Source organism: Nocardioides sp. NBC_00850, assembly GCF_045207335.1.
In the GTDB taxonomy this organism is placed as follows: Bacteria; Actinomycetota; Actinomycetes; order Propionibacteriales; family Nocardioidaceae; genus Nocardioides.
Genome location: NZ_CP108845.1, coordinates 2816612 through 2931954 on the forward strand (window position 1 = coordinate 2816612; position 115343 = coordinate 2931954).

General features: G+C 68.9%; 96 protein-coding genes, 2 tRNA genes and 3 rRNA genes (2 of these 101 running past the window's edge). 69 read left to right on the plus strand and 32 right to left on the minus strand.

Annotated elements, in window-relative coordinates:
* The 8 genes from OH802_RS13770 to OH802_RS13805 all read left to right on the plus strand — a co-directional run.
* Positions 1-613, plus strand: the 3' portion of a protein-coding gene (locus OH802_RS13770; protein WP_406028796.1) for a glycosyl hydrolase. 2486 nt of this gene lie to the left of the window's left edge; 613 of the gene's 3099 nt are visible here — the last part of the coding sequence; its start codon lies beyond the left edge, outside the window; it ends in the stop codon at positions 611-613.
* 74 nt (positions 614-687) lie between these two features.
* Positions 688-915 carry a helix-turn-helix domain-containing protein gene (locus tag OH802_RS13775; RefSeq protein ID WP_406028798.1) on the plus strand — a complete coding sequence of 76 codons (228 nt, stop codon included), beginning with the start codon at positions 688-690 and terminating at the stop codon, positions 913-915.
* Positions 916-956: 41 nt separating this feature from the next.
* Positions 957-1697: a (Fe-S)-binding protein gene (locus OH802_RS13780; RefSeq protein ID WP_406028800.1), complete on the plus strand. Its 741-nt coding sequence runs from the start codon at positions 957-959 to the stop codon at positions 1695-1697.
* On the plus strand, positions 1694-3154 hold the full coding sequence (locus OH802_RS13785) for a lactate utilization protein B (RefSeq protein WP_406028802.1): 1461 nt from the start codon (positions 1694-1696) through the stop codon (positions 3152-3154). Before OH802_RS13780 ends, OH802_RS13785 begins: the two co-directional genes overlap by 4 nt.
* Complete coding sequence (locus OH802_RS13790) at positions 3147-3755, plus strand: lactate utilization protein C (protein ID WP_406028804.1); 609 nt, start codon at positions 3147-3149, stop codon at positions 3753-3755. The genes OH802_RS13785 and OH802_RS13790 overlap by 8 nt, the downstream gene beginning before the upstream one ends.
* 93 nt (positions 3756-3848) lie before the next feature.
* Positions 3849-7013, plus strand: a complete 3165-nt coding sequence (locus OH802_RS13795; RefSeq protein ID WP_406028806.1) for a family 78 glycoside hydrolase catalytic domain — start codon at positions 3849-3851, stop codon at positions 7011-7013.
* A gap of 59 nt (positions 7014-7072) precedes the next feature.
* Positions 7073-9841, plus strand: a complete 2769-nt coding sequence (locus OH802_RS13800) for a family 78 glycoside hydrolase catalytic domain (RefSeq protein ID WP_406028808.1) — start codon at positions 7073-7075, stop codon at positions 9839-9841.
* A 31-nt stretch (positions 9842-9872) separates the two neighbouring features.
* Positions 9873-10718 (plus strand): hypothetical protein, encoded by an 846-nt coding sequence (locus OH802_RS13805; protein WP_406028810.1) that lies wholly within the window; start codon positions 9873-9875, stop codon positions 10716-10718.
* Positions 10719-10721: 3 nt separating this feature from the next.
* Here the strand turns inward: OH802_RS13805 and OH802_RS13810 are convergent, their stop codons facing one another.
* Positions 10722-11474 (minus strand): GAP family protein, encoded by a 753-nt coding sequence (locus OH802_RS13810; protein WP_406028812.1) that lies wholly within the window; start codon positions 11472-11474, stop codon positions 10722-10724.
* Positions 11475-11592: 118 nt separating this feature from the next.
* On the opposite strand from OH802_RS13810, the gene OH802_RS13815 reads away from it, so the two are divergent.
* The 5 genes from OH802_RS13815 to OH802_RS13835 all read left to right on the plus strand — a co-directional run bounded on the left by OH802_RS13815 (position 11593) and on the right by OH802_RS13835 (position 17558).
* Positions 11593-12876: a sensor histidine kinase gene (locus OH802_RS13815; RefSeq protein WP_406028814.1), complete on the plus strand. Its 1284-nt coding sequence runs from the start codon at positions 11593-11595 to the stop codon at positions 12874-12876.
* A complete protein-coding gene (locus OH802_RS13820) occupies positions 12873-13526 on the plus strand; it encodes a response regulator (RefSeq protein WP_406028816.1) in 654 nt (217 codons plus the stop codon). Before OH802_RS13815 ends, OH802_RS13820 begins: the two co-directional genes overlap by 4 nt.
* 110 nt (positions 13527-13636) lie before the next feature.
* Positions 13637-14062 carry a ribonuclease domain-containing protein gene (locus OH802_RS13825; RefSeq protein ID WP_406028818.1) on the plus strand — a complete coding sequence of 142 codons (426 nt, stop codon included), beginning with the start codon at positions 13637-13639 and terminating at the stop codon, positions 14060-14062.
* Between the two features lie 185 nt (positions 14063-14247).
* Positions 14248-16527 carry a transglycosylase domain-containing protein gene (locus tag OH802_RS13830; RefSeq protein ID WP_406028820.1) on the plus strand — a complete coding sequence of 760 codons (2280 nt, stop codon included), beginning with the start codon at positions 14248-14250 and terminating at the stop codon, positions 16525-16527.
* A 68-nt stretch (positions 16528-16595) separates the two neighbouring features.
* On the plus strand, positions 16596-17558 hold the full coding sequence (locus OH802_RS13835) for a GNAT family N-acetyltransferase (RefSeq protein WP_406028822.1): 963 nt from the start codon (positions 16596-16598) through the stop codon (positions 17556-17558).
* Here OH802_RS13835 and OH802_RS13840 read toward each other — a convergent pair.
* The 3 genes from OH802_RS13840 to OH802_RS13850 form a co-directional block, all read right to left on the minus strand.
* Positions 17553-17629 (minus strand) — tRNA-Ile (locus OH802_RS13840). The two genes, OH802_RS13835 and OH802_RS13840, sit on opposite strands and share 6 nt — an antisense overlap.
* Before the next feature lie 81 nt (positions 17630-17710).
* Entirely contained in the window at positions 17711-19714 is a 2004-nt protein-coding gene (locus tag OH802_RS13845; protein WP_406028824.1) for a fatty acid desaturase, read from the minus strand.
* Positions 19715-19803: 89 nt separating this feature from the next.
* Complete coding sequence (locus OH802_RS13850) at positions 19804-21072, minus strand: helix-turn-helix domain-containing protein (protein ID WP_406028826.1); 1269 nt, start codon at positions 21070-21072, stop codon at positions 19804-19806.
* 151 nt (positions 21073-21223) lie between these two features.
* On the opposite strand from OH802_RS13850, the gene OH802_RS13855 reads away from it, so the two are divergent.
* From OH802_RS13855 to OH802_RS13910, 12 genes are read left to right on the plus strand one after another with little or no spacing between them, the layout of a single operon-like run.
* Positions 21224-21892: a hypothetical protein gene (locus OH802_RS13855; RefSeq protein WP_406028828.1), complete on the plus strand. Its 669-nt coding sequence runs from the start codon at positions 21224-21226 to the stop codon at positions 21890-21892.
* A 3-nt stretch (positions 21893-21895) separates the two neighbouring features.
* The gene (locus tag OH802_RS13860) at positions 21896-23194 is read left to right on the plus strand and encodes an SRPBCC family protein (protein WP_406028830.1); all 1299 of its coding nucleotides are present in this window, start codon (positions 21896-21898) and stop codon (positions 23192-23194) included.
* 2 nt (positions 23195-23196) lie between these two features.
* Positions 23197-23451, plus strand: coding sequence for a hypothetical protein (locus OH802_RS13865; protein ID WP_406028832.1), 255 nt, complete (start codon positions 23197-23199; stop codon positions 23449-23451).
* A gap of 3 nt (positions 23452-23454) precedes the next feature.
* Complete coding sequence (gvpJ, locus tag OH802_RS13870; protein WP_406028834.1) at positions 23455-23913, plus strand: gas vesicle protein GvpJ; 459 nt, start codon at positions 23455-23457, stop codon at positions 23911-23913.
* Between the two features lie 2 nt (positions 23914-23915).
* Complete coding sequence (locus OH802_RS13875; RefSeq protein WP_406028836.1) at positions 23916-24665, plus strand: GvpL/GvpF family gas vesicle protein; 750 nt, start codon at positions 23916-23918, stop codon at positions 24663-24665.
* Positions 24656-24892 (plus strand): gas vesicle protein GvpG, encoded by a 237-nt coding sequence (locus OH802_RS13880; RefSeq protein ID WP_406028838.1) that lies wholly within the window; start codon positions 24656-24658, stop codon positions 24890-24892. Before OH802_RS13875 ends, OH802_RS13880 begins: the two co-directional genes overlap by 10 nt.
* Positions 24885-25157, plus strand: coding sequence for a gas vesicle protein (locus OH802_RS13885; RefSeq protein ID WP_350664872.1), 273 nt, complete (start codon positions 24885-24887; stop codon positions 25155-25157). The genes OH802_RS13880 and OH802_RS13885 overlap by 8 nt, the downstream gene beginning before the upstream one ends.
* Positions 25154-25516, plus strand: coding sequence for a gas vesicle protein (locus OH802_RS13890; RefSeq protein ID WP_406028841.1), 363 nt, complete (start codon positions 25154-25156; stop codon positions 25514-25516). The genes OH802_RS13885 and OH802_RS13890 overlap by 4 nt, the downstream gene beginning before the upstream one ends.
* Positions 25503-26306 carry a GvpL/GvpF family gas vesicle protein gene (locus tag OH802_RS13895; protein ID WP_406028843.1) on the plus strand — a complete coding sequence of 268 codons (804 nt, stop codon included), beginning with the start codon at positions 25503-25505 and terminating at the stop codon, positions 26304-26306. Before OH802_RS13890 ends, OH802_RS13895 begins: the two co-directional genes overlap by 14 nt.
* A complete protein-coding gene (gvpJ, locus tag OH802_RS13900) occupies positions 26303-26500 on the plus strand; it encodes a gas vesicle protein GvpJ (RefSeq protein WP_378732647.1) in 198 nt (65 codons plus the stop codon). The genes OH802_RS13895 and gvpJ (OH802_RS13900) overlap by 4 nt, the downstream gene beginning before the upstream one ends.
* Positions 26497-27129, plus strand: coding sequence for a GvpL/GvpF family gas vesicle protein (locus OH802_RS13905; RefSeq protein WP_406028845.1), 633 nt, complete (start codon positions 26497-26499; stop codon positions 27127-27129). Before gvpJ (OH802_RS13900) ends, OH802_RS13905 begins: the two co-directional genes overlap by 4 nt.
* A complete protein-coding gene (locus OH802_RS13910; RefSeq protein ID WP_406028847.1) occupies positions 27126-27461 on the plus strand; it encodes a gas vesicle protein K in 336 nt (111 codons plus the stop codon). The genes OH802_RS13905 and OH802_RS13910 overlap by 4 nt, the downstream gene beginning before the upstream one ends.
* Before the next feature lie 11 nt (positions 27462-27472).
* Here OH802_RS13910 and OH802_RS13915 read toward each other — a convergent pair whose 3' ends face one another.
* Positions 27473-28933 carry a serine/threonine-protein kinase gene (locus OH802_RS13915; RefSeq protein WP_406028849.1) on the minus strand — a complete coding sequence of 487 codons (1461 nt, stop codon included), beginning with the start codon at positions 28931-28933 and terminating at the stop codon, positions 27473-27475.
* A gap of 134 nt (positions 28934-29067) precedes the next feature.
* Between OH802_RS13915 and tyrS the strand changes: the two genes are divergently transcribed.
* The 6 genes from tyrS (at position 29068) to OH802_RS13945 (ending at position 38595) form a co-directional block, all read left to right on the plus strand.
* Positions 29068-30339 carry a tyrosine--tRNA ligase gene (gene tyrS, locus OH802_RS13920; RefSeq protein ID WP_406028851.1) on the plus strand — a complete coding sequence of 424 codons (1272 nt, stop codon included), beginning with the start codon at positions 29068-29070 and terminating at the stop codon, positions 30337-30339.
* 834 nt (positions 30340-31173) lie between these two features.
* A 16S ribosomal RNA gene (locus tag OH802_RS13925) occupies positions 31174-32687 on the plus strand.
* A gap of 505 nt (positions 32688-33192) precedes the next feature.
* A 23S ribosomal RNA gene (locus OH802_RS13930) occupies positions 33193-36283 on the plus strand.
* A gap of 174 nt (positions 36284-36457) precedes the next feature.
* Positions 36458-36574 (plus strand): 5S ribosomal RNA (gene rrf, locus OH802_RS13935).
* Together the 16S, 23S and 5S rRNA genes form the textbook arrangement of a ribosomal RNA operon.
* Before the next feature lie 126 nt (positions 36575-36700).
* Positions 36701-37861, plus strand: a complete 1161-nt coding sequence (locus OH802_RS13940) for a tetratricopeptide repeat protein (protein ID WP_406028853.1) — start codon at positions 36701-36703, stop codon at positions 37859-37861.
* A 242-nt stretch (positions 37862-38103) separates the two neighbouring features.
* Positions 38104-38595 (plus strand): DUF3145 domain-containing protein, encoded by a 492-nt coding sequence (locus tag OH802_RS13945; RefSeq protein ID WP_355019179.1) that lies wholly within the window; start codon positions 38104-38106, stop codon positions 38593-38595.
* A 91-nt stretch (positions 38596-38686) separates the two neighbouring features.
* On the opposite strand, the gene OH802_RS13950 is transcribed toward OH802_RS13945, so the two are convergent.
* The 7 genes from OH802_RS13950 to aceE all read right to left on the minus strand — a co-directional run bounded on the left by OH802_RS13950 (position 38687) and on the right by aceE (position 48135).
* Positions 38687-40129: an acyl-CoA carboxylase subunit beta gene (locus tag OH802_RS13950; RefSeq protein WP_406028855.1), complete on the minus strand. Its 1443-nt coding sequence runs from the start codon at positions 40127-40129 to the stop codon at positions 38687-38689.
* On the minus strand, positions 40129-41397 hold the full coding sequence (locus OH802_RS13955) for a beta-ketoacyl-ACP synthase II (protein ID WP_357360893.1): 1269 nt from the start codon (positions 41395-41397) through the stop codon (positions 40129-40131). The genes OH802_RS13950 and OH802_RS13955 overlap by 1 nt, the downstream gene beginning before the upstream one ends.
* Before the next feature lie 91 nt (positions 41398-41488).
* The gene (locus OH802_RS13960) at positions 41489-41740 is read right to left on the minus strand and encodes an acyl carrier protein (protein WP_091051955.1); all 252 of its coding nucleotides are present in this window, start codon (positions 41738-41740) and stop codon (positions 41489-41491) included.
* A gap of 54 nt (positions 41741-41794) precedes the next feature.
* On the minus strand, positions 41795-42781 hold the full coding sequence (locus tag OH802_RS13965; RefSeq protein WP_406028858.1) for a beta-ketoacyl-ACP synthase III: 987 nt from the start codon (positions 42779-42781) through the stop codon (positions 41795-41797).
* On the minus strand, positions 42778-43968 hold the full coding sequence (locus OH802_RS13970; RefSeq protein WP_406028860.1) for an acyltransferase domain-containing protein: 1191 nt from the start codon (positions 43966-43968) through the stop codon (positions 42778-42780). Before OH802_RS13970 ends, OH802_RS13965 begins: the two co-directional genes overlap by 4 nt.
* 104 nt (positions 43969-44072) lie before the next feature.
* Positions 44073-45254, minus strand: a complete 1182-nt coding sequence (locus OH802_RS13975) for a helix-turn-helix domain-containing protein (RefSeq protein ID WP_350665969.1) — start codon at positions 45252-45254, stop codon at positions 44073-44075.
* A 79-nt stretch (positions 45255-45333) separates the two neighbouring features.
* Entirely contained in the window at positions 45334-48135 is a 2802-nt protein-coding gene (gene aceE / locus OH802_RS13980; RefSeq protein ID WP_406028862.1) for a pyruvate dehydrogenase (acetyl-transferring), homodimeric type, read from the minus strand.
* 124 nt (positions 48136-48259) lie between these two features.
* Between aceE and OH802_RS13985 the strand changes: the two genes are divergently transcribed.
* On the plus strand, positions 48260-49153 hold the full coding sequence (locus OH802_RS13985; protein WP_406028864.1) for a carbohydrate kinase: 894 nt from the start codon (positions 48260-48262) through the stop codon (positions 49151-49153).
* Here OH802_RS13985 and OH802_RS13990 read toward each other — a convergent pair.
* The 4 genes from OH802_RS13990 to OH802_RS14005 all read right to left on the minus strand — a co-directional run bounded on the left by OH802_RS13990 (position 49150) and on the right by OH802_RS14005 (position 52331).
* Positions 49150-49707, minus strand: a complete 558-nt coding sequence (locus OH802_RS13990; protein ID WP_406029289.1) for an RNA polymerase sigma factor — start codon at positions 49705-49707, stop codon at positions 49150-49152. The genes OH802_RS13985 and OH802_RS13990 overlap by 4 nt on opposite strands.
* A gap of 2 nt (positions 49708-49709) precedes the next feature.
* Complete coding sequence (locus tag OH802_RS13995) at positions 49710-50165, minus strand: peroxiredoxin family protein (protein ID WP_406028866.1); 456 nt, start codon at positions 50163-50165, stop codon at positions 49710-49712.
* Between the two features lie 91 nt (positions 50166-50256).
* Positions 50257-51222: an NAD(P)/FAD-dependent oxidoreductase gene (locus OH802_RS14000; RefSeq protein WP_406028868.1), complete on the minus strand. Its 966-nt coding sequence runs from the start codon at positions 51220-51222 to the stop codon at positions 50257-50259.
* Positions 51219-52331 (minus strand): glutamate-cysteine ligase family protein, encoded by a 1113-nt coding sequence (locus OH802_RS14005; RefSeq protein ID WP_406028870.1) that lies wholly within the window; start codon positions 52329-52331, stop codon positions 51219-51221. The genes OH802_RS14000 and OH802_RS14005 overlap by 4 nt, the downstream gene beginning before the upstream one ends.
* A 67-nt stretch (positions 52332-52398) precedes the next feature.
* On the opposite strand from OH802_RS14005, the gene OH802_RS14010 reads away from it, so the two are divergent.
* Positions 52399-53175, plus strand: a complete 777-nt coding sequence (locus OH802_RS14010; protein ID WP_406028872.1) for a siderophore-interacting protein — start codon at positions 52399-52401, stop codon at positions 53173-53175.
* Positions 53176-53215: 40 nt separating this feature from the next.
* Here the strand turns inward: OH802_RS14010 and OH802_RS14015 are convergent, their stop codons facing one another.
* The 8 genes from OH802_RS14015 to OH802_RS14050 all read right to left on the minus strand — a co-directional run bounded on the left by OH802_RS14015 (position 53216) and on the right by OH802_RS14050 (position 65165).
* Entirely contained in the window at positions 53216-56851 is a 3636-nt protein-coding gene (locus tag OH802_RS14015; RefSeq protein WP_406028874.1) for a LamG-like jellyroll fold domain-containing protein, read from the minus strand.
* Between the two features lie 23 nt (positions 56852-56874).
* On the minus strand, positions 56875-58593 hold the full coding sequence (locus tag OH802_RS14020; protein WP_406028876.1) for an amylo-alpha-1,6-glucosidase: 1719 nt from the start codon (positions 58591-58593) through the stop codon (positions 56875-56877).
* A 14-nt stretch (positions 58594-58607) separates the two neighbouring features.
* The gene (locus OH802_RS14025) at positions 58608-59453 is read right to left on the minus strand and encodes a carbohydrate ABC transporter permease (RefSeq protein ID WP_406028878.1); all 846 of its coding nucleotides are present in this window, start codon (positions 59451-59453) and stop codon (positions 58608-58610) included.
* A 1-nt stretch (position 59454) separates the two neighbouring features.
* Complete coding sequence (locus OH802_RS14030) at positions 59455-60417, minus strand: carbohydrate ABC transporter permease (RefSeq protein WP_406028880.1); 963 nt, start codon at positions 60415-60417, stop codon at positions 59455-59457.
* Positions 60418-60450: 33 nt separating this feature from the next.
* The gene (locus OH802_RS14035; RefSeq protein WP_406028882.1) at positions 60451-61707 is read right to left on the minus strand and encodes an ABC transporter substrate-binding protein; all 1257 of its coding nucleotides are present in this window, start codon (positions 61705-61707) and stop codon (positions 60451-60453) included.
* 87 nt (positions 61708-61794) lie between these two features.
* The gene (locus tag OH802_RS14040) at positions 61795-62799 is read right to left on the minus strand and encodes a LacI family DNA-binding transcriptional regulator (RefSeq protein ID WP_406028884.1); all 1005 of its coding nucleotides are present in this window, start codon (positions 62797-62799) and stop codon (positions 61795-61797) included.
* A gap of 113 nt (positions 62800-62912) precedes the next feature.
* Positions 62913-64106 carry a glycosyl hydrolase gene (locus OH802_RS14045; RefSeq protein ID WP_406028886.1) on the minus strand — a complete coding sequence of 398 codons (1194 nt, stop codon included), beginning with the start codon at positions 64104-64106 and terminating at the stop codon, positions 62913-62915.
* 36 nt (positions 64107-64142) lie between these two features.
* Positions 64143-65165, minus strand: coding sequence for a LacI family DNA-binding transcriptional regulator (locus OH802_RS14050; RefSeq protein ID WP_406028888.1), 1023 nt, complete (start codon positions 65163-65165; stop codon positions 64143-64145).
* Between the two features lie 138 nt (positions 65166-65303).
* Here OH802_RS14050 and OH802_RS14055 point away from each other — a divergent pair, with 138 nt between their 5' ends.
* The 19 genes from OH802_RS14055 (at position 65304) to OH802_RS14145 (ending at position 87843) form a co-directional block, all read left to right on the plus strand.
* Positions 65304-66575 (plus strand): ABC transporter substrate-binding protein, encoded by a 1272-nt coding sequence (locus OH802_RS14055; protein ID WP_406028890.1) that lies wholly within the window; start codon positions 65304-65306, stop codon positions 66573-66575.
* Positions 66572-67474 carry a carbohydrate ABC transporter permease gene (locus tag OH802_RS14060; RefSeq protein ID WP_406028892.1) on the plus strand — a complete coding sequence of 301 codons (903 nt, stop codon included), beginning with the start codon at positions 66572-66574 and terminating at the stop codon, positions 67472-67474. The genes OH802_RS14055 and OH802_RS14060 overlap by 4 nt, the downstream gene beginning before the upstream one ends.
* Positions 67474-68337, plus strand: a complete 864-nt coding sequence (locus OH802_RS14065; RefSeq protein WP_406028894.1) for a carbohydrate ABC transporter permease — start codon at positions 67474-67476, stop codon at positions 68335-68337. Before OH802_RS14060 ends, OH802_RS14065 begins: the two co-directional genes overlap by 1 nt.
* Positions 68334-69575: an AGE family epimerase/isomerase gene (locus tag OH802_RS14070; RefSeq protein ID WP_406028896.1), complete on the plus strand. Its 1242-nt coding sequence runs from the start codon at positions 68334-68336 to the stop codon at positions 69573-69575. Before OH802_RS14065 ends, OH802_RS14070 begins: the two co-directional genes overlap by 4 nt.
* Complete coding sequence (locus OH802_RS14075; RefSeq protein ID WP_406028898.1) at positions 69572-72655, plus strand: GH92 family glycosyl hydrolase; 3084 nt, start codon at positions 69572-69574, stop codon at positions 72653-72655. Before OH802_RS14070 ends, OH802_RS14075 begins: the two co-directional genes overlap by 4 nt.
* Complete coding sequence (locus OH802_RS14080) at positions 72655-75615, plus strand: alpha-mannosidase (RefSeq protein WP_406028900.1); 2961 nt, start codon at positions 72655-72657, stop codon at positions 75613-75615. The genes OH802_RS14075 and OH802_RS14080 overlap by 1 nt, the downstream gene beginning before the upstream one ends.
* Before the next feature lie 14 nt (positions 75616-75629).
* On the plus strand, positions 75630-76529 hold the full coding sequence (locus OH802_RS14085; RefSeq protein WP_406028902.1) for an endo-beta-N-acetylglucosaminidase H: 900 nt from the start codon (positions 75630-75632) through the stop codon (positions 76527-76529).
* A gap of 84 nt (positions 76530-76613) precedes the next feature.
* Entirely contained in the window at positions 76614-78173 is a 1560-nt protein-coding gene (locus OH802_RS14090; RefSeq protein ID WP_406028904.1) for a TIGR03767 family metallophosphoesterase, read from the plus strand.
* Positions 78174-78359: 186 nt separating this feature from the next.
* Positions 78360-78719 (plus strand): DUF3052 domain-containing protein, encoded by a 360-nt coding sequence (locus OH802_RS14095; protein ID WP_406029291.1) that lies wholly within the window; start codon positions 78360-78362, stop codon positions 78717-78719.
* Between the two features lie 69 nt (positions 78720-78788).
* Complete coding sequence (locus OH802_RS14100) at positions 78789-80531, plus strand: AMP-binding protein (protein ID WP_406028906.1); 1743 nt, start codon at positions 78789-78791, stop codon at positions 80529-80531.
* Entirely contained in the window at positions 80528-80992 is a 465-nt protein-coding gene (locus tag OH802_RS14105) for a peroxiredoxin (protein ID WP_406028908.1), read from the plus strand. The genes OH802_RS14100 and OH802_RS14105 overlap by 4 nt, the downstream gene beginning before the upstream one ends.
* A gap of 184 nt (positions 80993-81176) precedes the next feature.
* A tRNA-Val gene (locus tag OH802_RS14110) sits at positions 81177-81252 on the plus strand.
* A gap of 234 nt (positions 81253-81486) precedes the next feature.
* Positions 81487-82470 (plus strand): AraC family transcriptional regulator, encoded by a 984-nt coding sequence (locus tag OH802_RS14115; RefSeq protein WP_406028910.1) that lies wholly within the window; start codon positions 81487-81489, stop codon positions 82468-82470.
* Between the two features lie 81 nt (positions 82471-82551).
* The gene (locus OH802_RS14120; RefSeq protein ID WP_406028912.1) at positions 82552-83382 is read left to right on the plus strand and encodes a carbon-nitrogen family hydrolase; all 831 of its coding nucleotides are present in this window, start codon (positions 82552-82554) and stop codon (positions 83380-83382) included.
* Positions 83379-84059: a DUF2848 family protein gene (locus OH802_RS14125; protein ID WP_406028914.1), complete on the plus strand. Its 681-nt coding sequence runs from the start codon at positions 83379-83381 to the stop codon at positions 84057-84059. Before OH802_RS14120 ends, OH802_RS14125 begins: the two co-directional genes overlap by 4 nt.
* The gene (locus OH802_RS14130) at positions 84059-85534 is read left to right on the plus strand and encodes a 4-hydroxyphenylacetate 3-hydroxylase family protein (protein WP_406028916.1); all 1476 of its coding nucleotides are present in this window, start codon (positions 84059-84061) and stop codon (positions 85532-85534) included. The genes OH802_RS14125 and OH802_RS14130 overlap by 1 nt, the downstream gene beginning before the upstream one ends.
* Complete coding sequence (locus OH802_RS14135; protein WP_406028918.1) at positions 85531-85887, plus strand: cupin domain-containing protein; 357 nt, start codon at positions 85531-85533, stop codon at positions 85885-85887. The genes OH802_RS14130 and OH802_RS14135 overlap by 4 nt, the downstream gene beginning before the upstream one ends.
* Before the next feature lie 14 nt (positions 85888-85901).
* On the plus strand, positions 85902-86414 hold the full coding sequence (locus OH802_RS14140) for a flavin reductase family protein (RefSeq protein ID WP_406028920.1): 513 nt from the start codon (positions 85902-85904) through the stop codon (positions 86412-86414).
* Between the two features lie 91 nt (positions 86415-86505).
* Positions 86506-87843 carry an MFS transporter gene (locus OH802_RS14145; protein WP_406028922.1) on the plus strand — a complete coding sequence of 446 codons (1338 nt, stop codon included), beginning with the start codon at positions 86506-86508 and terminating at the stop codon, positions 87841-87843.
* A gap of 12 nt (positions 87844-87855) precedes the next feature.
* Here the strand turns inward: OH802_RS14145 and OH802_RS14150 are convergent, their stop codons facing one another.
* The gene (locus OH802_RS14150) at positions 87856-88500 is read right to left on the minus strand and encodes a TetR/AcrR family transcriptional regulator (RefSeq protein ID WP_406028924.1); all 645 of its coding nucleotides are present in this window, start codon (positions 88498-88500) and stop codon (positions 87856-87858) included.
* Between the two features lie 85 nt (positions 88501-88585).
* Here OH802_RS14150 and OH802_RS14155 point away from each other — a divergent pair, with 85 nt between their 5' ends.
* The 3 genes from OH802_RS14155 to OH802_RS14165 are packed head-to-tail and all read left to right on the plus strand — an operon-like array spanning position 88586 to position 92777.
* The gene (locus OH802_RS14155) at positions 88586-90064 is read left to right on the plus strand and encodes an APC family permease (protein ID WP_406028926.1); all 1479 of its coding nucleotides are present in this window, start codon (positions 88586-88588) and stop codon (positions 90062-90064) included.
* A complete protein-coding gene (locus tag OH802_RS14160; protein ID WP_406028928.1) occupies positions 90061-91644 on the plus strand; it encodes an amidohydrolase in 1584 nt (527 codons plus the stop codon). The genes OH802_RS14155 and OH802_RS14160 overlap by 4 nt, the downstream gene beginning before the upstream one ends.
* Positions 91641-92777: a serine hydrolase domain-containing protein gene (locus OH802_RS14165; protein ID WP_406028930.1), complete on the plus strand. Its 1137-nt coding sequence runs from the start codon at positions 91641-91643 to the stop codon at positions 92775-92777. Before OH802_RS14160 ends, OH802_RS14165 begins: the two co-directional genes overlap by 4 nt.
* Here OH802_RS14165 and OH802_RS14170 read toward each other — a convergent pair.
* The gene (locus tag OH802_RS14170; protein WP_406028932.1) at positions 92768-93589 is read right to left on the minus strand and encodes a MurR/RpiR family transcriptional regulator; all 822 of its coding nucleotides are present in this window, start codon (positions 93587-93589) and stop codon (positions 92768-92770) included. The two genes, OH802_RS14165 and OH802_RS14170, sit on opposite strands and share 10 nt — an antisense overlap.
* Positions 93590-93640: 51 nt before the next feature.
* On the minus strand, positions 93641-93937 hold the full coding sequence (locus OH802_RS14175) for a putative quinol monooxygenase (RefSeq protein WP_406028934.1): 297 nt from the start codon (positions 93935-93937) through the stop codon (positions 93641-93643).
* 72 nt (positions 93938-94009) lie between these two features.
* On the opposite strand from OH802_RS14175, the gene OH802_RS14180 reads away from it, so the two are divergent.
* The 3 genes from OH802_RS14180 to OH802_RS14190 are packed head-to-tail and all read left to right on the plus strand — an operon-like array spanning position 94010 to position 96673.
* Positions 94010-94867: an MFS transporter gene (locus OH802_RS14180; protein ID WP_406028936.1), complete on the plus strand. Its 858-nt coding sequence runs from the start codon at positions 94010-94012 to the stop codon at positions 94865-94867.
* Positions 94864-95433 carry an MFS transporter gene (locus OH802_RS14185; protein ID WP_406028938.1) on the plus strand — a complete coding sequence of 190 codons (570 nt, stop codon included), beginning with the start codon at positions 94864-94866 and terminating at the stop codon, positions 95431-95433. Before OH802_RS14180 ends, OH802_RS14185 begins: the two co-directional genes overlap by 4 nt.
* A 13-nt stretch (positions 95434-95446) precedes the next feature.
* Positions 95447-96673 carry an amidohydrolase family protein gene (locus OH802_RS14190; protein ID WP_406028940.1) on the plus strand — a complete coding sequence of 409 codons (1227 nt, stop codon included), beginning with the start codon at positions 95447-95449 and terminating at the stop codon, positions 96671-96673.
* Here the strand turns inward: OH802_RS14190 and OH802_RS14195 are convergent.
* On the minus strand, positions 96639-97868 hold the full coding sequence (locus tag OH802_RS14195) for an MFS transporter (RefSeq protein ID WP_406028942.1): 1230 nt from the start codon (positions 97866-97868) through the stop codon (positions 96639-96641). The genes OH802_RS14190 and OH802_RS14195 overlap by 35 nt on opposite strands.
* A 75-nt stretch (positions 97869-97943) precedes the next feature.
* On the opposite strand from OH802_RS14195, the gene OH802_RS14200 reads away from it, so the two are divergent.
* A complete protein-coding gene (locus OH802_RS14200; protein ID WP_406028944.1) occupies positions 97944-98876 on the plus strand; it encodes a LysR family transcriptional regulator in 933 nt (310 codons plus the stop codon).
* On the opposite strand, the gene OH802_RS14205 is transcribed toward OH802_RS14200, so the two are convergent.
* The gene (locus OH802_RS14205; RefSeq protein WP_406028946.1) at positions 98877-99794 is read right to left on the minus strand and encodes a LysR family transcriptional regulator; all 918 of its coding nucleotides are present in this window, start codon (positions 99792-99794) and stop codon (positions 98877-98879) included.
* A 196-nt stretch (positions 99795-99990) separates the two neighbouring features.
* Between OH802_RS14205 and OH802_RS14210 the strand changes: the two genes are divergently transcribed.
* The 7 genes from OH802_RS14210 to OH802_RS14240 all read left to right on the plus strand — a co-directional run bounded on the left by OH802_RS14210 (position 99991) and on the right by OH802_RS14240 (position 108894).
* Positions 99991-101100: a PrpF domain-containing protein gene (locus tag OH802_RS14210; RefSeq protein ID WP_406028948.1), complete on the plus strand. Its 1110-nt coding sequence runs from the start codon at positions 99991-99993 to the stop codon at positions 101098-101100.
* Positions 101101-101158: 58 nt separating this feature from the next.
* A complete protein-coding gene (locus OH802_RS14215) occupies positions 101159-102358 on the plus strand; it encodes a Bug family tripartite tricarboxylate transporter substrate binding protein (protein ID WP_406028950.1) in 1200 nt (399 codons plus the stop codon).
* A gap of 10 nt (positions 102359-102368) precedes the next feature.
* Complete coding sequence (locus OH802_RS14220) at positions 102369-104432, plus strand: tripartite tricarboxylate transporter permease (protein WP_406028952.1); 2064 nt, start codon at positions 102369-102371, stop codon at positions 104430-104432.
* Between the two features lie 46 nt (positions 104433-104478).
* Positions 104479-104853, plus strand: a complete 375-nt coding sequence (locus tag OH802_RS14225) for a universal stress protein (RefSeq protein ID WP_406028954.1) — start codon at positions 104479-104481, stop codon at positions 104851-104853.
* Between the two features lie 95 nt (positions 104854-104948).
* Positions 104949-107033: an MMPL family transporter gene (locus tag OH802_RS14230; protein WP_406028956.1), complete on the plus strand. Its 2085-nt coding sequence runs from the start codon at positions 104949-104951 to the stop codon at positions 107031-107033.
* A complete protein-coding gene (locus OH802_RS14235; RefSeq protein WP_406028958.1) occupies positions 107030-108280 on the plus strand; it encodes a sensor histidine kinase in 1251 nt (416 codons plus the stop codon). The genes OH802_RS14230 and OH802_RS14235 overlap by 4 nt, the downstream gene beginning before the upstream one ends.
* Entirely contained in the window at positions 108277-108894 is a 618-nt protein-coding gene (locus OH802_RS14240) for a response regulator (RefSeq protein WP_406028960.1), read from the plus strand. The genes OH802_RS14235 and OH802_RS14240 overlap by 4 nt, the downstream gene beginning before the upstream one ends.
* Positions 108895-108909: 15 nt before the next feature.
* Here the strand turns inward: OH802_RS14240 and OH802_RS14245 are convergent, their stop codons facing one another.
* Both OH802_RS14245 and OH802_RS14250 read right to left on the minus strand, forming a co-directional pair.
* A complete protein-coding gene (locus OH802_RS14245; protein ID WP_406028962.1) occupies positions 108910-109569 on the minus strand; it encodes a response regulator in 660 nt (219 codons plus the stop codon).
* Positions 109566-110816: a sensor histidine kinase gene (locus tag OH802_RS14250; protein WP_406028964.1), complete on the minus strand. Its 1251-nt coding sequence runs from the start codon at positions 110814-110816 to the stop codon at positions 109566-109568. The genes OH802_RS14245 and OH802_RS14250 overlap by 4 nt, the downstream gene beginning before the upstream one ends.
* A gap of 147 nt (positions 110817-110963) precedes the next feature.
* Here OH802_RS14250 and OH802_RS14255 point away from each other — a divergent pair, with 147 nt between their 5' ends.
* Positions 110964-111866, plus strand: coding sequence for a type II CAAX prenyl endopeptidase Rce1 family protein (locus OH802_RS14255; protein ID WP_406028966.1), 903 nt, complete (start codon positions 110964-110966; stop codon positions 111864-111866).
* Here the strand turns inward: OH802_RS14255 and OH802_RS14260 are convergent.
* Entirely contained in the window at positions 111863-113122 is a 1260-nt protein-coding gene (locus OH802_RS14260; RefSeq protein WP_406028968.1) for an MFS transporter, read from the minus strand. The two genes, OH802_RS14255 and OH802_RS14260, sit on opposite strands and share 4 nt — an antisense overlap.
* 104 nt (positions 113123-113226) lie before the next feature.
* Between OH802_RS14260 and OH802_RS14265 the strand changes: the two genes are divergently transcribed.
* Together OH802_RS14265 and OH802_RS14270 are read left to right on the plus strand one after the other, a co-directional pair.
* Positions 113227-114693, plus strand: a complete 1467-nt coding sequence (locus tag OH802_RS14265) for a pyridoxal phosphate-dependent decarboxylase family protein (protein WP_406028969.1) — start codon at positions 113227-113229, stop codon at positions 114691-114693.
* A protein-coding gene (locus tag OH802_RS14270) for a lysine N(6)-hydroxylase/L-ornithine N(5)-oxygenase family protein (protein ID WP_406028971.1) crosses the window boundary here: on the plus strand, positions 114690-115343 show its 5' portion. 699 nt of this gene lie beyond the right edge of the window; only the first 654 of its 1353 coding nucleotides appear in the window; the start codon lies at positions 114690-114692; the stop codon falls past the right edge of the window. Before OH802_RS14265 ends, OH802_RS14270 begins: the two co-directional genes overlap by 4 nt.

Genomic DNA, 115343 nt, shown 5'->3' on the forward strand with positions numbered 1-115343 from the left:
CGCTGGCCAGGCCGTGGTGGCGCGGGGCGCCAACGTCGCGCTGCGTACGACGACCGCCGGCACCTTCGAGCTCACCAAGGCCGACGGTCGGACGGTGAAGGTCGCCGTCGACCGGGTCCGCGAGCCGGTGACGCCGCAGTCGTGGGTCCTCGCGCTCGAGGACTGGAAGCCGGCGAACCCGGCCGACCCCAAGGACCTCGCGACGACGAAGGAGGTCGTGACCAGCGACCTCGCGGCGCCGCAGTCCTGGTCGAAGGTCGCCGGCCTCGAGGACGCCTCCGGCATCGGCCGCTACCGCACGAGCCTCGACCTCGGCACCGACTGGACCCCGGAGGACGGCGCCTACCTGGAGCTCGGCGAGGTGAACGACACCTTCCGGGTGCGCGTCAACGGTGAGCTGCTGGCGCCGTGCGACCCGATGGATCCGGTGGTCGACCTGGGCCACGCCCTGGTCGCCGGCTCCAACACGATCGAGATCGAGGTGGCCTCGACGCTGCTCAACCGGCTGCGCACCGTCACCCCGTCGGTCTACGGCGTGGCGACCAGGCAGAGCTACGGGCTCGCCGGGCCGGTGCGCCTGGTGCCCTACGTCGAGAAGGTGGTGGCCGGATGAGCGCGCTGTCCCGGTCGCGAGCCCGCCGATCGGCCCATCCAACGATCAGCGTCATGCTGAGACAGGAGTGAACCGTGGCGGCCTCGGGCGGCGTACGACCTTCCTCTTCGACCGACCTTCCATCGGACGAGGTGGAGGTGCTGGCGTTGTTCGCCCAGGGCTACACGATCGAGCGGATCGCGCGTGCGCTGGGCATCTCCGAGCGCACCGTGCGGCGCCGTCTCCGGGCGGCCGCGGACGCGCTGGGAGCGGGGACGAGTGTGGAGGCGGTCGTGCGGGCCGTACGCACCGGACTCATCTGAACTGATGTGATGGACATGAGAGAGACGAAGGAGGCCGCCGGATGCGAGTCGCGCTGATGGTCACGTGCATCAACGACGCGCTCTACCCGAGCACAGGTCAGGCCGTCGTACGCCTCCTGCGCAGGCTGGGCGTCGAGGTCGACTTCCCGCAGGCGCAGACGTGCTGCGGGCAGCCGATGGTCAACACCGGCTACCTGGACGAGGCGGTCCCGGTGGTGCGTACGTTCGTGGACGCCTTCGCCGGCTACGACGCTGTCGTGACGCCGTCCGGGTCGTGCGCGGGATCGGCCCGGCACCAGCACTCGATCGTGGCCCGCCGCTCCGGCGACGAGGCCCTGGAGCGGGCGGTCGCGGAGATCGCCCCGAAGGTCTATGAGCTCTCCGAGTTCCTCGTCGACGTGCTCGGTGTGACGGACGTGGGTGCCTACTACCCGCACCGGGTGACCTACCACCCGACCTGCCACTCGCTGCGGATGCTGGGCGTGGGGGACCGGCCGCAACGGCTGCTGGAGTCGGTGCGCGGGATCAGGCTGGTCGACCTGCCCGGCGCCGACCAGTGCTGCGGCTTCGGCGGCACCTTCGCGGTCAAGAACGCCGACACCTCGATCGCGATGGGCGCCGACAAGGCCCGCCACATCCGCGAGACCGGCGCCGAGATCGTGGTCGCCGGTGACAACTCCTGCCTGACCCACATCGGCGGCGTGCTCTCCCGGCAGCGCTCGGGCGTACGCACCGTCCATCTCGCCGAGATCCTCGCCTCGACCGAGGGGGTGGGCCGATGACCGGCACGTTCGTCGGCATGCCGGCCTTCCCGGAGGCCGCGCGAGAGGCCCTCGCCGACTCCCAGCTGCGCCACAACCTCGCCCATGCGACCGGCACCATCCGGGCCAAGCGGGCCAAGGTCGTCGCCGAGGTGGAGGACTGGGAGGAGCTGCGCCTGGCCGGTGCCGCGGTCAAGGAGCGCGCGCTGCTCGACCTCGACACCCAGCTCGTACGCCTCGAGGAGACCCTGACCGCCAACGGCGCGACCGTCCACTGGGCCCGTGACGGCGACGAGGCCAACGCGATCGTCGCTGCGATCGCGAAGGCACACGACGCCGAGGAGGTCGTCAAGGTCAAGTCGATGGTGACCCAGGAGATCGGGCTCAACGAGGCGCTCGCCGAGGAGGGCATCGCGGCCTGGGAGACCGACCTGGCCGAGCTGATCGTGCAGCTCGGCGACGACCTGCCGAGCCACATCCTGGTGCCGGCGATCCACCGCAACCGGGCCGAGATCCGCGAGATCTTCCGGTCGAAGATGGGGGCCGCCGGCCGTCCGGCGCCCGCGGACCTCACCGACGAGCCGGCCGTGCTCGCCGCCGCCGCGCGGGAGCACCTGCGCGAGAAGTTCCTGCGTGCGAAGGTCGGGATCTCCGGTGCCAACTTCGCGGTCGCCGAGACCGGCACTCTCGTCGTGGTGGAGTCGGAGGGCAACGGCCGGATGTGCCTGACCCTGCCCGACGTGCTGGTCTCCGTCGTCGGCATCGAGAAGGTCGTCTCCCGCTGGGAGGACCTCGACCCGATGCTCAGGCTCCTGCCGCGGTCCTCGACCGGCGAGCGGATGAACCCCTACACCTCGACGTGGAGCGGGATCACCCCCGGCGACGGCCCGCAGGAGGTGCATGTCGTGCTGCTCGACAACGGCCGCACCCGCGCCCTGGCCGACGAGGTCGGCCGCCAGGCGCTGCGCTGCATCCGCTGCTCGGCCTGCCTCAACGTCTGCCCGGTCTACGAGCGCACCGGCGGCCATGCGTACGGCTCGGTCTACCCGGGCCCGATCGGCGCCATCCTCAACCCGCTGCTGAAGGGCGTCGGGCACGACGACCAGACCGACTCCCTGCCGTACGCCTCCTCGCTGTGCGGCGCCTGCTTCGAGGTCTGTCCGGTACGCATCGACATCCCCTCCGTCCTGGTCGACCTGCGCGCCCAGGTGGTCGACGCCCACCGAGGTGGTGTGCCGAAGCCGGAGGCGGTGGCGATGAAGGGTGCGGCGTACGTCCTGGGGCGCTCGCGCCGCCTCTCCGCCGTCGAGCGCTTCACCGGTCTCGGCATGCGCTTCGCGCGCCGTTTCGGACCCGCCGCCTGGATCGGCGCGCGAGATCTGCCGGACGCGCCGGGGGAGAGCTTCCGCGCCTGGTGGCTGCGCACGGATGGCGGCCGCACCGACGGCGGCCGAAAGAGAGATGGCATCGATGACTGACGCACGCACCGAGATCCTCGCCAGAGTCCGCGAGGCACTGGCCGGCTCGGCGGTCGAGCTCCCGGAGACGTCCGTTCCGCGGGACCTCGCGCCCGTCGCGACCCCCGAGGTCGTCGACCTCTTCGCCGAACGCGTGGCCGACTACCGCGCCGTGGTCGAGCGCTGCGACGCCGAGGAGCTCGAGGACCGCATCGCCGCCGCGCTCCCCGCCGGCCAGGTGGTCGTCCCGCCCGGCCTGTCGGTCCAGGTCCCCGGCGCCATCGTCGACGACGGCACCCTCACCGCCGCGGAGCTGGACCGGATCGCAGCGGTCGTCACCGAGGCCCGGGTCGGCATCGCCGAGACCGGCACGATCGTCCTCGACCACGCGCCCGACCAGGGCCGCCGAGCCATCTCGCTGGTGCCCGACACCCACATCTGCGTCGTCCGCGAGGACCAGGTGGTCCCCGACGTACCCGATGCCATCGGCGTCCTCGACCCCGCCCGCCCCCAGACCTGGATCAGCGGCCCCTCGGCCACCAGCGACATCGAGCTCGACCGCGTCGAGGGCGTTCACGGCCCCCGCACCCTCCACGTCCTGGTGGTCGCCGGCAAACGGTGACCGGATCCGGCCACGACCCTTCCCGATCGTGTGACGGGGGTCATAGTCTTCGGAGTGCTCTGAAACGTATCAATCCCGCTCCGGAGGACCCCCATGAAGCTCCGCCTGGCCGCGATCGTGATCAGTGTCCTCGTCGTCGCGGTTCCGGTCCCGGCTGTGGCTGTCGACGGCGCGGCGGCCACCCATCTGACCGTCTCGCAGCTGCCCTCGCCGCGCGACGTGGAGGACCTCAGCTCGCCGCTGCTGGCCTGGCACGTTCCCTTTGCTGAGCAGAGCGCCTACCGCGTACAGGTCGCCCGGATCAGCGAGGGCATCGGAGCCGCCGGCGTCTGGGACTCCGGTCGCGTCAGGTCCTCGGCGAGCACCAACGTGCCCTACGGCGGTCCGGCGCTCGAGCCCGAGCAGACCTACCAATGGCGAGTACGCACCTGGGACGGCCGTGGAAAGGGCTCGGACTGGTCGAGCGTCTCCACCTTCACCACCGGTCCCGGTCAGGAGTGGGGCCAGGCCCAGCCCATCTGGCTCGCCCCGGCCCGCACGATCTCCTGGGGTGACGTCACCATCGACACCACCTTCCGGATCACTTCTCAGAACGCCACCATCGTCTTCCGGGCCGCGGACGCCAGCAACTACTACATGTGGCAGTTCCGCGGCGACGGGGTGAACACCTTCGCTCCCCACAAGCGCGTGGGCGGGACCTTCACTCAGCTCGACTCGGTGCCGCTGGCCGAGCCCCTCGTCCGCGACACCTCCTACCGGCTGCGCATCCAGGCAGAGGGCAGCACCATCCGCACGTGGCTCGACGACACCCTCATCGACACCCGCACCCTCACCGACTTCGCCGCCGGCTCGGTCGGCTTCCGCACGGGCGGGTCCGAGCGCAACGCGTGGGACGACCTGACCGTCACCTCCGCCTCGGGCGAGGTCCTCTACGCCAACGACTTCTCCGCCAGCAGTGACTTCGCCTGCGGCGCCGCGGTGGACGGCTGGCTCGAGGTCGGCACGAACGCCAACTGCGTCTACGGTGTCGAGTCGCAGGACTGGGCCTTCCTCCGGCACGAGTTCACGCTGCCCGACAAGCCGATCTCGGCCGCCACCCTCTATGCGACCGCATCCTCGACCGCGCCGGGCCGGCAGTACGTCTACAAGGCGTGGCTCAACGGCGAGTTCGTCGGTCTCGGTCCGACGCAGCCGATCCGCGGCGAGGCCCGATACGACGGCTTCGACGTGACCGCCGCACTGCGGCCGGGAGCGGAGAATGCGATCGGAGTGCTCGGCTGGACGAGCAGCGACCGGCGCTTCCTCGGCCGGCTCGTCGTGGAGTACGCCGACGGCACCCGTGAAGCGATCGTGAGCGGTCCCCAGTGGCGGAGTCGCTCCGGTGGGCTCGTCTTCCCCTCCGCCGGCAGCATCGGGACGTCGTTCTTCTCGGCGCCGAAGGAGAACCTGCAGTCGGCCCAGTGGCCCGAGGGCTTCGCCGAGCCGGGCTTCGATGACTCCGGCTGGAGCGACGCCGCGGTGCGTCCGGCTTTCAGCGACCTCCGCGCAGCCCCCACGGCGAAGGTGGAGCAGCAGCTGAGGGCGCCGGTCAGCGTGGTGGAGAAGGCGCCCGGCCACTACTTCATCGACTACGGCCGAACCTGGATCGGCGGTCTCTCCCTGGACGTCGACGGCACGGCGGGACAGGTGCTCGACCTCCGGTTCGGCGAAGAGCTGTCCGCGCCCCAGACGGTGCGGTACGCCATGCGGACCGGCAACACGTACCAGGACAAGTGGACGCTGCGCGACGGTGAGCAGCACCTGGAGACCTGGGGGATGCGGGTCTTCCGCTACGCCGAGGTCATCGGGGCTCCCTCCGGTCTGGGCGCCGCCGACTTCCCCGCCTTGGCGCAGGTCTATCCCTTCGACACCGACGAGGCGGTCTTCGACTCCGCCGCCGACGACCTCGACCGCGTGTGGGCGCTGTCGCGCAACACCATCGAGGCCACCAACCACGACCTCTACGTCGACTCCTGGAGCCGCGAGCGCGGTGCCTATGAGGCCGACAGCTACCTGCAGATGATGGCCAACTTCTTCGTCTCCAGCGACCCGACCCTGGGCAACTACTCCCTGGAGTACCTGCTCACCCGCAGGACGTGGCCGACCGAGTGGCCGATGTACACGATCCTGGCCTTCCACGACTCCTGGCAGCAGACCGGCGACACCGAGGCCCTGGCCCGCAACTACGCCGCCCTGCAGGAGAAGCTGCCGCTCAAGTGGGTCGAGCCGTCCACGGGACTCATTCGCAAGAACACCGGATCCAACGGCGGCAACTCCTGTACCGACTGCGACATCGTCGACTGGCCGGCATCGGAGCGCGACGGCTACGTCTTCCGCCCCTACAACACGGTCATCAACGCGATCGGCCACCGGTCGTTCCGCGACATGGCGGAGATCGCGACGGCGCTGGGCCACGACGACGACGCGGCGACGTACACCGCCATCGCCGACCGACTCCGGAACGCGGCCAACGACAGGTTGTGGGACTCGCTCAAGGGTGCCTACCGAGACGGCCTCAACGCCGACGGCACCCCGATCCAGCACTGGGCGATCCAGGCGAGCGTCTTCGCCACGGCGTTCGGACTCGCCCGAGGTGAGGCCGCGCAGCAGGCCGCGGACTACATCGGAACCCGTGGCATGGCCTGCAGCGTCTACTGCGCCGCTTTCGTCCTCGAGGCCCTCTACGACGGCGACCGCGGAGACGTCGCGCACCAGCTGCTGACGAGCACGGGACTCCGCAGCTGGCTCAACATGATCGCGGAGGGAGCCGGTGCCACCGCCGAGGCCTGGGACACCTCGCTGAAGCCCAACATGACGTGGTCGCACCCCTGGGCGGCATCTCCGGCCTACAACGTGCCCCAAGGCATGTTCGGCATCGAGCCCCTGATGCCTGGCTACGAGGAGTTCCGCGTCCGGCCACAGCCCGCCGGGGTCCCGTGGGCACACGTCACCCTGCCCACCCTCCGCGGACGCATCGGCGCGGCGTACGCCACGACCGACGGCGGCATCGACGTCGGCGTGAGTGTCCCGGGCAACTCTCGGGCCGAGGTCTTCTTGCCGGCGCCGTCCGGGGAGCAGGTGTTCCTCGACGGGCGCCCGGCGCCCGCGACGCGTGAGGGCTCCTACCTGGTGATCCAGGACGTGCCCGCCGGCTGCCATGTCATCAGCACGAGCTCGGGTGAGAGCCCGGAGATCGAGCGGCTTCGCGCCGTCTGCTGAACCCGAAGGCTGTGCCCGGATCCGGCCACAGCAACGAATCAACTCGCTCGGAGGAACCCATGAAGCTCCGCCTGGCCGCGATCGTCACCAGCGCCCTGGTCGTCACCAGCCTCGCGGCGGCAGTGACACCGACCGGTGCCGCGTCCGCCAACACCGCGCCCGGCTCACCCGCCGGTCTGACCGTCGACGACATCGCCCGACCGCTCAACACCGACCTGACCCCACGGTTCGGCTGGCTGCCCCAGGACAGCGACGCCAACGAGGTGCAGAGCGCCTACAAGATCGAGGTAAGCGACGCCGCCGGTGAGATCGTCTGGGACTCCCGCAAGGTCACCTCCGCGCAGCAGTCCTACGTCGACTACGCCGGCGAGACCCTCGAGCCCGGCAGCCGCTACACCTGGCGGGTGATGACCTGGGACCGCGGCAAGCTGCCGTCACGGTGGTCGGCGAGGGCTGCCTTCGAGACCGGGCTCGGCGACGGCGACTGGGCCGGCGCGAGCTGGATCAGGCGACCACCGGGCACCGCGACCAACCCCGCCCAGGAGCGCGACGAGTGGACCCTGGCCCGCACCGAGGTCGAGGTCCCGGACGGCAGGATCGTCAGCGCCCGCAGCTACCTGGCCGCCAGCCACACCGCCGAGCTCTATCTCGGCGGCGAGCAGGCCGACCGGATGAGCAACTTCGGCTACCCGAGCGAGGGCTACTACCAGGCCGCGGACGTCACCGACCTGGTCACGCCCGGCGAGACCCTCGCCCTCGGCCTCAAGCTGCACTGGTTCAGCGGCGGCCAGGGCCGCGCCGCGGGCATCCCCGGCGTACTCCTGAAGCTCGAGCTCACCTACGCCGACGGTGAGACGACCACGATCGTCACCGACGGCTCCTGGAAGGTCCGCCGCGGCCCGTACGTCATGGTCGGCACCCGCAACGGCGAGGGCCTGTGGATCGAGCACCTCGACGGCCAGACTGCCCAACAGATCGGCGACTGGACCGCGCCCGGCTACGACGACTCGCAGTGGTCCGGCGCCGTGGTGGTCGGCGCGCACCCGGTGGCGCCGTTCACCCACCTGGAGGGCCAGCAGACCCGGCTCGAGGAGACCGTCGTCCACCCCGAGCGCATCCTCGAAGCCGCCGACGGCACCCCGGTCGCCGACTTCGGCAGGATCATCCCGGCTCGGCCCGGCGTGCACTTCGAGGACGGAGTGGCCGGGCGACAGGTCCCGATCCGGGCCGGCTACGAGCTCGCCGACACCGGCCGGGTCTCGACCACCGGCCTCTCGACGCAGAGCACCAACATGTCCTTCCCCTACACCCAGGCCGCGGGCGCGCAGGACTACCTGGCGGTCGGCCACCTCGGCTTCCGCTACCTCGAGATCCCGGGCGCGGGGGAGGAGATCACCGCCGAGGACGTGACCGCGACCGTCGTCCACACCGCGTACGACGAGGACGGCGCCGCCACCTTCGAGAGCTCCGACGCGACCCTCGACGACGTGTGGGACCTGATGGACCGCTCGCTGCGCTACTCCGTCCAGGAGACCTTCGTCGACACCCCGACGCGCGAGCAGGGCCAGTTCCTGCACGACACCGCCAACATCTCGATCGGCCTGATGTCCTCCCAGCGCGAGCGGGTCGCCTCCCGCCAGGCGATCCGGGAGTTCCTGCTCAGCCAGGAGCGCTACTGGACCACCGGCAACGACGCCGGCCGCTACAACGCGGTCTACCCCAACGGCGACGGCAAGCGGGACATCCCCGACTTCACCGAGGTCGTCCCCGACTGGATCTGGCGCTACTACCTCGAGACCGGTGACAAGGCCGTCCTCGAGGACGCCTACGACAACCTCACCGCCACCGCCGGCTACATCCGCCGCCACATCGCCACCAGCGGCCCGACACAGGGTCTGGTCACCAACCTCTCCGGCGGCTCCGGCCAGTACCTGTACGGCATCGTCGACTGGCCCGCCCACGGCCGCTTCGGCTACGACATGACCACCGCCGCCAGGACCACGGTCAACGCGCTCGGCGTCGACGTGCTCCGCAAGGTCGCCCTGATCGGCGACGAGCTGGACCGCCCCGAAGCCGAGGTCGCCGCGCTCCGCTCGGACGCCGACGCCCTCGCGACGCGGATGAACCAGACACTGCGCAAGACCGACGGGACCTACGTCGACGGCCTGCTCGCCGACGGCACCCAGTCCGCCCATGCCGGACAGCACGCGACCTCGTACGCCATCGCCTTCGGCGTCGCACCGCAGCAGGACGTCCCCACGCTCGGTGAGCAGATCGCCGCCCAGGGGATGAAGCAGGGCCCGATGACCGCCCACGTGCTGCTCGAGGCCCTCGCCGAGGCAGGTGCCGGCGAGAGCGTCCTGAACCTGCTGACCAACGAGGACGACTACGGCTGGGCCGGCTGGCTCGCCGACGGCGGCACCTTCACCCCCGAGGCCTGGGAGCTGAGCGGCTCCGCCAACAGCGCCTCCCACGGTTGGGGCTCGCGCGGCATCGTCGACGTCACCGAGTCGGTGCTCGGCATCCGCACCACCGCCCCGGGCGCCGCCGAGGTCGAGCTCACCGTCCCGGCCACCGGCCTGACCCACGCCAAGGGCTCCGTGGCCACCCAGCGCGGCCGCGTCGCCTCCGCCTGGACCCGCACCGCCGACGGCCTCACCCTCCGCGCCACCATCCCGGTCAACGTCACCGCGGTCGTACGCCTCCCCGAAGGCTCCTACCTGGCCACCGGCCCCGGCAGGACCGCCCCGCAGCGCTTGGGGACCGAGAACGGCATCACCTCCTACCGGATCGGCTCCGGCGCCTGGACCTTCACGAAAGGGGCATGAACAGGTGCCGTGACTCCGCTAGCCTGCGGCAGTGCGCCGAATCGCCGTGCTCGCCGCGGGTCTCCTGGTCGGGTCGACCCTGGCCGCCTGCGGCACGAGCGAGCCGCACGAGACGGCCTGGCCCGACGGGCTGACGGCCTACCTCGACCAGACCCGGCTCCAGCGCAACACCGGTGAGGCATTCGTACGCCTCGTCAACGACACCGGCACCTCGATCGAGGTCTCGCGCGTCGAGGTGAGCAGCGACCGGTTCCGGGCCCGATGGGCGGGCTCGGAACCGGTCGACCCCGAGATGGACTTCGACTTCGACATGCCCCGCGGGAAGTGCGGCGAGGGCGGCGACGCCGCCCTCACCATCACCTGGCGCGAGACCGGTGATGAGGCGGGGGAGTGGCGCACCAGCACCGGCAAGGCCGAGGACAGGTACGCCAACGTCGACCGCCTCCTCGACCGCGACTGCGCCGAGCGCAGGCTGACGGAGGCCGCCGACATCACCGTCGGCGAGCCCCGGGTCGAGGGCGAGGGCAAGCAGAGCGTCTTCGTCCTCCCGGTCACGTTCGCCCCGACCGAGGCTCTCCCGGACGTCACCTTCGACGGCTGGGAGGGCACAGTGCTCTTCCAGCTCGCGGCCGAGACACCGACCTGGCCGCGAGCAACCCCGCTTCCGATGACGGGCGAGCCGACCACGCTGGAGCTGCGGGTCCTGCCCGCCCGGTGCGACCCGCACGCCCTGGCCGATGACAAGGTCGGCAGCCTCTTCCGCGTCCACGTCGGCGGCCCCGACGTCCCGGACGGCGCGAACTACTTCCTGCCGCTCAGCAAGGCGCAGAAGACCGCCCTCTACGACTTCCTGCCCGGCTACTGCGGCTGGGAGTGAGGCTCAGCCGAAGAGCGGCCCGAGCGCGGCCCGGGCGAGCAGGAACCCGACGATGCCCACGGCCCACGCCGTCGCGCTCGCGGCGTGCTTGACCAGCCAGCCGTCGAGGAGAGCCAGCGGTCGCGCCACCAGGGGAGCGGCGAAGACGCGCGCGGCGGTGAGCAGGAGCGCCGGAGCGATCATCACGGCGCAGTAGCCGAGCACCCACAGCCCCGACACCGGCCAGTCCGGCCCCTGGGTCCCGATCACCCCGATCGCGGCGAGGTAGGGGAGCATCGAGGCGGCCTCGACCAGCCCGGCGAGCACCGCCAGCGCGGCGAGCGCCGAGGCCGATCCGGACTCCGAGGCGACCGCCCGCTCGCGCCAGCGGAGCAGGCGTTGCGGCGGTTCCGGCGCCTCGGTCTGGCCCTTCGCCGACCTGGGCGGGTCCAGCTTGAAGCTCCATGCGAAGAGACCGACGCCGACGATCAGCTGTCCCCACAGGAACGGGCGCGAGTCGCGCAGCCCGGTGAGCGCATCGGCCACGGCCGAGCCACCCAGCAGGATCGCGATCCCGAGCAGCGCGTAGAAGCCGGCGATCGCGCCCAGGTAGACCAGGATCCGCCCGGGCCGCACTCGGCCGGGCGCCATCAGCAGCCACACCGGGATCAGCAGGGTGCCGAAGCTGGTCGAGTCGATCAGCGCCAGCACCGCCAGTGCGACGTACGTCGCGGTGCCGCCCAGATCACCAGTGAGTGGGCCGAGGTCGATGTCCATGTGCCGAGGTTCGCGTGCGGCCGGCCGCGTGCGCGTCGGCCGAACCGGTGATCCTTCGGCGCGGGGATACATCCTTCGGATGACCCCGGGGAGGCGGCGTACGTGCTGAGATGGTGTCGTGGACCGCCCGACCCTGCTGCAGCAGCTGCCCGCGGCGCTTCTCGGCGGTGGCACGAGCTTGCGCGCCGCGGACCGCCGGCTGGCCTGGCTCGACGCCGTGGTCGTCCTCACCGCCGGTCTCGCGCTGCATGCCCTGGGTCAGGTCGGGGGCGTACGCGGCCTGCACCCGTTCGGCATCGACCTGGACACCGTGCCGACCTGGTGGCATCTCGTCCCGCTCGCCCTCGCGGCAGGTGCGCTCGTGCTCAAGCGGCGCCGGCCGCTCGCGGTGCAGACCGTCGTCGCCCTCTGCTTCGGGGCAGATCTGCTGATCGGGGGCAGCATCGCGATGGTGGTGGTGCTCTGGGACGCGCTCTTCGCCGGCCAGCTGCACGGATCGCCGCTGGCGCGACGCATCGCCACCGTCGCCGTCGCGGTGGCCATCGCTGCCGCGGTCGTCGCCTCCGCCGCGGCCACCTCGGACCCACGCACCCCCGTCGTGCTCGCGCTCACCCTCTTCGCGATCGTCGTCACCCCGATGTGGTGGGGCAGCAACGTACGCCAGGGCAGCGAGCTCGCCGACGCCGCCGACGACCGGGCCCGGCTCGAGCGGGAACGCAGCGCCGCGCTGCTGCGCCTGGCCGATGCCGAGCGGCACGACGCGGTCCGGGCCGAGCGCTCCGCGGTGGCCCGGGACCTGCACGACGTCGTCGCCTCCCACCTGTCCGCCATCGCGCTGACCTCGGGGGCGGCGCTGGCCGGTGAGCACGACCCGGAACGCGACCGGGCGGCGCTGCGGTCGGTGCGGGCCGAGAGCCTGGCCTCGCTGGACGACATGCGCGCGATGATCCGCGTCCTGCGCTCCGACGGCGAACCCGGCGACGCCGAGGACCTCACCGCCGCCTCCCGCGCCGCCAACCTCGGCCCCGTCCTGGAGCAGGCGCGACTGGCCGGCCTGGCGCTGCGGGTCGACGACCCCGGCGGGCTCCTGGACGGTGCCGACCTCGCGCTGCCGGTCGCGGTCGACCACGCCGTCTACCGGATCGTGCGCGAGTCCCTGACCAACGTGCTCAAGCACGGCGGCGGCACCACTCATCTGCGTCTGATCCCCGGCGACATCCTCGAGATCGAGGTGAGCGATGCCGGCGCCGCGAAGGAGCCCGCGGCCGAGGCCGGCACCGGCACCGGGCTGGTGTCGATGCGCGAACGCGCCGAAGCCCTCGGCGGCACGTTCGAGGCCGGACCCCACGGCCCCGGCTGGCGAGTCCGGTCGATCCTGCCGCTCCCGGGAGCGGGCGCATGATCCGCGTCCTGCTCGCCGACGACCACGCCGCCATCCGCGCCGGCCTGCGCATGCTGCTCGCCACCGCCGGCGACATCGAGGTGGTGGGTGAGGCCGCCGACGGCGCGACCGCGGTCGCCAACGCGCGGGCTCTGCGCCCCGACGTCGTGCTGATGGACGTACGCATGCCCGGCACCGACGGCGTGACCGCGACCCGCCAGGTCGTGGAGGAGGGGCTCGCCGACGTACTCGTGCTCACCACCTTCGACCTGGACGAGTACGTCTTCGGTGCCCTCCGCGCCGGCGCGGCCGGGTTCCTGCTCAAGTCGGCGGAGGCGAACGACTTGGTCGACGCGGTCCGGCACGTCGCCGCGGGCGACGGTGTGGTCGCCCCGGAGGTGACCCGCCGGGTGCTCGCAGAGCTCGCCGGCGCACCGGACCGATCCGCCCCGGCGGCCACGCCCGGCGTACCTCTTCCCGCGGACCTCACACCCCGGGAGAGGGACGTGCTCGCTGCCCTGGGACAGGGCCTGTCCAACGCCGACATCGCCCAGCGGCTGGTGATCTCCGAGGCGACCACGAAGACCCACGTCTCCCGCGTCCTGGCGAAGCTCGGGGTCGCCTCGCGGGTCCAGGCTGCGATCGTGGCCCGCGAGGCGGGCATCGTCTGAAGACGCGCTCACACCCCAGAGTTCACCGGTTCGTGACCTTCGGAGCCCCCATCCGGACGCGCCAGGTAGCAGAATTACCAACCGTCCGTAACGCACACACTGGAGGATTCATGTCCGGGAAGAACCGCTCCGTGCTCACGATGATCAAGCTGCTCCTCGCAGGTCTCGTCGCCACCACCAGCCTGCTCGGTGGGAGCGTCGCGCTGGCCCCTGCCGCCCAGGCCGACTGGGTCGAGAGCTGCACCCACAAGGGCTGCGCCGAGGCCCTCGACTCCAACGAGGTCTGGGCCTCGCTGGGCTACCCGTCCAACCGTGGCTGGCACGACTGGCCGCCGACCGGCACCTGCAACTTCTCCGGCGGCACCTACAACAACTACGAGGGCGAGCTGCCCTCGGGCCACTCCTACCTCGAGTTCGACGTGACCCCGCGTGAATGCGGTGCGCAGCGCCAGGCCTACCGGCTCGTGGTCGACACCACAACGGGTGATGTCTACTTCACTCCCGACCACTACAGCACCTTCTACTTCCTGGTCTGAGTGTTCCCGCAACGGGCCTCTGACCTGGGCAGACACGGCATCGCCGGCCCAGGGCAGAGGCCCGTCGCCACGTCTCGAGCAACCTGAGACCCCGCTGAAACGTCCTGGACACGGAGCCGACGATCGCGTCGGGCCTGGGGGCCCGCCGTACTCTAGGAACGTTTGTGACCGCGGGAGGGGACAACTTGAGCTGGCAGGGCAATCCGCCTTACACACCCACGCCGAAGCCGAAGAAGAAGCGCGGAAGGAAGGTCCTGAAGGCCTTCTTCGTCGTGATTCTGGTGGGCGCGCTGATCGGCACCCTGGGTGTGATAGTGGCCTACAACGCCATCCCGATCCCCAGCGCCAACGCCGCGTACGAGAAGGAGACCTCCTTCGTCTACTACCGCGGCGGCAAGGACGAGCTCGGGCGCTACATCGCCGACTCCCAGGACCGCGACTCGCTGCCCTATGACGAGATCCCGCAGCTGATGAAGGACGCCGCGGTCGCCGCGGAGGACCGCACCTTCTGGACCAACAGCGGCATCGACATCAAGGGCATCCTGCGTGCGGTGGTCAACAACAACACCGGCGGCACCGAGTCCGGCGCCTCGACGATCACCCAGCAGTACGTCAAGAACCTCTACCTCACCCAGGAGCGCACCTACTCCCGCAAGGTGAAGGAAGCGGTCATCTCGCTGAAGATCAGCCGGCAGAAGTCCAAGGAGGACATCCTCGCGGGCTACCTCAACACCATCTACTTCGGCCGCGGCGCCTACGGCGTCGAGGCCGCGTCGAACGCCTACTTCGACAAGCCGGCCGCGAAGCTCACCCTCCAGGAGGCCGCCGCACTCGCCGCGATCCTCAACGACCCCAACGACCTCGACCCGAGCAACGGCGAGGAGTCGGTCGCCGAGCTCGAGGGCCGCTACCGCTACGTCATCAACTCGATGGTCAAGATGGACATGGTCGACGCCGCCGACGGGGAGAAGGCCAAGGAGTCGCTGCCGAAGTTCAAGAAGCCGCGCTCCGACAGCCGCTACGGCGGGCAGAAGGGTCACGCGCTCAAGCTGGTCCGCGACGAGCTCCTCAAGCTCAAGGACGAGCAGGGCAACCCGCTGGTCACCGAGGACGAGATCAACGGCGGCGGGCTCCGGGTCACCACCACGCTGACCAAGAAGACGATGAAGACCGTCGAAGAGGCGGTCGACGACGTACGTCCGGAGGACAAGAAGGCGTTCATCGAGGACGAGAACAAGAAGGACGACGAGCTCCACGTCGGCGCGGCGACCATCGATGTGAGGACCGGCGCGCTGCGGGGCTTCTACGGCGGCCAGGACTACTTGGAGTCACAGACCAACTGGGCGGCGACGGGTTCGATGGCAGGCTCGACGGTGAAGGCGTTCACGATGGCCGCGGCGCTGAAGGCGGGCTACTCGCTCAAAGACAGCTGGGACGGCAACTCACCCAAGGAGTTCGACGCCCTTCCCGGCCACCCGATCCGCAACTCGGGCCAGGACGCCGCCAACCCGAGCGGTCACAGCTACGGGTCCAGCATCAGCAGCCTCCAGGCCATGGAGGAATCGGTCAACACCGCCTTCGTCGAGATGTCCGACTCGTTGCCCAACGGCAGCGAGGACGTCTACGACATGGCGCTCGCGGCCGGCATCCCGCCGGTGAAGGCCGACCCGGCCCGCCCCGGCATCCCGATGACCACCGGCGACTTCGGTCCCGAGGACTTCCTGCTCACCCTCGGCAAGAACCGAACCAGCCCGATCAACATGGCCAACGCCTACGCCACGATCGCCAACGGCGGCGTACATAACGACGTCCACGTCGTCTCCAAGGTGGTCGACGCCGACGGCACCGTCATCTACGAGCGCGACGACTCCGCCAGGGGAAAGCGGGCGATGAGCGAGGACGTCGCGGCCGACACCTCCTATTCGCTCCAGCAAGTCGTCTCCAGCGGCACCGGCCAGGCGGCGAGCGCGGTCGTCCAGCCTGCTGCGGGCAAGACCGGCACAGCGACCAACGACAAGGACGAGGTCTCCTCGGCCTGGTTCGTCGGGTATACCCCGCAGCTCGCCACCGCAGTTTCCTACAGCCGCGGCAAGGGCAGCGGCGCCCTCGACGGCTGGCTCGACACCTACTTCGGCGCCGACTATCCGGCCGACACCTGGGTCGAGATCATGGGCCCGCTGACCGACGAGCTCGACTACGAGGAGTTCCCGGCCCCGGCCTGGCTCGACGGCGACGCCCCCGAGACCGGTCACGCGCCGTACGTACCTCCTGCGCCTGACCCGGAGCCCACCGGCGAACCGGAGCCGACGAAGAAGCCGACCCCGTCCCCGACTCCGACGCCGACCCCCACGCCGACGCCGACCCCGACTCCGACGCCGACCCCCACACCGACCGATCCGCAGGGTCCTCCCGATCCGGACGATCCGTCAACGGAGCCGGGCCCGAACGATCCGGGGCCGATCTGAGTTGCTCGGGGCATTGAGGAAGGGACCTCATTTCCCGCCACCTTGCCCGACACGGTTAGATAGTGCCCGTGTCTGTGATCGCCCCCGTCGACGTCCACGATGACACCGCTCTGAAGGCTTGGTACGCCGTGGAGGCGGCATCGATGGCCTTCGATCGACCCTACGCGTCGCATCGCACGTTCGAGGCGCTCGCCAACTCCGTGCGCATGCCGCACGACCACGGCCGCCGCGTACTCCTCGCCGCGAAGGAGCAGGGCGAGACGATCGGCATCGCCGAGCTCGACCTCCCGGAGGAGGAGCGGAGCCACGTCGTCGAGCTCGGCATCCACGTCCTCCCTGTCCACCGCTGGCGCGGGGTCGGCACCGAGCTGTGGCGAGCCGCCGATGACGTACGCCGCACCAGCGGCCGCACCCTGACGACCGCCGAGGTGACCATCCCCCCGAAGTCGTCCCTGGCCTTCGCGCGGGCGCTCGGCTTCAAGTCCGTACGCCGCGAGGACCACCTCGCCGCGGACCTCCCGCTGCCGCACAAGCCCTTCAACGTGCTCGGCTACGAGCTCCTGATGTGGGAGGACCGGACGCCGGAGAACCTGCTCGCCCAGTTCGTCGGCCTGCGCAACCAGATGGGCAAGGAGATGCCGGGCAAGTCCCAGGAGGACTCGGTCGCCCACACCGCCGACCGGATCCGGTCGGCCGAGAAGAGCACCGCCCGCTCCTACGACCGCATCACCGCCGCTGCCCGCGAGATCCTCACCGGCGAGCTGGTCGGCTACTCGGTCATCTTCCTGGCCCACGGCAGCGACGAGGCCATCCAGGACGACACCTTCGTCAAGTCCGCCCACCGCGGCCACAAGCTCGGCCTCGCCCTCAAGGTCGCCACCCTCGCCGCCGTCCAGCGGGATCACCCCGAGCGCACCAGCATCCACACCTGGACCGACCCGTCCAACGACGTGATGCAGCGCATCAACAAGCAGTTCGGCTTCCGCAAGATCGAGCTCATGCACGAGGTTCAGCGCACCGATCGTTGGTAGGCCGTGCGGGGCTCGAACCCGCGACCCAAGGATTATGAGTCCTCTGCTCTAACCGACTGAGCTAACGGCCCGCGCAGATCCTAGCGGGCGCGTACGGAGGATCGGTCACTCGGCGATGATCGAGACCTTCCAGCTCGACATCCGCCCATGGCTCAGGCGTCGTAGTCGACGGTGACCTCCGGCGTGGTCGGGCGGGACTGGCAGGTCAGCACGTGGCCGGTCTCGACGTCGGTCGAGGAGAGAGCGAAGTTCTGCTCCATAGCGACTGACCCCAGCGTCACCTTGGCCTTGCAGGTGCCGCAGGCTCCGCCGAGGCAGGCGTACGGCGCCTCGAGCCCGGCCTTCAAGGCGGCCTCGAGAACCGTGTCGCCGGCTGCCAGGGAGACCTCGTGCTGGCGGCCGCGCAGGCCGACGGTGACCGTGGCCGGAGCGAAGCCGTCGGCGACCCGGGGCTTGGCGTAACCGTGGAAGAGCTCGACGTGGACGCGGTCCGGCTCGGCGCCGCGTTCGAGGAGCAGGTCGCGTAGGCCGGCCACCATCTCGACCGGTCCACATAGGAACCACTCGTCCACCGATGCCACGGCCAACTCGGAGCCGAGCCACTGTTCGAGCTTCGCGCGGTCGATCCGACCGCGCAGATGTTCGGGGTGGCGCGGGTCGCGGGAGCGTACGTGGATGATCCGGAGCCGGTCGGCGTAGCGCGCCTCGAGGTCGTCGAGCTCGTCGCGGAACATCGTGCTGTCCGCGTCCTGGTTGCCGTAGATCAGGGTGAAGCGGCTCTCGGTCTCGACGGCGAGCGTCGTCTGCAGGATCGAGAGGACCGGGGTGATGCCGCTGCCGGCGGCGATCGCCACGTAGATCTTGGCGGCGAGCGGATCGACCGCTGTCCCGAACGAACCTGTCGGGGTCATCAGCTCGAGAGTGTCCCCGGCCTCCAGTTGCTCCATCGCGAAGGTGGAGAAGGCCCCACCCGGGATGTGCTTGACGGCGATCTCCAGGGTGTCGGAGGTGGCCGAGGAGCAGATGGAGTAGTTGCGACGTACGCCTTCCCCGCCGAGGTCGGTCCGAACCGTGACGTGCTGACCGGGCTCGAAGGAGAACTTCTCGCGCAGGTCGTCAGGCACGTCGAAGCGGATCAGCACGCTGTCGTGGGTCAGTCGCTCGACGCCGGCGACCGGGACCGGATGGAACTCCGCGGCACGAGCGGAGGACCGCCTCGGCATCCGCACCGGGAGGAGCCGCGCCATCTTGCCGTTCAGCGCCTTCCACTCGCGGTACTCGTCCGCGTCGAGCTGATGACCGAAGACGGTGCCGATCGCGGCGTCCCGCTCGAGGTAGGCCTCCTCGTTGCGGCGCCAGGCCGCGACGTAGCGGTAGAACGGGATCGAGGGATGCAGGTGGTGGACGAGGTGGTAGTTCTGCGAGAGGAGCAGGGGAGTCAGGACCCACTCTGAGCCGACCCGGTTGCGAGTGGCGCGGTAGCGGTTCTGCTGCTGGGTGTCCTCCAGGTCGTGGTGAGGCAGCCAGTCGAACCACCAGGCCAGCACGAACATCGCGAGCCGCTCGGGGATCAGATACAGGACCGCCAGCGTCCACAGATGTCCGGTGAAGCCCGCGGCGACGATCACGGCGATCGTCGTGCTCATCAGGAAGACCGTCTCCAGCACCTCTGCTCGCGGACGACGCCGAACATTGCGCGCCAGGAAGGACAGGTACGGCACGTCCATCAGCGGGAACCGGAACGGGACCTGCCACCACGGAGCGCCACTGACGAAGTGGTCGGGGTCGTTGTCGTCATCGTTGGTGTTGCGGTGGTGCTCGATGTGGATGAACGCGAACGACCGGAACGAGATCAGCGGCGAGACGAAGAGCATCGCGACCCGGCCGAAGGCCACGTTGACCCAGCGATGGGTGCTGATCGAGTAGTGCGCGGCATCGTGCAGCACAGTGAACAGCACGAAGATCGCCGCCGCACTGAGCAGGACCGTCACGGGGACGGGAAGACGCTCGGCCAACGCCGCCCAGGTCGAGATCGCGAAGACCGCGATCGCGCCGGAGAAGATGCCCACGATGGGCCAGGAGATCGTCGGGACCTTCTCACCCGGGTCGGGGAGCGCGTGGCGGGTGGCTGCGGGTTGCTCCGTCGTAGTTGACATGCTCGAAACGTACGAACGGAGAGCCGCACCCCGCGAGAGGTGCCGAGCCCATGTCGATGTGCGCGCAGCACATCCGGGTCAGTGCCCGGTCAGGCCTGGTCAGGCTCCGGTGCGAGCACGAGCGGGCCCAGCACACCGACCAGACGCAACGCGGCATGCAGCTCGGCAATGCGCTCGGTCGCTGGAAGCCCGCGTCGTTCCTCGGCCCGGCGGACGCGCTGCAGCACGGTGTTGCGGTGTACGCCGAGCTCGTCAGCCGCGGCCGCCAGTCCACCCTGTGCGTCGAGCACCGCGAGCAGCGCCCGCCGTTCTTCCTCCTCCCGGCGACCAGCGACCGCAAGCCCACCGAGCTCGGTCGCGACGAACGCGCGGGTCAGGTCGAGGTCGCCGCTCATCGTGTCCACGAGCGCCAGCTCGGCGTACGTCGAAACCGCTGCTCCGCGACCCGCGAGCTCGATGATCCGCCGGCCGCGCTGCGCCTGGACATGGGAGTCTCGGAAGCCGGGGGCACCCTGCGCCGGCGTGCCGAGCGTGACCCGGACCGTGTCCGGGATCTTCCCGGCCAGAGGCCTGAGGTCCGTTGCCGCGATGGCAGGAGCACCAGTCGTGGAGACCCAGCCCCACAGCGCCCGAGCGCCGTCCGGGACGAGCAGGGGATGAGAGGAACCGAGGTGTGCCCCGACCGCCTCACCCACACGCGCGAGATCGACGTCGTCGCTGCCGGTCCAGCAGACGAAGGCAGTCTGCCATCCGGTGAGCCGGTGGGACAGGGTGCGCTCCGCGCGGCGCAGGTCGATCCGTCCGCCGGCGATCAAGGTGCGGACCGCATCCGTCCGGGCCGCACGGGCCTGGCTCTGGATCCGGTCGAGCTCGGCGACGTACTCGGCGGCGACCTCACTGGAGATGCGGTCGACGTACGCGAACGCGTAGCGCTCCAGGTAGGACACCACCGCCAGGGCAAGAGCCGGGGCCTGCACGAAGTCGGTGATCCCGGCCAGGATCCGCTCACTGAAGTAGGCGTGGCCGATCCGGTAGAAGCGCAGCATCACGTCGACGCTGTAGCCGCGCGCGGCCATCGCGCGAGCATGCTCGAGAGCAGTGACTGGCGCTGAGGCGGCGCTGACGTCGATACCGTGCCGCACCATCGACAACGCGGCCTCGAGGTTCGAGGAGCACGACCCCAGCGTCAGGCCACGGAGCTCGTCATCAGCGCTCGCCTCCGGGATCCGCTCGAGGATGTAGGCGAGCATGTCATCGGCGTACGACGCCACGTCACCCAACAGCTCGGCAGCGGTACGGCGCAGCTCGACCACGACCGACTCGGGCAGGTCTTCCTGTTGTCCCGCGCTGACACCCATGTCCGGAGACTACCGAGCGTTCAGGTGCTCAACCCTCGCTGTCGGTGGACACTGCGCGCCCTCTTCCGGGGACCAAGGTATGGCCCGCGTCACATCGGGTACCGCCCGGGGTAATGGATGGTGGAGGGCCGTCCGAGGAGGGAGCACGAACATGTCTGTCACCACGCGCGTGGGAGCCGCTGTAGCGGCTGGCTATGTGCTCGGGCGATTCAAGAAACTTCGACTGGCTGTGGTCGTTGCCTCGGCGCTCAGCAACAGCGCCGTTCGCGACCGCAGTCTCGAGATGCTGAAGATCGGTACTCAGAGCCTTGGCGGCTCGCCCGACGTACAGAAGCTCGGACAGCAGGTCAGCGGAAAGCTCGTCGAGGCTGGTAAGGCAGCCGCGGTCGCCGCGGCCGCGGTCCAGATCGACAAGCTCAGCGATCGGTTGCACGAACGGAGCACGCTCTGGGGCGCGTCGTCATCCGATGAGGCCGCCGACCAGGAAACCGACGAGGACACCGACGAGGTTCCGGAGGACGAAGAACCCGAGGACGAGTACGAAGACGAGGCCGAAGACGAGGCCGAGGAAGAGCCCGAAGACGAGGCCGAGGGTGAGGAGCCTGAGGACGAGTACGAGGACGAGCCTGAGGACGAGGCCGAGGAAGAGCCCGAGGACGACGAAGAAGCGGAGGAAGAGCCCGAGGACGAGTACGAAGACGAGGACGCGCCCGAGGACGAGGCGGACCAGCAGGACGAGGACGACGAAGAGGAGAAGCCGCGCCGGCGCGCGCGGAGCTCCCGTCGTCGGCGCGCAGCAGCGCCGACAGGAGGTGCCTGAGTCATGACGGAACAGATTCGCAAGAAAGCGGCTGCCGACACGGAGGACTCGGGTCTTTTGTCGCAGTTACCCATCGATCGGCTGCGTAAGGAGGCCCTGGGCATCAGCCGCGCCTTCGGGAAGCGGAGCCTGAGCAAGCTGGGCAGCGGCGTCGAGGGGCTCACTGACCGACTGACCGGCTTCGCCGACGGTGTCCCTTCGAAGGCTTCCAAGGGTGGCTCGACTGTGAAGGCGGGGGCGAAGGCGGCCGTCGACAAGGTCACGGCACCGGTCGGCAAGGTGAAGAACACCGCCGCCCAGGTCAAGGACACGGCGACTCAGGTCAAGGACACCGTTGACAAGGTATCGGGCAGTCTCAACAAGAGCGAACAGTCCTCCGGCAAGAAGCTCAAGGTGACCAACATCGTCGAGACGGTCGACGTACCCGTCAGTCGGGACGTCGCCTACGAGCAGTGGACCCAGTTCGAGGACTTCCCGTCGTTCACGAAGAAGGTCGAGAACGTCACGCAGGAGGAGGACGAGGTCGTCACCTGGCAGGCCCAGGTGTTCTGGTCCCACCGCACGTGGAAGGCCACCATCCTCGACCAGGTCCCGAACGAGCACATCGTGTGGAAGAGCGAGAGCGAGAAGGGCCGCGTCGACGGCGCCGTCACCTTCCACGAGCTCGCGCCGAACCTGACCCGGATCCTGGTCTCGCTCGAGTACTACCCGAAGGGCCTCTTCGAGCACACCGGGAACCTCTGGCGGGCCCAGGGGCGTCGAGTTCGCCTGGAGATGAAGCACTTCCGGCGTCATGTGGCCAACCACACGCTTCTCCACCGCGACGAGATCGAGGGGTGGACGGGCGAGATCCACGACAAGGAGGTCGTGGACGACGGTTCCGGCGAGGGCACGGAGAACGGGCAGAAGAACAGCTCGGAGAAGAGTCGGGAGCAGAGCGGGAAGACGAAGGCCCGTACGGCGAGCAGCTCCCGGAGGTCCGAGAAGTCGTCGGGCAGCACGCCGGGCAACGGGTCCTCCAACAACAGGTCTTCCGGGAACGGGTCGTCCGGTGACAAACCGCAGGCGAAGAAGACGACCGCCAAGAAGACCGCGGCCAAGAAGCCGGCAGCCAAGAAGACCGCTGCGAAGAAGACCGCTGCCAATAAGCCGGCGGCCAAGAAGACCACGAGCACGCGGCGCCCGACGAAGCAGAGCGCGAGCAAGCAGAGCGCGAGCAAGCGGAGCCCGCGCAAGCAGAGCGCCAGCAAGCAGAGCACGAGCAGGCGTACGTCTTCCGGCTCCTCCACGAAGGCATCCTGACCATGGCCGATGACGACGAACGCCGTATCCAGGAGCTCGAGCGCGACGTCGAGGAGCTCATGGTGGAGGTCGATCGCTATCGGACCGCCACCGAGGACGCCTTGCAGCAGCTCGACTGGTGCATCGGCTACTTCGTCGGGTGCGGGAAATCCGGCCTGGCGAGGTCGCTCGGCGCCAACCGGGCCCACATCCGCAAGCACGTACTGAAGCGGGCCGAGCAACCCGTGCCCGCCGGCACCCCGGCAGAAAGCGACTGAGTCATGACCATCACCCAGCAGAACCGGTACCTCGACCGCCCGGCGCCGAGCAGCCTCGCCGACGTCATCGACACGATCCTCGACAAGGGTCTGGTGATCGACATCTACGTGCGCGTCTCGCTCGTCGGCATCGAGCTGCTGACGATCGACGCACGCATCGTGATCGCCAGCGTCGACACCTACCTGCGCTTCGCCGAGGCGGTGAATCGGCTGGACCTCACCGACACCCAGACGCACGGCATCCCGGAGCTGATCGAGGGGGTGACCGAGTCCGGGGCCAAGGGCAAGACCTCCGGCGCGATCGAAGGAGCCAAGGAGAAGCTGGGGAGCATTCTCGGCAGCGACGACGAGGACTCCGACAAGAACGCCGACGACGAAGAGGACGAGGACAAGGGTCGCAAGCAGCCCGCCCGCCGCCCCCGCAAGAGCACATCCAGACAGACCAAGGAGAAGGAGGACTGACCGTGCCTGTCCACATCTACGGAGTCACGGACACATCGGTCACGATCCCCGCGGACCGAAAGGGACGGTCGAAACGTCCACTGCGCCACATCGACGGCGACGGCCTTCGGGTGCTCGTCAGCGACGTGGATGCCGACTCGCGCGTGCTGCGCGAGGACCTGATGGCACACGCTCATACGCTCGAGGCGGTGGCCACCCTCGGGACGGTGCTGCCCATGCAGTTCGGCGTGGAGATGCCGGACGACGACACAGTGCGCCACGAGCTGATCGAGAGCCGCGGTGACGAGATCCGCCCGCTCCTGGAACGGTTCGACGGCCTGCTGCAGCTCACCGTCTCGGTCGACCTGATCGAGCAGGAAGCGCTCAGGGAGGCGCTGCGTCGGGACCCGGACCTCGTCGCGCTGCGCGACGAGGTCCGGCGGGCGAGCCCGCAGGAGCGGCATTCGGCGGAGGTACGCCTGGGCGAGGCCATCGCGGCCGCGCTCGACGTCCTACGGGTCGGGGTCGGTGACGGCGTCGTTGATCGGCTGGCCCCGACCGCCCGTGCCGTCTCCCTCGGCGAGGTCCGCGGTGCCCTGCAGGCGGCCGAGATCTTCCTGCTGGTCGAGCGCGACCGGCAGAGCGAGGTCGACGCGACGGTGACCACGCTGCGCGAGGACCTGGCGCCGCTGGCGTCGCTTCGGTACGTCGGTCCGCAGCCGCCGTACGCATTTCTCGACGCCGCCTCGTCGGGAGAGCTCGCATGGGCCTGATCACGCAGTTGCTGACCCTGCCCATCGCGCCCGTGCGAGGTGTGGTCTGGGTGGCAGAGCAGATCCGCGAAGAGGCCGAGAGCCAGTACTTCGACCCGGCCACGATCCAAGCCGCGCTCGAGGATGTCGATGCCCGCCGGGAGGCGGGCCTGCTGACCGAGGAGGAGGCGGCCGATCTCGAGGAGGTTCTCGTGCAGCGCCTGATGGCCGGAGGCTGGCATGAATGAGCCCAGCAAACCCACCCTGTCCTCGATCGCCGAGCATGTGCTCGAAGAGCTCGAGGCGCTCGTGGGATGTCCCGCCGAGGGCGTGACGGCAATCCGTCGCGACGACGACGGTTGGGTCGTCAACGCGGACATCCTCGAGCTGGAACGAGTCCCGGAGACGACCGATGTCCTTGCCTCCTACGAGGTGACGGTCGACCCGGACGGCGAGATCACGGGCTATCGCCGTGTCCACCGCTACGTCCGAGCCCAAGTGGAGGATCGATGACCGAGACTCAGCGCTCACCGATGTTCGTCAGCAACCGGCCCCAGTCCTCACCCGAGAGCCTCGCCGACGTGCTCGAGCGCGTCCTCGACAAGGGCATCGTCATCGTCGGTGACATCCAGGTCCGGCTGCTCGACATCGAGCTGCTCACCATCAAGGTGCGACTCATGGTGGCCTCCGTCGACAAGGCCCGCGAGATGGGCATCAACTGGTGGGAGGGCGACCCGTTCGTCAGCAACCTCGAGGACGAGCAGAAGCAGGACGAGGAGCTCGACCTCCGCCGGCGCCTGGAGGCGCTCGAGCGCAGCGTCGGCAGCCAGACCGAGATCGTCGAAGGTGAAACGAGCCGTGAACGCCGCTGACCCGACCACAGTGGTCCACGCGTACGGACTGGTTCCGGGCGATGGGCCGCTTTCCCTGCCCGACCGCGGCATCGCGGATTCGAGGGTACGCACTGTCGCGTTCCACGACCTCGAGATCGTCGTCAGCGATCTGCCCGCGGAGTCCTTCGGAGAGACCGCCTGGGCAGAGCACGGGGAGGACACGAGCTGGCTCACTCCCGTCGCCTCGGCCCATCACGACGTGCTCCAGCACCTGGTCGAGCATGGGGACGTACTGCCCCTGCAGCTCCCGGGGATCTACCCGAGCGACGAGGCGTTGATCGCCGCGCTGGAGTCGAGTCGCGCCCGCCTCGAACACGCCTGGCAGCTCTTGGCCGGTCGCGTCGAATGGTCGCTCCAGATCTTCCCGACCTCGGCTCCTGCCGCGCCGGAGAAGCCGGCGCCCCGCAGCGGCCGTGAATACCTCGAATGGCGCCGGTCGCAACAGGACGTCCGCAACACCGAACGCGGACGGCGCGAGGTCGCCGTCACGCAGACCCATGAGGCGCTGGCTCGCGGCACGGCCGCGAGCGTCGTGCGCGCCCCTCTCGACGCTGCCGTCACCGGCCGAGACGAGCCGATGCTGCTCAACAGCGCCTACCTCGTGGCGCGGGACGAGGAACAGCGATTCCTCAGCCTTGCCGAAGAGCTCCACCACCATCTGGTCGACACCGCCGCCATGCGTATCGAGGTGACCGGACCGTGGCCGCCCTACAGCTTCGTCGGTGCGGAAGAGCCGCACGACGAGGACCTGAGCGGGGTGGTGTCATGACGCTCGAGCGTTCCCCTGCACTCGACGAGACCTCGCTCGTCGACCTCGTCGACCGCCTGATCGACGGCGGCGTCGTGGTGGGCGGCGACATCGTCCTCTCGCTCGCCGGGGTCGACCTCGTCTACCTCGGCCTGCGCCTGGTTCTCGCCCCGGCCCACAGGGTTTCGCTACCCGGGTCCGGGAGGCAGCCATGATGCTCCTCTACGCCGTGGCAGCCAGAGACAGCGCAGACGAAACGGTCGACACCCCGCTGCAAGCACACCGCTCCCGCGGGCTCACCGTCTTCGTCGAACCGAGAACGCAGCCACCCGAGCGGTCGATGCACGAGCTGCTCGGGTTCGGACGAGCGCTCCACCAGCTGTGGTCGTACGTCCCCGTGCTGCCGATGCGCTTCGGGACCGTCGTGAGCGACAGCGATGAGCTGGACCAGCTGGTCGCGGAGCGCGAGAGCGAGTGGACCGACCGGATCGCCGCCGTGACCGGATGCAGCGAGTGCATCGTCCACCTCCCGCTGCCCGAACGTGTCCCCGAACGTGTCAAGGACGAGCAGACGGGTTCGGACTATCTCCGCCGGCGCGCGAAGGAGCTGAAGCAGCATGACGCCGAGGCCGCGGAGCTGCGGGCGTTGCTCGCTCCCTACGCCTCCGAGATCACGAAGCTCACGTCGATCCGTCCGCAGGAGGCACGGCTGTCGGTCCTGCTTCCAGACGAGCACGTGGAGGCTGCCCGGGCAGCCATCCGAACCTGGGGCGAGAGCCGGCCCGGAGTGACGGTCACCGGCCCGTGGCCACCGTTCAGCTTCTGTCAGGAGGAGAGCCCGTGACGCGGTCCGACAAGGCAGATCCATGGCCTCTGGACCTGGACGGGGAGACCGACCTGCCCTCCGCCCTGAGCAGACGCATCGATGCGGATCCGGAATCCGTCGAGAAGGGGCTCGTACAGCTCGTGCTCACCCTCGTCGAGCTGCTCCGGCAGCTGATGGAGCGCCAGGCGATCCGCCGCGTGGATGCGGGAGGCCTGAGCGACGAGGACATCGAGCGGCTGGGTCAGACCCTGATGCTGCTGGACGAGAAGATGACGGAGTTGCGTGACCACTTCGGGCTCACCCCGGAGGATCTCAACATCGACCTGGGTCCGTTGGGAAAGCTCCTCTGAGGAGTTGGCGCTCAGCCCTCGCTGTCGATGAGGTATTTCCCGTCGGCGTAGACGAGCCCCAACGTCACCGTGCCGCCGTCCTGGCGGCCGTCCTTCATCGTGTATTTGTAGGTGTAGGTCACCTTGAGCGGGTCGACGCTGGGGGAGACCGAGACGACGCGGGTGCTCGCAACGCTGCCCCACCAGTCGCGGTAGCCCTCGATCCCGCCGCTGCTGGCCTGGAACGCCGGGGTCAGCATCGAGCTGAAGGCGGCGTCGGGGTTCGCGGGCGCGGTGGTGAGATAGCTGCGGATGAAGGCGTCGATCCCCTCAGCGGTCGGGCCGGCGGTCTCGCTGGCCGAGGGGCTCTCGCTCGGAGACTCGCTGGCCGTCTCGCTGGGCGACGGCTCCTCGGACGCCTCCTCCGACTCCTCGGCGTCTGCGTCCTCGGTGGCCTTGTCGCTCGCCTCCGACAGCGGCGATCCGGACGCGACCGGCTTCGGCTTCGCACTCGGCTCCTCGCCGCGGTTGGCCCACAACGCTCCGCCGACCGCCAGCACCAACGCCGCAGCGACGACGAGCGCGATCGGCCACCAGCGGCGCCGGGTCGGAGTGCTCGTCGACTGGGCCAGTCCCGAAGGTGCGGCCGGCGCAGGCGCGGGAGCCGCGACCGCGGCGAGCGTCTGCGTACGCAGCGCCACCGGCTCCAGCTTCTCGGCCGCCAATCGCCCGGCCAGGAAGTCGACGACGTCCTCGGCCGACCACCGCTCGGCGGGGTCGTAGGCCATCGTGTGCTCCAGCAGCGGAGCGAGCCGACCGGCCAGCGGCGTACGAGGCGGGTCCTCGTGCACCACCCGATACAGCGTCGCCAGCGCGTTGTCGCCGATCCCGTAGGGAGGCTCACCGGTCAGCGCCTGGAAGAGCGTGGCCCCCAGGGACCACATGTCGCTGGCCGGGTTGGCCCGCCCACCGGTGGCGATCTCCGGAGCAAGGTACGCCGGCGAGCCGGTGACCTGCCCGGTCTGTGTGGTCTGGGAGTCGACCCCGCGCGCGATCCCGAAGTCGGTCAGCTTGGCGCGCTCGGCACGGCCGACCACGATGTTGGCGGGCTTCACGTCCCGGTGGACGATGCCGGCGGCATGGGCCGAGCGCAGGGCTGAGGCGATCTGACCGATCAGTCTCGCGGCGTCCTCGATGGGCAGCGGGCCGTCATCGCGCACCATGTGAGCAAGGGTCTTCCCCTCGACGTACTCCATCACCAGCCAGGGCTTGTCGTCGTCGCGCACCAGGTCGAAGACGGCGACGACGTTCGGGTGGACAAGTCGGGCGGCGAGCTGTGCCTCGCGTTCGACGGCGGCATCCGATACGCCGTCGAGTGCGATCAGCTGTTTGAGTGCGACCGAACGCCCCAGAACTTCGTCGGTGGCCAGCCAGACGGCTCCCATCGCTCCCCGGCCGAGCTCCCTCTCGAGCCGGTACCTCCCTGCGATCACCCAGGTCCCCTCAAAATCTCGTCGCGAACGCCAGTGGTCAACTCTAGGGGGTATCGCCTACTACCCTTGCTTCCGGGACAGCCCGTTCCGGGCCCCGGAAACACCATCTGAGAACGATCTGAGAAAGGCACCACGTGTCCATCGATCCCACACTCCTCGACGACCTCGAGTGGCGAGGCCTCATCGCCGACTCGACGGACCGCGACGCGCTCCGAGAAGCGCTCGCCGGCGGGAGTGTGAAGTTCTATATCGGGTTCGACCCCACCGCGCCGAGCCTGCACATGGGCAACCTTCTCCAGATCACCATGGCGATGCGCCTGCAGCGGGCCGGCCACACGCCCTATGTACTGGTCGGCGGCGCCACCGGCATGATCGGTGACCCGCGCGACTCGGGCGAGCGCACGCTCAACTCGCCCGAGACCGTCAAGGAATGGGTCGGGAGGGTGCGCAGCCAGATCGAGCGGTTCGTCTCCTTCGAGGGCGAGACCGCCGCGACGATGGTCAACAACGCCGACTGGACGGCGTCGTTGTCGGTGATCGACTTCCTCCGTGACATCGGCAAGCACTTCCCGGTTAACCGGATGCTCGCCCGTGACACGGTGAAGAAGCGTCTCGAGGACGGCATCTCCTACACCGAGTTCTCCTACATCCTCCTGCAGTCCATGGACTACCTGAACCTCTTCCGTACGCACGGGGTGAGTCTTCAGTTCGGCGGCTCGGACCAGTGGGGGAACATCACCGGCGGTGTCGAGCTGGTCCGCCGGGTCACCGGTGAGACCGTCCACGCCTTCACCACGCCGCTGATCACCAAGGCCGACGGCACCAAGTACGGCAAGACCGAGGGCGGCGCCCTCTGGCTCGACCCGACGATGATGTCGCCCTACGCCTTCCACCAGTTCTGGCTCAACGTCGAGGACGCCAAGGTGGGGGAGATGCTCCGTGTCTTCACCTTCCTGTCCCACGAGGAGATCGAGACCCTGGAGGCGCAGCACGCGGAGAAGCCGTTCCTGCGGGTGGCCCAGAAGGCACTCGCCGATCACATGACGACGCTCGTCCACGGGGCAGGGGAGACCGAGCAGGCCAAGCAGGCCGCAGCCGCGCTCTTCGGCGGCGGTGACCTGGCCACCCTGAGCAGTACGACGCTGGCCGCCGCGATCACGGAGGCCGGTGCCGTCGAGCTGGAGCGTGGTGAGGAGCTGCCGACCTACGTCGACCTCTTCATCGCCGCCGGCCTCGTCTCCTCCAAGGGGGAGGCCCGCCGGACGATCTCCGAGGGCGGGGCGTACGTCAACAACGTCCGTGTCGAGGACGCTGAGGGGGCGCTCGGCGAAAAAGAGTTGCTCGGTGACGGCTGGGTCGTCCTGCGCAGGGGCAAGAAGAAGTTCGCCGGCGTCCGCTTCAAATAGCCTCTGACCTGCGAGAACGCCCCGGGGAAGGTGACCGCCTTCCCCGGGGCGTTCCTCGATTTGGCAAGCGCGTCACTGAGGCGTAATGTTCATCTGGTCGCCGGGGTGCGGCGGGAAGCAAGTTCGAGTCTTCGAGCGGGTTTCCGGCCCCTGAGTCGGCCGCCAACATTCTCGAGCTTCAGCTCGGTTCAGAGTCTCAGTCAGGTCTTCGGATCAGGCGTCAAGACCGTGACGAACCGCAGTTTGATTGTCTTGTGCTGTGTCGGTGTGGATATCGTCTTTATCCGATAAGAGCGAGAATTCGCCGAATTGGACAACAAAGCGAGATCCGATAAAGTCCTCCAGGACGAGGCAGAAACACAGTTGCTAAACCAGGGAAAGCGCGGAACGCGCCGAATTGGGAAAGCGAAAGTGAGTCTGCTAAAGTCTGAAAGGCAAGGAGCCGATAAAGGTTCTGGAGCTGGCAAGGAAGCGCGAAACACGCCGAATTGCGAAAGCGAAAGAAAGCCTGATAAGGTTCAGCACGAAGCAGAAACAAGCAGTACGAACAAGTAGTATAAAACGAATATGGCCGCCGGACTGGCTGAGACGGATGTCTGAAATCTACCGGTGTGCGTGTGATTCTTGAGAACTCAACAGTGTGTCATAGTCGACGAATTAGTTTGTTATGCCCCGTCGACCACCATCCCTTAGTGGGGTGTTTGGTTGATGGTTTCTTTGACAATTGATTCTGGCAAACATCTGATCCCTTTGGGGGTTGGAACATGTCAGTGTCTCCTGTCAGGGCATCTCTTTTTCCAAGCATGTTGTTTGCAATGTGTTTGGTGTTGTTTTTCAACGGAGAGTTTGATCCTGGCTCAGGACGAACGCTGGCGGCGTGCTTAACACATGCAAGTCGAGCGGAAAGGCCCTTCGGGGTACTCGAGCGGCGAACGGGTGAGTAACACGTGAGTAATCTGCCCCAGGCTCTGGGATAGCCACCGGAAACGGTGATTAATACCGGATACGACAACCGATTGCATGATCTGGTTGTGGAAAGTTTTTCGGCCTGGGATGTGCTCGCGGCCTATCAGCTTGTTGGTGAGGTAATGGCTCACCAAGGCTTCGACGGGTAGCCGGCCTGAGAGGGTGACCGGCCACACTGGGACTGAGACACGGCCCAGACTCCTACGGGAGGCAGCAGTGGGGAATATTGGACAATGGGCGGAAGCCTGATCCAGCAACGCCGCGTGAGGGATGACGGCCTTCGGGTTGTAAACCTCTTTCAGCACAGACGAAGCGCAAGTGACGGTATGTGCAGAAGAAGGACCGGCCAACTACGTGCCAGCAGCCGCGGTAATACGTAGGGTCCGAGCGTTGTCCGGAATTATTGGGCGTAAAGGGCTCGTAGGCGGTCTGTCGCGTCGGGAGTGAAAACCAGGTGCTTAACACCTGGCCTGCTTTCGATACGGGCAGACTAGAGGTACTCAGGGGAGAATGGAATTCCTGGTGTAGCGGTGAAATGCGCAGATATCAGGAGGAACACCGGTGGCGAAGGCGGTTCTCTGGGAGTATCCTGACGCTGAGGAGCGAAAGTGTGGGGAGCGAACAGGATTAGATACCCTGGTAGTCCACACCGTAAACGTTGGGCGCTAGGTGTGGGACACATTCCACGTGTTCCGTGCCGCAGCTAACGCATTAAGCGCCCCGCCTGGGGAGTACGGCCGCAAGGCTAAAACTCAAAGGAATTGACGGGGGCCCGCACAAGCGGCGGAGCATGCGGATTAATTCGATGCAACGCGAAGAACCTTACCTGGGTTTGACATACACCGGAAAGCCGTAGAGATACGGCCCCTTTTAGTCGGTGTACAGGTGGTGCATGGCTGTCGTCAGCTCGTGTCGTGAGATGTTGGGTTAAGTCCCGCAACGAGCGCAACCCTCGTCCTATGTTGCCAGCAATTCGGTTGGGGACTCATAGGAGACTGCCGGGGTCAACTCGGAGGAAGGTGGGGATGACGTCAAGTCATCATGCCCCTTATGTCCAGGGCTTCACGCATGCTACAATGGCCGGTACAAAGGGCTGCGATCCCGTGAGGGTGAGCGAATCCCAAAAAGCCGGTCTCAGTTCGGATTGGGGTCTGCAACTCGACCCCATGAAGTCGGAGTCGCTAGTAATCGCAGATCAGCAACGCTGCGGTGAATACGTTCCCGGGCCTTGTACACACCGCCCGTCACGTCACGAAAGTCGGCAACACCCGAAGCCAGTGGCCCAACCCTTGTGGGGGGAGCTGTCGAAGGTGGGGCTGGCGATTGGGACGAAGTCGTAACAAGGTAGCCGTACCGGAAGGTGCGGCTGGATCACCTCCTTTCTAAGGAGTAAGTGGCCATGAATTCACACAACATTCGGTTGTGTGGTGATGGTGCTACTCGCTAGTGGAATCGTCGATGAACAACCGGCTGGTTGCCGGGTGTGCTTCTCAGTACTGTCTGCTCCTTCGGGAACAGGCGTGGAACCTGAAGCCTCCTGGACCTGGTCTGGTCTTGACACACTGTTGGGCCCTGAGGAATCACACAACACAGTTGAGTGATTGTCTCTCTGCCCCCTTCGCCTGAAGCACCAACTGGTGTGGATGGGGTTGTGCGGGCTGGCCGGCACCGAGAGGTGTTGGAGTTGATAGTTGGATAGTGGACGCGAGCATCTTGTTTAATAAGAATGCACACACCTTGTAGGCGCTTTGGCCGTATGGGTTTATTCCTGTTGGTTGGGGTGTTGGTGTGTGCGTGGTCTTCGTAGCGCAGACAAGCTCGATGATTGCATGTGTGTGATGCATGTGTGTGGTTGTTGGTTTGTTGTTTTTGTTGAGTGTTTGTGAGAGATAAGCTATGAAGGGCACATGGTGGATGCCTTGGCATCAAGAGCCGAAGAAGGACGTTGGAGCCTGCGATAAGCCCTGGGGAGTTGGCAACCGAGCGTTGATCCGGGGGTGTCCGAATGGGGAAACCCAGCACGAGTCATGTCGTGTTACCTGCGCCTGAATCTATAGGGCGTGTGGAGGGAACGCGGGGAAGTGAAACATCTCAGTACCCGTAGGAAGAGAAAACAATAGTGATTCCGAGAGTAGTGGCGAGCGAAATCGGATGAGGCCAAACCGGTTACCTGTGATAGACGGCAGTTGTTGGGTAGTCGGGGTTGTGGGATATGTCTTTCATCGTCTGCCGGCGGTGAGCTCAGTAAGAAACCAAGCATGAAGGTGAACCAGTTGGGAAGCTGGGCCGTAGCGGGTGATAGCCCCGTAATCGTATGTGTTTGGCTGGGTTGATGTACTTCCCAAGTAGGACGGCACTCGTGGAATGTCGTGTGAATCTGGCGGGACCACCCGCTAAGCCTAAATACTTCTTGATGACCGATAGCGGACCAGTACCGTGAGGGAAAGGTGAAAAGTACCCCTGGCGGGGAGTGAAATAGTACCTGAAACCGTGTGCCTACAATCCGTCAGAGCCCGGCCGGCCTTTTGGCAGTGGGGGTGATGGCGTGCCTTTTGAAGAATGAGCCTGCGAGTTAGCGGTGTGTGGCAAGGTTAACCCGTGTGGGGAAGCCGTAGCGAAAGCGAGTCCTAATAGGGCGATTGAGTCGCGCGCTCTAGACCCGAAGCGAAGTGATCTAGCCATGGGCAGGTTGAAGCGCCGGTAAGACGGCGTGGAGGACCGAACCCACTTCAGTTGAAAATGGAGGGGATGACCTGTGGTTAGGGGTGAAAGGCCAATCAAACTTCGTGATAGCTGGTTCTCCCCGAAATGCATTTAGGTGCAGCGTTGTGTGTTTCTTGCCGGAGGTAGAGCACTGGATAGCCGATGGGCCCGACCAGGTTACTGACGTTAGCCAAACTCCGAATGCCGGTAAGTGAGAGCGCAGCAGTGAGACAGTGGGGGATAAGCTCCATTGTCGAGAGGGAAACAGCCCAGACCATCAGCTAAGGCCCCTAAGCGATAACTAAGTGGAAAAGGATGTGGAGTCGCAGTGACAACCAGGAGGTTGGCTTGGAAGCAGCCACCCTTGAAAGAGTGCGTAATAGCTCACTGGTCAAGTGATTCCGCGCCGACAATGTAGCGGGGCTCAAGTTATCCGCCGAAGCTATGGCACTCCGGTTTTCCGGGGTGGGTAGGGGAGCGTCGTGTAACCAGTGAAGCAGCGGAGTGATCCAGCGGTGGAGGTTACGCGAGTGAGAATGCAGGCATGAGTAGCGAATGATGTGTGAGAAACACATCCGCCGATTGATCAAGGGTTCCAGGGTCAAGCTAATCTGCCCTGGGTAAGTCGGGACCTAAGGCGAGGCCGACAGGCGTAGTCGATGGACAACGGGTTGATATTCCCGTACCGGCGAAGTGACGCCCATGATGAGGCGCATGATGCTAACCATCTGAAGCATGCGTGACCGATCCCTTCGGGGTGAGGCGTGTGTGTGGAACATGGGACCCAAGTGTGTAGTAGTCAAGTGATGGGGTGACGCAGGAAGGTAGTCGAACCGTAGCGATGGTTGTCTACGGGTAAGCGTGTAGGGCTGTGTGTAGGCAAATCCGCACACTGTATGCCTGAGACGTGATACGGACCCGTTTGGGGAAGTCGATGATCCTATGCTGTCGAGAAAAACCTCTAGCGAGTCATGAGCCGCCCGTACCCCAAACCGACTCAGGTGATCAGGTAGAGAATACCGAGGCGATCGAGCGAACCATGGTTAAGGAACTCGGCAAAATGCCCCCGTAACTTCGGGAGAAGGGGGGCCCGGATCGTGAACCCACTAGCTGGGGGAAGCGTGAAGGGCCGCAGAGACCAGGCCCAAGCGACTGTTTACTAAAAACACAGGTCCGTGCGAAGTTGTAAGACGATGTATACGGACTGACTCCTGCCCGGTGCTGGAAGGTTAAGAGGACGGGTTAGCCTCACGGCGAAGCTCAGAATTTAAGCCCCAGTAAACGGCGGTGGTAACTATAACCATCCTAAGGTAGCGAAATTCCTTGTCGGGTAAGTTCCGACCTGCACGAATGGAGTAACGACTTGGGCGCTGTCTCAACCGTGGACTCGGCGAAATTGCACTACGAGTAAAGATGCTCGTTACGCGCGGCAGGACGGAAAGACCCCGGGACCTTTACTATAGTTTGGTATTGGTGTTTGGTTCGGCTTGTGTAGGATAGGTGGGAGACTGTGAAGCGCACACGCCAGTGTGTGTGGAGTCAACGTTGAAATACCACTCTGGTCGTACTAGATGTCTAACTTCGGACCATGATCTGGTTCAGGGACAGTGCCTGATGGGTAGTTTAACTGGGGCGGTTGCCTCCTAAAGTGTAACGGAGGCGCTCAAAGGTTCCCTCAGCCTGGTTGGCAATCAGGTGGCGAGTGTAAGTGCACAAGGGAGCTTGACTGTGAGACAGACATGTCGAGCAGGGACGAAAGTCGGAACTAGTGATCTGGCCACGGCATGTGGAAGCGTGGTCACTCAACGGATAAAAGGTACCCCGGGGATAACAGGCTGATCTTCCCCAAGAGTCCATATCGACGGGATGGTTTGGCACCTCGATGTCGGCTCGTCGCATCCTGGGGCTGGAGTAGGTCCCAAGGGTTGGGCTGTTCGCCCATTAAAGCGGCACGCGAGCTGGGTTTAGAACGTCGTGAGACAGTTCGGTCCCTATCCGCCGCGCGCGTAGGAAACTTGAGAAAGGCTGTCCCTAGTACGAGAGGACCGGGATGGACGAACCTCTGGTGTGCCAGTTGTACCGCCAGGTGCATGGCTGGTTGGCTACGTTCGGAAGTGATAACCGCTGAACGCATCTAAGCGGGAAGCACGTTTCAAGATGAGGTTTCCCACCCTTTATGGGTTAAGGCCCCCTACAGACTATGGGGTTGATAGGCCGGAGGTGTACAGCAGTGATGCCCAGCCGACCGGTACTAATAGGCCGAGGGCTTATCTTTCATAAACCCTCAACAAAAACAACAACCATCGAAGACTGAATCTTTGATGAGACTGTTCGCGTCCACACCAACTAGCAACGAATGCTAGAACTGAACAATGGCTTGGCCACCCCAAGCAGCTCTGCTCGGCAGCGAAAGCGCCAGCGGATGAGTGCCGGGGTGAGTCGATAGAGTTACGGCGGCCATAGCGAAGGGGAAATACCCGGTCCCATCCCGAACCCGGAAGTCAAGCCCTTCAGCGCCGATGGTACTGCAACCGAGAGGCTGTGGGAGAGTAGGACGCCGCCGGACAAAATTTCAGGTAGAGGCCGCCCTTTGGGGCGGCCTCTACTGCTTTTACTGGCACTGAGTTTGTCAAAGAATGGTCCGCGGATCGTTCGAAGTCGGCTGCGGGAAGCAGCAGTGAGGAAGGCAGCTATGGCTGACGAGCGCCGTAGCAACAGAGGCGGTAAGCCCGCTGGACGCCCCGGGCGTCCGAAGAGCTCGAGTTCATCTACCGGTGGCCGTGGCGGCCGATCGGGTGACAGCAAGCCGGGCGCTGGTCGACCGAGTGGTGGTCGACCGGGTGCTGGTCGGAGCAGCGATCGCCGTGATGGCGCCGCTGGCGGCGGAGGTCGCGGAGGCGACCAGCGTCGTGACGGTGGCCGCGGAGGCGACGAGCGTCGCGACGGTGGCCGCGGAGGCGACGAGCGTCGCGACGGCAAGCCGTCGACCGGACGCAGCGGCCCCCGCGCCGGCGGCCGCCCCGACGGCCCGAAGCGCTCTGACGGCCCGAAGCGTGGTGGCAGCAGCGACCGCAAGGGCGGCTACTCCAAGGACCGTGGCGGCAAGCCCGGTGGCAAGCCGCAGCGCCGCTTCGACGAGCCGCGCGAGGAGCGTACGGCCGATCAGCGGATCTACGACGGTCCGGAGCTGCCGGAAGAGGTGACCGGCAAGGAGCTGGACCGTGCGATCTCGGCCCAGCTGCGGGGCCTGCCCGAGAAGCTGGCGGCGCGAATCGCCCGCCACCTGGTCGCCGCCGACATGTTCATCGACTCCGACCCCGAGCTCGCCTACCAGCATGCCAAGGCGGCGAAGTCGCGTACGCAGCGGATCGCTGTGATTCGGGAGGCGCTGGGCGAGGCCGCGTACGCTGCCGGCCACTACTCCGAGGCGCTCGCCGAGTTGCGTGCGGCCAAGCGGATGAACGGCGCGACGGCGTACCTGCCGATCATGGCGGACTGCCACCGCGCGCTCGGCCAGCCCGAGCAGGCGATCAAGCTCGCACACAGCCCGTCGGTGGCGAACTTCGAGGCGCCGGCGAAGGCCGAGATGACGATCGTCGAGGCCGGCGCTCGTCGGGACATGGGTCAGTTCGACGCGGCCCTGCGGATCCTCGAGCAGTCGCCGCTCAACAACAAGGGCCGCGAGGCCTGGGTCGTGCGGCTGCGCTACGCGTACGCCGACACGCTCCAGGACGCCGGCCGGGACAAGGACGCATTGACCTGGTTCCACCGCACCTACGCGATCGACTCCGAGGAGATCACCGACGCCGCGGCGCGGGCCGAGACCCTCGAGAAGACGGTCGAGAGGGACTGAGGTCCGCCTCAAACGCGCAATCAGTGGCGATCGGCAGCGATGCTGGTCGCCACTGGCCGTTTTGCTCCGATACTGGAGATCCTGGGCGCGGTAGGTAAGAATAGACGCACAACTACATCCGTGTGATCACCGAAATGTTCCTTCACGCATGATCGAGCCCGCTGGGGAAGGCGTAGCTCGCGCCGCAACGAAGGAGATATTCGGTGACCACTCAGATCAAGGACCCGAGCGCCTCGCGTGGCATCGCACGAGGCGTTGTGTTCGTGCATTCGGCCCCCTCCGCGCTCTGCCCTCACATCGAATGGGCCGTCGCGGGGGTGCTAGGTGTGCCGGTGAACTTCGACTGGACGGCGCAGCCCGCCCAGGCCGGCACCTACCGAGCCGAGCTCTTCTGGTCCGGTGCGGTCGGTTCTGCAGCGGCGATCGCGTCGGCGCTGAAGGGATGGACGCATCTGCGCTTCGAGGTCACCGAGGACGGCACGTCGACCTCTGAGGGTGCGCGCTACTCCTTCACACCCGACCTCGGCGTCTTCCATGCCGTCACTGGGATGCACGGCGACATCATGATCCCGGAGGACCGGCTCAAGGCCGCGGTCGTCAAGGCCGCCCTCGGTGACACCACGCTCGAGCTCGAGGTCGACAAGCTCCTCGGCAAGCCGTGGGACGACGAGCTGGAGACGTTCCGTCACGCGGGGGAGGGCGCCCCCGTACGCTGGCTGCACCAGGTCGTCTGAGCGACCCCGTCGGCCGCAGAGCACGGCCGACGACGACTGAGGCCCCGGAGCGTGAGCTCCGGGGCCTCAGTCTGTGTCTGAACGGTGTCGGTCAGAGTGGGATGTTGCCGTGAGCACCCCGGCGTACGCCGACGGTCTGGATCGCGTCCTCGAAGGCGGCCGCGATCGCGCCGCGGGTCGCCGACGGCTCGATGACTTCGTCCACGACACCGATCTCGACAGCCTTGTCGACACCGCCGGCGAGACGCTCGTGCTCGGCCGCGAGCTCCGCCTCGACCTGAGGACGGAGGTCGGGCGCGACCTCGGCGAGCTTGCGGCGGTGCAGGATGCGGATCGCGGCGACCGGGCCCATGACCGCGACCTCCGCGCCCGGCCAGGCGAAGACCTTGGTCGCGCCGAGGGAACGGGCGTTCATGGCGATGTAGGCGCCGCCGTAGGTCTTGCGGGTCACCAGGGTGACCCGGGGGACCACGCACTCCCCGAAGGCGTGCAGGAGCTTGGCGCCACGGCGGACGACGCCGTCCCATTCCTGTCCGACGCCCGGCAGGTAGCCGGGGACGTCGACGACGACGATCAGCGGGACGCCGAGGGCGTCACAGAGGCGTACGAACCGGGAGGCCTTCTCCGCGGAGAGGGAGTCGAGGCAGCCGCCGAGCCGCAGCGGGTTGTTGGCGACGACGCCGACGGTGCGGCCGCCGAAGCGGCCGAGAGCGGTGACGATGTTGGGCGCCCAGCGAGCGTGCAGCTCCTGTGCGGTGCCCTCGTCGAGGATGTTCTCGACCAGCGGGTGCACGTCGTAGGCGCGCTTCTTCGACTCGGGCAGCTGCTCGGCGAGGTCCTTGTCCTCGACCGCGGCGACGTCGAGGCCACCCTGGGAGCCGAGGAGAGAGGCGACCGTGCGTGCCTTGTCGAGCGCCTCGCGCTCGGACTCGGTGAGGATGTGCACGACGCCGGAGCGGCGGCCGTGCGGCTCGGGACCACCGAGGCGCAGCATGTCGACGTCCTCACCGGTGACGGAGCGTACGACGTCGGGACCGGTCACGAAGATGCGGCCTTCGGGGCCGAGGATGACGACGTCGGTGAGGGCAGGACCGTAGGCAGCGCCGCCGGCGGCCGGGCCGAGGACGACGGAGATCTGCGGGATCTTGCCGCTGGCCTGCGTCATCGCGTGGAAGATGCGGCCGACCGCGTGCAGGGAAAGTACGCCCTCGGCCAGCCGGGCGCCGCCGGAGTGCCACAGGCCGATGATCGGGATGCCGTCTGTCATCGCGCGGTGGTAGGCGTCGACCACCACACGGCAGCCGAGGTCGCCCATCGCGCCGCCCATGACGGTGGCGTCTGAGCAGAACGCGACCGCCCGGGTGCCGTCCACCTCGCCGACGGCGGCCAGCATGCCGGAGTCGTCGTCGGGGGAGATGAGCTGGACGGTGCCCTCGTCGAAGAGCGCCCTGAGGCGGGTCAGCGGGTTCCGCGGGTCCTGGTCGCGAGGAAGCTTCTGCTGCTGTCTCGCGGGAGCAGGCGCCGTGATGGTCATCAGATGCTTCCGTAGACGACCGCTACGTTCGCGCCACCGAAACCGAAGGAGTTGTTGAGGGCCGCGATGTCGCCGACCGGCAGGTCGCGTGCCTTGGTGGCGATGTCGAGCTCGACCGCGGGGTCGAGGTTGTCGAGGTTGATCGTCGGGGGCGACTGGCGGTTGTGGATCGCCAGGACGGTCGCGACGGTCTCGAGGGCTCCGGCACCACCGAGCAGGTGGCCGGTCATCGACTTGGTCGAGGTGACCACGACGTTCTCGACCTGCTTGCCGAGGGTGGCGTGGAGCATCAGGCCCTCGGCGATGTCGCCCTGAGGGGTCGAGGTCGCGTGGGCGTTGACGTGGACGATGGTGTTCGGGTCGATGTCGCCGTCCTCGAGCGCGCGCTTGATGGCGCGGCTGCCACCACGACCCTCGGGGTCGGGCTGAGCGATGTCGTGGGCGTCGGCGGTCACGCCGGCGCCGAGGACCTCGGCGTAGATCCGGGCGCCGCGGGCCTGGGCGTGCTCGAGCGTCTCGAGCACGACGATGCCGGCGCCCTCACCGAGTACGAAGCCGTCGCGGCCGGTGTCCCAGGGACGGCTGACCGCGGTCGGGTCGCCACCATCGGGGCCGGAGGCGGTCTTGGACAGGGCCATCATGTTGGCGAACGCGGCCATCGGCAGTGGGTGGATCGCTGCCTCGGTGCCACCGGCGAGGACGACGTCGGCGCGGCCCAGACGGATCTGGTCGGCGGCCAGGGCGATCGCCTCGGAGCCGGAGGCGCAAGCAGAGATCGGGGTCTGAGCCGCGGCGCGGGCGCCGTAGATCAACGAGATGTTGGCTGCTGAGGCGTTGGCCATCAGCATCGGGACGGCCAGTGGGCTGACCCGGCGCGGCCCCTTGGCCAGAAGCGTGTCGTAGTTGTCGAGCAGGGTGGTGACGCCACCGATGCCGGTGGCGACAGCGACACCGAGGCGCTCGCCGTCGAGGCCGGCCTCGGTGGCCGTGCCCTCGAAGCCGGCGTCCTTCCAGGCCTCGGCCGCGGCGACCACGGCGAACTGCGCGGAACGGTCCAGGCGTCGCGCCTTGACCCTCTCCAGGACCTCGGACGGCTCGACGGCGACACGGCCGGCGATGCGTACGGGAAGGTCCTGGGCCCACTCCTCGGTGAGCTCGCGGATGCCGGAGCGGCCGGCGATCAAGGCATCCCAGGTGGTGGCTACATCTCCGCCTACCGGGTTGGTGGTGCCCAATCCGGTGACGACGACTCGGGTGCGGCTGCTCATGTGGTCTCCGTGTGAGGTGTTGGCGCGTTGGGTCAGGTGAAGCAGATCCGGCGGCTCGGCCTGGGAGGGTTGGCCGAGCCGCCGGGGCGCGTCAGGCGTTCGCGGAAGCCTTCTCGATGAAGCTCACCGCGTCGCCAACGGTCTTGAGGTTCTTGACCTGCTCGTCGGGGATGGAAACGCCGAACTTCTCCTCGGCAGCGACGACGACCTCGACCATGGACAGCGAGTCGACGTCAAGGTCATCGACGAAGGACTTGTCGAGCTGAACGTCGGCGACATCGATGCCGGCGACCTCGTTGACGATCTCGGCGAGGTCGGAGCGGATCTCTTCGGTGGTGGCCATATGTGGTGCTTCCTCTCGGATTTCTGTGTGGTGAAACTCTGGGGTGGTGCGAGACTACGGAACGACGACGACCTGCGCTGCATAGACCAGCCCAGCGCCGAACGCGATGAGCAGGGCGGTGTCGCCCGACTCAGCCTGACCCTCCTCGATCATCCGCTCAAGAGCAAGCGGGACCGAAGCGGCCGAGGTGTTGCCCATGGTGGCGATGTCGCGGGCGATCTTGACCGACTCCGGAAGCTTCATGGAGCGGGCCAGGGCGTCGACGATGCGCATGTTGGCCTGGTGCGGGACGAAGCAGTCGAGCTCGTCGGCGGTGATGCCGGCCTTCTCGAGCGCCTCCTGACCGACCTTGGCCATCGCGAAGGAGGCCCAGCGGAAGACGGCGTTGCCTTCCATCGTCAGCCAGGGAGTCTCCTTGGCTTCGTTCGCCTCGAACCAGTCGGGGGTCTGGATGTGGTTGGCCTTGTCGCCCGAGGAACCCCAGACGACCGGGCCGATCCCGGGCTCCTCGCTCGGGCCGACGACCGCGGCGCCCGCGCCGTCGGCGAAGATGAAGGCGGTGCCACGGTCGTGCGGGTTCGTGATGTCGGAGAGGCGCTCGACACCGATGACGAGTACGTTGCGGGCGCTGCCGCCGCGGATGAAGTCGCTCGCCATCGCGATGCCGTGACAGAACCCGGCACAGGCCGCGGAGATGTCGAAGGCGGCCGGGTGGTCGGCGCCGAGCTCGTCGGCGATCAGCGCGGCGACCGCGGGCGTCTGACGCATGTGGCTGACGGTGGCGACGATGACGCAGTCGATCTGGTCGATGCCGATCTTGGCGTGTTCGAGCGCCTTGCGGGAGGCGGCGACCGACATCATCTGTACGGTCTCCTCCTCGCCCGCCCAGCGACGCTCGGTGATGCCGGAACGGGTGCGGATCCACTCGTCGGAGGAGTCGATCAGATCGACGATCTCGCTGTTGGGAACCACCCGGGTGGGGCGATAGCCGCCTACGCCGAGAATGCGGGCGTGCGGGGAACCTGTCGGGGCTGAGATCACGAGTGTTGGACTCCTGTCGGGTGCAGACGCAGCAGCGGCTGACCGGGGGATACGAGGTCGCCGTCCTCGACGAGCCATTCGATGACCTCGCCGCCGTGGGCGGACGTGATCGCGATCGTGTCACGGAGGCTGGCGATGGCACCGATCTCGGCGCCGGCCGGGATCACATCGACCCCGGACACGGTCTCGGAGAGCTTGAAGGTGCCCTTGGACGGGGAGACGACCATGCGCCAGGTCGGCGTGGTCTCGATCGGGTTGGCCTCGCCGTGCTTCTCGACGAACGCGCGGGCGTCGTCGAGCTGGTCGGGAGTCTTCAGGGCGAAGGTCTCGACGCCCTTGAGGGCGCGCTTGGCGATCCCGGTCAGGGTGCCGGCCGGCGGCATCTCCAGGATGCCGGTCACGCCGATGTCGGACATGGTGTCGAGGCAGAGGTCCCAGCGCACCGGGTTGGCGATCTGGCCGACGATCCGGTCCAGGGCCTTGGCGCCGTCGTGGACGATCTGGCCGTCCTTGTTGCTGATCAGGCGCGTACGCGGGTCGTGGGTCGAGACGCTCTGGGCCAGCCGGGCGAGGTGGCCGACGGCGGGCTCCATGTGCTTGGTGTGGAAGGCGCCGGCGACGCTGAGCGGCATCAGCCGGGCCTTGGCGGGCGGATCGGCGGCGAAGGCCGCGAGCTGCTCGAGGGTGCCCGCGGCGACGATCTGGCCGGGGCCGTTGTCGTTGGCGGGGGTGAGGCCGTGCTTCTCGATCGCGGCCAGCACCTCCTCGCGTACGCCGCCGAGGACCGCGGTCATGCCGGTCGGCGTCTTCGCGGCGGCCTCGGCCATGGCCTTGCCCCGCTCGCGGACGAGCACCATCGCCTGCTCGGCGCTGATCGCGCGTGCGCCCGCGGCGGCGGTGATCTCACCGACGCTGTGGCCGGCGACGGCCCCGATCTTGCCGAAGGCGTCCGCGGGCTGCGGGAAGAGCTCGAGCGCCGCGACCAGGCCGGTGGCGACCAGCAGCGGCTGGGCGATCTCGGTGGCGCGGATGGTCTCTGCGTCGGCATTGGTGCCGTAGTCGATCAGGTCGATGCCTGCGACGGTTGAGAGCCACTCCATACGAGCGGCGAAAGCGGGGTCCTCCAGCCACGGGGTGAGGAATCCTGGTGTCTGAGCACCTTGTCCTGGGGCGACAATGACGAGCACGCAACGATAGTCCCGTCTGGAGGGGTGTCGGTTCACCTTCAGCGGCAACGAATATCCCTCCCGCAATCTTGTAGGGGTCCTACAAGACCGGGTCTATGACAGGGTCAGTGGTCCTGTTGCCGGCCGAGGATCAGGGCAACCTGCAGGGCGAGAGCGTCGCGGGAGTCGGTCGGGAGGAACCCGGTGAGTTCTGCGACCTGCTTGAGACGGTAGCGCACGGTGTTGGGGTGTACGAACAGTGTGCGCCCGGTGGCCTCGAGACCGCCTCCGGCGGCGAAGTACGCCGCCAGCGTCTCGATCAGGGTGCTGCGGGCCTCCACCAGCGGCCGATAGAGATTCTCGATCAGGTAGCGGTGGGCCCACGCGTCGCCGGCCAGGGCACGCTCGGGCAGGAACGACTGGCTGCGTGCCGGGCGAGGCGCGTCGGGCCAGCCGGGCGCGGCCCGGTAGGCGGAGAGCGCGGCCCGGGCGGACTCGGCGGCGGTGGCTAGCCCGGCCGCCATCGGTCCGACGACGACGGGCCCGTCGGCGAACAGGTCGGCGATGCGCTCGGCGGCCTCCAGCGGGTCTTCGATGCCGCCGAGCAGGGCGACGAGGCGGTCACCCTGGACCGCGCACAGGGTGTGCAGGTCGTGGGCGCGGGCGCGGCGGCGTACCTCCTCCATGGCGGCGTCGAGGCGGACGCCGTCGGGGGCGTGGCCCAGCACCGCGCACAGCGGCAGGTCGGCGTCCCAGCCGAGCGCGCTGGCCCGGGAGAGGACGACCTCGTCGGTCTCGGCACGCAGGACCGCGTCGACCACGAGCGCCTCGAGCCGGGCGTCCCAGGCGCCGCGCTGCTCGGCGGCACGGGCGTAGACCTCGGCGGTGGCGAAGGCGACCTCACGGGCGTAGCGGCCGATCGCCTCGTGGACGTCGGCGGCGTCCTCGGGCCCGAGGAGGTGGTCGATGTTGGCCTCGACAACCTCGATGGAGAGGCGTACGAGATCCACGGTCTGCTGGAGCGTGATGATGCCGGTCAGCGCACGGGGTGCGACCCCGAACATCGACGCTGCCAGGTCGGGCTTGGCGGTGTCGGCGGAGGCGCCGCCGCCGTACCAGCCAACGAACTCCTTGATGCCTGCCTGCACGATCAGGCCGACGAGAGAGCGGTTCTTCGCGGAGAGGTCCTTGAACCACGGCATCGCGTCGTCCATCCGCGACGTGGCGGCCGTCGCCAGCCGGCCGGTCGCGCGTCGCAGCGCCGTTGCCGTCCGCCGACGCGTATCGAGGCTCGCCTGATTGGTCACACTGCTGATCCTTCCACCTGGAGATGCGGCCGGGGGCCCGGAACAGTCGTTCCGAGCCCCCGACCTGACGGACAGACGCTCAGGCGTCTCCGCCCTCCTGCATGATGCCCTTCGTCGACGTCGGGTCGTCGATGCGGTAGGTGTCGAAGGCCTTCTTCACCAACGCGGCGTCGATCTCGCCGGCCTCGGCCAGGGCCTGGAGGGCCTGGACGACGACGGACTGGGCGTCGATCTGGAAGAAGCGACGCGCGGCCGGGCGGGTGTCGGCGAAGCCGAACCCGTCGGCACCGAGGACGCGGTAGTCGTCGGGCACCCAGCGGGCGATCTGCAGCGGGACGGCCCGCATGTAGTCGGAGACCGCGATGACGGGGCCGTTGGACGCCGAGAGCTTCTCGGTGACGTACGGCGTGCGCGGGGTCTCACCGGGGTGGTTGAGGCTCCACTGCTCAGCGTCGATGGCGTCGCGGGCGAGCTCGTTCCACGAGGTGACCGACCAGGTGTCGGCCTTGACGCCCCAGTCCTCCTCGAGGATGCGGGCAGCCTCCTCGACCCACGGGAAGCCGACGCCGGAGGCCAGCAGGCGGACCTTCGGGCCCTCACCCTCGGCGGTCGAGACCTGGTGGATGCCCTTCAGGATCCCCTCGAGGTCGACGTTGTCAGGCTCCTTGGGCTGGCTGACCGGCTCGTTGTAGACGGTCAGGTAGAAGATGACGTTCTCGCCGTGCGGGTGCTCCTCGCTCGAGCCGTACATCCGCTCGAGGCCGCTCTGCATGATGTGCGAGACCTCGTAGGCGAACGCGGGGTCGTAGTGCACGACCGCCGGGTTCGTCGCCGCCAGCAGCGGGGAGTGGCCGTCGGCGTGCTGGAGACCCTCACCGGTCAGCGTGGTGCGACCGGCGGTGGCGCCGACCAGGAAGCCGCGGCCCATCATGTCGGCCATCGCCCAGATCGAGTCGCCGGTGCGCTGGAACCCGAACATCGAGTAGAAGATGTAGAACGGGATCATCGGCTCGCCGTGGGTGGCGTACGCCGTTCCGGCAGCGGTCGCCGAGGCCATCGCCCCCGCCTCCGAGATGCCCTCGTGCAGCATCTGGCCCTGCGCGGACTCCTTGTAGGAGAGCAACAACTTCCGGTCGACACTCTCGTACTGCTGGCCGCCCGGGTTGTAGACCTTCGCGCTCGGGAACATCGCGTCCATGCCGAAGGTGCGGTACTCGTCGGGTGCGATCGGGACGATGCGCTTGCCGATCTCCGGGTCACGCATCCAGTCCTTGAGGAGTCGGACGGTGGCCATGGTGGAGGCGATCTTGTTCTTGCCGGAGCCCTGCTTGAGCTCGGCGTAGATCTTCTCGCCCGGCAGGGTGAGCGGCTTGAACTCGACCCGGCGCTGGGGGAGCGGGCCGCCGAGCTGCTTGCGGCGCTCCATCATGTATTCGATCTCGGCCGACTCGGGACCCGGGTTGAAGAACGGCGCGGCGCCGGTCTGCTCGTAGGTCGCCTCGAGCTCCTTGTCGGAGATCGGCAGGAGCAGACGGTCGCGGAACTTCTTCAGGTCCGCCATGGTCAGCTTCTTCATCTGGTGGGTGGCGTTCTTGCCCTCCAGAGCGTCGATCGTCCAGCCCTTGATGGTGTGGGCGAGGATCACGGTCGGCTGTCCGACGGTCTTGGTGGCCGCGTCGAAGGCCGCGTAGACCTTGCGGTAGTCGTGGCCGCCGCGGGGGAGCTTGCGGATCTGCTCGTCGCTCATCTGCTCGACCATCTTGCGCAGGCGCGGGTCGGAGCCGAAGAAGTTCTCCCGGACGTAGGCACCGGTCTCGACCGAGTAGGTCTGGAACTGGCCGTCGGGGGTGGAGTTCATCTTGTTGACCAGGGCGCCGTCGACGTCCTTGGCGAGCAGCTGGTCCCACTCGCGGCCCCAGATGACCTTGATGACGTTCCAGCCGGCGCCGCGGAAGTTGGACTCCAGCTCCTGGATGACCTTGCCGTTGCCGGTCACCGGGCCGTCGAGCTGCTGCAGGTTGCAGTTGATCACCCAGACCAGGTTGTCGAGCTCCTCGCGGGCGGCGACCCGGATGGCGCCGAGCGATTCGGGCTCACCCATCTCGCCGTCGCCGAGGAAGGCCCACACACGCTGGTCGGAGGTGTCCTTGACGCCGCGGTTCTGCAGGTAGCGGTTGAACCGCGCCTGGTAGATCGAGTTGATCCCGGTCAGGCCCATCGAGACCGTCGGGAACTCCCAGAAGTCGGGCATGAGACGCGGGTGCGGGTAGGACGAGATGCCCTGGCCGACGCCGTGCTGAACCTCCTGGCGGAAGCGGAAGAGCTGCTCCTCGTTGAGCCGGCCCTCGAGGAACGCACGCGCGTAGATGCCGGGGGAGGCGTGGCCCTGGATGAAGACCTGGTCGCCGCCGCCGGGGTGGTCCTTGCCGCGGAAGAAGTGGTTGAAGCCGACCTCGTAGAGGCTCGCGGAGGACTGGTAGGTGGCGATGTGGCCGCCCACCTCCAGGCCCTTGCGGTTGGCGGAGGAGACCATGACGGCGGCGTTCCAGCGGATGAAGGCCCGGATGCGTCGCTCGATGTCCTCATCGCCCGGGAACCACGGCTCGCGGTCGGAGGGGATGGTGTTGATGTAGTCGGTGCTGCGCAGTGCGGGGACGCCGACGGACTTCTCTCGGGCTCGCTCCAGCAGACGCAGCATCATGTAGCGGGCTCGCTCGCGTCCGCTCGACTCGAGCATCGCGTCGAACGAGCCGAGCCACTCACTGGTCTCTTCGGGATCGATGTCCGGAAGCTGGGTCGGTAGACCCTCGTGGATTACGGTCGGCTGGGCGGGGGTCGGGCCCTGCGGACCACCAGTCGTCTCGGTGGATTCTTCGGTCACATCCTCAATGGTCGCACGCGGTCGAGAGCGGTCGCCCACCCGCGGTGGGTTACTGGACAGTAGGCGGTTTCTGCTGGTCAACCCCGGAAAATTCGTTCGTGCGCCGAGTTGCTAATCTGCCGCCGTGACTAGCCTGGATCGTGACAATGCCGCTGCTGACGTCTTGGTGGTAGGTGAGGCACTGGTCGACGTGGTCACGACGGCCGATGGCGTGACCCGGGACCACCCCGGCGGGAGCGGCGCCAACGTCGCGGTCGCGCTGGGCCGTCTCGGCCGTCCGGTGCGCTACGTGGCCTCCTACGCCGACGACGCCCGTGGGCAGGCGCTGGCCGCCCACCTGGTCGACTCCGGGGTCCGGATGGCGTGCGACCCGCACGTGCTGGCCCGCACCTCGACGGCGCAGGCCACCATCACGGCCGATGGGTCGGCGACGTACGTCTTCGACCTGGAGTGGAAGCTCGGCGAGATCGCGGTGGGGACGCCGCGGTTCGTCCACGTCGGATCGCTCGCGCCGGTGCTCTCGCCGGGCGCCGAGACGGTCTTCGCGCTGCTCGACGGACTCCCCGACTCCGTCCGGGTCCTCTACGACATCAACATGCGGCCCACGCTGACCGGAACCGGCCAGGAGGTCGTCTCGCGGATCGAGCGGGCCGCGGCGTACGCCGATGTGGTCAAGGCGAGCGATGAGGACCTGGAGACGCTGTACCCCGGGATCGGGCTCGACAAGGCGGCCGCGCGGCTGCTCGAGCTCGGTGCCGGTGCGGTCGCGGTGACCCGCGGCGGCGACGGCGCGAGCTGGATCACCGCGTCCGAGCGGATCGACGTCGAGGCCGAGAAAGTGACGGTCGTGGACACCATCGGCGCCGGCGACACCTTCTCCGCGGGCCTCGTCGACGCGCTCTGGGACGACTTCGAGCGCGACCGTCGAGAGGTGCTCGCCCACGGCGTCCGGGCGGCGGCGGTCACCGTCTCGCGTGCCGGTGCCAACCCGCCGACCCGGGCCGAGCTGAGCAGCTAGGCCAGCTCTTCGAGGCCGGCCCGGAGCGCTGCTCGGGCTCGATGCAGGCGTGACTTCATCGCGGGCAGGCTCAGCCCCAGGTGCTTCGCGACCGATCTGCCGCTGTAGCCGTGTACGTCGCGCAACAGCAGCACTTGCCGTTGGTCGGATGGAAGCCCCGCGATGGCCGCGGATACACGACGAGCCTCGATCTCTGCCAAGGCGGCTTCCTCCGCCGACGAGCTGGCTCCAAGGGGCAGATCGGTCGCCTCGGCGAGGACGTGCCTCCTGCTGATGGCCCAGCGACGAACGCATTCGTTGCGCACGATCGTGAACATCCACGACGCCAACGCTCCGGTCGCTCGCAGCGTCCCGATCTTGCGATAGAGGATGACCAGCGCCTCCTGCGTCGCATCCTCCGCGTCCTGTTCGCTCATGCACAGCGACGTGGCGAACCGCCGCACGTGTGGATGGGCACCTTCGATGAGCACCGAGATCGACGCCTCGTCGCCGGCCTGCGCTGACCGGACGACGGCCGTGTCGGGCCACGGGCGGCGCGTACCGCCGACGGTCATGATCACCCCGCGCGTTGAGGCAGGGCGTCGAGCGCCGCGAGAACCTCGCGGTGACGGTATCCGCCGGTGGGCATGGTGACGATGTCCGCGTACGTGACCCGGCCGGTGGCGTCCACGACGATGGTTCCGGACTGCATCATCGATCCGAGCAGGCGGCGGGCGAGGCCGAGGTCACCGTGGAGGCCGGGGACGACGGGGAACGGGATCTGCCGCCGGTCCGCCCAGGCCTGGGCTGCGGTTGCTTCCTCGGGGACGGCGATCAGGACCCGCACGCCTCGGTCGCGGAAGTCCTCTGCGTTGGACGTGAGGGTGCGTACGTGGGCGTTGCACATCATGCAGGTCGTGGTTCGCATGAAGTAGATGAGCGTGCCCCTGTGGCCCTCCCCGAGGAGATCGGCCGCCCTGCCGTCGCTCAACTGCACGGAGGTGTTCTCGATCGTGTGTCCTACGTCGATCACGTGTGGTCCTCTCTGTTCTGCCCGCGGCGCGGGCTGTCGCAGATAGGAGTGGTCCGGCAGGGAAAAGGATTCACCTCGGCCGCGGCCGGGATCAGTTGGTCCCGAGTGCGAGCCGCTCGGCGAGCGTACGTCCCAGCCAGGCCGCGGAGCGGATGGCGCTGCCGCAGTTGGCGACGAGGACGCCTGGGCTGGGCTCGTCGACCACCAGCGTCTTCTGTGCGGTGTCGACGCCCCAGAGGATGTCGTCGACGCGGGCATCGCGGAGCCAGGGGAGCGTCGTGGCGAGCCCGCTGTCGAGGATCTCCTTCCAGTGGTCGACGGGGCCCGAGGTGTCCCCGTCCTCGACGATGTCCTCCTGCCCGACGACGACGCGCAGCTGGCCGTCGATGAGCTTCACGAAGACGTAGCCGAAGCCGTCGCCGATCGGCACGATCGTGTGAGGCAGCTGCTCCCGTTCGGGGGGAACCGGGAGGTCGAGCACGAACAGCTGGCGCTTCTCGGCGTCGGCGCTGGTCTGCGGGAACACCGAGGCGTTCGCCGCGCCCATCGCACCCAGGACCCGGCGGGCGCGGATCGCGCCGCGCGAGGTCTCGACCACATGACCGCTGCCGTCAGGGCGTACGCCGGTGACGAGCGCGTCGACCAACGTCGCTCCCGCTTCCCGCGCCTGGTCGCGGAGCAGCCCGACGAGCCCGGTCGCGGAGACGTTGAGCGCGGGGATGTGCTCTCCGGTGTGCAGCAGGTGGTAGGTGTTCTCGATCATGTCCAGCTCCGCGCCGGCCGCGCCGCGGATGAACTGCTCGGTCTGGGTCGTCATCTCGCGCTTGACCGGATCGGGCCACGTCCACCGGATGCTGCCGCCCGAATAGCGGTAGGTCGCGACGTGGGCGGGGTCGTCCGCGGGGTCGTGGTCGATGAGGACCACGCGCAGGCCGGGCCGGGCCAGGAAGGTGGCTGTCGCAGCGCCGATCGGGCCTGCTCCACAGATCGCCACGTCGGCCTCTGCGGGCTGAGTCATGAGTTGGTCAGCGGTCAGGTCGGCGGGGAGATCAGTCAACGAAGTCCTTCCGGGAGGTACATCAGGCCTGTGCGCGAATATTCGTCCAGAAGGCTATCGGCTGGGGTGCGCCCCGCGCTCAGCAACTGGTCCAGACAGTCGAGATGGCCCGCCTCCGGCATGCCGGTGAGCGCCCGGCGGGCGGCCGCGAGCACCTCGCCGGCACCGGCGGAGATCTCGGGGTCGGCGAACGCGTCGGTCGCGGAGCGTTGGTGCAGGTCACGGCTGGGTTTGTCGGCAAGTCCAGGCAGGTCGTCGGTGAGGCAGACGCCGAGCGTCAGTGCCGCGCCGGCGAGCAGCAGGTCGCGGGAGAGGAAGGCGTCGTAGGCCTTGAACTCGATGCGTCCCTCCTCGCGCGGGATCCGCGGCGGGTGGACCATGGTCGTCTCGGCGCCGGCGGTCGTCTCGACGAAGCAGCGCGCCGCCACGCGTCGCCAGGTGCGCTCGTAGGTGCGCTTGCTGGGGCCGCGCCATGTCCGGCCGGCGTGGAAGGGCGAGCTGAAGCTGAACGGCACCATGAAGGGGCTGTAGTGGGTCAGCCGGCGGGTCACCTCGACGACCTGTTCCGCGGAGAACCCGGGGAAGGAGAGGTTGATGTCGGGGCCGTAGCTCAGGTTGGAGACCTCGGCGTGGTCGTACTCACGATGCTCGGCCCGCATCGTCCGCTCCCACTCGTTGAGCGGCGGGTCGAGGACGTACGCCTCACGGACCGGGTTGAAGCCGACGATGCCCAGGTGCAGGCCGATGGGAGCGAGGCGCTTGGAGATGTCGTCCTGCAGATCGATCAGCCGGTCGGCGGCCTCGGTGGTGCTCGAGCAGACCGGGGTGCGGATCTCCACCCCCTTGACCAGCATCGTCGTGAAGGTGCCGTCGGCGTCGAACCGCTCGTCGCCCTCGAGGTACCAGTAGCCGCTCTTGATCCCCAGGTCACCGCGGACGAGGTCCTCGTCGGTGGTGCCGGAACCGTCGGCAAGGGCGCGTTGGAGGGTGTCGAAGTCGAGATCCACGAAGTCATGGAAGGTGCCCATGTCGCGAAACGTGCCCGCGCCTACGTCGGGTGACTCCGTCACCAGGGCATACTCGAACTCGAACCCGGCGGAGTAGAGCACGGCGCAACTCTAGGGCAGTGCGCGGGCCATCATCCGCATTTCTTGGAAATTAGGTTAGGCTCCCCTCATGTTTCGCGCGGTGAAGCCGGAGACAAAGCCGGAGACGAGGGTCGTGGTCACCTCGACCCGGCGTCTCAGTGCTGGGATGACCCGCGTCCATCTCCGTGCCGAGGACCTCTCCGCGTTCGAGGGCAGCGTGTGCACCGACCGGTTCGTGCGTCTGGAGATCCCGGTCGGCGACGGCTCGACCGTCTGCCGCACCTACACGGCGCTGGACCCCTCGGTCGCCGAGGGCACCCTAGCCATCGACTTCGTGCACCACGGCGACGAGGGCGTCGCCGGCCGGTGGGCGGCGACGGCCGGTCCCGGTGACGTGCTCACCATGCGTGGGCCGGGTGGGACGTACGCTCCGGACCCGGCCGCCGACTGGCACCTGCTCGTCGGTGACGAGTCCGGTCTGCCTGCGATCCGGGCGGCGCTGGCTGCGCTGCCGGCCGACGCGGTCGGCTATGCGGTGATCGAGGTGCCCTCTGCGGAGCATCTCCAGCAGGTCGAGGCGCCGGCCGGGGTCGAGGTGCGCTGGCTGGACGCCACCGTCGACCCGCCCCTGGAGGTCGTCGTCCGCGAGCTGCCCTGGCTGCTCGGCCGGGTGCACGCCTTCGTGCACGGCGAGGCCGAGGTCACGATGCAGCGGATCCGTCCCTACCTGCTGCGCGATCGTGGGGTGCCGCGCGGCGACCTGTCGATCTCCGGCTACTGGCGCCGGGGGAACAACGAGGACAGCTTCCGTACGTGGAAGCGCAGCCAGGCTGCCGACCGCCAGGTCGCGCACGCTGCGCACTGAGACGGAGCCGCGGCCGCCCGGCGGGGCGGCCGCGGCGTACTCAGTCCGCGGCCAGCGGCGTCACCGTCATCCGGTCGAGGTTCGGGGCCCACGGTGACCGAAGGCCCAGCTCCGGATAGCGGTCGGAGATGTAGGTCTCACCGTTCCAGTCCGGCAGCTCCTCGGAGCGGAAGGACAGCGTGTTCTCGCCTGCCTTCAGCTCTGCGTAGAACGTCAACGTCCAGAAGCCGTTGTCGTGGAAGCTGTGCGGGAACCAGACCCGGCGGGCCTCGCCGCCGTTGACCCTGACGTCGGCGTGCCGGGCCAGCGGATCCGGGTTGTAGTGCGACGCCGGCGACTGCTCACCGTTGGAGTAGCGCACCGTGATCGCGTACGTCCCGGCCCGAGGTGCCGTGGTCGCCAGCGTCAGCGCATTGCCGTTGCCCGGGTCGCCACCGACACCGGTGACCGCCTTGCCGCCGTCGGCGAGCGGATAGGACGCGACCTTCGCCGAGCCCTCGAGCGCCCCGTCCTCGGCCTGGGTGGTCACCGATCTCAGCGCGCCCGCCGACGGACCGACACGGAGTCGGTCGATCAGCAGCCTGCCCTGCTCCGCGGTCAGGGTGACCTTGTTGATGCCGCCGGAGAGGAACACGTCACGCGACACCGACCGGGCGACGACCCCGAGGTTCTGTCCGTTCAGCGCCAGCCGGACGCGCCCGGACCCGCGGGTGTCGAACCGGAGGCGGTGCTCGCCGTCGTCGAGGGAGTAGACCCAGAACGTCGCGGTACCCCGGGCGAGGTCTGCGGCGCCGGACCCGGACACCCCGGTCTTCGAGTAGTCGGCCCGTGCTCCGTCGGTGAGCGTCGCGTCCTCACCCTCGTAGGTGCGTTGCGTGGCGGCAGGGTTCGACAAGGAGAGGTCGATCTTGTCGATGATCGCGTCTCCTCGGGTGCCCTCAGTGCCATCGAGGCTCCGGGCCGCGATCGAGATCGTGTGTTTCCCTGCGGTCAGGTCGACCGTGGTGTCGGCGTGGTCCCACACCACCCACTTGTAGCCGAGCGGCAGGTGGATCTCTTGCTCCTGCTTGCCGTCGACCGTGATGAAGGCGTTGGTCGCACCCTGTTCCTTGACCAGGCTGTAGGTGTTCAGAGAGTTCGCGAACACGCTCAGGTCGTAGGTCCCGTCTTTCGGCACGTCGACGGCGAAGTCGAGCTTCACCTCGGAGTCGGTGCGGATGCCGCCGACGTTGTAGGAGCCGGAGGTGTAGAAGCCGCCCAGGTTGGACGGGCTGCCCTCGGGGCCGTTGCGGGAGTAACCCGAGCCCGAGTGAGCGGCGTCCTCGGCCTCGTACGTCGCCCGCCACTGCTGCGGCGGCGCGGCCTCCGCGGTCGCGTTGGCGCCGGGGGTCACGATGATCTGGTAGGCGGACTCTGCCGAGAGGGCAGGGACGCCGTCCTTGCCGAACCAGAACCCGACACCGCCGTCACTGACCGGGACCTTCATCTCGGCGACCTCGGCCGGCCCGGTGTTGTCGCCGAGCTGACTCGACCAGCTGATCTCCTTGACGGCGACGTGCACGCTCGACCCGAACGTCGCGGGGTCGACGCCGGAGAGGTCGACGTACGACTCCCCGTCGGCGCCCCCGATGATCGCCTCTGCGCGTCGCCGGTCGCGATCGAGGGTCGCGACGCCCTGCAGCGTGTAGCTCTCGTTCGGACGGGGCGGGGTGAGCTTGACCGTCTGGCCGGTCATCTGGCTGTAGGCGTTCAGCAGCCACCACTGCCCGTTGGCCTTGTTGGCCTGGACGGCGGAGTCGGACAGGTTGCCATCGATGTTCCAGTAGGCGATGTCGCCGTCGACCTTGCTGTCCTCGAGCGCCGAGACCCACTGGATCATCTGTCCCGGGACGGACGTGTGGTAGTTGAAGGCGTACTCGTTGATGTTGATCGGCAGATGCTTCCCCGCGTACGGGGTGCCCTGGTAGATCGTGTCCTCCCAGCCGCGGAACCTGGCCACGTTGGTCCGGATCGAGGCCGGGTTGCTCAGCTCGTGCCAGGTGATCACGTCCGGCATCGTGTCGTTGGCGAGCGCGTGCTTCATGAAGCCCTGCACCTGGCCATAGAGGATGCTCGTGTTCGGGCCGGCGATCCGGGCGTCGGGGAGCTCGCTCCTGATGAGGGCGTGGACCTCGTCCCAGGCCTTGAAGTAGTGCTGCGGGTCGTCGAGCCAGCTGACCTTGTTGTAGCTCCACTCGCCGGTGCCGAACATGTTGCCCTCGGGCTCGTTGAACGGCACGAAGACGACGTGGCTGCGGTACTTCTCCGGCAGTGCCTTGACCTGCTCGACCTGGGTCCTGATCTTGGCCTTGAAGTCGTCCAGCTTGGCCTGCGGGGTGTCGCCCGGCCACTGGTAGGGGAACCCGCGGTAGATGTCGGTCATGTAGATGTAGACGTCGCCGCCGGAGCCGTCGACAAGCGGCTCGAGCACCTCGAGGGCGTCCGCGCCCGGGTGCTGCGGACCGTCCTGGGCCTTGGTCGACACCGTACGAAGGTTGATCCCGTCGATCAGGTTGCTCGAGGGGAGGTCCTTGCCGTAGACCCCGTAGAGCGTCCCGGACGCGCCTCCCATGACGTCGCCGGTGGGCTTGGCCAGGTCGATGTCGACCTGGTTCTCGTAGCGAACGGTCACCTCGGCCGAGACCGCTCGCCCGGCGGCGGTGCCGCTCACCGTGAACCTGCCCCGATCCGCGTACTTCGCCGGATCCACCTCGTCCCAGGTGATCGGTACGTCGCGGTCGTAGCCGTCGCTGAACGAGGCCCGCACCGAGGCCGGCAGGTCCGGCTCCGTTCCGACGTCGGTGTAGACGTCGAAGGAAGTCTGTGCCGGCTCGACGATCGTGGGAGGGGTGGCTCCGGTGGCCTGGACGAGCTGCTCCGGGGTGAGTGCGGCCCCGTAGACCGTCACGTCGTCGAGCGAGCCGCCGAACAGGTTGTCGGCGGGGAACATCGACCTGCCGAGGAACCCGCTCGTGGACGCGCCCTCGACGAGGTCGGAGGCGGTGATCTTCGTGGTGGCGGCCGCGACGGCTGCGCCGTCGAGGTAGGTGGTGAGCCGGTCCGACTCGGTGTCCAGGGTGACGGCGACGGTGTGCCAGGACTTCTCCGGGAGCGGGGCGTAGCCCGAGTTGGTCGCCTCGGCGCCGGTTCCCGCCACGGTCGCCGTACGCAGCACCGACCCGTTCGACGGCGTGAGGAACAGATAGCGACTGGTGTCCTTGCCCAGGTCGAGGATCCGCTGCCAGGAGCCGCCACCGCCGTCCCAGCTCACCCGCGCGGTGACCGTGAGGTCGGTGCGTCCCTCGAGGACGCCCTTGGGGAGAGTGACGTAGGCGCCGTCCGATGAGGACGGCCCGCCGGGCAGATGCAGCGCCTGGCCGCCGCCGTCTCCGGGGACGGTGTCGGCGGTGCCGCCGTTCACGAGGGTGCCGTCGAGCCCGTTGCCGGAGTCGTCGGCGACCGTTCCGGTGGCCGGGTCGTCGTCGAAGGCGTAGTGGACGACGGGGTCGGGCACGGTGACCTCGGCGGCACCGGCGCGGGGGACCGCCCCGGGTGCGGCCAGCGCAACGGCGGCGACCGCGGCCGCTGCGGCGGCAGTGGCCGTCCTGGTGGGTGGGGACGTGAAGGGTGATCTCATCGGTAGCTCCTTCTGTTGTGGGGTCAAGACCGCCGAACGTGATCGGCGGCGAAGAGGAGGTAGACCGCGGCGGTCCAGGTGTAGGCGCGGTCACGCAGCCCCGCGCCGGTGCGGGCGTCGAAGTTCTCGGCGAAGCCGGACTTCTCGCACAGCGCCCTGAACCGCTCGCTGACGACGTCGGCGACGGCCGTGAACCCGCTTCGGCGCAGGCCGTCCTCGATGAGCGCGGTCGACGGCGCCCAGATCGGGCCCCGCCAGTAGCCGTCGTCCTGGTAGTGGGGCGAGGAGACCGGCTCGGTGGCAGGTCCGTAGTCGGTCAGGTGATCGCCGAGCCGGTCCGCCATCGCCTCCCGGATGTCGGACGGGAGCCGGTCGCCGAGCACCAGCGGCAGCAGGTTCAGCAGGCTGGTTCCGGTGCTCCGGCGACCCGAGAGCGCGCCCACCGCGACGAACTCGGTTCCCGTCCAGAGCTCGTCGATCAGCGTACGGACGAGCTCGTCGCCGACCTTGCGCCAGCCGGCCGAAGGATGACCGAGCTCGTCGGCGAGGTCGGCGAGGACCTCGAGCTGGACCGCGAGGAACGCTGCGAGGTCGGGTGACTCGATGACCCGGTCGAGGTCGAACGTGGTGGAGTTGTCCCACCCGCTGTCGTTGCCGTGCTGGTAGTAGGGCAGGTCGTGGCCCGGCCGTCGCCTGGAGTCGATCCAGAACCGGCTCCATCGGACCAGGCCGTCGTGGATGCGCTCGAGCTCGTCGGTGTCGAAGGCCCGGGCCGAGGTCGCGCGCAGCCGACCCAGAGCCCAGCCGTGGATCGGCGGCTTCACGTAGTTGTAGAGGACCTCGGTGTGCGTCACCGAGTCCGGCAGTGCGCCGCGGTCGTCCTGGTGGTCGAACGGCGCGAGGAACTGGTCGAGCGCGGCGTCAGGGCGGCCGGGTGCGAGCGCCATCGCGTTGAAGCAGTGGTCCCAGCTCCACAGCTTGTCCATCCAGTGCTTGGACATCAGCACCGACTCCCGGCCCAGCAGACCGCTCGGGGCGACGGTCGCCGACCACAGGACGTACGCCGCCAGCGCCGCTGCCGGGGTGCGCTCGTCACGCCACGGGGCGAGGTCGTCGAGGTAGCTGGCGAAGTCTCCTGCCGAGTCCGCGACGACCTCCTCGAAGGTCGCTGCCTCCGCCGGCACCGTCTGCTGCGAGGTCGCCTCGCGAACCTCGGCCTCCCAGTCGCCGCCGTCGCTTCCGAGCAGGATCGACCTCGTCGCCTCGCCGAGCGCCTCGGCGCCCTCGACCGAGTTCTCCCCGCGGAGCATGGTGACGCGGTAGCGGTGACCGGTCTCGTAGCTGGTGAAGACGACGGCGCCGTCGCTCGGGTCGGTGAACAGATAGGTCCCGGTGAACGGGGTGAGCCCGGCAGCGGCATCGCCGAGCCGCAGCGCGAGGCCGGAGCCGCGGAGGCGTACGGCGTCCGGGCCGGCAAAGGCCGCCTCGACTCGACCGTCCTCCCGCGCCCAGCTCAGGACCGCAGGGTCCGCGGACCAGGTCGTCTCGACCGGCCGGCCGTCGCGCTCCGGACGCAGCGCGAGCACGCCGTGGAACCCGTTGCGATGGGAGACGAGGTGGATCGTGTCGGTGCGGGTGTGCAGGGCGACCACGGGGGAGAGGTCGAGCCAGGAGCCGCGCCGGGAGAACGGGATCTCCCGAACGTCGAAGGCGGCCTCGGTCGAGGTGTCGTGCAGCGGCATGCGTGGTGTGTCCTTCAGTCCTTGACGGCGCCCGCCGTCACACCGGCGGCGACGTACCGCTGGGCGACGACGAGCAGGATGGCGGTGGGGATCGAGGCGACGACGGCGGTCGCCATCAGCGGGCCCCACTCCTGGTTCTGGGAGCCGATGTAGTCGTAGAGCCCCATCGTGATCGGGCGCAGCGAGCCGCCCTCGCGGTTGAGGGTGGACGCGAAGATGAAGTCCGACCACGCCCACAGGAAGGCGAACAGCGAGACCGTCACCGCCGAGTTGCGCGAGATCGGCAGGACGACCTGGGTGAAGGTCTTCCAGTGGCTCGCGCCGTCGATGGCCGCGGCGTGGAGGAGGTCCCGCGGGATGCCCGCCATGAACGCGGAGAACAGCATGACTCCGAACGGGATCGCGATCGTGGAGTCGGCGACGATCAGGCCGGGGACGGTGTCGAGGATCCCGAGGTCGGTGTAGACGGTGTAGAAGCCCAGCGCCATCACGACGCCGGGGACCATCTGTGCCACGATGAGGCAGAAGTTGAGCACCCGCCGGCCCGGGACGAACAGCGACGACATCGCATAGCCGGCCGGGGCCGAGACGAGCAACGTGAGCGCGACCGTCCCGATGCCGATGACCAGGCTCGTCCCGAGATAGGGCAGCTGGTCCTGCAGCACCACCTGGTAGTGGTCGAGGGTGAACGCCTTCGGGAACAGACCGCCGCTGCGGATGGCGTCGCGCTGGGTCAGCGAGACGTTGACCATCCAGTAGAGCGGGAACAGCATCAGTGCAGTGAGGACGAGGCCGATGCCGGTCTTCACCCAGGCCGAGGCGGTCCGTGTGGTCCGTGTGGTTCGTGTCGAGGTGTCCATGTCAGGCCTCCTTGCGCTGGACGGCGACATAGACCAGCCCCATGAGCAGGGCGACGAGCAGCAGGATCGTGCCGACGACGGACGCCTGGGAGTACTCGATGACTGCCGAGGTGCCCTTCCCGAAGGCCATCCCGTACGCCCAGGTCGCCAGCGTCTGGGATGAACCGGCGCCGGCGGTCATGATCCAGATGATGTCGACGACCTTGAGGGTGTAGACGAAGCCGAGCAGCAAGGTGATCGCGCTGACCGGACGCAGCAGCGGGAACGTGATCGACCAGAACCGGCGCCACGGGCCGGCGCCGTCGAGAGCGGCCGCCTCGTAGAGCTCGGCCGAGATGTTCTGCAGCCCGGAGTAGAGGATGACCAGGTTGAACGGGATCCCGAGCCAGATGTTCGCGATCATCACGGCCCACAGCGAGTTGTCGGCGCTCAGCCACCAGACGGAGTCGATGCCGAAGGCGCCGAGGAACCGGTTGACGATGCCCGAGTCCGCGTCCATCATCCACTGCCACGTCGTCGCCGAGACGATGATCGGGAGCAGCCACGGGACCAGGAAGAGCCCACGCAGGAGCACCGACAGCGGGAAGTGGCGGTGGAAGTACGTCGCGAGGGCCAGCCCGATGACGTACTGGAAGACCAGCGAGCCGACCACGAAGACCGCGGTCTGCTGCACGATCGGCCAGAACTGTGGCGCGGTGAGCACCTCGCGGTAGATGTCGGTCCCGGCGAATGGCGCCTCTCCGGTGACGTACGTCGCCCGGGTGAAGCGGTGCAGGCTCATCGACACGTTCTCGGCCAGCGGATAGGCGTAGAAGACCACGAGGTACGTCACCAGCGGCGCGACGAACGCCACGCCGGCCCAGCGGCGGTGGTGGTGTCGGCGCCGGGGAGGGGGCGCCGAGGCCGGCACCGTATCCGGTGCCGTCCGGCGCTCCAGCGTCGAGACTGTGGGATTCCTGGTCACTGTTTCATCCGTTCTCCAGGGTCCGGTCGCGGGTCAGTTGCCCTTGGCTTCCTGAGCCGCGGACTCGAACGCTTCCTTGACCTGATCGGCGTCACCGGCGGCGTTGAGCGCGGCCTGCTCGGCCTTCGACAGTGCGGCCGAGGTCGCGAGGTAGCTGGTGCCGAGGTCGGTCGTCCGGCCCTGGGCGCTGGAGATGGCGTCCGCCCACGGCTGGTAGTGCTCCGTGGAGGCGATCTGCTGCTTGCGAGTGGCCTCGGTGGCGGTGAAGTAACCGAGCATGTCGTCGGTCTCGATCTGCGTCTTCGAGCCGAGCAGGCAGTCGAGCACTTCCTTGGCTGCCGCGTAGTGGGCGTCGCTGTTCTCCTTGTGCAGCGGCACCACACCGAACTCGCCGCCGGTCGGCACCGGAGCCGCGCCGCCGTCCTGGCTCGGGATGGGCATCATCTTGATGGGGAACTTCTGCTCGGTCGCTGCCTGGGCGAACCACGAGCCGTTCTCGGCGAACGCGTACTCGCCGGTGAGGAACAGGTCCCAGGACGCGGACTGGTTGTCGGTGACGGCCGACTTGGGGGTGTACCCCTTGCCGATCCAGTCCGAGACGAGCTGGCCCGCCTCGACGGCGTCGGCCGAGCCGATGTCGGACAGGTCGGCGCCGGATCCCCAGAACCAGGGCAGGAACTGGAAGGTGCCCTCCTCGCCGGGGACGCCCGCGAACGTGATGCCCTTGTGGCCGGCTCCGGTCACCTTCTCCAGCGCGGCGTTCAGGCTCGCCCAGTCGGTGATGCTCTCCGGGTCGACCCCGGCGTCGGCGAGGACCTTCTCGTTGTAGTAGAGGCCGAGGGTGTTGGCGCCGACGGGGACCCCGTACGTCTCGCCGTCCACGGTGCCGGGGCCGGCGAGGTTGGCGTCGGCGTCGGTCGCCTCCAGGCCGACCTCGTCGATGGGGGCCAGCAGACCGGAGGCCGAGGCCTCTGGCATCGCCGGGTTGTCGAGGAACACCACGTTCGGTGCGTTGTCCTCGCGGACGGCCGTCGTCAGGTTGTTGATCAGGTCGGTGTTCGGGGCGGCGGTGCGCTTGATGGTGGTGCCCTCCGGTGCGCACGACTTGACGTACTCGGCCCAGTCCGAGCTGTCGTCGTACTGCGGGTAGGGGTCCCAGAACCCGATCTCGGTGACCTTGCCCGACTCTTCCGAGGAGCCGCACGCCGCCAGAGACATGGTCAGCGCGGCCGCGGTGAGGAGGGCGACCGTACGACCGTGGGGGCGGCCTGGGGTGGGGGTGCTGTTCATCTCGTGTCCTCTCGCATCATTGCGTGGGTTGTTGAACCGGTTCGACAGTGGGCGCGACGAGGCGCTCCGTACGATCCCGGCGGTGGGTCAGCTGGTACTGCCGCGGTCGCGGAGCACCGGGGTGACGAACCGGACGATCGGCGGTCCGGCCGCGACCGGGTCGGTGACCCGGCCGATCAGCCGGGAGACCGCCTGGCGTCCGAGCTCGTCCGCGGCCGAGTCCACGGCTGTATAGGGGAGCGAGAACTCCTCGCCGAAGTCGCGCGAGTAGAGGCTGACCACGCTGAGGTCCTCCGGGACTCGCACCCCGCGTTCGCTCAGGATCGAGGGCAGCGCGGCGACCGTCGCGTCGTTGTGGACGATCAGTCCGGTCGCGGTCGGGTGCGCGTCGAGGATGCGGTTGACGGACTCGCCGATCGCGGGCTGGCGCGACTCGCCGTGGTAGCAGTGGATCTGGATGCCGTGTCGCGCCGCGCGCTCGACGGCCGCGTCGCGGAACCGCCAGGCATAGGTCCCGCCGCGCTCGACCACGTGGTGCGGCGGCGCGATCAGGATCAGCTCGCGGTGATCGCGTTCGTGCAGGTGGTCGACGAGCATCCTGGCCGCCTCGCCGAAGTCGAGGTCGACGAAGTCCAGGCCGGCGGTGTCGCGGGCGAGGCCGAGCAGGACCCCGGGCTTGCGGACCGCCCTCAGCGCCTCGAGGCGCGGGTCCTCGGCGGTGACGTCGAGGAGGACGATGCCGTCGACCATGCGGGAGTCCGCGATCCGGTGGATCGCGGAGGGGCCGTCGGGGTCGGTCACCATCAGGATGTCGTAGCCGAGCTCGCGGGCCCGCATGGAGATCGGCAGGACGTACTGCAGCATGGCCGGCGCGAACTCGTCCTCGTGGAACTGCAGCAGCAGTCCGAGCACCATCGTCTGCGAGGTGGCCAGCGCGCGTGCGCCGGCGTTCGGCGTGAAGCCGAGCTCGCGGATGGCGTGCTCGATCCGCTCCCGCGTCTCGGTCGAGATCGTGCGCTTGCCGGAGAGGGCGTAGGAGACGGTGCTCCGCGAGACGCCCGCGTGCCGCGCTACGTCTTGGATGGTGGCCAACTCGCTACCTGACTTTCGAACCGGTTCGACACTGGAATTGACTAGATTGTGATCAACATCACGCGTCGTGTCAAGGGTGTCGACAGGGCTCGACGCGGCGAAGGTGGTTGAGGTCAGCGGGAGCGGGCGGGTGGGACGATCTGGACCGGCCCGTCGACCCGGGCGGCGACCCAGGTGCGGTGGAAGTCGCTGCCGGGGGCGACCTCGGCGCGGCGCTCGGGTTCGTGGATCAGGTCGACGGGGCACTCGAGCTGCTGGCGTGGCGCGGGTGTGGGGCGAGGGCCGCTGTGCTCGGCGATCGCCTCCGCCAGCGCCTCGGCGACGGGCTTGCGCCGGTGGTCGACGGTGAAGAGTCCCAGGTCGTACTCCCGCTCGGGGAAGTCGACCAGCGATCGGTCCAGGTCGTGGGAGCACCACCAGGTGATGCCGAACAGCGCCGGGTTCTGCGCGACGTGGTCGACGGTGCCGGTGACGAACTCGCGCACGCTGTCGGGTCCGATCTCCGGCAGGGGAGCGCCGATCTCCTGGAGCCAGACCGGGCGCCCGGGCTCGGTGGCGTACGCAGCAGCAAGCTCGACCAGGTAGTCGGCATGCGTGAGCGTGGCCGGACCCAGAGGCGCGTCGATCGCGCCGACTCCGTTGAAGACCCATGAGTGCACGGTGCTGAGGTCGCCGAGCGTGGTGACGTCGGCGGGGCCGAAGGGGTGGTCGGGTGCGTAGAAGGCGTCGTCGAAGAGCGAGTGGAGGCAGAGCAGGCCGGGAGCGGCCTTGCGCGCGGTCTCGAGGAGCTCCTGGGCCCAGGAGCGGGACTCGGCGATGGTCGTCGGGTTCGACGGCCACAGGTTGTTGACCTCGTTGCCGAGGGTCAGCGCGAAGACGTTGTCCCGGGTGGCGACCGCGCCGGCGAGAGCGTCGACGTAGGTGCGCAGCCCCTCGCGCACCTCGGCGTGGCTGAAGAGCGATCGCTGGTGGTGGGTGAGCACCCAGGACGGCAGGAAGTCGAAGCTGGACAGGTGGCCCTGGATCAGGTCGACGCAGACGTCGAGCCCGCGGGCGGCGGCCAGGTCGATGGTGGTGAGCACGTCATCGACCGCCGCGGACCGGATCAGCGAGCGGTTGGGCTGGATCCAGGGCCAGACCGGGAAGATGCGCACGTGGTCGAGGCCGAGACCCGCGAGGTCGTCGAAGTCGCGGGCGATCTCGTCGGCGTCGAAGTCGAGCCAGGAGTAGAACCAGCCGGATGAGGGCACGTGGTTGGCGCCGAAGCGCAACGGGGCAGGGGCTGAGGGCGTCGGGAGAGCTGGCACCCGCGCAATATAAACCGTTTAAGTAAACCGAGGCAATCAGTGTCCGGCGGGCGGAGCCGTGCTCTCCCGCGGGACGAGCACCGGGGTGCTCGACTGATGGCGGACGGTGAGGGTCGGGTCGGCGATCAGCCGGAGCAGCCCGCGGGCGGCCTCGGTGGCCCAGCTCTGGGTGTCGCGGGTCAGCGCGGTCAGCGAGGGGTGGGTGAGCCGCGCCAGCAGCGAGTCGTCGAAGGAGAGGATGGAGAGGTCCTGCGGCACCCGTACGCCCATCTCGAGGGCGACGCCCAGGCCGGCCACGGCCATCACGTCGCTGTCGTAGACGATCGCGGTCGGCCGATCCCGACGTGACAGCACCCGGCGGGTGATGACCGCCCCCTCGGAGTCGCTGTAGTCGGTGGGGATCGAGACGACCTCGGCCAGCTCGTGGCGTTCCTTGGCCTCTGTGAGCACGTCCATCCGGCGCTTGGTGTGCAGGAACTGCGGCATGCCGGCGACGTGGACGACGTGGCGGTGGCCGAGCGCGGCGAGGTAGTCGACCGCCTCGTGCATGGCCTCGCTGTCGTCGGCCCAGCTGAAGCTCAGCGAGGTGTCTTCGAGCGGGCCGCCGAGCACCATCACCGGGACCTCGAGGGCCTCCAGCGCCGCGAACCGGGGGTCGTCGATGAGCGGGTCGAGGAGCACGAAGCCGTCGACCCGCCTCTCTGCGGTCCAGCTGCGGTAGGCGGCCATCTCGGCCTCCGGGTCCTCGACCACGAGCAGCTGCAGCGCGGTGCCGTCCTCGGCCAGGCCGGCCTGCAGGCCGGAGACGATCTGGCCGAAGAACGGCTCGAGGCCGAGCGTACGTGCGGGGCGGGACAGGATCAGGCCGACCGCTCCGGCGCGCGCGTTGCCGAGAGACCTGGCCGCGCGATGGGGGCGCCAGTTCATCTCGTCGGCGACCGCGAGGATGCGCCGCCGGGTCTCCTCGCTGACTCCCGGCCGTCCGTTGAGCGCGAACGAGACCGCGCCCTTGGAGACGCCGGCGCGCTCTGCGATGTCCGCGATCGTGGGTCGTGCCATCGACAAGTCCTTCCTGGGACGAGGCCGGAGGCGATTGTGGCGCCCCTCACACGGATGCCTTGACGGCACACCTCGTTCGGTGAATAGTACGGCCCGAACTTAACCGCTTTATCAAAAGCTTTCAGCAAGGAGCCAGAAATGAGCGTACGCCGGTTGGTGGGGGTCGCCGCTGGGTTGGCCATGGGCATCACCGCGATGACGGGTTGCGGGGCCGGTGACGAGCCGTCCGCCGGTGACCTCGAGGGCAAGATCGAGGGCAAGGTCTCGATCCAGACCTGGGCGCTGAAGCCCAAGTTCACCGACTACGTCGAAGGTGTGATCGCCGACTTCGAGAAGGAGAACCCGGGTGTCGAGGTCACCTGGCTCGACCAGCCCGGCGACGGCTACGACCAGAAGGTGCTCACCCAGGCGTCCTCCGGCGACCTTCCCGACGTCACCAACCTGCCGCCGGACTTCGCTCTTCCGCTCGCCCAGCAGGACCAGCTCCTCGACCTCGAGAAGACCGACGTCGACCTGGAGGGGACGTTCGTCGAAGGTGGCCTGGAGGGCTACCAGTACGACGGCCTCGACGGCACCTACGGCTACCCGTGGTACCTCGGCACCGACGTGAACTACTGGAACAAGGACATGCTGGCCGAGAACGGGCTCGACCCCGCCAGCCTGCCCACCGACCTCGACTCGCTGATCGAGCAGGCCAGGACGCTCAAGGAGAAGTCCGGTGGCAAGGTCTACCTGATGACCCGCAAGCCCGGGCTCAACGACCTGCAGCAGGCCGACGTACCGATCTTCAACGAGGACGGCACCGAGCTCACCTTCAACACGCCCGAGGCCGTCGAGCTCGTCCAGAAGTACGCCGACGCCTATGCCGAGGGGCTGCTGCCGAAGGACATCCTGACCGACACCTTCCAGGGCAACGCGGAGCTCTACAACCAGGAGAAGGCCGCCTGGACGACGGGCAGCTCCAACATCTCCGGCCTCGAGGAGGCCAACCCGACCCTCGCGAAGGGCACCGAGATCTCGCCGGCCTTCGGCGACGGCCCGCTCTACGTCCAGGGCCTCTCGGTGAACGCCAACAGCAAGAACCTCGCCGCCGCGAACGCGCTGGCCCAGTTCGTGACCAACCCGGACAACCAGCGCGAGTTCGCCAAGCTGGCCCCGGGTGTCTACCCGAGCACCGTCGCCTCGCAGGAGGACCCCTACTTCACCGAGGACGACGGTTCCGTCGCCGCCAAGGCGAAGGTCACCGGCCTGAAGACCCTGACCACCGCCATCCCGAACAACCCGAAGGTCTCGCCGGCGATGTCGACCATCATCGACCAGCAGATCGGCCTCGCCATCAGCGGTGACGCGACGCCACAGGAAGCCCTCGACAACGCCGTCGAGGAGTGCAACAAGCTGCTGGCGCAGTGACGGACTCCATCAAGATGAGCGGCCGGGTGCGTGAACACAAATGGTTCACGCCCTGGTTGCTCGTCGCGCCCGCGACCCTGTGGCTGTGCGTGTTCAACCTCTATCCGGCGTTGAACACGGTCTACATGGCCTTCACCAACAAGAAGCCGCTCGGCGGAGGAGACTTCGTCGGGCTCGCCAACTTCGAGCGGATGCTCGATGACGACCAGCTCGTCTACGCCCTGACCAACTCGGTCCTCTACATGCTGGTCTGCGTACCTCTGCTCACCATGCTGCCGCTGCTGCTGGCGGTGCTGGTGGAGAAGAAGCTGCCCGGCCTGACCTTCTTCCGGGTGGCGTTCTACACCCCGGTGGTCGCCTCGGCGGTGGTCGTCGCGCTGATCTGGAACTGGATGCTGGACGACCGCGGCGCCATCAACGCGATCCTGCAGGCGCTGAAGGTGGTCCAGGAGCCGCTGCCGTTCCTCACCGACCGCTGGCTGCTGCTGTTCAGCGCGATCAGCCTGACGGTCTGGAAGGGCCTGGGCTACTACATGATCATCTACCTCTCCGCGCTCGGGAACGTCGGCAAGGAGCTGCACGAGGCCGCCGCCGTCGACGGCGCGGGCCCGGTGCGCCGGTTCTGGAGCATCACGGTCCCCGGCGTACGCGGCACGATGCTGCTGATCACCATCTTGATCACGGTCTCCTCGCTGCGGGTCTTCTCCGAGCTGTACGTGATGACAGGCGGCACCGGCGGACCGGGAGGCCGGGTCAGCTCGGTGGTGATGCTGATCCAGATGTACTCCACCGGCTTCACCGGCCACCTCGGCTACGCCTCGGCGTTGAGCCTGCTGCTCTTTGTCCTCACCCTGGTGCCGATGGTGCTGCTGGCCCGCCTCAACAGGAAGGACGGCTGATGACCAACCAGAGGAAGCAGAAGTCGTACGCCTTCCACCGGATGTCCGTGGGGGAGGTCGTGCTGCGCTACGTGCTGCTGGCGGTGGTGCTCGTCATCACGGTCCTGCCGTTCGTCTGGCAGCTGTCGACGTCGCTGAAGGGGATCGACGAGAACATCTACACCTCGACCCCGCGGTTCATCCCGGAGGACCCGACGTTCGCCAACTACACCAAGGTCGCCGAGGTCGTTCCGGTCGTCGACTACGCGATGAACTCGCTGATCGTCGCGGTCCTGGTCGTGGGCGGCAACGTCCTCGGGGCCACGATGGCGGGCTACGCGCTGGCGAAGCTGCGCTTCCGCGGGAGCCGGCTGGTGCTCGGTGCGCTGCTGGCCACCCTGATCCTGCCGGGCGAGGCGACGATCATCGCCCAGTACGTCACCGTCCGCTCGCTCGGACTCACCGACACCCTGCTGGGCGTCGCGCTGCCGGGCATGATCGGGATGATCAACGTCCTGCTGATGCGGGCCGCGTTCACCGCGATCCCCGACGAGCTCGAGATGGCTGCCAAGGTCGACGGCGCCAACGCCTGGCAGCGGCTGATCCACGTCAACCTCCCCGGCGTACGCGGCATGCTCAGCGTCATCTCGATCTTCGCGTTCATCGGGGCCTGGGACGACTTCCTGTGGCCGCTGATCGTGCTGACCGACCCGGAGAACCTCACGCTGACCGTCGGCCTGCAGTATCTGTCGGGCACATTCACCAACAACCCCCGCCTGATCGCGGCAGGCACGATGATCTCGTTCGTCCCGATCGTGATCGTCTTCGCGGTGCTGCAGCGCTACTTCTTCCGCGGGGTCGAGGAAGGGGCCATCAAGGGATGACCGACCTGCAACTGACCTCCGCCGAGAGCGCCCGCTTCGAGGAGGAGGCCTCGCGCCTGCTGTCGTTCGCCCGGGCGTCCCGTCACGACGGCGGCGGCTTCGGGTGGCTCGACGAGCGCGGTCGGCTCTCTCCCGAGCGGCCCGTCGAGACCTGGATCACCTGCCGGATGACGCACGTCTTCGGGCTCGCGCAGCTGCGCGGTGACGCCTCGGCCGCGGCGTACGTCGACCACGGGGTCGCGGCGCTGACCGGGCTGCTCCACGACGACGACAACGGCGGCTGGCACTCCGCGGTCTCTCCGGGGACCGGCGAGGTGATGAGCACCGTGAAGGAGGGCTACGCCCACGCCTTCGTCGTGCTCGCCGCCACCACCGCGTACGCCGCCGGCCACCCCGGCGCGGAGGCGCTGCTCGACGACGCGCTGAGCGTGATGGAGGAGCGGTTCTGGCGCGAGGACGACGGCATGATCCTCGACGTCTGGAGCGCCGACTGGACAACTCTGGACGGCTATCGCGGCGTCAACGCCAACATGCACACCGTCGAGGCGTTCCTCGCGGTCGCCGAGGTGACCGGGCGTCGGCTCTGGCTCGAGCGCGCGCTGCGGATCCTGGAACGGGTCGTGCACGGCTTCGCGCGCGAGCACGACTGGCGGCTGCCGGAGCACTTCGACTCGTCCTGGCGGGTCGAGCTGGACTACAACGCCGACGAGCCGGGGCACCCGTTCCGGCCGTACGGCGTCACCATCGGGCACCTCTTCGAGTGGGCGCGACTGGCGCTGCACGCGCGCACCCTGCTCGGGGAGGAGGCTCCTTCGTGGCTGCTCGAGGACGCGCAGTCGCTCCTCGCCGCGGCGACCTCGCGCGGTTGGTCGGTCGACGGAGCTCCTGGTTTCGTCTACACGACCGACTTCGCCGACAAGCCCGTCGTGCGCGAGCGGATGCACTGGGTCGCCGCCGAGGCCGTCGCCGCGGCCTGGACCCTCTTCCGCGACACCGGCTCCGCCGCCGCGCTCGCGGACGTACGCCGCTGGTGGGCCTACTGCGAGGAGCATCTGATCGACCGCGAGCATGGCTCCTGGCACCACGAGCTCGACGCCCACAACCAGCCCTCGGCCACCGTCTGGCCGGGCAAGCCGGACGTCTATCACGCCTACCAGACCGTGATCCTGCCCCTGCTCCCCGCGAGTGCCAGCTTCGCCGGGGCAGCCCGCACGACCAGCGGCGGGGGAGTGACGTGAAGGGTCCTCGGGATCCCGTCGCCGCCCGTGCCGGGGTCGGCTACTCGTCGGAGGACGCCTGGCTTCTCGAGGTGGAGCCCGGGGCCGGCGATGTCGAGGCTGAGTTTCCGCTGGCGGCGCCGATCGAGGTGGCCGACGGGGACGAGCTGCGCTTCGTGGTCTTCCCGGAGTCGGCATCGACCGATGAGCGGCGGTGGGATTCGACGTACGTCTGTGTGGACGGGCTGCTCGACGACGGGCGGCGACTCAGCGAGGTCGGGCTGGTCGACCAGTACGGGCAGACGCTGACTCCGGCCGCGCAGGGGGAGGGGAAGCGGGCGTGGGTGGACCAGTGGAACCTGCGGCGGGTGGCTCTGACCGGGCTGGCCGGGTGCCGGATCGAGCGGCTCCTGGTCGTGGTCCGTGCCACTGAGGTGCCGCTGCGGGTGTGGGTCGACGACGTCGGCGTACGCCCCGCCCGCCCGCTCCCGGCGGAGCCGCTCGATCAGGTCGACATCCGCCGGGGAACGCACTCCAGCGACCGGTTCTCGCGCGGGAACAACGCGCCGCTGGTCGGTCTGCCGCACGGCGGCGTCTTCGGGCTGCCGATGACGAATGCCGCCGCGGGCAACTGGCCCTACGCCTGGCACGCGCACAACCGCGACACCGCCGGTGGGGCGAACCGGCCGGCGATCGAGGCGTTCGCGACCTCGCACATCCCGAGCCCGTGGATGGGCGACCACGGGGTCTTTGGGGTGATGCCGAGCCCGCTCGCCGAGCCCGACGACGACCGGCGCGCGCGGGCGCTGGGGTTCGACCATGCAGACGAGGAGGCTGGACCGCACCGCTACGCGGTCGCGCTCGACGGTGGGGTCACCGCCGAGCTCGTCCCCGGCGACTTCGCGCTCGGGATGCGGTTCACCGGGGCCCGCTCGCTCGTGCTCGACCACCATGGCGAGATCCGGTCGCTGACCTGCGAGAACGGCAGGGAGGGCCTGATCGTCCGCGCCCTCCTCGACGACCGCGAGGGCAAGCCCGCCCAGCACATCCACCTCCGCGTCGAGGGCACCTCCCAGCTGCGCCTGGGCGGGGGCCGGCTCCGCGGCCACATCGCGCTGAACGGGGCGGGGACCGTCGACGTACGTCTCGGGATCTCGACCGTCAGCGACGAGCAGGCGGCGGCCAACCTGGACGCCGCCGGGAGCTTCGACGAGATGGCCGCGACTGCCCGTGCCGCGTGGGAGCAGGCGCTTGCGACCGTCGAGATCGAAGGCGCCAGCGAGGACCAACTGATCTCGATCCGGTCCGGGCTCTACCGGCTCTTCCTCTACCCGAACCGCTACGGCGAGGGGCCCGCGCACGCGCACACCTCGCCGTACGACCTGACCGCGGTCAGGCACGCGCCGATGACGGTCACCCACGGCTTCTGGGACACCTACCGCACCGCCTGGCCGCTCCTCACGCTGCTCGACCCGGCCGGCGCCGGCGAGCTGGCGGAGGGCTTCGTGGAGCACTTCCGCGACCGCGGCTGGACACCGCGCTGGAGCGCACCGGCCGCCGAGGACTGCATGACTGGCACCACCTTCGACACGGTCCTCGCCGACCTGGCGCTGCGGGGTGTCCCCGGGATCGACCTGGAGACCGCCTACGCCTCGGCGCTGAAGAACGCGACCGTGCCGGCCGACGACGTACGGGTCGGGCGCAAGGGGCTGCGGCACGCGATCTTTCGCGGGTATGTCGACACCGAGACCCACGAGGGCATGTCCTGGACGCTCGACAACGCGATCAACGACTGGTCGATCTCCCGGCTTGCTCGGATAGTCGGGGATGAAACTGTCGGTCTACTGGCTGGTAACCGACCGGTTGATCCCCGACTATCCGGTGCCGCGGAGGATCTGGCGGCCGAAGAGGAGTACTTCTCGAGGCGGGCGCTTGGGTATCGGAAGGTCTTTGACACCTCGCGCGGGTTCTTCATCGGGCGTACGCCCTCCGGAGACTGGCGGGACTGCTTCGACCCCGACGAGTGGGGGCACGACTACACCGAGACCAACGCCTGGGGGACCGCGTTCACCGCGCCCCACGACGGCGCCGGGCTGGCCGCGCTCCACGGCGGCGGGGCGGCTCTCGGCGCGAAGCTGGACGACTTCTTCGCGCGCCCCGAGACCGGCGCGGCATCGCTGTCGGGTCACTACGGGGTCGCGATCCACGAGATGACCGAGGCCCGGGACGTACGGATGGGGATGCTCGGCCTCTCCAACCAGCCGGCCCACCACATCCCGTTCATGTACATGTTCGCCGGGCGCCACGACGACGCCCACCGGATCGTCCGCGAGTGCCTCGGCCGCCTCTTCGTCGGCTCCGACCTCGGCCAGGGCTATCCCGGTGACGAGGACAACGGCGAGATGTCGGCCTGGTACGTCTTCGCGACCATCGGCCTCTATCCGCTGGTGCCCGGCTCGGCCTCCTACGTGATCGTGCCGCCGTCGGTGCGGCGCACCGTGCTGCGGCCTGCCGCGGGCGAGGAGATCGTGATCGAGGCGGTCGGGAGCGGTGGATACATCCGCTCGGTGATGCTCGACGGCGAGCCCTGGGCCGAGATCTCGATCCCGCACGCCCGCCTGGTCGACGGGGCGCACCTGGTCATCGAGCTCTCCGAGGTGCCGTGCGGCTGGGCGAAGGACTCCCGGCCGCCGTCGGCCTCGCGGATCGCGCCCGGGCTGCCGGTGACCGACGCGGCCGTCGTGGTTCCCGCCTCGCTGACCGATGACACCGGCGAGACCACGATCGCGCTGAGGGCGGGGGAGCAGGTGGAGGTCCCGCTCGTCGGCGAGCGGTGGCTCTCCCTCTACACCGTGACCTCCGCCGAGCCGGGCGACCTGGCCTGGGCGCTGGACTACCTCGACGCCGGCGGCGCCACGCTGGCCCGTGAGGAGCGGGCTGCTGAGACGTACGTCTGGGCTGGTCAGACCAGGGTTTTCCGGGTCCGGCGCGGCGCCCCGGTCGTGGCCGGCGCCGTACGGTTCACCGCGTTGTCCGACTGCGTGCTCACGCAGCTGGAGCTCATCGAAGACGACCTCGAGAACAGACAGGACGAGCACTGATGCACGACGACGTACACCTCACCGAAGGCCGGGTGAGCCGGGTCCTCAAGGAGCGCCTGTGGCCGGCGGTCCACACCACCGCGGCGCCCGTGAGCGTCGAGTGGCACGAGCTGCCGGGGGAGCCGATCGCTCCCGCGGAAGGGCTGACCCTGGCGTACGAGAAGGTGGAGGTCGGCACCGACTGGGGCCCCGCTTGGGGGACGACCTGGTTCCGGATCACCGGGACGGTGCCCGCGGAGTGGGCCGGCAGGCGGGTGGAACTGGTCTGCGACCTCGGGTTCGACGTCAACATGCCCGGCTTCCAGTGCGAGGGGCTGGTCTACACACCCGACGGCGAGCCGGTCAAGAGCCTCAACCCGCGCAACCAGTGGGTGCTGGTGGCTTCGGAGGCGGTCGGTGGTGAAGAGGTCGAGCTCTTCCTGGAGGCAGCGGCCAACCCGGTGCTGCTCGACTACCACCCCTTCCTGCCCACCCAGGAAGGCGACATCCAGACCTCCTCGCCCAAGAAGCTCTACACGACCCGACGGATCGAGCTGGCCGTCTTCGAGAAGGACGTCTTCGAGCTCTGCCTCGACCTGGAGACGCTCCACGAGCTGCAGGTCGAGCTGCCCGAGGGGCCGCGCAAGTTCCGCATCCTGCAGGCCATCGACGACGCCCTCGACCGGGTCGACCTGCAGCGCATCGCGGAGACGGCGGCTTCGGCCCGCTCGGCTCTCACTGGGGTCCTCGAGGCGACCTCGCACGACTCCGCCCACCAGATCTCCGCGATCGGCCACGCCCACATCGACTCCGCCTGGCTGTGGCCGGTGCGCGAGACGATCCGCAAGGTCGCCCGCACCACCTCCTCGATGACCGAGCTGCTCGGCGAGGACCCCGACTTCCTCTACGGGATGTCATCGGCCCAGCAGTATGCCTGGCTCAAGGAGCACCGCCCCGAGGTCTACGCCAAGGTCAAGGCCGCGGTCGCCGAGGGCCGATTCATCCCGCTCGGCGGCATGTGGGTCGAGTCCGACACCACGATGCCGTCGGGGGAGTCGCTGGTGCGGCAGTTCCTCTACGGCCAGCGCTTCTTCGAGACCGAGTTCGGGATCCGCTGCAAGGGCGTCTGGCTGCCGGACTCGTTCGGCTATTCGCCGGCCCTGCCGCAGCTGATGAAGCGGGCCGGGTTCGAGTGGTTCTTCACCCAGAAGATCTCCTGGAACCAGGTCAACAAGTTCCCTCACCACACCTTCGAGTGGGAGGGCATCGACGGATCCCGCATCCTGAGCCACTTCCCGCCGATGGACACCTACAACTCCCGGCTCTCCGGCGACGAGGTCGCCAAGGCGTCGCGCCAGTTCCGCGAGAACCGGCTCGCCACCGGGTCGATCGCCCCGGTCGGCTGGGGCGACGGCGGTGGCGGCACCACCCGCGAGATGGCCGGCAAGGCCCGCCGGCTACGTGATCTGGAGGGCTCCGCCCAGGTGTCCTGGCGGCACCCCGACGACTTCTTCGCCGAGGCTCGCGAGGAGCTGGCCGAGCCGCCGGTGTGGGTCGGCGAGCTCTACCTCGAGCTCCACCGTGCCACCCTCACCTCCCAGCACCTGACCAAGCAGGGCAACCGGCGCTGCGAGCACCTGCTCGTCGAAGCCGAGCTGTGGTCGGCCACCGCCGCTCTACGTGGCCTGGCGGACTACCCCTACGACGAGCTGGACGCGCTGTGGCAGCAGATCCTGCTGCAGCAGTTCCACGACATCCTGCCGGGCACCTCGATCGCCTGGGTCCACCGCGAGGCAGCTGCCCAGTATGCCCGGGTCGCGGAGGCCGCCACCGCCCTGATCGACCGGGCGCTCACCGCGCTCGCCGGCGAAGGCACGGTCGCGCTGCGTGCCGACGGGCGCTCGGGTGCCGTCACGGCGGCCGAGCCCGTGGCGGCGGGATCCGTGGTCGAGCAGGACGGGACGTACGTCTTGGACAACGGCATCGTCCGGGTCGCCGTCTCCGCCGAGGGGCTGATCACCTCGGCGCTCGATCTTGCGACCGGACGCGACGCGATCCCTGCCGGGGCCGAGGCCAACCTGCTCCAGCTCCACCAGGACTTCCCGAACATGTGGGACGCCTGGGACGTGGACCGGTTCTACCGCAACCGGGTCACCGACCTGCGCGAGGTCACCTCGATCTCGGTGACGCCCGACGGGCTGGTCATCGAGCGGCCCATCTCCGCCGACTCCTCGACCATGCAGGTGCTCTCGCTCGCTCCCGGCTCGAGGGTGCTCGACATCTCGCAGAGCACCGAGTGGCACGAGACCGAGAAGTTCCTCAAGGTCGCCTTCCCGCTCGACGTCAAGGCCGAGCAGACGCTCGCCGAGACTCAGTTCGGCTACCACCGCCGCCCGACGCACACCAACACCTCCTGGGAGGCGGCGAAGTTCGAGACCTCGATGCACCGGTGGGTTCTGGCTTCGGAACCTGGGTTCGGCGTCGCGCTGGTCAACGACTCGACGTACGGCTTCGACGTCACCCGTCCTTCCGCTCTGACCACGGAGGTGCGGTTGTCGCTCCTGCGCGCGCCGCGTTTCCCTGACCCGGAGACCGACCAGGGCGTGCAGACCCACCGCTATGGCCTGGTCATCGGGGCCGACGTCGCGGCCGCGACCGAGGCGGGCGCCGCGCTCAACACGCCTCCCCGTCCTGTGTCGGGAGCCCGTGCGGTCGAGCCGTTGGTGACCGTCTCCGGCGAGGGCCTGGTGATCTCGAGCGTGAAGCTCGCCGCCGACCGCTCCGGCGACCTTGTCGTGCGTGTCTACGAGTCCACCGGCGCGCGTACGCAGGGGGAGCTGCGCGTCGGAGAGAGCTTCGGGCGGGTCGAAGAGATCTCGCTCGTGGAGGACCCGATCGCGGAGGTGAGCGCTGACGGCGGTGTCGTCGCGCTCAGTCTCGGTGCCTTCGAGGTCCGCACCCTGAGGTTCCACCGCAACTAAAGGAGATCAGCACCATGTCAGTTCCCCACATCTCGCGTAGACGCATCCTGCTCGGTGCCGGAGCGGCAGGCCTCGCGGCCACCGGTCTGGCCACGTCGGCGAGCGCGGCCCGTCCGCTCGCTTCGCCGACCCTGATGACCGGCTATGTCGAGGTCAACAACTACAGCGTCGGCAACGTCGCCAAGTACGAGCTCGCCGGAGGCGGCAACGTCTTCGACATCGGCCTGATCTTCGCCGCCAACATCAACTACGACGGCCAGCGGGCCTACCTCTACAACAACCCGCAGGTGCAGGCGCAGCTCGACGCCGCCGACGTACACATCCGCCCGGCCCAGGCCAAGGGCATCAAGATCCTGCTCTCGGTGCTCGGCAACCACCAGGGCGCCGGGTTCGCCAACTTCCCCGACCGCGCCGCCGCCGAGGCGTTCGCCGACCAGCTCGCCGACGTGGTCAACCGCTACGGACTCGACGGGATCGACTTCGACGACGAGTGGTCCAACTACGGCGCCAACGGCACCGGCCAGCCCAACGACTTCTCCTTCGTCTACCTCCTCGAGGCACTGCGCTCGCGGATTCCCGACAAGCTGATCACGCTCTACTTCATCGGCCCCACCGCCGAGCGGCTCTCCTACGGCGGAGTCAACGCCGGTGACCTGCTCGACTACGCCTGGAACCCCTACTACGGCACCTGGGGCGTCCCCGACGTCCCCGGCCTCGGCAAGCCTGCGCTGGCGCCCGCCGCCATCAACATCCAGGGCACCTCCTCCGCGACCGCCGCCAGCCTCGCCTCCCGCACCGTCTCCCAGGGCTACGGCGTCTTCAACACCTACAACCTCGGCTCCGCCGACGCGAGCGCCTACCTCTCGACCGTCACCCGCAACCTGTACGGCAAAGCGACCGTCTACACCGGCTGACCCATGGTCCGGCCGCCGCGTTCTGGGAGTATCGTTCGCCCACGAACCGCGGCGGCCGGTCGTGAGGGAGAAGAGGCGGCTTAGATGGGTGTCACGAGCGAGAGCGGGCGGATCGTCGCGGGTGGCCGGAAGGGCACCTACGTACGCCTGGCCGAAGGGCCGCAGGAGCGCCACATCTCGCGCACCGATCTGGCGCGTAGGCCCGAGGATCTCGGCGACCCGGTGCTGACCGTCGCGCACCTGTCCGACATGCACATCTGCGACCACCAGTCGCCGGCTCGGGTCGAGGTCCTGGACCGGCTCATGGACCCCGACACCGCGACCCGTGAGCTGATCGACGAGATCGGGACGTACCGGGCACAGGAGCTGCTGACCGCCCAGGTCGGCGCGGCGATGGTCGAGGCGGTCAACGAGATCACCGAGGGTCCCATCGGCGGTGGCCCGCTCGACCTGGCGATCGCGACCGGCGACAACACCGACAACGGGCAGTACAACGAGCTCGACTGGTATCTGACCCTGCTCGACGGCGGCCGGCTGACCCCCGACTCCGGCGACATGCTGCACTACGAGGGCGTCGCCGCCCTGCCGGACAAGCGCTTCTGGCACCCCCAGGGCGAGACGTACGACATGCGCCGGGGCGACCACGGCTTCCCGCTCGTCCCCGGGCTGCTCAAAGCCGTGCGCAAGGCGATCGACTCACCCGGGCTGGAGGTGCCGTGGCTGGCCGTCAACGGCAACCACGACGGGCTGCTGCAGGGCACCGTGCCGGACAGCTCCGCCATCGGCGAGATCGCGGTCGGCGACCTGAAGGCGATCGCCATGCCCGAGCACTGGACCGACGAGGCCAAGGCGAAGCTCATCGCCGGGCTGATCTCCGGTGACCCGGTGGCGCTCGGGATGCTGGCCGAGCTCGAGCCGTACGAGGTGACCCCCGACCGGCGTCGCCGGCAGACGACGCTGCAGGAGTTCGTCGACTCCCACGTGCACGACGAGGCGAAGCCGCCGGGCCACGGCTTCAAGGCAGGCGGCAAGCCCTACTACCGCTACGACGTCAACGACGAGGTCACCTTCGTCGTCCTAGACACGGTCAACCCGGCCGGCGGCTTCCAGGGATCGATCGACGCCGAGCAGTTGGAGTGGCTCGACGCCGTGCTCGCCTCCACCGACTACGACGAGCGGCTCGCGGTGATCGCCAGCCACCACGACGTGGCCTCGCTCGTCAACGACATGAGCGGCGCCGGCGGCAACCGCCGGGTGCTCAGCGACGAGATCGAGCAGACCGTCTCACGCCATGAGAGCGCCGTGCTCTGGCTCAACGGGCACACGCATCGTACGTCGGTGAAGCCTCGCGGCTCGTGGTGGGAGGTCACCGCTCCGTCCCTGATCGACTGGCCGCAGCAGGGCCGGATCGTCGAGCTCATCTCCGATGGGGACGTGCTCACCATCGCGACCACGATGCTCGACCACGCCGGTCCTGCGCGCTGGAGCGGCTCGATCGAGGAGGTGGGCCACCTCGCCTCGCTGTCTCGTGAGCTGTCCGCCAACGACTGGCAGGGACCGCAGGTGCGCCTCGCCGAGCACCCATCGGCAGGGACGGCGCAGGATCGCAACGTACTGCTCCATCTGCTCGATCCGAGGGCCTGAAAGGCCTCCGACACGCCGTTATCTAGCGAATGACAGGCGGGTGGGGTTGCGTGGACCAGCGTTCTCCGCTGGACTACCACCAACCAAGTTCACGCAAGCGGCGTGGACATCAAGCCTTTGGAGGAAAGACACGTGAGCTCGACCGCAGCCACAGGGCCTGCGGACCGGCTGGGCCTCAAGTCCGGCATGGTCATCCAGGAACTGGGCTGGGACAACGATACTGATGACGAGCTGCGGGTCGCCATCGAAGATTCCGTCGACGCGGACCTGGTCGACAGCGACTACGGCAACGTGGTGGACGCCGTGCTGCTGTGGTGGCGCGACGACGACGGCGACCTCGTCGACGGTCTCGTCGACGCGCTGACCGACCTCGTCGGAGGTGGGGTCATCTGGTTGCTGACGCCGAAGGTGGGCCGCCCTGGCGCGGTCGACCCGGCCGACATCGCCGAGGCCGCGCCGATCGCCGGACTGTCCCAGACCACCACCGCATCTGTGAGCAAGGACTGGGCCGCGACGCGTCTGCTGGCGCCGAAGACTCCTGTCTGATGCCGGCGATCCTCGGGGTCGCTGGACACCCACAGGAGATCTAGGTTGAGCCTGGCTAGACTCCCAACGGTGTTCTCGACTACGGCTGCCAAGGCGCGCACCGCCGGATCCGCGGCGAAGATCCTGGCCGGCTCCGGCATCGTCCGGCCGGTCAACCCCCTCGGGCTCGCACGGACCGGTCTGGCGCTGGCGCGCTGGGGCACCGGGCCGGCCGGAGGATTCATCGGCCTCGCCCACCGCTACCCGCGACGCACCGCGCTCATCGACGAGCTCGGCTCGTTGACGTACGCCGAGCTCGACCGCCGCTCCAACGCGATCGCCCGGGCCCTGGCGGCCCGGGGGGTCCGTGAGGGCGACGGGGTCGCGATCATGTGCCGCAACCACCGTGGGTTCGTCGACGCGACCTTGGCGGTCGCGAAGCTGGGCGCCGACGCGCTCTACCTCAACACCGCCTTCGCCGGTCCGCAGCTCGTCGGGGTGCTTGAGCGGGACAAACCCGCCCTGATCATCCACGACGAGGAGTTCACCGGGCTGCTGTCCTCGGCGACCTCGGCCGCGAGGCTGGTCGCGTGGGTCGACTCCTCGGACCCTGGTGAGACGACCGGAGCGAGGTCGAGCGGCGAGCTTGCTCGTCCGCTCGCGCCGAGCGAGGGAGTAACCGCGCGAAGCGCGGAGACGCTCGAGTCGCTGGTCTCCGGAGACGCCCGGCCGGTGCAGCCGCCGAAGCGACACGGGCGGATCGTGATCCTCACCTCCGGCACGACGGGAGCGCCGAAGTCGGCGCCGCGTCAGGAGGCCGGGGTCGACGCGGCGATCGCGCTGATGTCGCGGATGCCGATGAAGGACGGCTGGCGCTGCTTCATCGCCGCGCCGCTCTTCCACACCTGGGGGATCGCCCACCTGCTCTTCGCCGAGCTGCTCGGCACCACCATGATCCTGCGCCGCCGGTTCGACCCGGAGGACGCGCTGGCGACCCTCGCGGAGACCCAGGCCGACTCATTCGTGGTCATCCCGGTGATGATGCAGCGGATCCTGTCGCTGCCGGAGGAGACGCTGGCTGCGTACGACCTCGAGGGGATCGCCTCCCGGCTCAAGGCCGTCGCGTCCTCCGGCTCGGCGCTGCCCGGCGATCTCGCGCTGGAGTGGATGGACCGATTCGGCGACAGCCTCTACAACATCTACGGCTCGACCGAGGTCTCCTACGCCTCGATCGCCGACCCCGTCGACCTGCGGGAGGCGCCGACCTCGGCCGGCAAGATTCCGTGGGGCACACAGATGAAGATCCTCGATGGCGACGGCGTCCCGGTGCCCGATGGTGAGGCCGGCCGGATCTTCGTCGGCAACGGGCTCCTGTTCGAGGGCTACACCAGCGGCGGCGGCAAGGAGGTCGTCGACGGTCTGATGGCGACCGGCGACGTCGGGCGGTTCGGGCCCGACGGTCGGCTATACGTCGAGGGCCGCGACGACGACATGATCGTCTCCGGAGGCGAGAACGTCTTCCCGCAGGAGGTCGAGGACTGCCTCATCCGCCACCCGCTCGTCGCCGACGCTGCCTGTGTCGGGGTCGACGACGCCGACTTCGGCAAGCGGCTGCGCGGGTTCGTGGTGCTGGTTCCTGGCGCCGACGGCGACGTCGATGCGGCATTGAAGGACTGGGTCAAGGAGAATCTGGCTCGATTCAAGGTGCCGCGCGAGATCGTCGTGACCGACGCTCTGCCGCGCAACGCGACCGGCAAGGTGCTCCGTCGCGAGCTGGCCACCTGGGACAACGAGGCGGCAGAGTCGAACGGCGAGAGGGCGGCAGGGCAGTGAGTGGACTCGAGATCGGTGGTCCGGCTCCGGACTTCACGTTGCGCGACCAGTTCGGCGCCGACGTCACCCTCTCGGACTTCCACGGCAAGAAGGCAGTGGCGATCTTCTTCTTCCCGTTCGCCTTCTCCGGTGTGTGCACCGGTGAGATGAGCGGCCTGCGTGACCGGCTCGACGAGTTCGTCACCTTCGACACCGAGGTCCTGGCGATCTCGTGCGACCCGGTGTACGCGATGCGGCAGTTCGCCGACACCGACCGGCTCAACTTCTCGGTGCTCTCCGACTTCTGGCCGCACGGCGAGGTCACCCAGGCCTACGACGTCTTCAACGACCGCACCGGCGCCCCGCGACGGTCCTCCTACATCGTCGACAAGTCGGGCGTCGTGCGGTGGGCCGTGCACAACGACAACGCCGACGGCCGCGACCTCGACGAGCATCTCCGGCAGCTCCACGCGGCGGTGTGAGGAAGTAGTTTACGGATCATCAAAGGTCCGTTAACAGGCTGGTTACATGGCTTTTCCTATGCCCTGGGTGGGATCTACTCTTGAGGTGTTGAGCCGCTGATGACCCGAGACGTCAGCGGCTCAACTTCCATTTACGGCCCGGTTTCTCTGGCCCGCCCCTGATCGCGTACTCTTGGGGCGCTTCGGACGCATAGCTCAGTTGGTAGAGCGCCTCCCTTACAAGGAGGATGTCGGGGGTTCGAGTCCCTCTGCGTCCACCAACACCGCCGGTCAGCAGCACGTCCTGACTAGGCGGTTCTCTCATGAGATTCCCTGCGTCGGCCGTGAGCTCCGCTTCCGCTTCAGTGAGGCCGACGCCTGGCTGGCAGGTCTCGGCGGAGGCGCCGGGCGCACATCCTTGACTCACCTGTCGTTGACGGCGTCGGGACGGGCGAGCCATGATCGGTGGATTCGAGGTGTCGACTCGGAGTCCGCTCAGATTGTCGGGAGGTGCCATGGGAGTTCCCGCATTGGCGCGCCTGGCGGCGGATCGCGGTCGCGCTGTGCTGTTGGACACCGAGGACGCCGACCAGATCATCGACGCGTGCACCGGGGCGCTGCGCCCTCACTCACTTGCGGTACGCCAGGCCAGAGCGCGGCTCGCCACGACCCTGACCCACGTCCCGCTGCAGGACGCTTCGGTCAACCTGCTGCGCTATGGGGCCGAGGTCACGGTGAGCTCCGGTGACGGGGTCCTCGACGACTACCTCCTCACCCTCCCGGTCGCGGGGTCGGGCAAGTTCCGATACGGGGACACGGAGGTTCTGGCGGCACCGGGTCGCGGTGTCATCATCGGCCCGCATCGCGAGTTCGAGTTCATGTTCGACGAGTCCTGGGACCAGGTGGTCGTGCGCCTTGACCGAGCCCGAGTCGAGTCGGTGGCGGCTGGGCTGACCGGGGAGGTCGGACCGGTCCACTTCGACGTCGCCTTGGCCGAGGGCGTCATCAGCCTCGACGGTCTGCTGGAGTCGGCCGTCAGTCTCGTCGACTCGGCCGCGGTCGAGCATCGTCCGCAGCTGCTGTGGCAGCTCGAGCAGGTGATCATCGAGACCTTGCTGCTCGCCCAGCCGAACAATCGGACGACCGCCGCCGATCCCGGTCTTTCCCGGCCGGTGTCGCCGCGGTTGCGGCAGGCGATGGACTTCATGTTCGACCGGCTCGGTGAACCGGTGACCGTCACCGCGGTGGCTGAGGCGTGTGGGACGAGCGTGCGCAGTCTGCAGGCTGCCTTCCGGAGTGAGCTGGGGACGTCCCCGGTGCGTTGGCTGCGTTCTCAGCGGCTCGAGCGTGCTCACGCTCTGCTGGCCAGCGGCCCACCTGGGCTTTCGGTGACCGACGTCGCCTACAGCTGCGGCTTCTTCCACCTCGGCGAGTTCGGCACCGCGTTCCGCAGCCGGTACGGCGTTACGCCTTCAGCTGTTCTCGCCGAACGTCGCTGACCCACCTCCTCGCGCAATTCCGAGTGCGCGCCGTCGTCTTTCCGATATCGGGTGTGGTCCTGATCACAAGATCGTTGGGGCATGCAGATATCGCTCCTCCAGCTCGCCAGTCCGGACCATGAATCGGCCGAAGATCGCCTTGCCCGCGTCGACCGTACGGTCCGCGCCGAGCGCGCGTTGCACAACGTCGATCTTCTGGTCCTGCCGGAAATGTGGACGGCCGGCTACTTCTCCTTCGAGCAGTACGCCGAGCGCGCCGAGCCCTTCGAGGGCCCGACTCTCTCCGCGGCTCGCACCTGGGCCGCTGCGCTCCAGCTGTTCGTGCACCTCGGCAGCTTCGTCGAGGTCGATGCCGAGGGTCGGCTGCACAACACCTCCGTCGTCGTCGCCCCTGACGGCAAGGTCCTCACCCGATACCGCAAAATCCACCTGTTCGGCTACGGCTCCCGCGAGTCGGAGCTGCTGACACCGGGCGCCGACCTCGGCGTCGGGCCTGTCGCGGGTGCTGCCACCGGAATCACGACGTGTTACGACCTGCGCTTTCCCGAGCTCTTCCGGAGCCTGGTCGACGAGGGCGCGGAGCAGGTGATCGTCTGCGCCGCCTGGCCCACTGCCCGCCTCGATCACTGGCGCCTGTTCACCTCCGTGCGCGCCGTCGAGCAGCAGGTCAACCTGATCGCCTGCAACGCGGTCGGCGAACAACAGGGGGTCGCCCTCGGCGGCCATAGCCGCGTGGTCGCGCCCACCGGCGAGGTGCTCGTCGAAGCCGGTGCTGACGAGGGCTTCACGTACGCCGACCTCGACCCCGGCCTGCCGGGCCGGTTCCGTGCTGAGTTTCCCGCCCTGGCCGACCGTCGCTGGCCGGCCCCGCCCGTATCAACCCAGTCCACCCCGATGAAGGAGTACGCATGAGCACCACCGCGACGCGCCTCCGGCTCAGCACCACCGACGGTGCCGACGTCGAGATCGCACCGAGTCACCTCGTCGTGGCCGGATACACAGGCCGCGACCAGGAGGCGGTCCGCCACCACATCGACGAGCTCGCCGCGATCGGTGTGCCGGAGCCGGACACGATCCCGGCCTTCTACCCGCTCGAGGTCGACAGGCTGACCACCGCCGGCCAGATCGAGGTCAGCGGCGCCGAGACCTCCGGCGAGGTCGAGCCCGTGCTCATCCGGGCCAACGGCACCTACTACCTGACCGTCGGCTCGGACCACACCGATCGCGAGATGGAGACCGTCGGCATCCAGCTCTCGAAGGCGGCTTGCCCCAAGCCGATCGCCTCCACCCTCGTCGAGCTCGGTGACCCGCCGGCCCTCGTCGACTGGGACGCCATCGTCGTCCGCAGCTGGGTCGACGGCGACCTCTACCAGGAGGGCACCCTCGCCTCGATGCTCCCGATCACCCAGGTCCTGGCTGAGTGGGACCAGATCGGCGGCAGCGCCGACGTCGCCCTCGTCCTCTTCGGCGGAACCCGGCCGCTGATCGACGGCACCTTCCGCTACGGCCGCGACTGGCGCATGCAGCTCGAAGTCCCCGGCCACGACCCGATCGAACTCACTTACACCGTCTCTGTCAGGAGCAACTGATGCGCACCAGCACCGACTATCTCGCCTCCCTCGACGACGGCCGCCGTGTCATCGTCGACGGCAAGCCCGTCGAGCACGTCGCGAGCGACCCGGCCTTCGCGCCGATCGCCAGCACGATCGGCGACCTGCTCGACCTCGCTGCGGATCCCGCCAACGGGATGCAGGTCCACGACGAGACGGCCGCCCGCCCGGTCAACCGCCTCTTCCTCGCACCCCGCAGCGCCGCGGACCTGCAGTCCTGGCGCGACGCCGCGCAGGTCTGGGCCGACCACACCCACGGCTGGGTGGGACGCTCGCCCGACCACGTCGGTGCCTTCGTGGCCGCGTTCTCGGCCCATCCCGAGGCGTTCGCGACCGAGCGCGGCCTGGCCGACAACGTACTCGCCTTCCACCGCCGAATCGTCGAGAACGACCTGTACGTGTCGTACGCGATCATCCCGCCACAGGTCTCGCGCGCCACGACCGCGCACGCCTGGGAGGGCGAATTCATCCAGGTCGGCGTCAAGGAGGAGCGCGAGGACGGCATCGTCGTCAGCGGCGCCCAGATGCTCGCCACCGGAGGCGCGGTCGCCGACGAGATCCTGGTGTCGTGCATCAAGCCCCTTCAGGCCGAGGACTCCGACTTCGCGGTCAGCTTCACGGTCCCGGTCAACGCTGACGGCCTCAGCCTCTACTGCCGTCGACCGTACGCGCCCGGCGTGACGAGCGAGTACGACTACCCGCTCAGCTCCCGCTTCGACGAGACCGATGCTCTGCTCGTCTTCGACGACGTGTTCATCCCCTGGGAGAACGTCTTCGTCTACAAGGACGTCACCGGCCTCCGCAAGCAGTTCTTCGAGACCGCGGCCCACGTACTCGGCAACTTCCAGGCCCAGATCCGGTTCGCCACCAAGCTCAAGTTCCTCGCCGGCATCGCCCGCAAGATCGCCGCGGTCAACGGCGTCGACAAGTTCCCTGGCGTCGTCGAGAAGCTCGGCGAGCTGGCCAGCCTGGTCTCCGTCGTCGAGTCGGGTGTCAACTCCGCCCAGTTCACGGCTACCACCGATGCCCAGGGCCTCGTCCGTCCCGGCGCCCAGGCGCTCTACGGCGCCATGGGTCTCCAGGCTGAGATCCACCCGCGCGTCATCGGCATCCTGCGAGACCTCGTCGGCGGCGGGGTCCTGCAGGTCCCCTCGAGCGTGCACGAGCTCGTCGAGGAGGCCACTCGCGACGACATGGAGCGTTACGTCAGCAGCCCCGGCCTCTCCTCGATCGACAGGGTGAAGCTGTTCAAGCTGGCCTGGGACGCGATCGGCAGCGAGTTCGCAGGACGGCACCAGCAGTACGAGCTCTTCTACTCCGGTGCCCCCTTCGTCGTGAAGGGCTACGCGTTCCGCAACTTCGACTACGACGGCCCGCTCGCGTCCGTCGAGGAGTTCCTGGCGTCGTACGGCGTCACCGAGCTCGCCGCAATCACCGAGGGGGTCACCGCATGAGCAAGCCCGAGATCGAGTTCACGCCGATCACCGACATCGACTACACCCTGTGCCCGGGCGACAACCCGTTGATCAAGGAGCGGATCCTCGCAACCGACCCCGTCGGCGGCGTGGCCACCCGCATCCTGCGCTACGAACCCGGCGCCGACTCCACCGACCTGGGCGTGCAGAAGCACGAGTTCTGGGAGGAGGTCTACATCATCGAGGGCTCGTTCCACGACCTCACGCTGGACCAGACCTTCGTGGCGGGCGAGTTCGCCTGCCGCCCGCCCGGCATGCCGCACGGCCCGTGGCGCACCGACGAGGGCGTGACCACTTACGAGGTCCGCTACCACGCGCGGACCGAGGACTGAGGGAGATGGGAACGATGACCGCATCCTCGGTCGACTCGATGGCGATGCGCCAGACCATGGGCCGCTTCGCCACCGGCGTCGCCGTCATCACGACCGAGCACGACGGCGTCCCACACGGGATGACCGTGAACTCGCTGACCTCGGTCTCGCTCGACCCGCCGCTGCTCCTGGTCTGCTTCAACCACGGGGCCCGCAGCGCGGAGGCGGTGACCGCCGCCGGGCGGTTCGTGGTCAACATCCTGTCGTCGCGCCAGCAGCCGATCGCGCTGCGCTTCGCCCAGCGCGGCGAGGACCACTTCGCCGGCCTCGGCTTGGAGTACGACGGCCACCGAGCGCCCGTCGTACCCGGCGCGCTGACGCACGTCGACTGCGACGTCGAGCGAGTGGTCGAGGCCGGCGATCACACCGTCGTCTTCGGCGCGGTCGTCGACGTCTGCTCTCGCGAGGGCGAGGCGCTCGGATTCCACGGCGGACGCTTCGCCGAGGTCACCCCGCACGGGCACGAGCCCGAGCACTGGTTCTTCTAGCCCTTCCCGGCCAGAACGAGAAATGCCCCGGCGGCTGCGGCAACAGCCCCCGAGGCGAGGTCGCCGGACACGCACCCTTCAGGAGAGACCCATGTCCAGAACAACCCTCGATCAACCTAGCAAGCAGCCTCAGCGAACGTCGCACACCAGCCTCCCGGTCGTCGCAGGCTCGAGCCTCGCCGGCACAGCCGTCGAGTGGTACGACTTCTTCCTCTACGGCACCGCCTCGGCGCTCGTCTTCAACACCCTGTTCTTCCCGGCGTCCGACCCGCTCGTCGGCACGATCCTGGCCTTCGCGACGTACGCCGTGGGGTTCCTGGCGCGTCCGATCGGCGCCGTCGTCCTCGGTCACTTCGGCGACCGGCACGGACGCCGCGCCACGCTGATCGCGAGCCTCCTGCTGATGGGCGGATCCACCTTCCTGATCGCCTTCCTGCCGAGCTACGCGACGATCGGGATCGGCGCGCCGATCCTGCTCGTCGTCCTGCGGCTGGTGCAGGGCTTCGCACTCGGGGGCGAGTGGGGTGGTGCAGTACTCCTAGTCTCCGAGCACGGGGACGAGAAGCGCCGTGCGTTCTACGCCTCCTGGCCCAACATCGGCCCGCCCCTCGGCAATCTCGCGGCAGCGGGTGTGCTCCTAGCCCTCAACAGCATGCTCTCCGAGGCGGACTTCCTGTCGTGGGGCTGGCGCATCGCCTTCGGCCTCTCGGCGCTGCTCGTCCTCATCGGTCTCTGGCTGCGTCTCTATGTCGCTGAGACCCCGCTCTTCGAGCAGGCACAGAAGCAGGCCCATGCCCAGCCCAAGGGTCTGCCCGTGGGCATCGTCATCCGCAAGCACTGGCGGATGGTGCTGCTGGCCGCCGCCACCCGCTTCGGTGAGAACGCCGGCTTCTACATCTACTCGTTGTTCGTGATCACGTACGTCACCAAGATGCTCCACCTCGACCAGTCGACGGCCCTGACGGCCGTGCTGATCGGCCAGGGTGTCGCGGTCGTGGCGATCCCCTTGATCGCGGTGCTCGCGGACCGGATCGGGCGGCGGCCGATCTATCTCGCCGCGTCCGTGGCGACGATCGTGTGGTCCTTCGTCTTCTTCGGCCTGCTGGACACGAAGAACACGGCCCTGATCGTGCTGGCCGTCGCCGGAGGTCTGCTGATCTTCGCCGCCTTCAGCGCGGTGATCGGGGCCTTCTTCTCCGAGCTGTTCCCGACCGAGGTGCGCTACTCCGGCGTCTCGTTGGCCTACAACCTGGCCTCGGTCCTCGCCGGCTCGCTCGCTCCCATCATCGCGATCGCGCTCTACCAGAAGTTCGGCACCGGCTACGCGATCGCGGCCTATCTCGCCGCCATGGGCGCGGTCTCCCTCGTCGCTTCCCTGATCGCGAAGGAGACCCGGGAGACGGACCTGGCCACCATCGGTCAGGACTGAGCGGACTCGGGCTCAGGCCGTCGAAGCCCCGAGTTCGGCGGCCACCCCGGCCAACATCATCCGAAGGCCGCACTCGAAGGCAGCCTCTGCCCGGTGGGCGGCGTCGCGTTGAGAGGCCAATGCCTCGGCGAGACGAGGAGCCTCGACGCCCTCGGGAATCTCCCACATCACATCGGGTGCCGCGAGGTCGAGCGCGGACCCTATGACGAAGCTCTCCACGGCCGTCAGCACCTCCATGGCGCGGGCGACGGGGAAGCCGAGCTCCTCCAGGAGCGCGACCATCCGGTCGTACGCAGCGAGCACCTGCGGCGACCGGACGGTTGTCGTGGTGAGAAGGGGGACGACGCGGGGATGGGCGGCGAAGACCGCCCGGTAGGAACGGAAGAACGCAGGGATAGCGACGTCCCAGGGCTCCCGCTCGAGTGCGGCGGCATCCATCTGGTCGCTCACCTGCTCGCGCAGGAGCTCGATCACCCCGGAACGGCCGTCCACGTGGTGGTAGAGCGAGGAGGTGTGCACACCGAGCCGCTGGGCCAGCTCGGGGAGCGTGAAGTCGCCGGAATCGTCGACGAGCTCGAGGGCCGTGGCGCCGATCCGCACACGGTCCAGGACCGCCTTGCGGGGCCGCCCGACGCGTCGCTGCGTGATCTGGGTCACGAGAAGCCCTTCCCTTCAGAGGCTGGAAGTCGTACGCTACCGCACAACCCAAATCCAATCGATTTGGATTAATGAAGGAGGCCCCATGCCGACCACCCCAACCAACGCTTCAGCTACCGAGGCCGCGGTCCCTGGACTCAAGCGCGACGCTCTGGGAACGAGCGATCTCGTGTTCATCGTCGTTTCGGCCGCCGCACCGCTGATGGTGATGGTCGGCGTCGCGCCGCTCGCGCTGATGATCGGCGGCATCGGGGCACCGGCGGCCTACGTTTTCGCGGGCATTTCGCTCGCCATCTTCGCGGTCGGCTTCACGACCATGTCACGGCACATCGACAACGCTGGCGCCTTCTACTCCTACATCGCGGTCGGGCTCGGCCGCACGGCCGGCGTGGTCTCCGCGCTGGTCGCCCTCGTCTCGTACAACGCCCTCCAGATCGGCGTCTACGGACTCGCGGGCGTGGCCATCCAGGGAACCTTCGCCGAGGTGTTCGGGATCGACCAGCCGTGGTGGGTGTACGCGCTCGCCTGCATCGTCGTGGTCTGGTACGTCGGCTTCCGCAGCGTCAACTTCGGTGCGAAGTTCCTCGCGGTGCTGCTCACTGCGGAGACGGGCCTGCTGCTGGTCCTCGCCATCGCAATCCTCGTCCAGGGTGGCAGCAGCGAGGGTCTCGGCCTCGACTCGTTCGCCCCGGACAACATGTTCGTACCGCCGATGACCGTCATCCTGCCGACAGCCTTCGCCGCTTTCATGGGATTCGAGGCCACCGTGATCTATCGCCGCGAGACCCGCGACCCGCGGCGCACCATCCCGCGTGCCACCTACCTCGCCGTCGCAGTCCTCGCAGGCACCTACGCCTTCATCGTGTGGAGCATCGTCCAGGCCTTCGGTGCTGCGGGGGCGGTCGAGGCGGCCACCACGAACGGCGTCGGCATGTTCTTCGTCGCCGGCGAGACCTACCTCGGCACCTGGTTCACCACGGCCATGCACATGCTCATCGCCACCAGCGTGGTCGCGAGCCTGGTCGCCTTCCACAACGCCGTCACCCGTTACTCGCTCGCCATCGCCGCGGAGGGTCTGCTGCCCGCGGTCCTGACGAAGGTGCACCCGCGGACGCGGGCGCCGTACGTCGCCGGCCTCGCGCAGACCGCGCTCGCGCTGGTGGTCGTCGGAGGCTTCGCGATCGCGAAGGCCGACCCCTACACGCAGTTGCTGATCTGGGTGAACACCCCTGGCATCTTCGGCATCCTGCTGCTGCAGGTCGCCGCCGCGATCTCGGTCGTCGCCTACTTCCGCAAGCGGGCCACCGGGGAGGGGGCCTGGCGCACCGTCGTCGCGCCGGTCGTCTCCGCCGGCCTCATGGTGTTCGCGATCGTGCTGTCCGCGAAGAACATCTCGTTCCTGACCGGCACCACGGGTCTGGTGAACCAGGTGCTGCTGCTCACCATCCCCGTCACCTGCGCCCTGGGTGTGGTGTGGGCGGTCTGGCTGCGCCGCAACCGCCGCGACGTCTTCGACGGTGTCGCCGCGACGTGCGACAGCACCCCGGAGGTGGTGGCGTCGTGAGTGCCGACCTGCTCCTCGTCGGGACCACCGTCCGCACCCTCGACCCGGACCGCCCCGTGGCCCGTGCCGTGGCGATCCGTGGGGACCGGATCGTCGGGCTCGACGACGACGCGCTGGCCCTGCGGAACGCCGCCACCGAGGTCATCGACCTCGCCGGCGCCACGGTGACCCCCGGTCTGGTCGATGGACACCTGCACGCCCTGTTCGGAGTGACCGCCTTCGTCGGTGCGGATCTCTCCGGCTGCAGGGACCTCGACGACCTGCGTACCGCGCTCGCGGGCGCCGTGCCCGGCCTGGACGGCTGGGTGACCGGCTTCGGTCTCGACCACAACGTCTTCGGTGGTGCCCCGGCCACCAACAGCGTGTTGGAGGAGGTCCTCCCAGGAGCACCGGTCGTCCTCGTCCTGTACGACGGCCACTCGTCGCTGGCCAGCGACGAGGCACTGCGCCGGGCAGGTGTGACCGGCGCCCGCCGGTTCGAGCAGCGCGCCGAGATCGTGTGCGACACCGAAGGCCGGCCGACCGGGCTCCTGCTGGAGCACGCCGCGATGGAGACCGTGCGCGACCTCATCCCATCGATGGGGCGGGCGGAGCTCCACAAGCGGCTCATCGAGGTGATGGACGGCATGGCGGCGACCGGGCTGACGGGTGGCGTGATGATGGACGCCGAGGGCGACGCGCTCGACGTGCTCGCCGCGGTCGAGGACGCGGCCGACCTGCCGGTTCGGCTGCGGGTGATGCCGTGGTGCATGCCGGAGAGCGACCTCGCGGCCCTCGATGCGCTCCAGGGGCGCCGCGGTCGGCGCTGGGCCGTGAGCGGCGTGAAGTTCTTCATCGACGGAACCGTCGAGGGAGGCACCGCCTGGCTGGGCCACGCCGACTGCCACGGGCAGGGGACCGACGCGTTCTGGCGCGATCCGGCCTCCTACACCCGGGCAGTCCGGCACTTCGCCTCCGACCGGGTCCAGACGGCGACCCACGCCATTGGGGACGCCGGCGTGCGCCACATCGTCGAGTCCCTGGCCGGCGTCGACACCGGGGGTGTCCGGCACCGGGTGGAGCACCTCGAGACGCTGCCGCTGGCGGACGTCCGGCGGGTGGTCGGCGCGGGACTCGTCGCCTCGATGCAACCCTCGCACACCGGCTACGCCCGGGCCGACCACACCGACGAGTGGTCGACCCGGCTGGGTCCCGAGCGGGCCGCGCGCGCCTGGCCCTGCCGGGACGTACGTGACGCCGGAGGCACCCTGGTGCTCGGCTCGGACTGGCCCATCGCGTCGTACGACGCCCGCGAGGTGCTCGCCTTCGCGCAACTGCGCCGCCGCCCGGGGAGCGGCGACACGCCGATCACTCCCGACCAGGCCCTCACCGGGCTGATGGCCCTCGAGGGGATGACCACCCACGCGGCGCTGGCCGACGGCACCGAGGGCATCACCGGAAGCATCGCCGTCGGGCACCGGGCCGACCTCACCGCGTTCGTCGTGGACCCGGTCGAGGCGCCGGCAGATGAGCTCGCCGCCGCACCGATCCGGCTCACCGTCTCCAGCGGGCGGATCACCCACCGCATGGACACTCGATGACGGAAGTGACTGTCGCCAGCTGGCAGACGCACCCGCAGCTGCGCTGGGCCTTCCAGCACATGGATGACCTGTTCCCGGTGGCGGTCATCGCCAGGGGCGAGGGCGCCGCCGCGCCGCTGCGTCCGTGCGACGTCGATCAGCCGGTGCTCTCCATGCCGGCGCAGGACACCGACGCCTGGCTCATCGTGCACCGCGGGACGGTGGTGGCCGAGCAGTACGTCGGCACGATGGGCCCGGACACGCGACACCTGCTCATGTCCGTGAGCAAGTCGGTCGTCGGACTCGTGGCGGGGATCCTCGTGGGCGACGGCCGGCTCGACGAGGACCGGCCCGTGACGTCGTACCTCCCCGACCTGGCCGGTTCAGGCTGGGCCGGTGCGACGGTGCGCCACCTGCTCGACATGCGCGTCGGCATCCACTTCTCTGAGGACTACCTGGACCCGACCTCCGAGGTACGCCGCCTCGACGAGGCGGTCGGCTGGGCCGCACGTGGCGCGTCATCGCCCGCGAACCTGCGCGCGTTCCTGGCCGAGCTGCGCAGCGATCGCCCCCACGGCGGTGCCTTCGCGTACAGCAGCGCCATCACCGACGCCCTCGGCCTGGTCTGCGAGGCGGCGGCCGGCGGCGTCCCCTTCGCCGACCTGGCCTCGGACCTGCTCTGGTCACGGATCGGAGCCGAGCACGACGCCTTCGTCACCGTCGACGGCGCCGGCACCGCCATGTTCGACGGCGGCATCTGCGCCACGCTGCGCGACCTCGCCCGGTTCGGCGCGCTGGTCGCCTCAGGTGGCCGGTCGCTCACGGGGGAGCAGGTCGTGCCTGCCGCGTGGATCGACGACCTGTTCCGCGGTGGTGCCGAATCGGCCATGGCCTTCGCGGACGCCGAGCACGACTACGGCCTTCCCGGTGGCAGCTATCGTGGCCAGTTCTGGTCCCCGGCCGCGGGTGGCGACGTCGTGCTGTGCTTCGGCATCCACGGTCAGATGGTGTACGTCGACCGGGCGCGGGACTTCGTCGGCGTGAAGCTGTCGAGCTGGCCGCTGCCGGTCGATGACGAGAGGTCCCAGGCCGACCTCACCGCGTTCCGCGAGATGACGCAGCGTCTGCTGCGTCCCTACGGTCCTCAAGGCTGATCGTCCATCAGGTCGAGTGCTTCCCAGGCCTGCTCGATGAGGCCGGCGGAGCTGCGCCCGGCCGACTGCTCGAGCTGGGCGAGGATCGCGTGCACGACGGCGACCATCGCGGTCAGCGACGGGGTTCGTTCGACTCCCTCGATCGGGGTGATCACGACGTGGTCGGCGCTGGCGTTGAGCGGCGACGACTGCAGGTCGGTGAGGACGGCGACGGTTGCGCCCCTTGCGTGTCCTAGCTGGGTCAGCCCGCGCAGTGCCCGAGTGAGGCGCCAGACGTTGAGGACGACGAGACAGTCTCCCTCCTCCATCTGCGACACGGACACGGCCTGCGATGTGGCGGGTCCCGTTGCGAGCCGGATGTCATAGCCGTAGATCGAGGCGAGATAGCTGAGCACCTGTGCCGGTCCGGCGCCCGACCCGGTGGTGATCACGACTGTGCGGCGGGCGGTTCGGATGGCCTCGGCGATCCTGTTGATGGCTGCGAGGTTCGTCGGTGAGGCGACGGCTGCGAGGTTTGCTGTGTCCTGCCGCAGCATCCGGGCGGCGACATCGTTCGAGAGGTCGCGGCTCTTGGGGTCGGTTGCGACCAGCGAGTCGAGGTACTCCGCACGAAGCGCCGATCGCAGATCGCTCCAGCCGTCGAAGTCGAGCTGCTGTGCCGTCCGTACGACAGTCGAGACGTTGACGCCGGCGCGCTCGGCCACCTCGCGTGCGGAAGCGTAGGAGCCGAACTGCGGCATCTGCGTCAGAAGCTGCACCACCCGCTCGGCCTGAGAGCCGAGACCGGCACGTCCTGCTCGCGCTGCGAGCATCCTCTCGACTGTCACTCCGGAGTGCCTCTCTTATCGGGTGCGGCATCGATCTCATGTCGAAGCGACAAGGTGAAGCGCATCGGTGGTTGCCGTCACGTCGTTGCCCGCGATTGCCAGGATTCGTCGCGAGAACTCGTCTCGCTCTGGTGCAGCCTGCCATGCCTCGTACGCAGAGGGGTCCGGCCACTCCGCGATGACGACCACTGCTCCGGGGTCGTTCGGATCGACGCACAGCTTCGCCGACACCGCGCCGGAGACGCGGAGGATGTCGGCCGCCAGGTAGTGGTTGACGATGTCGTCTCGGCGATCGTGAGGGACGTGGAGGCTGAGGACCGTAAGCAAAGTCATGCACTAAGTGTTGCATAGACCACATTAGTGCATCTAACGTTGCATTCACGATCTAGTGCAATGGAGGTCTTCATGACCACAAACTTCGGCGGAACTGCCGCGCAACATGACGCATTGCTTTCAAGGCTGGACAACCTGGAGCCGGGGCGGCCGCATCGGCGCCTCATGATGATGGGCGGACTCGGCTACACCTTCGATTCCTTCGACGGGGCTTTGATGGGCTATGCGCTCTCCGCGCTCATCGTCATCTGGGCCATTCCCGCCTCTGTCTCGGGATGGCTGTTGTCATCGATCTTCTTCGGGTATCTGGTCGGCGCGTTGGTCGCTGGAGTGCTCGCCGATCGGTTCGGTCGACGCAAGCTGTTGATGACAGCGCTGCTCATCTTCTGTGCATGCAGCTTGCTGATGGGGACGGCTGGCTCGGTGCCGGAGCTCTTCATCTGGCGCGCCTTGGCCGGGGTCGGCATTGGAGCCGAGACGGCTCTGATCGCTCCGTACATCTCCGAGTTCCTTCCCGCTCGCGTACGCGGCAAGTTCGTCACCAGGACCGTCGGGTTCCTCGCGTTCGGCTACATCCTCGCGGGGGTCGCTGCCCCGATCATCATCTCTCCCAACCCGGAGATCGGGTGGCGCATCGCCGCTGTCGTCGCGGCGCTGCCGGTGCTCCTGCTGCTGTGGTGGCGGCGCTCACTGCCCGAGTCACCGCGTTACCTGCTGTCCAAGGGCCGCGTCGATGAGGCGACTGCGGTGATCGAGGACATCGAGCGTCGCAGCGGCGTCGATCCGCTGATGGCCGCGTCGCTGGCCGTTGAGCCGGCGCCCCGGTGGGAGGCGGTGTGCTCGAGGCACCTCGGTCGGTCGCCAGGCGCGGCGCGCTGTCCCAGCTGCTCGCGCTGTGGAAGGGGCCCCTGGCCCGGACGACAGCGGTGATCTGGTTGCTCTGGTTCATCTTCACGGGCGTGAACTACGGGTTCTCCGCGTGGCTCCCGTCTCTTCTCGTGATCGAGAAGGGGCTCACGCTGACGAACTCGTTCCTGGTCGCCCTCATCACCTCTGTTGCGCAGCTCCCCGGTTACTACGTCGCGAGCCTGCTGATCGACAAGATCGAGCGGAAGTGGCTCCTCGCCATCTACGCGCTCGGTGCTACGGCGGGCGCGCTCGTGGTGGCATTTGCCGAGCACACCTGGGTCCTCGTCCTCGGCTCTGCGGTGCTGGCGGCGTTCGCCAACGGCGCGGCCGGGATCTACTACACCTACACGGCAGAGCTCTATCCGACGGCAGTGCGCGCCACGGCGATGGGCGTCGCCTCCGCCGTCGGCCGGGTCGGAGCGATCGCCGCGCCGATCGTGATCGGCTACCTCTTCGCTCGCGTCGGATGGGTCAACGTGTTCCTGGCGCTCGTCGTCGCACTGGCGGTGGCGGTGGCCGTGGTCGTGATCTTCGGTGAGCGAACGTCGGGTCGCAGCCTGAACGAAGACGTACCTCGAGTTGCCTGAAGGAGAAGGATCCATGCGTACCCGGATCATCAATGCCCATACCCTCGAGCCCGCCACGGGTGAGCGTCGAGCAGATGCGTGGATCGACATCGCCGACGGGAGGATCGCTGACAGTGGGGTAGGGAAGCCGCCGACGCCGCATGGCGATGCGCGCGTCATCGATGCCGAAGGCGGCACCGTGATGCCCGGTCTCGTGGACGCGCACGTACACATCACGGTCACGTCGACGGATCATGCCGATCGTGCCGGCTGGACGCCTGGCTACACGACGGTGAGGGCGTTGCGTTCCGCGGGCGACATGCTCCGACGCGGATTCACCACCGTGCGTGATGTCGGTGGTGCCGACTACGGCATGGCACGTGCACTGGATGAGGGGTTGGCCCCCGGGCCACGCCTGATCTTCGGCGGCAAGGCGCTCTCCCAGACGGGCGGGCACGGCGACTTTCGTCCGCTCATCGACGAGTCGCAGCCTTGCTGTCAGCTGAAGCCGGACTTCGGACGGATCGCCGACGGAGTGGACGCCGTGCGGCACGCTGCTCGCGACGAGTTCCGCAAGGGCGCCCACCACCTCAAGCTCGTCGTCTCCGGAGGAGTCGCGTCCCCGACAGACGAGATCTCCGCGGTTCAGTACACGGCGGAGGAGATCCGCGCGGCCGTCGTCGAGGCGGAGAACCACAACCGATACGTCACCGTGCATGCCTACCATCCGCGGGCGGTGAACCAGGCGTTGCGGGAAGGGGTGCGATGCGTGGAGCACGGCAACCTCATCGATGAGGAGTCCATCCGGCTGCTCGTCGAACGGGACGCCTTCCTCGTACCGACCATCATCACGTACGAGGCGATGTACGAGGCCGGCGCGGGATCCGGTCTGTCAGGCGGGTCGCTGCGAAAGCTGGATGAGGTGCGATCGGCCGCGATCGATGCTCTGGAGCAGGCACACCGGGCAGGAGTGAATCTGGTCTACGGAAGCGATCTGCTCGGAGACCTTCAAGTGCGCCAGCTCGACGAGTTCGCCATCCGTGCTCGTGTCCAACCGGTCATGGACGTCATCCGCAGTGCAACGAGTGTCGCGGCGCGCCTCCTCGGCATGGAGGGCGAGATCGGCACCCTCGAGCAGGGCGCTCTCGCAGACCTGCTTGTGCTGGATGGCGATCCTGGGGAGGACATCAGGATCCTCACCGCGCCGAAACGGCACCTGCGTCACGTCATTCGGGCTGGGGCCGTCGACTCTTGGCTCTAGTCGGCTCGGCGAGGTGGGGCAGGAGCGCGCGGGCGGCGGCGAACGCGATGAGGGTGATCGCGATGACCATGCTCGCGGTGCCGGTCCAGCCGGCCGCGAAGGCGAGGCCGCCGAGCCAGCCGAAGAGGCTGGAGCCCGCGTAGTAGAACAGCGTGTAGAGCGAGGTGGCCTGGGCGATCCCGGTGGTCGCCATCGGGCCCACCCAGCCTGACGCGATCGAATGTGCCGAGAAGTAGGCAGTGGTGAAGAGCAGCAGTCCGATCAGGACCGAGGGCAGTCGGTCGGGGATCGTCGATGCGGCTCCGGCGACCATGGTCAGCGACGAGGCGAGGAGTACGCGTCTGCGGCCGAAGCGTCCGGCGAGGGTGGCTGCGAGCCGGGCCGAGACGGCACCGGAGAGGCCGGCCAGGAAGATCACCGCCGTCAGCGCCGGCGGCAATGAGAACGGCTCCAGCTCGAGGCGGTAGCCGAGGTAGTTGAAGACGGCCACCTGTGCGCCCATCAGGAAGAACGCCTGTGCGTAGAGGGCGAGCTGGCCGGGGTTGGTGAGGTTGGCGACCATCCCGGGCCACACGCCGGCTGGTCGTGGCCGTGCTGTCGCGGGGCTGAGTCGGTCGCGGCGCTCGCGCGGCAAGGTGGTGACTGCGACGCCGGCGCCGAGCGCGCTGACGCATCCGGCCACGAGCGCCGCCACGCGCCAGTCGCTCACGTCGGCGATCGGAGCGGCGATCAGCCGCCCGACCAGGCCGCCGACGACCGTGCCGGAGATGTACGTCGCGCCCGCGGCCATCGCGTCGCGTCGGCTGACTTGCTCGCTGAGGTAGGCGAGGGCGAGCGCGGGGGTGCCGCCCAGGGCGATGCCCTGTGCGATGCGAAGGAGGATGAGGACGGGGAACGAGGTCACGAACGGGAGGGCCAGCCCTATGGCCGCCGCGGCGACGATGGCGATCGTCATCGCCCTGGCTCGGCCGATCCGGTTTGCGACCCACGACCAGCCGAGTGCGGCGACGGCGAGGCCGATCGTCGCCCCGGAGACGGTCAGGGCGGCCTGGGAGGCATCGACCGCGAAGTCACGGCTGATCGCCGGGATCAGCGCCTGAGGATAGTAGAGCTGCACGAACGTCGTCATCCCGATCGCGACCAGCGCGACCAGCACGCGTCGATGTCCCGGGTCGGTCGCAGCCTGATCGCTCACCCTCGTCACGCTAAGGAGCCCGAAACTGTGCGTCCAATGCATCAGTGACCCACGAGCAATGCGAATTCGCATAGTATGTCGAGTGTGGATGCCACCGCACGAAACGTCCTCCCGATGCTCCCGGCCCTCGTGGCCCTGGCCGAGACGGGGCAGACGCACGCTGCCGCCGATCTGCTGCAGATGCCGCAGCCCACGGTGAGCCGCATGCTCGCGCGCCTCGGTCGAGAGCTCGGCGTGGACGTGGTCGAGAGACACGGGCGAGGGCTGCGGCTCACCAGGGCGGGGGAGGCGCTGGCCCCGCACGCCGCCGCCGCGGTCGCGGCGGCCACTGCAGGCATCGAGGCGGTGCAGGCACAGGAGTCAGGCGCCCGCGGACGGATCGCCCTCGCGTTCCAGAGCACCCTCGGCGAGCGGGTCGTACCGGCGCTGGTGAAGGCCTTCCTGCAGGAGCATCCGGGCACATCGGTCGACCTGATCCAGACCTCGCGTCCGCGGTGCCTGGAGGCGGTCACCGACGGCACCGCCGAGGTCGCGCTGATCTCGCCGCTCGAGGAGGGCTCCGGCATGCGCCAGTGGCGGCTGCACACCGAGCCCCTGGTCCTGGTCGTACCGACAGGACACCGCCTGGCGACACGCGCCCGGGTGAGCTTCGAGGAGGCCGGAGCGGAGACGTTCATCTGCATGAAGCGCGGTTATGGGATGCGTACGCTGCTCGAGGGTCTCGCTGAGGCCAGCGGCGTCACGCCGACGGTCGGCTTCGAGGGCGACGACCTCGCCACCCTCCGGGGACTCGTCTCGGCCGGACTCGGGGTGAGCCTGGCACCCCGCGACCCGCACGGCGCCGCGGGCTGCGTCGAGGTCCCGTTGACGAATCCGGAGGCCGTACGTCACATCGGTGCCTGCTGGCTCGACCGCCGTCCGTCGACGCTCGCCGCCGCCTTCCAGGACCTGCTCCGGCGGCGGGGGCGGCGACTGACCGAGATCGGCCTGCGACCTCTGGGCGGCTGATCAGGAGTAGGTCGACGAGGTCTCCACCAGCACGTCGTGCAGGGCGAGCTCGGCAGCGCTTCGGACTCGACCCGTCCGGTGGGCGACGAGCACGCGCCGGGGCGGCGCGGAGTCGCCGAGGGAGATGACGCGTACGTCGGGATGCTGGTTGACGGTGGCCGTTCTGGGAGCGAGCGCGATGCCCAGTCCGACGCTGACCATGGCCTGGGCCTCCTGGTAGTCGTTGGCCTGGAACGCGATGGTCGGGTTGAAACCCGCGGCGACGGCGCTCCGCTGCAGCACCTCGACGACCGGGTGTCCTCCCGCGCGGATGATCCAGGGCTCCTCGGCGAGGTCGGCCATCCGGACCGTACGCCGCCGGGCCAGGCGGTGGGTGGCGCCGACGAGAAGCACGGTGGGGTCGGTGAAGAGCTCGGTCAGCACCAGCTCATCGTTGTCGACCCGCTCCCAGGCGTAGTCCCACAGCAGGGACATGGCGACCTTGCCCTCCTCCAGCATGCGCACGAGATCGTCTTCGCGGCCGCTGTGGATGGTCAGCGCGATGTTGGGGTAGAGCTCGCGGTAGCGGCGGACGGCCAGAGGCAGGAAAGAGCTGCCGATGGTGGGAAATGTGCCCAGGGTGACGCTGCCGCGACGTACGCCGGCGATGTCGGCGAGGTCCGACTCGGCCGCGGCCAGCTGGCGCAGGACCTTGCGGGCGTGGGTGGCGAGCACGAGGCCGGCGTCCGTCGGCGTCATGCCCCGCGCATGGCGGTCGAGGAGCGGCTGCCCGGCCTCGCGCTCGAGCCTGAGCAGCTGCTGCGAGATCGCCGAGGGTGTATAGCCCAGCGCCGCGGCCGCGCTGGTCACTGACCCTTCCTCCACGATCGCCAACAGGATCTGCAGCCGTTTGATGTCGAGCACGGCCCCAGTCTGCATGAAGTCGCGCTACATCGCCATGAAGGGGCATGCAGCGCTGCTTCAGCCGCACGTCGTCCCGGGTCGGCGCACACGCCCGAGTTGAGCGTGCAGTTCTGCTTCATGGTCGTGTGCAGATTCGTGATTGTGCTACACGTCACCCGCCTCCAGTCTGAGTGCGTCCGGAACGCCCGGACGACTCGGCCCAGGAGGCAATATGCGCGAGATCGCCGCGACTTGGATGCGGGGTGGCACCAGCAAGTGCTGGGTCTTCCGTCGCGACGACCTGAAGGTTCCGGACCTGTCCGTCGACGAGGTGCTGCTGCGGATCTACGGCAGCCCTGACCATCGCCAGGTCGATGGCGTCGGCGGCGGTACGTCCACCACGAGCAAGGCGGTCATCCTCGCCCCTTCGGAGGCGTCCGGGGTGGATGTGGAGTACACGTTCGCCCAGGTCGGCATCGAGGAGGCCAAGGTCGACTGGGGGAGCAACTGCGGCAACTGCTCCGCCGTGGTCGCGTCGTTCGCGATCCGCGAAGGATGGGTGCGCACCGGCACGCCGGAGACGGCCGTCCGGGTCCTCAACACCAACACCGACCAGCTCATCGTGCAGCGGGTGCCGACCCCGGGAGGCGTACTCGACGAGGACGCCTCCGAGGCCATCCCCGGCGTTCCCTTCCTCGGCGCTCCGGTGCGGATGGGCTTCGTCGACCCGGCGGGCCGGAGCACCGGACAGCTCTTTCCGACGGGTCATCAGCGCGACGTCCTGCCGGAGGCCGTGGGCGGGGTGACCGTCACGCTGATCGACGCGGGCGCGCCGGTCGTCGCGGCCAACGCCGCCGACTTCGGTGTGCGCGGCGAGGAGGACATCGCCGAGCTCGATCTGGTGCCCGGCCTCCTGGCCCGCCTCGATGCCGTACGCCGGGAAGCTGGCGTCCTGATGGGGCTCGCTCCGACTCCGGATGCCGTCGCCCGGGCCGTCCCGAAGCTCGCGCTCGTCTCCGCTCCCGATCCGGCGAGCGAGGAGAGCACCGACCTGACCGTCCGGATGCTGTCGATGGGGCGCTTCCACCCGGCGGTCCCGGTGACCGGCTCGGTGGCGCTGACCCTGGCCGCCGACGCGCCCGGCACCGTGGTTCACGACCTCGTCCCGGCAGGGCGGCCCGCCACCGGCCTGCGAATCGGAACTCCCGCGGGCAGCGTGAGCACCTTCGCCGAGGAGCACGACGGCGTCCCCGTCGTCGGCGTCGTACGCACCTACCGCCGTCTCGCCCACGGATCCGTCGTGCTGCCGGATCCGCCGCTGCTGCCGTCCGTCTCGGCTTAACCATCCAACCCCTTGACACGGGAAGCCCGTGTGGGGCTCGCTTCACCTGGAGGAATTCATGACTCAGCACCTCGACGAAGAGGACCTGACCACGGCAGGAGACGAGGACACCAGTCCACCGCAGGAGCCGCCGGAGCGGCCTGCGCCGACTCCACGACTCGCCGGAGCCGTCCTCGCCGGCTTCACCGCGTTGGCGGTGGGCGTCTCCGTCCTGGGCGGGGACTTCCTGAACCCGGCCGCCTCCACGGCCGACGGCGACTACTCGGGTGAGACCGTCGAGATGATGATCCCGCTGGCCGAGGGTGGTGGCACGGACACCTGGGCCCGGTTCGTCGGAGCCGAGCTGACCGAGGCGGTGCCCGGCTCCCCGGGCCTGGCTCCGGTCAACGACGACGGCGGCGAGGGGATCCTGGGCACCAACCACTTCATGACCTCGGCGAAGACCGACGGCACCGAGGTGCTGGTCAGCACCGCCTCGACGGTGGTGCCATACCTCCTCGACATGCCGTCCGTGCGCTACGACTTCAACGACCTCCGTCCCATTCTGGCCAACGGCACCGGCGCGGTGGTCTACGCCCGGACCGGCGCCGGGGTGCATGGCATCGAGGACCTGGTCGACCGGGACAAGCCACTCATCTTCGGGGGCATCGCGGCCACCAGCCTCGACCTCACGACGATGCTGGCCTTCGACCTGCTCTCCGCCGACATCGACTCGACCTTCGGCTTCGAGGGCCGGGGGCCGGTCAACCTCGCGCTCCAGCGCGGCGAGGTCGACATCGACTACCAGACGACCTCGTCGTACGAGCCCGCGGTCGAGCCGCTGGTCGAGGACGGCACCGCGGTGCCGCTCTTCTCGCTGGGGCAGGTCAACGAGGACGGCGAGATCGTGCGCGATCCCAACTTCCCGGACCTGCCGACCGTCGTCGAGGCGTACGAGAAGCTCCATGGCAAGCAGCCGGATCCCGAGGCGCTGGAGACCTACCGCGCCATCCTGGCGCTGACCTACACCTACCAGAAGGCACTCTGGGTGCCCGAGGACACACCGGACGAGGCGGTCGAGCTGCTGCGCTCGACGGCCGACGACATGGGTGCCGATCCCGCGTTCCAGAAGTCCGCCGCCGAGGTGCTCGGTGGCTATCCGCTCGACGCCTCACCCGACCTCCCCGAGCGGATCGGCGAGGCGTACCAGGTGGACGAGAGCGTCCGCCAGGACGTCCTCGAGCTGCTCGAGACCGACTACGACATCACGATCGACTGAGGGCAGACACATGACTGACGCAGCCTTCTCTGCCCTGGCCTCCCTGGCCGATCCCTCGCTCCTCATGATGCTCGCCGTCGGCGTGGTGGCCGGTCTGGTCATCGGCCTGATCCCGGGTCTCGGCGGCACCGGCGCGGTGGCGATCCTCCTTCCGATCACGTTCGGCATGGAACCCGAACCCGCACTCGCGATGCTCATCGGAGCACTGGCGGTGGTGCACACCTCGGACACGGTCGCCGCCGTCCTGCTCGGCGCGCCCGGCTCCGCCTCGGCGAGCGTGACGATGCTCGACGGCTACTCGATGGCGCGACAAGGACAGGCCAAACGCGCCCTGTCGCTCGCCTTCCTCTCCTCGATGGCCGGCGGCCTGATCGGAGCGGTCGGGCTCACCCTCGCGATTCCGCTGGCCCGGCCCCTGGTGCTGTCTTTCGGCAGCCCGGAACTCTTCATGCTGACCATCCTCGGGGTCTCGCTCGCAGCCGTGCTCTCGCGCGGCAACGTCGTCAAGGGCCTGACCGCCGGCCTGCTCGGACTTCTGCTCGGTCTCGTCGGCACCTCGCCCACGACCGCCGAGGAGCGGTTCTTCTTCGGGTCGCTGTTCCTCAGCGACGGCATCTCACTGGTCGCGGTCGCACTGGGTGTGTTCGGGCTCGCCGAGATCGCCAGCCGGGTCGGTCAGCGACGAGTCACCGAGAAGCCGGTGGAGCTCACCGGCGGCTGGGGATCCGGCATCCGCGAGTGGCTGACCCACTGGACTCATGTCATCCGAGGCGCACTGATCGGCATCTGGGCCGGCGTACTGCCCGGCGTCGGCGCCACCGCCGGCACCTGGCTCGCCTACGGGCAGGCCGTGGCCACCGCCAAGGACAAGCGGAAGTTCGGCAAGGGCGACCCCCGTGGCATCGTCGGTCCGGAGAGCGCCAACAACTCCGTCGAGGCCGGCGACCTGATCCCGACCTTCCTCTTCGGCATCCCCGGCGGCGTGCCGTCGGCGATGCTGCTCGGGATGCTGTTGACGTACGGCATCCAGCCGGGGCCGGCGATCGTCACCGACCATCTCGACCTCATGTACCTGATCGTGTGGGCGTTCGCGATCGCCTCGGTCGCCGGAGCTTTCCTCTGCTTCCTGGCCACCGGCTCGCTCGCCAAGCTCACCAAGGTGCCCTTCGCCGTGCTCGGGCCGGGTCTCCTCGTGGTGATGCTCCTGGGCGCGTTCCAGGAGGGTGGCCAGATCGGCGACCTGTGGGTGATGGTCGCGCTCGGCGTGGTCGGCTTCTTCCTCAAGGCCACCGGGATGCCGCGGGCTCCGTTCCTGATCGGCTTCGTCCTGGCCATCCCGATGGAGCGCTACTACTACCTGACCGCCAGCCTGTACGACGGTGCCTCCTGGGTCGCGCGACCCGGCGTGCTCGTCTTCGCCGCGCTGCTGATCGTGCCGCTGGCGTGGTCCCTGATCAAGAGGCTTCGGCGAGCCTCGGGGGCTGCCGACGACGGCCACCGGGACGAGCACGAGAACGACGACCAGGACGGCGACGAGCTCGAGGGTTCGCTGGCCCGTACGCCCTGGTCCCTCGCGGTCGCCATCGTCGCGGTGCTGGTCTTCGCCGGCGCGCTGTGGGTGAGTGGGTCGTTCTCCGCGGAGGCCGCGCTGATGCCGCGACTCGTGGCCGTCGGCGGCCTGGCTGCGGCACTCATCCTGACCTGGCAGGAGCTGCGCGCGAGGCGGCAGGTCACCCGGCGCGACACGGTCGATGACGGCCTCGAGCCGACGGGTGGGTCCGGTGCCACGATGGTCGCCACCCGTGTGGACCACGCGGTCGACGCCCGGGCCCTGGCTCGGCGTCACGACCTGGTGATCGCCATGCGCACCTTTGTCGCGATGGCAGGGTTCCTGGTCCTCGTCATGCTCGGGGGCTACCTCGCGGCGACCCTGGTGTTCACCCCGGTGTTCCTCCTGTACGCAGCCCGCACCCGGCCGCGTACGGCGATCATCTACACCCTCGTCCTGGGCGCGGTGCTGCTGGCCCTGCCGTCGCTGCTTCCGGTCGACCTGCCGATGGGACTGCTGCAGTGATCGCGCCGACCTCTCGCCCGTCCACGCCCCATCGAAAGGAACGCCGATGACCATCGTCGTCGCCTACGCCGACACCCCGCCCGGACACGCCGCCGTCACGGCCGCGGTCGCCGAGTCCCGAGAGGGAGAGACCGTGGTCATCGTGCCCGCCGTGCGCGGCGAGCGGGTCCCCGAGGTCGAGGAGCTCGAAGGTCGGTGGCCGGAGCTCGCCGGCCGGGTCGAGGTCGAGCGCGGAGACCTGGGTGACCCCAGCGACACCGTCATCCAGGTCTCCCAGCGGCTCGACGCGCGCCTGGTCGTCCTGGGCCTGCGAGCGCGGACGCCGGTCGGCAAGCTGGTCTTCGGCAGCACCGCCCAGCGGATCCTGCTCGACGCCACCTGCCCGGTGCTCGCGGTCAAGCCTTCGGTGGCCGGCACCTGACCGCTCCGGCCCCGCCGGCATCAGCCAAATGGATGATTCCTGGTTCAGTCCTGCTCGCGATGATCTGAGGCGCCGCCGCTGGTGGAGTTGTCGGCATGGCAGATTCTCTGGTTCGTACGCGGTCGGGTGCTCGTCCGCATCTCGCAGACAGGTTGACCTCCCGCCGTGGGGCCTGGGTGGCGCTCGGCCTCGCGGTGGTCGTGATGGGGGTGCTCTTCGGGGCCTTCGCCGGGGCGGAGGCCCCGTCGCGGACCGGGCAGGCGCCGGCGGGGTCGGAGTCGACGCGGGTGAGCGAGCTGCTGGAGGAGTTCCCCGGTGCGGATCGTGAGTCGGTGCTCGTCGTCGCCTCCCGCGAGGACGACGGTGTCCTCTCGGGAGGCGATCTCGACGGTCTCGAACGGCTCGGCGTCCAGGTCGGTGCGCAGGCCGCGCCCGACTCCGCCGGCCCGATGCTCAGCGAGGACGGGAAGGCCGCGGCTCTCGCCGTCCCGATCACGGTCGGCGCCGACAACGCCGAGACGGCGAGGGTGATCAAGGCGCTGCGGGCCGATGTCGCGGCGCAGGCTCTCGACGGGCTGGTGCTGCAGGTGACGGGCGGGCCGGCGTTCGGTGCCGATGCGGCCGCTGCCTTCGACGGCGCCGACTTCACGCTGCTGCTGGTGACGGTCCTGATCGTGGCGGTGCTGCTGATCCTCACCTACCGCTCGCCGGTGCTGTGGCTGATCCCGCTGGTCGTGGTCGCCCTCGCCGACGCGCTGGCCGGGCGGGTCACCGCGGCGGCGGGAGCGCTGTGGGACTTCGGGTTCGACGCCGGCGTGGTCAGCGTTCTCGTGTTCGGCGCGGGGACCAACTACGCGCTGCTGCTGATCTCGCGATACCGGGAGGAGCTGCAGCGGACCGAGGACGACCGGCTGGCGCTGAGCACGGCCTGGCGGAGGACGGTGCTCGCGATCCTCGCCTCCAACCTGACGGTGGTGCTCGCCCTGCTGACTCTGGTCCTGGCCACCATCCCGATGACCCGCGGGCTGGGGGTGCCCGCGGCGATCGGTCTGCTCATCGCCCTGGTCGCGGTGCTGTTCGTGCTGCCGCCGGCCCTGGCGGTGTGCGGGCGGCGACTGTTCTGGCCGTTCGTCCCTCGTCCGGGTGAGTCACGTGACCAGGGCGGGGTCTGGCGCGCGGTCGCTTCGCGGGTGGTGAAGCGTCCGGTGGCGAGCCTGCTGGGCGGGCTCGTGCTGCTCGCGGTGATGGCCTCCGGCCTCTCCGGTACGTCGGTCGGGCTCGATCAGATCGAGAAGTTCCGGGTGCAGTCCGAGTCGGCCGCCGGGCTGGAGACGCTCTCGGCGCACTTCCCGCCCGGCGAGGCCCAGCCGGTCTACATCCTCGCCGACACCGAGGCCGCCGCCGAGGTGGCCTCGGTCGCGGGTGAAGTGGAGGGCGTGGTGCGCGTCCAGCCGGCCGGAGTCACCGACGACGGGTCCCTGACGAAGATCATGGTGACCAGCGACTACTCGCCCGGCACCGAGCGGAGTCTCGACCAGATCACTTCCCTGCGGGAGGCGGTCCGCCCGATCGCGGGCGCGGACGCACTCGTCGGCGGTGCGGTCGCGACCGAGCTGGACGCCGCCGAGGGGAGCGAGCGCGATCTGTTGGTGATCGCGCCGCTGGTGCTCGCGGTGAGCTTCCTCGTGCTCCTGGTCCTGCTGCGTTCGCTGGTGGCGCCCGGACTGCTGCTCCTGGTGAACCTCGCCAGCGCGGTCGCCGCGATCGGCGCCGGCTCCTGGCTGAGCCGGGTGCTGTTCGATCAGCAGGCGCTCGACCTGCAGGTGCCGATCCTGGCATTCCTGTTCCTGGTCGCGCTGGGGATCGACTACACGATCTTCCTCGTCCACCGGGCGCGTGCCGAGGCGGCGCAACTCGGCACCCGAAAGGGCGTGGTCGAGGCGGTCGCCCACACCGGCGGTGTGATCACCAGCGCCGGCATCGTCCTCGCCGGGGTCTTCGCCGCCCTCGGTGTGCTGCCGCTGGTCACTCTCGGACAGCTGGGCCTGATCGTCGGTGTGGGCGTGCTCGTGGACACCCTGGTGGTGCGTACGGTGATCGTGCCGGCGATCTTCGCCCTGGCGGGCGACCGCATCTGGTGGCCGGGACGACTGCGGGCCGGGGGAGAATCGAGCACATGAGTGTCGTACACGTGCCGCTGAGGCGGCCCGGCGCCTCGCACCCGACCCCTGCCGCCTCGACGGTGCGGGCGATGGAGATCGGGCAGCACGTCATCGCGGTCGTGCTGACGGCGATCGGAGTCAGCAGGGCGATCGGCGAGGGGGTGGCGCTTCCTGCCGCGGTCGTCTCGGGCCTGGCGATCCTCGGGTGGCACACCGCCGGCACGATCCTGCCGGTCAGGACTGACTCGCGGCGGCTCCCGGTGTGGTGGCTGCTCGGCTTCGCGGTGATCTGGGTCGCCGCGGTCGCGGTCTCGGACGAGTTCGTCTGGCTCGCGTTCCTGCTGTGGCTGCTCGCCGGCCACCTGCTGCCGCTGCGCTGGGGCCTGGTCTTCTCGGCGGCGATCCTCGTGGTGGTGGTCGTGGCCCCGATCCTGCACCGTGGCACGACCAGCTACGCGGACGTCTTCGGACCGCTCATCGGCGGCATCTTCGCGTTCGGTATCTCCCGCGGATACCTGCAGCTCCTCCGCGACGCCGCCGAGCGAGAACGGCTGGTGACCTCGTTGCGGAGGGCTCAGCAGGAGATGGCCGAGCTGCAGGACGAGCTCCTGCTCGCCCAGCGCCACTCCGGAGCGATCGCCGAACGCACCCGTATCTCGCGAGACATCCACGACACCATCGCGCAGGCGCTCTCCTCGATCCGGCTCCTCACCCACGCCGGAGGCAACCGCACCACGGACCCGGAGTCCTCGCGCACCTTCGCGCAGGTCGAGGCGCTGGCGGGCGACAGCCTCGCGGACGTACGCCGGATCGTCGAGGCCCTGGCACCGGCCGAGCTCGAGGACGCCGCGCTCGCCTCGGCGCTCCGGCGCATGCTCGACCGCACGAAGGACGAGGCGGGGCTGCACGTCGAGCTCCATGTCGACGACACGCTCCCGCTGCTGCGGACCGAGGTCGAGGTCGCGCTGCTCCGCACCGCTCAGTCGGCCCTCTCCAACGTACGTCTCCACGCCGGGGCGACCCGGGTCGTGGTCACGCTGATCGACGACGGTGACTCGGTGCGTATGGACATCAGCGACGATGGCGACGGGTTCGATGTCGCCGCCTGGGAGCAGGACGCCGATGCCGGCTCGTCCAGCTATGGCCTGCGTTTCATGCGGGCTCGCCTTCGCGAGCTCGGTGGCGGTCTCGACGTGGAGAGCACGCCCGGTGAGGGCACCGCGGTCTCCGCGCATCTCCCGATCCACATCGAGGGGCCGCGATGACCACGGTGCTCCTCGTCGACGACCACCCGGTCGTACGCAGCGGCCTGCGCGCCGTGATCGAGGCCGGCGACGCCCTGACCGTCGTCGGGGAGGCCGCCACCGGCGAGGAGGCGATCACCCTCGCCGGTCACCTCCATCCCGACGTCGTGCTGTGCGACCTGCGTCTGGGGAGCGGGATCGACGGCATCCGGACCACGATCGCGCTCCGTGCCCTCAACCCCGCGCCGGCCGTCCTGATCCTGACCACCTTCGACCGCGACGCCGAGGTGCTCGGCGCGATCGAGGCGGGCGCCGCCGGCTACCTCCTCAAGGACGTCGACCCCGAGGTCATCGTCCAGGGCATCCACCGCGCCGCCGCCGGCGACATGGTCCTCGCTCCGGACCTGGCCACCCGGGTGCTCAAGGGCATGCGCAGCCCGCTGCCGCGGCTCACCGATCGCGAGATCGAGGTGCTGCGGCACCTCGCCAGGGGCGCGACCAACAAGGAGATCGCGCGCACCCTCTTCGTCACCGAGGCCACCGTGAAGAGCCACCTCGCGCACATCTTCACCAAGCTCGACGTCGACAGCCGCTCCCGCGCCATCCACGTCGCGCAGGAGACCGGCCTGATCTGACCGACCGGGCCCGCCTCAGGTCTCGACGAGTCCCGACTGGTAGGCCCACACGGCGGCCTGGAGACGGGACTTCACGCCGAGCTTGGGCATCATCCGGGCCAGGTGGGACTTGACCGTGGAGACCTCGAGGACGAGCGCCTGGGCGATCTCCTCGTTGGACATGCCCTCGGCCAGATGGAGAAGGATGTCGAGCTCGCGCGTGGTGAGGACCTCGCTGGCGCGTGCGGCGGTCACCGGCTGCGTACGCCTGCGGGTGACGACCTCGCGGAGGACCCGCCGGGTCAGCGAGGTGTCGAGGGTGCCGTGGCCGGCGGCGACGGAGCGGACCGCGGCAACGATGGCGTCGGGGTCGGCGTCCTTGAGGAGAAAACCGGAGGCGCCGGCCTCGAGGGCGCCGAAGACGTAGTCGTCGATGTCGAAGGTGGTCAGGACGAGCACCGGGATCGGGTCGGCGACGTCGGGGCCGCAGAGCTCGCGGGTGGCGCTGATGCCGTCACGGCCGGGCATGCGGATGTCCATGCAGACCACGTCGGGCCGCAGCGCGAGCGCCCGTTCGACCGCTTCGGCGCCGTCCTCGGCCACCGCGACGACCTCGATGTCGGGCTCGGTCTCCAGCAGCGTACGCAGCCCGGCACGCACCAGCGGCTGGTCGTCTGCCACCACGACCCGGATCATCCGGCCACCTCCGCGGTCGCGGTGGCGGGGATCCGCAGCCGCGTCTGCCAGCCGCCCTCGGCGGTCGGTCCGGCCTCGAGCTTCGAGTCGGTCAGATCGGCGCGCTCCTGCATGCCGACCAAGCCCAGGCCGCGCCGACGCGGCGTCCCCGCAGGGGTGATCGGCGGCGGCTCGTTGCGCACCGTCACCACCACCTCGGCCGGGTCCCGAGCGTCCAGGACCACCTCGCACCGGGCACCCGGCGCGTGCCGGGCGGCGTTGGCCAGGCACTCCTGCACGGTGCGATAGGCGGAGAGCTGGGCGAGCGGCCCGACGCTCCCGGTGACGGACTCGGCCCCCAGAGGGGAGAGCGACACCTCGAGCCCGGCACGACGGGCGTCGTCGACGAGCGACGCCAGCTCGGACAGGCGCTCGTGCCCGCTCGCCTCCTCGGCCTGCCCCGGACTCCGCAGCAGCGTGACCAGCCCACGCAGCTCGCGCAGCATCGCGGTGCTCTGGGTGCGGACCTGGCGTACGGACTCCTTCGCGCCCGCCGGGTCGGTGTCGATCTGCCGCTCGACCGCGCCGGTCATCACCGCGATGCCGGTCAGGTGGTGGGCGGCGATGTCGTGGAGCTCGCGGGCCATCGCCGTACGCTCCTCCGCGATCGCCGCCGCGATCTGGGCGGACTGCTCGCGGTCGACGGCGTCCGCGAGGTCTGTCCGGGCCGACCGCGCGTCGCGGCGTGCGCGCATGGTCGCGGCGAGCAGCGCAGGAGCGGCGATCACGCCCGCACCCTGGACGAGACCGGCCAGGACTGCGGTGCCGACCGGAAGCCCGATGCTCGTCTGGCTCAGGCAGGTGCCGAGCGCGACCAGCAGCCCGGCACCGGTCAGCGCCCCGGCGAGGGCCCGGATCCGGCGGGGGAGTGGAGTCGAGGTCACCGCCGACCACACCGCGACCAGCACGGCCGCCGAGGCGAGGCTGGTGACGTCGCCCGCGCCGCTGACCGCCAGCACGACCGAAGCGGCGGCCACGACCAGCAGCACCGCCAACGGCCGCGACCGCCGCTCGAGGAGCACCACCGCCTGGGCGGTGAGCACCACCAGCGCGACCCACCAGCCACCGCTGCCGAGCGCTGGGCTTCCGCCGATCTCGGCGTCGGCCGAGTCGAGGCTCGGCGCGGCCACCAGCAGCGCCGTGGTGACCAGCCAGACCACCACGGGTGGGATCAGTCGCGGCAGCATCCGGGTCGTCTCGTCGCTCACGCCATCATCCTTTCCGCAACCGGTCCCGGTCGCCAGCATCTTTCGATGCAACTGCGAAGGTTCGCTCTTTTGCCAGGCGCGACCGGTTCGGTCCCGTTCATAGGTTCAGGTCCGCCAGGAAAGCGACCCCGCCGAAAGGGAACGACCATGACCACGACCCAGCCAGAAACGCGGCCGGTGACCGAACCGGACCAAGGTCTACGAGGATTCGTACGCCGCCACCAGCTCTCCACCTTCTTCGTGCTTGCCCTGGCGGCGAGCTGGCTGGCCTGGACACCGTACGTCCTGTCCAACAGCGGCCTCGGCGTCTGGGACCTCACCTTCCCCGGCGGCATGATCGGCGGCCAGCTCCTCGGGATGCTCCCGGGCGCGTACCTCGGCCCGATCGGCAGCGCCGCGCTGGTCACCGGGATCGTCGGCGGCCGGGCGGGCCTGCGGGCCTGGGTCGTCGGGATGTGGCGCTGGCGGGCGAGCTGGCGCTGGTACGCCGGGATCCTGATCGGCGTCCCGGCCACGATCATCATCGCGACCCAGGCCGTCGGTGGGCAGATGGCAGCGCCGTCGCAGGCTTGGCTGATCGTGCTGGTGGCGTACGTCCCCGGGCTCATCCTGCAGATGATCACCACCGGCCTCGCCGAGGAGCCGGGCTGGCGCGACTTCGCCCTGCCCCGGCTGCAGCGGAAGGTCGGACCGCTCGGGTCCGCCTTCGTGCTCGGCCCGATCTGGGCGCTGTGGCACATGCCGCTCTTCCTGACCGACTGGGCCGGCTGGCCGGACGTGAGCTGGTATGCGCCGATCGTCTTCGCGGCCTTCTGCGTCACCTTCGGGATCGTGATGACCTGGGTCTTCAACCGCACCGGACAGAGCCTGCCGCTGGCGATGCTCCTCCACACCAGCGTCAACAACTACGCCTCGGTGGCCTCCACCGAGCTCTTCCCGGGCGTCGACGCCGACCGGTTCCAGCTCGCGGTGCTGCTCGCCGCGGGGATCGGCGCGGCGATCGTCATCGTCGCCACGCGCGGCCGGCTCGGCTACGACACAAGGCGTTAGTCGGCGGCCACCTGGACCGGCTCCCGGAGGGTCTCGGCCTCCGGGGCGCCGTCCTCGGCCGCGGTGAGCAGGAACCGGAGCCGGGTCAGCACCAGGCCCGCGGTGAGGGTGCCGCCGATCACGACGACCGCCCACAGGTGGCCGAGGCCGCTGCCGATGAGGGAGCCGGCCAGCGCCGGGCCGAGGATCTGGCCGAGGGTCAGGGTGAGACCGAGGGAGGCGTTGTAACGGCCGCGCAGGTGGTCGGGGGCGATGGTGTTCGCCAGCCCGGTCACGATCGGCGCCCACAGCGTCTCGCCCAGGCCGAAGATGGCCAGGCCGATCACGACGGCGGCCACCGCGCCGGCGACGGGCATCAGGTCGGCGGCCGCCAGCACGCTCCAGGCCAGCGACCAGGTCAGCACGGCGCAGGCCAGTGCGGTCGTACGCCGCCACCCGGAGGTGAGCCGCAGCAGGATCACCTGCCCGCACACGATCACGGCGGCGTTGGCGGCGAAGGCCCAGCCGAGCGCGGTCGCCGGCACCCCGGCCACGTCGACGGCGTAGGCGGTCGCGCCGGCCTCGAGCTGTCCGTAGCCGAAGGTCACCGCGAGCACGCCGCAGGCGACCAGGGCCACCGCCCGCCGGTCGCGCAGCACCTCGCCCCAGGAGCCGGCGGTCGCGTCGTCCGCGTCGCCCTGCGCGGGACGGGCGGGGGAGCGGACCAGGAAGGCGAGCACCGCGGCATAGACGAGATAGGCGACGGCGTCGCACAGGTAGAGCACCTGGAACGTCTCCGGACGGGCGACGTCGATGAGGAACGCGCTGACCAGACCACCCACGCCGATGCCCGCGTTCAGCCCCAGGAAGGCGAAGCCGTAGGCCCGTTCGCGGTCCTCGGCCGGGACCATCCCGGCCAGCAGCGTCGTCGTGCCCGGCCACAGGGGAGAGGCGCCCACGACCACGCCGGCCAGCACGGCCATCGTCGGCACGGTCCCGTCGACGAAGCCGAGCGACCCGATCGAGACGGACTCCACGACCAGCGCGGCGATCAGGACAGCGCGGGGCCCGAAGCGGTCGAGGAGCGCTCCGACCCCGGGGGCGGCCGCCAGGCCGACCAGACCCATCCAGGCGAACATCCAGCCGGCGGTCGATGACCCGAGGTCCTGGACCTGGGCCATGTAGACGTACAGGAACGGAAGGGTCAGGCCGTTGCCGAGGGAGGCGAAGGCGAATCCTGCGAGCACGCGGGTGGCCTGGGTGGGGGAGTGCGGCACGGGTGTGATCGTCCTCTCTCTGGCCCACCTGTCTGGCGGGGACGCGTTTAGGGTAGCCTCACTTAGGTTCGCCTAACCTAATCCCCCCGTGTCGAAGGAGACCAGTGAGCGCACCGCACTTGGAGCATCTGTTCCACCCCGACAATGCTCGTGAGTACACCAGCGGCATCACCGAAGCAATCCGGCTGCTCGTCGACCAGCTCGCCACCCTCGAGGGCCCCACCACCGGAATCTCGCCCGAGGAGGCAGCCGGACCTGTCGCCGAGGTCGACCTGGACAACCCCCTCGTCGACGGCGCCGCCGCGCTGGCCGAGGTCAGCAAGCTGTGGCTCCAGGATGCGGTCTGGTTCCACGACCCCTCCTATGCCGCCCACCTCAACTGCCCGGTCGTGATCCCCTCCCTCGTCGGGGAGCTGCTGATCGCGGCAGTCAACACCTCGATGGACACCTTCGACCAGTCCGTCGGCGGTACGTTCATGGAGCGTCGTCTCATCGACTGGACCGCCGCCCGTGCGGGCTACCCGGAGGCGACCCGCGACGGCATCTTCACCAGCGGCGGCAGCCAGTCCAACCTGCAGGCGCTGCTCCTGGCCCGTGGTGAGGCGGAGCGCCGCGGCGTACCTCTGGACCGGCTGCGCTTCCTGACCTCCGCGGACAGCCACTTCTCCATCGCCAAGTCGGCTCGCCTGCTCGGCATGGGCGACGCGGCCGCGATCGCGATCCCGACCGACGCCGAGCACCGGATGGATGTCGTCGCTCTGCGCGAGGCGCTCGACGAGTGCGTCGTCGACGGCCTCGTCCCGGCCGCGGTCGTGGCCACCGCGGGCACCACCGACTTCGGCGTCATCGACCCCCTCCACGCCATCGCCGACGCCTGCCAGGACTTCAACGTCTGGTTCCACGTCGACGCGGCGTACGGCGGTGGGCTGCTCGCCTCGTCGAAGTATCGCCACCTGCTCGACGGTATCGAGCGGTCGAACTCGATCACGATCGACTACCACAAGACCTGGTTCCAGCCGGTCTCCTCCAGCGCGCTCCTGGTCCGCGACCTGGCGACCATGCAGCACGCCTCCTGGTACGCCGACTACCTCAACCCGCGGGAGTCGGAGAACCCCAACCAGGTCGACAAGTCCCTGCAGACCACCCGCCGCTTCGATGCGCTCAAGCTGTGGCTGACGCTGCGCACGATGGGTCCCGACCAGATCGGCGCCTACCTGGAGACCGTGATCGACCTGGCGCGCGAGGTCTACGACATCCTCAGCGTGGAGCCCGACATCGAGGTCATCACGCCCTCCCAGCTCTCCACGGTCGTCTTCCGCTACGTCGACCCGCACCTGGACGAGACTGGTCTCGACGACGCTGGTCTCGACGACCTCAACCGACGCATCCGCGCGGAGATGTGGAGCGGCGGCCGCGGCGTCGTCGCCGCGACCAAGGTCGACGGCCGGCAGTTCCTCAAGCTCACTCTGCTCAACCCCAAGGCCTCCGTGCAGGACGTACTCGAGATCATCGAGCAGGTCCGTACGCTGGGCCTTTCTCTGGGCCGTGCCGTTCCGGAGGTCGCCCGATGAACCCACCCACCACTCCCGCAACTGTGTTCACAGCCACTGACTCGTCAGCTCGCGTCCACGACCTGATCGGGATCGGGCTCGGCCCGTTCAACCTCGGCCTGGCCGCCCTCGCCGACCCGATCGACGAGCTCGACTGCCTCTTCCTCGAGGGCCGCGACCGGTTCGACTGGCATCCCGGGATGATGCTCGACGAGGCCACCCTGCAGGTGCCGTTCCTCGCCGACCTGGTGACGATGGCCGACCCGACCTCGCGGTTCAGCTTCCTCAACTTCCTCAAGCAGACCGGCCGGATCTACCCGTTCTACATCCGCGAGAACTTCCTGCCCCACCGGCGCGAGTACAACCAGTACTGCCAGTGGGTAGCCGAGCGGCTCGACTCCGTGCGCTTCGGCCAGAAGGTCTCCTCCGTGGAGCACGACGGGGAGACGTACGTCGTCACCACCGCCTCCGGTGAGACCCATCGGACCAGGCGGCTGGTGCTCGGGACCGGGACGACCCCACGCGTCCCGGAGTGTGCGGCCGAGGCCGTGGCCGCGGAGGGGCCGGCGCTGCACAGCGCCGAGTACCTGGCCCGCAAGGACGAGCTCGTCACCCGACGCAGCATCACCGTCGTCGGCAGCGGCCAGTCGGCCGCCGAGGTCTACCTCGAC

Coding starts and splice junctions, on each gene's coding strand:
- OH802_RS14170 (WP_406028932.1), bottom strand. CDS start 93,589: ATGCTCGCAGCGCGAGCAGGACGTGCCGGTCTCGGCTCTCAGGCCGAG.
- OH802_RS14165 (WP_406028930.1), top strand. CDS start 91,641: ATGACGGAAGTGACTGTCGCCAGCTGGCAGACGCACCCGCAGCTGCGC.
- OH802_RS14010 (WP_406028872.1), top strand. CDS start 52,399: ATGTTTCGCGCGGTGAAGCCGGAGACAAAGCCGGAGACGAGGGTCGTG.
- OH802_RS13955 (WP_357360893.1), bottom strand. CDS start 41,397: ATGAGCAGCCGCACCCGAGTCGTCGTCACCGGATTGGGCACCACCAAC.
- OH802_RS14035 (WP_406028882.1), bottom strand. CDS start 61,707: ATGAACAGCACCCCCACCCCAGGCCGCCCCCACGGTCGTACGGTCGCC.
- OH802_RS13990 (WP_406029289.1), bottom strand. CDS start 49,707: ATGACCGTCGGCGGTACGCGCCGCCCGTGGCCCGACACGGCCGTCGTC.
- OH802_RS13885 (WP_350664872.1), top strand. CDS start 24,885: ATGAATGAGCCCAGCAAACCCACCCTGTCCTCGATCGCCGAGCATGTG.
- OH802_RS14245 (WP_406028962.1), bottom strand. CDS start 109,569: ATGATCCGGGTCGTGGTGGCAGACGACCAGCCGCTGGTGCGTGCCGGG.
- OH802_RS14135 (WP_406028918.1), top strand. CDS start 85,531: ATGAGCAAGCCCGAGATCGAGTTCACGCCGATCACCGACATCGACTAC.
- OH802_RS14180 (WP_406028936.1), top strand. CDS start 94,010: ATGACCACAAACTTCGGCGGAACTGCCGCGCAACATGACGCATTGCTT.
- OH802_RS13825 (WP_406028818.1), top strand. CDS start 13,637: ATGTCCGGGAAGAACCGCTCCGTGCTCACGATGATCAAGCTGCTCCTC.
- OH802_RS14020 (WP_406028876.1), bottom strand. CDS start 58,593: ATGCCGCTGCACGACACCTCGACCGAGGCCGCCTTCGACGTTCGGGAG.
- OH802_RS14080 (WP_406028900.1), top strand. CDS start 72,655: ATGCACGACGACGTACACCTCACCGAAGGCCGGGTGAGCCGGGTCCTC.
- OH802_RS13820 (WP_406028816.1), top strand. CDS start 12,873: ATGATCCGCGTCCTGCTCGCCGACGACCACGCCGCCATCCGCGCCGGC.
- OH802_RS13780 (WP_406028800.1), top strand. CDS start 957: ATGCGAGTCGCGCTGATGGTCACGTGCATCAACGACGCGCTCTACCCG.
- OH802_RS14155 (WP_406028926.1), top strand. CDS start 88,586: ATGCCGACCACCCCAACCAACGCTTCAGCTACCGAGGCCGCGGTCCCT.
- OH802_RS14190 (WP_406028940.1), top strand. CDS start 95,447: ATGCGTACCCGGATCATCAATGCCCATACCCTCGAGCCCGCCACGGGT.
- OH802_RS14115 (WP_406028910.1), top strand. CDS start 81,487: ATGGGAGTTCCCGCATTGGCGCGCCTGGCGGCGGATCGCGGTCGCGCT.
- OH802_RS13940 (WP_406028853.1), top strand. CDS start 36,701: ATGGCTGACGAGCGCCGTAGCAACAGAGGCGGTAAGCCCGCTGGACGC.
- OH802_RS14255 (WP_406028966.1), top strand. CDS start 110,964: ATGACCACGACCCAGCCAGAAACGCGGCCGGTGACCGAACCGGACCAA.
- gvpJ (WP_406028834.1), top strand. CDS start 23,455: ATGACCATCACCCAGCAGAACCGGTACCTCGACCGCCCGGCGCCGAGC.
- OH802_RS13865 (WP_406028832.1), top strand. CDS start 23,197: ATGGCCGATGACGACGAACGCCGTATCCAGGAGCTCGAGCGCGACGTC.
- OH802_RS14065 (WP_406028894.1), top strand. CDS start 67,474: ATGACCAACCAGAGGAAGCAGAAGTCGTACGCCTTCCACCGGATGTCC.
- OH802_RS14090 (WP_406028904.1), top strand. CDS start 76,614: ATGGGTGTCACGAGCGAGAGCGGGCGGATCGTCGCGGGTGGCCGGAAG.
- OH802_RS14225 (WP_406028954.1), top strand. CDS start 104,479: ATGACCATCGTCGTCGCCTACGCCGACACCCCGCCCGGACACGCCGCC.
- OH802_RS13950 (WP_406028855.1), bottom strand. CDS start 40,129: ATGACCATCACGGCGCCTGCTCCCGCGAGACAGCAGCAGAAGCTTCCT.
- gvpJ (WP_378732647.1), top strand. CDS start 26,303: ATGACGCTCGAGCGTTCCCCTGCACTCGACGAGACCTCGCTCGTCGAC.
- OH802_RS13860 (WP_406028830.1), top strand. CDS start 21,896: ATGACGGAACAGATTCGCAAGAAAGCGGCTGCCGACACGGAGGACTCG.
- OH802_RS14055 (WP_406028890.1), top strand. CDS start 65,304: ATGAGCGTACGCCGGTTGGTGGGGGTCGCCGCTGGGTTGGCCATGGGC.
- OH802_RS14015 (WP_406028874.1), bottom strand. CDS start 56,851: ATGAGATCACCCTTCACGTCCCCACCCACCAGGACGGCCACTGCCGCC.
- OH802_RS14175 (WP_406028934.1), bottom strand. CDS start 93,937: ATGACTTTGCTTACGGTCCTCAGCCTCCACGTCCCTCACGATCGCCGA.
- OH802_RS14205 (WP_406028946.1), bottom strand. CDS start 99,794: ATGCAGACTGGGGCCGTGCTCGACATCAAACGGCTGCAGATCCTGTTG.
- OH802_RS13960 (WP_091051955.1), bottom strand. CDS start 41,740: ATGGCCACCACCGAAGAGATCCGCTCCGACCTCGCCGAGATCGTCAAC.
- OH802_RS13790 (WP_406028804.1), top strand. CDS start 3,147: ATGACTGACGCACGCACCGAGATCCTCGCCAGAGTCCGCGAGGCACTG.
- OH802_RS14130 (WP_406028916.1), top strand. CDS start 84,059: ATGCGCACCAGCACCGACTATCTCGCCTCCCTCGACGACGGCCGCCGT.
- OH802_RS14210 (WP_406028948.1), top strand. CDS start 99,991: ATGCGCGAGATCGCCGCGACTTGGATGCGGGGTGGCACCAGCAAGTGC.
- OH802_RS14120 (WP_406028912.1), top strand. CDS start 82,552: ATGCAGATATCGCTCCTCCAGCTCGCCAGTCCGGACCATGAATCGGCC.
- OH802_RS13810 (WP_406028812.1), bottom strand. CDS start 11,474: ATGGACATCGACCTCGGCCCACTCACTGGTGATCTGGGCGGCACCGCG.
- OH802_RS14070 (WP_406028896.1), top strand. CDS start 68,334: ATGACCGACCTGCAACTGACCTCCGCCGAGAGCGCCCGCTTCGAGGAG.
- OH802_RS13905 (WP_406028845.1), top strand. CDS start 26,497: ATGATGCTCCTCTACGCCGTGGCAGCCAGAGACAGCGCAGACGAAACG.
- OH802_RS14085 (WP_406028902.1), top strand. CDS start 75,630: ATGTCAGTTCCCCACATCTCGCGTAGACGCATCCTGCTCGGTGCCGGA.
- OH802_RS14200 (WP_406028944.1), top strand. CDS start 97,944: ATGTCGAGTGTGGATGCCACCGCACGAAACGTCCTCCCGATGCTCCCG.
- OH802_RS14215 (WP_406028950.1), top strand. CDS start 101,159: ATGACTCAGCACCTCGACGAAGAGGACCTGACCACGGCAGGAGACGAG.
- OH802_RS13855 (WP_406028828.1), top strand. CDS start 21,224: ATGTCTGTCACCACGCGCGTGGGAGCCGCTGTAGCGGCTGGCTATGTG.
- OH802_RS13785 (WP_406028802.1), top strand. CDS start 1,694: ATGACCGGCACGTTCGTCGGCATGCCGGCCTTCCCGGAGGCCGCGCGA.
- OH802_RS14025 (WP_406028878.1), bottom strand. CDS start 59,453: ATGGACACCTCGACACGAACCACACGGACCACACGGACCGCCTCGGCC.
- OH802_RS14050 (WP_406028888.1), bottom strand. CDS start 65,165: ATGGCACGACCCACGATCGCGGACATCGCAGAGCGCGCCGGCGTCTCC.
- OH802_RS13800 (WP_406028808.1), top strand. CDS start 7,073: ATGAAGCTCCGCCTGGCCGCGATCGTCACCAGCGCCCTGGTCGTCACC.
- OH802_RS13845 (WP_406028824.1), bottom strand. CDS start 19,714: ATGTCAACTACGACGGAGCAACCCGCAGCCACCCGCCACGCGCTCCCC.
- OH802_RS14095 (WP_406029291.1), top strand. CDS start 78,360: ATGGTCATCCAGGAACTGGGCTGGGACAACGATACTGATGACGAGCTG.
- OH802_RS13890 (WP_406028841.1), top strand. CDS start 25,154: ATGACCGAGACTCAGCGCTCACCGATGTTCGTCAGCAACCGGCCCCAG.
- OH802_RS14140 (WP_406028920.1), top strand. CDS start 85,902: ATGACCGCATCCTCGGTCGACTCGATGGCGATGCGCCAGACCATGGGC.
- OH802_RS14125 (WP_406028914.1), top strand. CDS start 83,379: ATGAGCACCACCGCGACGCGCCTCCGGCTCAGCACCACCGACGGTGCC.
- OH802_RS14145 (WP_406028922.1), top strand. CDS start 86,506: ATGTCCAGAACAACCCTCGATCAACCTAGCAAGCAGCCTCAGCGAACG.
- OH802_RS14240 (WP_406028960.1), top strand. CDS start 108,277: ATGACCACGGTGCTCCTCGTCGACGACCACCCGGTCGTACGCAGCGGC.
- OH802_RS14235 (WP_406028958.1), top strand. CDS start 107,030: ATGAGTGTCGTACACGTGCCGCTGAGGCGGCCCGGCGCCTCGCACCCG.
- OH802_RS13880 (WP_406028838.1), top strand. CDS start 24,656: ATGGGCCTGATCACGCAGTTGCTGACCCTGCCCATCGCGCCCGTGCGA.
- OH802_RS13850 (WP_406028826.1), bottom strand. CDS start 21,072: ATGGGTGTCAGCGCGGGACAACAGGAAGACCTGCCCGAGTCGGTCGTG.
- OH802_RS14220 (WP_406028952.1), top strand. CDS start 102,369: ATGACTGACGCAGCCTTCTCTGCCCTGGCCTCCCTGGCCGATCCCTCG.
- OH802_RS14230 (WP_406028956.1), top strand. CDS start 104,949: ATGGCAGATTCTCTGGTTCGTACGCGGTCGGGTGCTCGTCCGCATCTC.
- OH802_RS13795 (WP_406028806.1), top strand. CDS start 3,849: ATGAAGCTCCGCCTGGCCGCGATCGTGATCAGTGTCCTCGTCGTCGCG.